Annotated in this window: 101 protein-coding genes, 5 tRNA genes and 1 other RNA gene (2 of these 107 only partly in view); 45 read left to right on the top strand and 62 right to left on the bottom strand. The window is 75.0% G+C overall.

Annotated features, from left to right (window positions below; translation table 11 throughout):
* Together BM414_RS01580 and sp36 are read right to left on the bottom strand one after the other, a co-directional pair.
* A protein-coding gene (locus BM414_RS01580) for a RidA family protein (RefSeq protein ID WP_093577675.1) crosses the window boundary here: on the bottom strand, window positions 1-389 show its 5' portion. It extends 91 nt beyond the left edge of the window; 389 of the gene's 480 nt are visible here — the first part of the coding sequence; the start codon lies at window positions 387-389; its stop codon lies off the left edge, out of view.
* A 10-nt stretch (window positions 390-399) separates the two neighbouring features.
* Window positions 400-573, bottom strand: a complete 174-nt coding sequence (gene sp36 / locus BM414_RS01575) for a Sp36 family protein (protein ID WP_093577674.1) — start codon at window positions 571-573, stop codon at window positions 400-402.
* A gap of 95 nt (window positions 574-668) precedes the next feature.
* On the opposite strand from sp36, the gene bagA reads away from it, so the two are divergent.
* The 3 genes from bagA to BM414_RS01560 are packed head-to-tail and all read left to right on the top strand — an operon-like array spanning window position 669 to window position 5,193.
* Window positions 669-1,658, top strand: coding sequence for an ATPase BagA (gene bagA / locus BM414_RS01570; RefSeq protein WP_093577875.1), 990 nt, complete (start codon window positions 669-671; stop codon window positions 1,656-1,658).
* Window positions 1,655-2,911: an ATPase BagB gene (bagB, locus tag BM414_RS01565; RefSeq protein ID WP_217644465.1), complete on the top strand. Its 1,257-nt coding sequence runs from the start codon at window positions 1,655-1,657 to the stop codon at window positions 2,909-2,911. The genes bagA and bagB overlap by 4 nt, the downstream gene beginning before the upstream one ends.
* Before the next feature lie 41 nt (window positions 2,912-2,952).
* Window positions 2,953-5,193, top strand: coding sequence for a transglycosylase domain-containing protein (locus tag BM414_RS01560; RefSeq protein ID WP_093577673.1), 2,241 nt, complete (start codon window positions 2,953-2,955; stop codon window positions 5,191-5,193).
* Window positions 5,194-5,201: 8 nt separating this feature from the next.
* On the opposite strand, the gene BM414_RS01555 is transcribed toward BM414_RS01560, so the two are convergent.
* On the bottom strand, window positions 5,202-5,654 hold the full coding sequence (locus tag BM414_RS01555) for a GatB/YqeY domain-containing protein (RefSeq protein ID WP_093577672.1): 453 nt from the start codon (window positions 5,652-5,654) through the stop codon (window positions 5,202-5,204).
* An 80-nt stretch (window positions 5,655-5,734) separates the two neighbouring features.
* Between BM414_RS01555 and BM414_RS01550 the strand changes: the two genes are divergently transcribed.
* The 5 genes from BM414_RS01550 (at window position 5,735) to BM414_RS01530 (ending at window position 11,222) form a co-directional block, all read left to right on the top strand.
* Window positions 5,735-6,646 (top strand): metallophosphoesterase, encoded by a 912-nt coding sequence (locus BM414_RS01550; protein ID WP_093577671.1) that lies wholly within the window; start codon window positions 5,735-5,737, stop codon window positions 6,644-6,646.
* Window positions 6,647-6,740: 94 nt separating this feature from the next.
* A tRNA-Pro gene (locus BM414_RS01545) sits at window positions 6,741-6,814 on the top strand.
* 115 nt (window positions 6,815-6,929) lie between these two features.
* The gene (locus BM414_RS01540; RefSeq protein ID WP_093577670.1) at window positions 6,930-8,276 is read left to right on the top strand and encodes a hemolysin family protein; all 1,347 of its coding nucleotides are present in this window, start codon (window positions 6,930-6,932) and stop codon (window positions 8,274-8,276) included.
* The gene (locus BM414_RS01535; RefSeq protein ID WP_093577669.1) at window positions 8,273-9,400 is read left to right on the top strand and encodes a hemolysin family protein; all 1,128 of its coding nucleotides are present in this window, start codon (window positions 8,273-8,275) and stop codon (window positions 9,398-9,400) included. The genes BM414_RS01540 and BM414_RS01535 overlap by 4 nt, the downstream gene beginning before the upstream one ends.
* A 4-nt stretch (window positions 9,401-9,404) precedes the next feature.
* Window positions 9,405-11,222 carry a S9 family peptidase gene (locus tag BM414_RS01530; RefSeq protein ID WP_093577668.1) on the top strand — a complete coding sequence of 606 codons (1,818 nt, stop codon included), beginning with the start codon at window positions 9,405-9,407 and terminating at the stop codon, window positions 11,220-11,222.
* Here BM414_RS01530 and BM414_RS01525 read toward each other — a convergent pair.
* Genes BM414_RS01525 through BM414_RS01515 form a run of 3 tightly spaced genes read right to left on the bottom strand, consistent with a single transcriptional unit; the run spans window position 11,182 to window position 14,813 of the window.
* The gene (locus BM414_RS01525) at window positions 11,182-12,492 is read right to left on the bottom strand and encodes a glycosyltransferase 87 family protein (protein ID WP_093577667.1); all 1,311 of its coding nucleotides are present in this window, start codon (window positions 12,490-12,492) and stop codon (window positions 11,182-11,184) included. The two genes, BM414_RS01530 and BM414_RS01525, sit on opposite strands and share 41 nt — an antisense overlap.
* 6 nt (window positions 12,493-12,498) lie before the next feature.
* A complete protein-coding gene (locus tag BM414_RS01520) occupies window positions 12,499-13,548 on the bottom strand; it encodes an aspartate-semialdehyde dehydrogenase (protein WP_093577666.1) in 1,050 nt (349 codons plus the stop codon).
* Window positions 13,545-14,813, bottom strand: coding sequence for an aspartate kinase (locus BM414_RS01515; RefSeq protein ID WP_093577665.1), 1,269 nt, complete (start codon window positions 14,811-14,813; stop codon window positions 13,545-13,547). The genes BM414_RS01520 and BM414_RS01515 overlap by 4 nt, the downstream gene beginning before the upstream one ends.
* Before the next feature lie 94 nt (window positions 14,814-14,907).
* On the opposite strand from BM414_RS01515, the gene BM414_RS01510 reads away from it, so the two are divergent.
* The 3 genes from BM414_RS01510 to leuA all read left to right on the top strand — a co-directional run bounded on the left by BM414_RS01510 (window position 14,908) and on the right by leuA (window position 19,281).
* The gene (locus BM414_RS01510) at window positions 14,908-16,500 is read left to right on the top strand and encodes a phospholipase D family protein (protein WP_093577664.1); all 1,593 of its coding nucleotides are present in this window, start codon (window positions 14,908-14,910) and stop codon (window positions 16,498-16,500) included.
* Window positions 16,501-16,713: 213 nt separating this feature from the next.
* Entirely contained in the window at window positions 16,714-17,370 is a 657-nt protein-coding gene (locus tag BM414_RS01505; protein WP_139245686.1) for a helix-turn-helix domain-containing protein, read from the top strand.
* 174 nt (window positions 17,371-17,544) lie between these two features.
* Window positions 17,545-19,281, top strand: a complete 1,737-nt coding sequence (gene leuA, locus BM414_RS01500; RefSeq protein ID WP_245784384.1) for a 2-isopropylmalate synthase — start codon at window positions 17,545-17,547, stop codon at window positions 19,279-19,281.
* Between the two features lie 45 nt (window positions 19,282-19,326).
* On the opposite strand, the gene mnhG is transcribed toward leuA, so the two are convergent.
* The 7 genes from mnhG to BM414_RS01465 form a co-directional block, all read right to left on the bottom strand.
* The gene (gene mnhG, locus BM414_RS01495; RefSeq protein WP_093577662.1) at window positions 19,327-19,734 is read right to left on the bottom strand and encodes a monovalent cation/H(+) antiporter subunit G; all 408 of its coding nucleotides are present in this window, start codon (window positions 19,732-19,734) and stop codon (window positions 19,327-19,329) included.
* The gene (locus BM414_RS01490; protein ID WP_093577661.1) at window positions 19,731-20,060 is read right to left on the bottom strand and encodes an MrpF/PhaF family protein; all 330 of its coding nucleotides are present in this window, start codon (window positions 20,058-20,060) and stop codon (window positions 19,731-19,733) included. Before BM414_RS01490 ends, mnhG begins: the two co-directional genes overlap by 4 nt.
* Window positions 20,057-20,620: a Na+/H+ antiporter subunit E gene (locus BM414_RS01485; protein WP_093577660.1), complete on the bottom strand. Its 564-nt coding sequence runs from the start codon at window positions 20,618-20,620 to the stop codon at window positions 20,057-20,059. The genes BM414_RS01490 and BM414_RS01485 overlap by 4 nt, the downstream gene beginning before the upstream one ends.
* Window positions 20,617-22,299, bottom strand: a complete 1,683-nt coding sequence (locus tag BM414_RS01480) for a Na+/H+ antiporter subunit D (RefSeq protein ID WP_175551372.1) — start codon at window positions 22,297-22,299, stop codon at window positions 20,617-20,619. Before BM414_RS01480 ends, BM414_RS01485 begins: the two co-directional genes overlap by 4 nt.
* A complete protein-coding gene (locus tag BM414_RS01475) occupies window positions 22,296-22,787 on the bottom strand; it encodes a Na(+)/H(+) antiporter subunit C (RefSeq protein ID WP_093577659.1) in 492 nt (163 codons plus the stop codon). Before BM414_RS01475 ends, BM414_RS01480 begins: the two co-directional genes overlap by 4 nt.
* The gene (locus tag BM414_RS01470; protein WP_093577658.1) at window positions 22,784-25,660 is read right to left on the bottom strand and encodes a Na+/H+ antiporter subunit A; all 2,877 of its coding nucleotides are present in this window, start codon (window positions 25,658-25,660) and stop codon (window positions 22,784-22,786) included. Before BM414_RS01470 ends, BM414_RS01475 begins: the two co-directional genes overlap by 4 nt.
* Before the next feature lie 166 nt (window positions 25,661-25,826).
* Window positions 25,827-27,629, bottom strand: coding sequence for an ABC-F family ATP-binding cassette domain-containing protein (locus tag BM414_RS01465; RefSeq protein WP_093577657.1), 1,803 nt, complete (start codon window positions 27,627-27,629; stop codon window positions 25,827-25,829).
* 187 nt (window positions 27,630-27,816) lie between these two features.
* Between BM414_RS01465 and BM414_RS01460 the strand changes: the two genes are divergently transcribed.
* From BM414_RS01460 to BM414_RS01440, 5 genes are all read left to right on the top strand, one after another.
* Window positions 27,817-28,578 carry a hypothetical protein gene (locus BM414_RS01460; protein ID WP_093577656.1) on the top strand — a complete coding sequence of 254 codons (762 nt, stop codon included), beginning with the start codon at window positions 27,817-27,819 and terminating at the stop codon, window positions 28,576-28,578.
* A 58-nt stretch (window positions 28,579-28,636) separates the two neighbouring features.
* A complete protein-coding gene (locus tag BM414_RS01455) occupies window positions 28,637-30,172 on the top strand; it encodes a Mur ligase family protein (protein WP_093577871.1) in 1,536 nt (511 codons plus the stop codon).
* Between the two features lie 113 nt (window positions 30,173-30,285).
* On the top strand, window positions 30,286-31,284 hold the full coding sequence (locus BM414_RS01450; RefSeq protein WP_093577655.1) for a pirin family protein: 999 nt from the start codon (window positions 30,286-30,288) through the stop codon (window positions 31,282-31,284).
* 10 nt (window positions 31,285-31,294) lie between these two features.
* Window positions 31,295-32,266 (top strand): pirin family protein, encoded by a 972-nt coding sequence (locus BM414_RS01445; RefSeq protein WP_093577654.1) that lies wholly within the window; start codon window positions 31,295-31,297, stop codon window positions 32,264-32,266.
* Window positions 32,263-32,685, top strand: coding sequence for a PPOX class F420-dependent oxidoreductase (locus BM414_RS01440; protein ID WP_093577653.1), 423 nt, complete (start codon window positions 32,263-32,265; stop codon window positions 32,683-32,685). The genes BM414_RS01445 and BM414_RS01440 overlap by 4 nt, the downstream gene beginning before the upstream one ends.
* A 45-nt stretch (window positions 32,686-32,730) precedes the next feature.
* Here the strand turns inward: BM414_RS01440 and BM414_RS01435 are convergent, their stop codons facing one another.
* Complete coding sequence (locus tag BM414_RS01435; RefSeq protein WP_093577652.1) at window positions 32,731-33,492, bottom strand: VOC family protein; 762 nt, start codon at window positions 33,490-33,492, stop codon at window positions 32,731-32,733.
* Between the two features lie 74 nt (window positions 33,493-33,566).
* The gene (locus BM414_RS31245) at window positions 33,567-35,699 is read right to left on the bottom strand and encodes a TPM domain-containing protein (RefSeq protein ID WP_217644464.1); all 2,133 of its coding nucleotides are present in this window, start codon (window positions 35,697-35,699) and stop codon (window positions 33,567-33,569) included.
* 99 nt (window positions 35,700-35,798) lie between these two features.
* Between BM414_RS31245 and BM414_RS01425 the strand changes: the two genes are divergently transcribed.
* A complete protein-coding gene (locus BM414_RS01425) occupies window positions 35,799-36,158 on the top strand; it encodes a Rieske (2Fe-2S) protein (protein WP_093577651.1) in 360 nt (119 codons plus the stop codon).
* 18 nt (window positions 36,159-36,176) lie between these two features.
* Here the strand turns inward: BM414_RS01425 and BM414_RS01420 are convergent, their stop codons facing one another.
* The 10 genes from BM414_RS01420 to ffs all read right to left on the bottom strand — a co-directional run bounded on the left by BM414_RS01420 (window position 36,177) and on the right by ffs (window position 46,592).
* Window positions 36,177-37,331: an ABC transporter ATP-binding protein gene (locus BM414_RS01420; protein ID WP_093577650.1), complete on the bottom strand. Its 1,155-nt coding sequence runs from the start codon at window positions 37,329-37,331 to the stop codon at window positions 36,177-36,179.
* Window positions 37,328-38,398 carry an ABC transporter ATP-binding protein gene (locus tag BM414_RS01415; RefSeq protein ID WP_093577649.1) on the bottom strand — a complete coding sequence of 357 codons (1,071 nt, stop codon included), beginning with the start codon at window positions 38,396-38,398 and terminating at the stop codon, window positions 37,328-37,330. The genes BM414_RS01420 and BM414_RS01415 overlap by 4 nt, the downstream gene beginning before the upstream one ends.
* Before the next feature lie 5 nt (window positions 38,399-38,403).
* Window positions 38,404-39,345, bottom strand: a complete 942-nt coding sequence (locus BM414_RS01410) for an ABC transporter permease (protein ID WP_093577648.1) — start codon at window positions 39,343-39,345, stop codon at window positions 38,404-38,406.
* Entirely contained in the window at window positions 39,342-40,346 is a 1,005-nt protein-coding gene (locus BM414_RS01405) for an ABC transporter permease (protein WP_093577647.1), read from the bottom strand. Before BM414_RS01405 ends, BM414_RS01410 begins: the two co-directional genes overlap by 4 nt.
* 99 nt (window positions 40,347-40,445) lie before the next feature.
* Window positions 40,446-42,152: an ABC transporter substrate-binding protein gene (locus tag BM414_RS01400; protein ID WP_093577646.1), complete on the bottom strand. Its 1,707-nt coding sequence runs from the start codon at window positions 42,150-42,152 to the stop codon at window positions 40,446-40,448.
* Between the two features lie 185 nt (window positions 42,153-42,337).
* A complete protein-coding gene (gene recR, locus BM414_RS01395; protein ID WP_093577645.1) occupies window positions 42,338-42,937 on the bottom strand; it encodes a recombination mediator RecR in 600 nt (199 codons plus the stop codon).
* 35 nt (window positions 42,938-42,972) lie between these two features.
* Entirely contained in the window at window positions 42,973-43,314 is a 342-nt protein-coding gene (locus BM414_RS01390; protein WP_093577644.1) for a YbaB/EbfC family nucleoid-associated protein, read from the bottom strand.
* A 58-nt stretch (window positions 43,315-43,372) separates the two neighbouring features.
* Window positions 43,373-45,670, bottom strand: a complete 2,298-nt coding sequence (locus tag BM414_RS01385; protein ID WP_093577643.1) for a DNA polymerase III subunit gamma and tau — start codon at window positions 45,668-45,670, stop codon at window positions 43,373-43,375.
* 56 nt (window positions 45,671-45,726) lie between these two features.
* Window positions 45,727-46,401: a YceI family protein gene (locus BM414_RS01380; RefSeq protein WP_093577642.1), complete on the bottom strand. Its 675-nt coding sequence runs from the start codon at window positions 46,399-46,401 to the stop codon at window positions 45,727-45,729.
* A gap of 95 nt (window positions 46,402-46,496) precedes the next feature.
* Window positions 46,497-46,592, bottom strand: an RNA gene (gene ffs, locus BM414_RS01375) — signal recognition particle sRNA small type.
* A gap of 190 nt (window positions 46,593-46,782) precedes the next feature.
* On the opposite strand from ffs, the gene BM414_RS01370 reads away from it, so the two are divergent.
* Entirely contained in the window at window positions 46,783-47,709 is a 927-nt protein-coding gene (locus tag BM414_RS01370; RefSeq protein WP_093577641.1) for a DMT family transporter, read from the top strand.
* Between the two features lie 48 nt (window positions 47,710-47,757).
* On the opposite strand, the gene BM414_RS01365 is transcribed toward BM414_RS01370, so the two are convergent.
* Window positions 47,758-47,842: transfer RNA gene (locus tag BM414_RS01365), tRNA-Ser, on the bottom strand.
* A gap of 156 nt (window positions 47,843-47,998) precedes the next feature.
* Between BM414_RS01365 and BM414_RS01360 the strand changes: the two genes are divergently transcribed.
* Both BM414_RS01360 and BM414_RS01355 read left to right on the top strand, forming a co-directional pair.
* Window positions 47,999-48,346, top strand: a complete 348-nt coding sequence (locus BM414_RS01360) for a hypothetical protein (RefSeq protein ID WP_093577640.1) — start codon at window positions 47,999-48,001, stop codon at window positions 48,344-48,346.
* A 43-nt stretch (window positions 48,347-48,389) separates the two neighbouring features.
* The gene (locus BM414_RS01355; protein ID WP_217644462.1) at window positions 48,390-50,111 is read left to right on the top strand and encodes a serine/threonine-protein kinase; all 1,722 of its coding nucleotides are present in this window, start codon (window positions 48,390-48,392) and stop codon (window positions 50,109-50,111) included.
* A 69-nt stretch (window positions 50,112-50,180) separates the two neighbouring features.
* Here BM414_RS01355 and BM414_RS01350 read toward each other — a convergent pair.
* From BM414_RS01350 to BM414_RS01330, 5 genes are all read right to left on the bottom strand, one after another.
* A tRNA-Ser gene (locus BM414_RS01350) sits at window positions 50,181-50,268 on the bottom strand.
* A gap of 10 nt (window positions 50,269-50,278) precedes the next feature.
* Window positions 50,279-50,752, bottom strand: coding sequence for a nucleoside deaminase (locus BM414_RS01345; protein ID WP_245784383.1), 474 nt, complete (start codon window positions 50,750-50,752; stop codon window positions 50,279-50,281).
* On the bottom strand, window positions 50,749-51,405 hold the full coding sequence (locus tag BM414_RS01340; protein ID WP_093577639.1) for an HAD-IA family hydrolase: 657 nt from the start codon (window positions 51,403-51,405) through the stop codon (window positions 50,749-50,751). The genes BM414_RS01345 and BM414_RS01340 overlap by 4 nt, the downstream gene beginning before the upstream one ends.
* A complete protein-coding gene (locus BM414_RS01335; RefSeq protein ID WP_245784382.1) occupies window positions 51,402-51,920 on the bottom strand; it encodes a tRNA adenosine deaminase-associated protein in 519 nt (172 codons plus the stop codon). Before BM414_RS01335 ends, BM414_RS01340 begins: the two co-directional genes overlap by 4 nt.
* Window positions 51,917-52,579, bottom strand: a complete 663-nt coding sequence (locus tag BM414_RS01330) for an O-methyltransferase (RefSeq protein WP_093577638.1) — start codon at window positions 52,577-52,579, stop codon at window positions 51,917-51,919. Before BM414_RS01330 ends, BM414_RS01335 begins: the two co-directional genes overlap by 4 nt.
* A gap of 49 nt (window positions 52,580-52,628) precedes the next feature.
* Here BM414_RS01330 and BM414_RS01325 point away from each other — a divergent pair, with 49 nt between their 5' ends.
* The 3 genes from BM414_RS01325 to BM414_RS01315 are packed head-to-tail and all read left to right on the top strand — an operon-like array spanning window position 52,629 to window position 54,250.
* On the top strand, window positions 52,629-53,072 hold the full coding sequence (locus tag BM414_RS01325; protein ID WP_093577637.1) for a PaaI family thioesterase: 444 nt from the start codon (window positions 52,629-52,631) through the stop codon (window positions 53,070-53,072).
* Window positions 53,069-53,980 (top strand): prephenate dehydrogenase/arogenate dehydrogenase family protein, encoded by a 912-nt coding sequence (locus tag BM414_RS01320; protein ID WP_093577867.1) that lies wholly within the window; start codon window positions 53,069-53,071, stop codon window positions 53,978-53,980. The genes BM414_RS01325 and BM414_RS01320 overlap by 4 nt, the downstream gene beginning before the upstream one ends.
* Window positions 53,981-54,016: 36 nt before the next feature.
* A complete protein-coding gene (locus BM414_RS01315) occupies window positions 54,017-54,250 on the top strand; it encodes a DUF2630 family protein (protein WP_093577636.1) in 234 nt (77 codons plus the stop codon).
* Between the two features lie 60 nt (window positions 54,251-54,310).
* Here the strand turns inward: BM414_RS01315 and BM414_RS01310 are convergent, their stop codons facing one another.
* Window positions 54,311-55,546, bottom strand: coding sequence for a PucR family transcriptional regulator (locus tag BM414_RS01310; protein WP_245784381.1), 1,236 nt, complete (start codon window positions 55,544-55,546; stop codon window positions 54,311-54,313).
* 175 nt (window positions 55,547-55,721) lie between these two features.
* Between BM414_RS01310 and BM414_RS01305 the strand changes: the two genes are divergently transcribed.
* The 7 genes from BM414_RS01305 (at window position 55,722) to BM414_RS01275 (ending at window position 63,914) form a co-directional block, all read left to right on the top strand.
* Window positions 55,722-56,603 carry an ABC transporter ATP-binding protein gene (locus tag BM414_RS01305; protein ID WP_093577634.1) on the top strand — a complete coding sequence of 294 codons (882 nt, stop codon included), beginning with the start codon at window positions 55,722-55,724 and terminating at the stop codon, window positions 56,601-56,603.
* Window positions 56,596-57,426 (top strand): ABC transporter ATP-binding protein, encoded by an 831-nt coding sequence (locus BM414_RS01300; protein ID WP_245784380.1) that lies wholly within the window; start codon window positions 56,596-56,598, stop codon window positions 57,424-57,426. The genes BM414_RS01305 and BM414_RS01300 overlap by 8 nt, the downstream gene beginning before the upstream one ends.
* A gap of 41 nt (window positions 57,427-57,467) precedes the next feature.
* Window positions 57,468-58,349, top strand: a complete 882-nt coding sequence (locus BM414_RS01295) for a branched-chain amino acid ABC transporter permease (RefSeq protein WP_093577633.1) — start codon at window positions 57,468-57,470, stop codon at window positions 58,347-58,349.
* Between the two features lie 4 nt (window positions 58,350-58,353).
* Window positions 58,354-59,517 carry a branched-chain amino acid ABC transporter permease gene (locus tag BM414_RS01290; protein WP_093577632.1) on the top strand — a complete coding sequence of 388 codons (1,164 nt, stop codon included), beginning with the start codon at window positions 58,354-58,356 and terminating at the stop codon, window positions 59,515-59,517.
* A 115-nt stretch (window positions 59,518-59,632) separates the two neighbouring features.
* Window positions 59,633-60,976, top strand: coding sequence for an ABC transporter substrate-binding protein (locus BM414_RS01285; protein ID WP_245784379.1), 1,344 nt, complete (start codon window positions 59,633-59,635; stop codon window positions 60,974-60,976).
* Between the two features lie 196 nt (window positions 60,977-61,172).
* A complete protein-coding gene (locus BM414_RS01280) occupies window positions 61,173-62,150 on the top strand; it encodes a UDP-glucuronic acid decarboxylase family protein (RefSeq protein ID WP_093577865.1) in 978 nt (325 codons plus the stop codon).
* A 123-nt stretch (window positions 62,151-62,273) separates the two neighbouring features.
* Window positions 62,274-63,914 carry a VWA domain-containing protein gene (locus tag BM414_RS01275; protein WP_093577630.1) on the top strand — a complete coding sequence of 547 codons (1,641 nt, stop codon included), beginning with the start codon at window positions 62,274-62,276 and terminating at the stop codon, window positions 63,912-63,914.
* Here BM414_RS01275 and BM414_RS01270 read toward each other — a convergent pair.
* The 9 genes from BM414_RS01270 to BM414_RS01230 all read right to left on the bottom strand — a co-directional run bounded on the left by BM414_RS01270 (window position 63,911) and on the right by BM414_RS01230 (window position 73,317).
* On the bottom strand, window positions 63,911-64,855 hold the full coding sequence (locus tag BM414_RS01270; protein ID WP_245784378.1) for a glycosyltransferase family 9 protein: 945 nt from the start codon (window positions 64,853-64,855) through the stop codon (window positions 63,911-63,913). The two genes, BM414_RS01275 and BM414_RS01270, sit on opposite strands and share 4 nt — an antisense overlap.
* Before the next feature lie 8 nt (window positions 64,856-64,863).
* Window positions 64,864-66,252, bottom strand: a complete 1,389-nt coding sequence (gene rfaE2 / locus BM414_RS01265; RefSeq protein WP_093577628.1) for a D-glycero-beta-D-manno-heptose 1-phosphate adenylyltransferase — start codon at window positions 66,250-66,252, stop codon at window positions 64,864-64,866.
* A complete protein-coding gene (locus tag BM414_RS01260) occupies window positions 66,249-66,914 on the bottom strand; it encodes a D-sedoheptulose-7-phosphate isomerase (RefSeq protein WP_093577627.1) in 666 nt (221 codons plus the stop codon). Before BM414_RS01260 ends, rfaE2 begins: the two co-directional genes overlap by 4 nt.
* A 20-nt stretch (window positions 66,915-66,934) precedes the next feature.
* Window positions 66,935-68,179 (bottom strand): glycosyltransferase, encoded by a 1,245-nt coding sequence (locus tag BM414_RS01255; RefSeq protein WP_093577626.1) that lies wholly within the window; start codon window positions 68,177-68,179, stop codon window positions 66,935-66,937.
* Window positions 68,176-69,168 carry a glycosyltransferase gene (locus BM414_RS01250; protein ID WP_093577625.1) on the bottom strand — a complete coding sequence of 331 codons (993 nt, stop codon included), beginning with the start codon at window positions 69,166-69,168 and terminating at the stop codon, window positions 68,176-68,178. The genes BM414_RS01255 and BM414_RS01250 overlap by 4 nt, the downstream gene beginning before the upstream one ends.
* Window positions 69,165-70,199 (bottom strand): glycosyltransferase family 9 protein, encoded by a 1,035-nt coding sequence (locus tag BM414_RS01245; RefSeq protein ID WP_245784377.1) that lies wholly within the window; start codon window positions 70,197-70,199, stop codon window positions 69,165-69,167. Before BM414_RS01245 ends, BM414_RS01250 begins: the two co-directional genes overlap by 4 nt.
* Window positions 70,196-71,707: an HAD-IIIA family hydrolase gene (locus BM414_RS01240; protein ID WP_245784376.1), complete on the bottom strand. Its 1,512-nt coding sequence runs from the start codon at window positions 71,705-71,707 to the stop codon at window positions 70,196-70,198. The genes BM414_RS01245 and BM414_RS01240 overlap by 4 nt, the downstream gene beginning before the upstream one ends.
* An 82-nt stretch (window positions 71,708-71,789) precedes the next feature.
* Window positions 71,790-72,287, bottom strand: a complete 498-nt coding sequence (locus BM414_RS01235; protein WP_093577624.1) for a MarR family winged helix-turn-helix transcriptional regulator — start codon at window positions 72,285-72,287, stop codon at window positions 71,790-71,792.
* 25 nt (window positions 72,288-72,312) lie between these two features.
* Window positions 72,313-73,317 (bottom strand): hypothetical protein, encoded by a 1,005-nt coding sequence (locus BM414_RS01230; RefSeq protein WP_139245685.1) that lies wholly within the window; start codon window positions 73,315-73,317, stop codon window positions 72,313-72,315.
* Window positions 73,318-73,524: 207 nt separating this feature from the next.
* Here BM414_RS01230 and BM414_RS01225 point away from each other — a divergent pair, with 207 nt between their 5' ends.
* The 3 genes from BM414_RS01225 to BM414_RS29000 all read left to right on the top strand — a co-directional run bounded on the left by BM414_RS01225 (window position 73,525) and on the right by BM414_RS29000 (window position 77,213).
* Window positions 73,525-74,841 (top strand): alpha-hydroxy-acid oxidizing protein, encoded by a 1,317-nt coding sequence (locus BM414_RS01225; protein ID WP_093577622.1) that lies wholly within the window; start codon window positions 73,525-73,527, stop codon window positions 74,839-74,841.
* A gap of 105 nt (window positions 74,842-74,946) precedes the next feature.
* Window positions 74,947-76,371 carry an amino acid permease gene (locus tag BM414_RS01220; protein ID WP_217644461.1) on the top strand — a complete coding sequence of 475 codons (1,425 nt, stop codon included), beginning with the start codon at window positions 74,947-74,949 and terminating at the stop codon, window positions 76,369-76,371.
* The gene (locus tag BM414_RS29000; RefSeq protein WP_175551371.1) at window positions 76,368-77,213 is read left to right on the top strand and encodes a universal stress protein; all 846 of its coding nucleotides are present in this window, start codon (window positions 76,368-76,370) and stop codon (window positions 77,211-77,213) included. Before BM414_RS01220 ends, BM414_RS29000 begins: the two co-directional genes overlap by 4 nt.
* 254 nt (window positions 77,214-77,467) lie before the next feature.
* Here BM414_RS29000 and BM414_RS01210 read toward each other — a convergent pair whose 3' ends face one another.
* The gene (locus BM414_RS01210; protein WP_217644460.1) at window positions 77,468-77,935 is read right to left on the bottom strand and encodes a MerR family transcriptional regulator; all 468 of its coding nucleotides are present in this window, start codon (window positions 77,933-77,935) and stop codon (window positions 77,468-77,470) included.
* The gene (locus BM414_RS29990) at window positions 77,842-78,168 is read right to left on the bottom strand and encodes a MerR family DNA-binding transcriptional regulator (RefSeq protein WP_217644458.1); all 327 of its coding nucleotides are present in this window, start codon (window positions 78,166-78,168) and stop codon (window positions 77,842-77,844) included. The genes BM414_RS01210 and BM414_RS29990 overlap by 94 nt, the downstream gene beginning before the upstream one ends.
* Before the next feature lie 63 nt (window positions 78,169-78,231).
* Here BM414_RS29990 and BM414_RS01205 point away from each other — a divergent pair, with 63 nt between their 5' ends.
* A complete protein-coding gene (locus tag BM414_RS01205; protein WP_093577621.1) occupies window positions 78,232-78,699 on the top strand; it encodes a DUF6194 family protein in 468 nt (155 codons plus the stop codon).
* Window positions 78,700-78,766: 67 nt separating this feature from the next.
* Here the strand turns inward: BM414_RS01205 and BM414_RS01200 are convergent, their stop codons facing one another.
* From BM414_RS01200 to BM414_RS01185, 4 genes are all read right to left on the bottom strand, one after another.
* Window positions 78,767-81,358, bottom strand: coding sequence for an alpha/beta fold hydrolase (locus BM414_RS01200; protein ID WP_093577620.1), 2,592 nt, complete (start codon window positions 81,356-81,358; stop codon window positions 78,767-78,769).
* Window positions 81,359-81,564: 206 nt separating this feature from the next.
* A tRNA-Arg gene (locus BM414_RS01195) sits at window positions 81,565-81,637 on the bottom strand.
* A 21-nt stretch (window positions 81,638-81,658) separates the two neighbouring features.
* Window positions 81,659-81,747: transfer RNA gene (locus BM414_RS01190), tRNA-Ser, on the bottom strand.
* A gap of 95 nt (window positions 81,748-81,842) precedes the next feature.
* Window positions 81,843-83,045, bottom strand: coding sequence for an MFS transporter (locus tag BM414_RS01185; protein ID WP_093577619.1), 1,203 nt, complete (start codon window positions 83,043-83,045; stop codon window positions 81,843-81,845).
* 90 nt (window positions 83,046-83,135) lie between these two features.
* On the opposite strand from BM414_RS01185, the gene BM414_RS01180 reads away from it, so the two are divergent.
* From BM414_RS01180 to BM414_RS30485, 4 genes are all read left to right on the top strand, one after another.
* Window positions 83,136-83,669 carry a CGNR zinc finger domain-containing protein gene (locus BM414_RS01180; RefSeq protein WP_093577618.1) on the top strand — a complete coding sequence of 178 codons (534 nt, stop codon included), beginning with the start codon at window positions 83,136-83,138 and terminating at the stop codon, window positions 83,667-83,669.
* Window positions 83,670-83,691: 22 nt separating this feature from the next.
* On the top strand, window positions 83,692-85,134 hold the full coding sequence (locus BM414_RS01175) for a bifunctional phosphatase PAP2/diacylglycerol kinase family protein (protein WP_217644457.1): 1,443 nt from the start codon (window positions 83,692-83,694) through the stop codon (window positions 85,132-85,134).
* A gap of 203 nt (window positions 85,135-85,337) precedes the next feature.
* Entirely contained in the window at window positions 85,338-85,943 is a 606-nt protein-coding gene (locus tag BM414_RS01170; RefSeq protein WP_139245683.1) for a DUF6318 family protein, read from the top strand.
* 439 nt (window positions 85,944-86,382) lie between these two features.
* Complete coding sequence (locus tag BM414_RS30485) at window positions 86,383-86,850, top strand: hypothetical protein (RefSeq protein ID WP_175551369.1); 468 nt, start codon at window positions 86,383-86,385, stop codon at window positions 86,848-86,850.
* On the opposite strand, the gene BM414_RS01160 is transcribed toward BM414_RS30485, so the two are convergent.
* Complete coding sequence (locus tag BM414_RS01160) at window positions 86,831-87,472, bottom strand: hypothetical protein (RefSeq protein WP_093577616.1); 642 nt, start codon at window positions 87,470-87,472, stop codon at window positions 86,831-86,833. The genes BM414_RS30485 and BM414_RS01160 overlap by 20 nt on opposite strands.
* A 159-nt stretch (window positions 87,473-87,631) precedes the next feature.
* Between BM414_RS01160 and BM414_RS01155 the strand changes: the two genes are divergently transcribed.
* Together BM414_RS01155 and BM414_RS01150 are read left to right on the top strand one after the other, a co-directional pair.
* Window positions 87,632-88,177, top strand: coding sequence for a DoxX family protein (locus BM414_RS01155; RefSeq protein ID WP_093577615.1), 546 nt, complete (start codon window positions 87,632-87,634; stop codon window positions 88,175-88,177).
* A complete protein-coding gene (locus tag BM414_RS01150) occupies window positions 88,174-89,226 on the top strand; it encodes a PHP domain-containing protein (protein ID WP_093577858.1) in 1,053 nt (350 codons plus the stop codon). Before BM414_RS01155 ends, BM414_RS01150 begins: the two co-directional genes overlap by 4 nt.
* Before the next feature lie 34 nt (window positions 89,227-89,260).
* Here BM414_RS01150 and BM414_RS01145 read toward each other — a convergent pair whose 3' ends face one another.
* From BM414_RS01145 to BM414_RS01125, 5 genes are all read right to left on the bottom strand, one after another.
* Entirely contained in the window at window positions 89,261-90,016 is a 756-nt protein-coding gene (locus BM414_RS01145) for an esterase/lipase family protein (RefSeq protein WP_245784375.1), read from the bottom strand.
* Between the two features lie 12 nt (window positions 90,017-90,028).
* A complete protein-coding gene (locus BM414_RS01140) occupies window positions 90,029-92,554 on the bottom strand; it encodes an alpha/beta fold hydrolase (protein WP_139245682.1) in 2,526 nt (841 codons plus the stop codon).
* A gap of 210 nt (window positions 92,555-92,764) precedes the next feature.
* Window positions 92,765-94,528 carry a glycosyltransferase gene (locus BM414_RS01135; protein WP_093577612.1) on the bottom strand — a complete coding sequence of 588 codons (1,764 nt, stop codon included), beginning with the start codon at window positions 94,526-94,528 and terminating at the stop codon, window positions 92,765-92,767.
* Window positions 94,529-94,607: 79 nt separating this feature from the next.
* Window positions 94,608-95,927, bottom strand: coding sequence for a glycosyltransferase family 2 protein (locus BM414_RS01130; protein ID WP_139245681.1), 1,320 nt, complete (start codon window positions 95,925-95,927; stop codon window positions 94,608-94,610).
* Between the two features lie 52 nt (window positions 95,928-95,979).
* Window positions 95,980-97,557: a lipopolysaccharide biosynthesis protein gene (locus BM414_RS01125; protein ID WP_093577610.1), complete on the bottom strand. Its 1,578-nt coding sequence runs from the start codon at window positions 97,555-97,557 to the stop codon at window positions 95,980-95,982.
* A gap of 572 nt (window positions 97,558-98,129) precedes the next feature.
* Between BM414_RS01125 and BM414_RS01120 the strand changes: the two genes are divergently transcribed.
* The 3 genes from BM414_RS01120 to BM414_RS01110 are packed head-to-tail and all read left to right on the top strand — an operon-like array spanning window position 98,130 to window position 100,616.
* On the top strand, window positions 98,130-99,014 hold the full coding sequence (locus BM414_RS01120; protein WP_093577609.1) for a glycosyltransferase family 2 protein: 885 nt from the start codon (window positions 98,130-98,132) through the stop codon (window positions 99,012-99,014).
* A 34-nt stretch (window positions 99,015-99,048) separates the two neighbouring features.
* Window positions 99,049-99,639, top strand: a complete 591-nt coding sequence (locus BM414_RS01115; protein WP_093577608.1) for a metal-dependent hydrolase — start codon at window positions 99,049-99,051, stop codon at window positions 99,637-99,639.
* An 8-nt stretch (window positions 99,640-99,647) separates the two neighbouring features.
* A complete protein-coding gene (locus BM414_RS01110; protein WP_245784374.1) occupies window positions 99,648-100,616 on the top strand; it encodes a glycosyltransferase family 2 protein in 969 nt (322 codons plus the stop codon).
* Here the strand turns inward: BM414_RS01110 and BM414_RS01105 are convergent.
* The 8 genes from BM414_RS01105 to BM414_RS01075 all read right to left on the bottom strand — a co-directional run bounded on the left by BM414_RS01105 (window position 100,568) and on the right by BM414_RS01075 (window position 111,899).
* A complete protein-coding gene (locus BM414_RS01105) occupies window positions 100,568-101,872 on the bottom strand; it encodes a glycosyltransferase family 2 protein (protein WP_093577607.1) in 1,305 nt (434 codons plus the stop codon). The genes BM414_RS01110 and BM414_RS01105 overlap by 49 nt on opposite strands.
* A gap of 459 nt (window positions 101,873-102,331) precedes the next feature.
* Complete coding sequence (locus BM414_RS28190; RefSeq protein ID WP_175551368.1) at window positions 102,332-103,213, bottom strand: beta-1,6-N-acetylglucosaminyltransferase; 882 nt, start codon at window positions 103,211-103,213, stop codon at window positions 102,332-102,334.
* A complete protein-coding gene (locus BM414_RS28985) occupies window positions 103,210-105,339 on the bottom strand; it encodes a hypothetical protein (RefSeq protein ID WP_175551367.1) in 2,130 nt (709 codons plus the stop codon). Before BM414_RS28985 ends, BM414_RS28190 begins: the two co-directional genes overlap by 4 nt.
* Before the next feature lie 271 nt (window positions 105,340-105,610).
* A complete protein-coding gene (locus tag BM414_RS01095; RefSeq protein WP_139245678.1) occupies window positions 105,611-106,231 on the bottom strand; it encodes a glycoside hydrolase family 16 protein in 621 nt (206 codons plus the stop codon).
* Between the two features lie 505 nt (window positions 106,232-106,736).
* On the bottom strand, window positions 106,737-107,618 hold the full coding sequence (locus tag BM414_RS01090) for a glycosyltransferase family 2 protein (protein WP_093577605.1): 882 nt from the start codon (window positions 107,616-107,618) through the stop codon (window positions 106,737-106,739).
* A gap of 196 nt (window positions 107,619-107,814) precedes the next feature.
* Window positions 107,815-109,254, bottom strand: coding sequence for a hypothetical protein (locus tag BM414_RS28185; protein ID WP_139245677.1), 1,440 nt, complete (start codon window positions 109,252-109,254; stop codon window positions 107,815-107,817).
* A gap of 529 nt (window positions 109,255-109,783) precedes the next feature.
* Window positions 109,784-110,830, bottom strand: coding sequence for an alpha-hydroxy acid oxidase (locus tag BM414_RS01080; RefSeq protein WP_245784373.1), 1,047 nt, complete (start codon window positions 110,828-110,830; stop codon window positions 109,784-109,786).
* A 202-nt stretch (window positions 110,831-111,032) separates the two neighbouring features.
* Entirely contained in the window at window positions 111,033-111,899 is an 867-nt protein-coding gene (locus BM414_RS01075) for a hypothetical protein (protein WP_093577604.1), read from the bottom strand.
* 569 nt (window positions 111,900-112,468) lie between these two features.
* Between BM414_RS01075 and BM414_RS01070 the strand changes: the two genes are divergently transcribed.
* Window positions 112,469-113,263 (top strand): glycoside hydrolase family 16 protein, encoded by a 795-nt coding sequence (locus BM414_RS01070; protein ID WP_175551366.1) that lies wholly within the window; start codon window positions 112,469-112,471, stop codon window positions 113,261-113,263.
* 145 nt (window positions 113,264-113,408) lie between these two features.
* Here BM414_RS01070 and BM414_RS01065 read toward each other — a convergent pair whose 3' ends face one another.
* The gene (locus tag BM414_RS01065) at window positions 113,409-114,728 is read right to left on the bottom strand and encodes a UDP-glucose dehydrogenase family protein (protein WP_093577602.1); all 1,320 of its coding nucleotides are present in this window, start codon (window positions 114,726-114,728) and stop codon (window positions 113,409-113,411) included.
* A 114-nt stretch (window positions 114,729-114,842) separates the two neighbouring features.
* Between BM414_RS01065 and cysC the strand changes: the two genes are divergently transcribed.
* Window positions 114,843-115,343 carry the 5' end (the start) of an adenylyl-sulfate kinase gene (gene cysC, locus BM414_RS01060; protein ID WP_093577601.1) on the top strand. 534 nt of this gene lie beyond the right edge of the window, so only the first 501 of its 1,035 coding nucleotides appear in the window; its start codon is at window positions 114,843-114,845; its stop codon lies beyond the right edge, outside the window.

The following is a 115,343-nucleotide window of genomic DNA, read 5'->3' as shown; positions in this document are numbered from 1 at the left end:
GCCTCGCCGAAGACCTTGCCCAGCAGCTCGCTGGCGCCGTTGACCACCCGCGGCTGGCCGCTGAAGCCCTCGGCGCTGGCCACGTAGCCGACGACGCGCACGACCCGCGCCACCGAGTCCAGGCCGACCAGGTCGTCGACGGCGGCCAGCGCGTTGAGGGCGCACAGCTTGGCGTCGGCGGCGGCGTCCTCGGGGTCGACCGAGCCGCCCACCTTCCCGGTGCGCCGCAGCCCGCCGTCGACGAAGGGCAGCTGGCCGGAGGTGAACACCAGCTGCCCGGTGCGCACCGCCGGCACGTAGGAGGCGACCGGCGCGGCCACCGGTGGCAGCCGGATGCCCAGCTCGGCCAGACGGGCGCGCCAGCTCGGCGGCTGCGTCCCCTGCGTCATCGCCGGCGCCTCAGGAGAGCGGGCGCTTGAGGTACGCGACCGGCTGCTCGGGACCGGTGGGGCCCGGCAGCACCGTCACCAGCTCCCAGCCGTCGACGCCCCACGAGTCGAGGATCGCCTTGGTGTTGTGGATCAGCAGCGGGATGGTGGCGTACTCCCACCTGCGGCGGGCCGGTTCGCTCATGGGGGACGACGCTAGCGCAGGCGGCGGTGCCCAGCCGGGGGTGCGCCCGGCCCGCGGGAGGCCGGAGTCCGCAGAGTGCTCCTAGGCTGGTGCGGGTGAGCCCCGACTTCCCCGTGCGCTGCCACGTCGTGACCGGGAAGGGCGGGACCGGTAAAACCACCGTCGCCGCCGCCCTGGCCCTGGCCCTGGCGTCCGAGGGACGCACCGTCCTGCTGGTCGAGTGCGAGGGGCGGCAGGGCATCGCCCAGCTCTTCGACACCCCGCCGCTGCCCTACGAGGAGCGCCGGGTGGCGGTCACCCGCGGCGGGGGCGAGGTGCGGGCCCTGGCGATCGACGTCGAGGAGGCCCTGCTCGAGTACCTCGAGATGTTCTACAACCTCCGCCGGGCCGGCCGGGCGCTGCGCAAGATGGGCGCGGTCGACTTCGCCACCACGATCGCCCCGGGCCTGCGCGACGTCCTGATCACCGGGAAGGTCAAGGAGGCCGTCACCCGCCGCAAGGACGGCCGGCGGGTCTACGACGCGGTCGTCGTCGACGCGCCCCCGACCGGGCGGATCACCAAGTTCCTCAACGTGACCGGGGAGATGTCCGAGCTCACCCGCTCCGGCCCGATCAAGACCCAGAGCGACGGCGTCATGGCGGTGCTGCGCTCCCCGCAGACCGCGGTGCACCTGGTCACGCTGCTCGAGGACATGCCCGTGCAGGAGACCGCCGACGCCATCGCCGAGCTCACCGCGGCCCGTCTGCCGGTGGGGTCGGTGATCGTCAACATGGCCAGCGAGCCGGTGCTCCCGGAGGCCGCCCTCGCGCGGGCCGTCGAGGGCGCGGTCACCGGCGCCGACCTGGCACCCGGGCTGGCCGCGGCCGGCCTGCCCGACGACCCGGCGCTGGCCGAGGCCCTGGCCGCCGAGGCGGTCGAGCACGCCCAGCGGTGGGCCGCCCAGGACGCGCTGCGCGCCCGGGTGGAGACGCTGGGCCGCCCGCTGGCCGAACTCCCGCTGCTGCCCGGCCCGATGGACCTCGGGTGCCTGTTCGAGCTGGCCGGCCGGCTCGAGGACCACCTCGGTGCGGAGGTCGCCGCGTGAGCGCCGCGGAGGAGGCGACGCCCCGCCCGGCCCGCGCCCCCGCGCGCCCGGCGGCCGAACGGCAGGCACCACCCATGGACCTCGCCGCGCTGATCGAGGACGCCGACACCCGGATCCTCGTGTGCTGCGGCTCGGGTGGCGTCGGCAAGACCACGACGTCGGCCGCGCTCGCCCTGGCCGCCGCGGAGGCCGGCCGGCGGGTCGTCGTCCTCACCATCGACCCGGCCCGCCGGCTGGCGCAGTCGCTGGGCCTGGAGGAGCTGGACAACGAGCCGAGGAAGGTCGAGATCCCCGGGATCGCGGGTGAGCTGCACGCGATGATGCTGGACATGAAGCGGACGTTCGATGACATCGTCGTCTCGCACTCGACGCCCGAACGGGCCGAGCAGATCCTGGCCAACCCCTTCTACCAGACCCTGTCGTCCTCGTTCGCCGGGACGCAGGAGTACATGGCGATGGAGAAGCTCGGTCAGCTGCGCGCGGCCGACACCTGGGACCTGATCATCGTCGACACGCCCCCGTCGCGGTCGGCGCTGGACTTCCTCGACGCGCCCAACCGGATGAGCCGCTTCCTCGACGGCACGATGATCCGGCTGCTCACCGCCCCCGCGCGGGCCGGCGGGCGGGCCGGGTTCAAGTTCGCCAGCGCCGGGCTGATGTTCTTCAGCCGCATCATCAGCAAGGTCCTCGGCGGCCAGCTGCTGCGCGACATCTCCGCGTTCGTCAGCGCCCTCGACACGATGTTCGGCGGCTTCCGCGAGCGGGCCACCGCCACCTACGAGCTGCTGCGGCGGCCGGGCACGTGGTTCGTCGTCGTCGCGACGCCGGAGCCCGACGCGCTGCGCGAGGCCTCCTACTTCGTCGACCGGCTCTCCTCCGAGGGCATGCCCCTGGCCGGGCTGGTGCTCAACCGGACCCACCCGCCGGCCAGCACGCGGCTGTCGGCCACCCGCGCCGAGACCGCGGCCGAGGCCGCCGCCGAGACCGGGAACGGCGACCCTGCCGTCGCCCTGGCCGCCGGCGCGCTGCGGGTGCACGCCGAGCGGATGACGCTGGCCGCCCGCGAGCAGCGGCTGGCCGACCGGTTCACCAGCGCGCACCCCGAGGTGGCGATGCGGGCCGTCCCGGCGGCCGCCGGCGACGTGCACGACCTCGACGGGCTGCGCACGATGGCCGAGGCCCTGACCGGTCCCGACGGCGACACGCCGACGGGCGTCCCGCGGACCCGGGTGCTGCCCGCGCGCCGCGCCTGAACCGCGCTCCGGGGTCGGCGCGCCCCGTACTCTTCCGGGTGATGTCTGCTCCCTCCCGCGCCCGGGTCCTGGGCAAGCTCGCCGCGATGATCGTGGTGGCCGGCGCGCTCGTCGCCGGCATGCTGTTCCCCCTCGTCGGCGGCGCCGGGCTGACGGCACGCAACTCCGCGTCACTGCTCGACGCGCTGCCGGTGGAGCTCACCGACGCCACCCCGGCGGGCAACTCGCGCGTGCTGGCCGCGGACGGCTCGCTGATCACGAACTTCTACAACCACAACCGCACGGTCGTGGGCTCCGACCAGATCGCCGACGTGATGAAGCAGGCGCTGGTTGACATCGAGGACGCGCGCTTCTACGACCACAACGGCCTGGACGTGCAGGGCACCCTGCGCGCCGCGGTGACCAACGTGGCCGCGGGCTCGGTGCAGGAGGGTGGCTCGACGATCACCCAGCAGCTGGTCAAGCAGACCCTGCTGGAGACCGCCGACAGCGCCGAGGAGCGTCAGGAGGCCATCGAGCAGGACGGCGTCGAGGGCCTGTCGCGCAAGCTGCGCGAGGCCCGGCTGGCCCTGGCGCTGGAGGAGACCTACTCCAAGGACGAGATCCTCACCCGCTACCTCAACATCGTGTACTTCGGGCAGGGCGCCTACGGCATCCAGGCCGCCGCCCAGCAGTACTTCAGCGTCAACGCCGCCGACCTGAACCTCCCCCAGGCCGCGATGTTGGCCGGGCTGGTGCAGAGCCCGGCCAACGACGACCCGGTCACCAACCCGGAGAACGGGCAGACCCGCCGCAACCAGGTGCTGCAGCGGATGTTCGACCTCGGCCACCTCGAGGGCACGAACGAGGAGCAGCTCGCCGCGCTCATGGCCGAGCCGGTGCAGGTCGCGCCGGGCATCAGCCCGCCCAACGGCTGCATCGACGCCGCCGTCGGCGGGTTCTTCTGCGCGTTCCTGCAGCAGTACCTGACCCAGACGCTCGGCATCACCCAGGAGCTGCTCGACAACGGCGGCCTGACCATCCAGACGACGCTGAACCCGCAGCTGCAGACGCTCGGCGACCAGGCGGTCCTCAACACCCTGCCGATGGGGGCCGAGCTCGCCGGCATGTTCACCGCCGTGCAGCCGGGTACCGGCGCCGTCCTGGCGATGAGCGTCAACCGCCAGTTCGGCTGCGCCGACCCTCAGTGCGAGTCGGTCGTCCTCAACACCGTGGCCAGCCAGGGCGCCGGGTCCACCTACAAGGTGTTCACCGCCGCCGCCGCGCTCGAGGCGGGCATCCCGGCCAACACCGTGATCAGCACGCCCGGCAACCAGTACACCTCGCGCATCTACAACGGTCCCTCGTGCGGGAGCGACCGCGAGCAGGCCAACGGCAAGTACTGCGTGCAGAACGCCGGCAACTACCCCGACACCCTCGACATGGTGGGGGCGCTGGTCCGCTCGTCGAACACCTACTTCCTCGCGCTGCAGGACCGCCTCGGCAGCGTCGAGGGCCCGGTGCGCATGGCCGAGCGCATGGGCATGGGCTTCGACCAGCCGAACCAGACGCCGGCCGACCAGATCATCGCCGAGAACCGGGGGTCGTTCACCCTCGGCGCCGAGGCCACCAGCCCGCTGGACCTCGCCAACGCCTACGCCACGCTGGCCGCCCAGGGCACCCGGTGCGACCCGGTGCCGGTGACCCAGGTGCTCGACCGCAACGGCCAGCCGCTCACCCGCGACGACGGCCAGCCGCTCGTCACCGGCGGCAACTGCACCGCCGAGGCCATCCCGGCCCCGGTCGCCAACACGCTCGCCAACATCCTCGTCGGCGACGTCGCCAACCCCGAGGGCACCGGCACCCGGGCCGCGGTGCCGGGCCACGTCATCGCCGGCAAGACCGGCACCTCGCAGAGCAACTTCTCCGCTGCCTTCGTGGGCATCATGCCCGAGTACGCGGCCAGCGTGATGGTGCTCAACCCCAAGCAGAACCAGAACGTCGGCGGCTTCGGCGGCAACAAGCCGGCCACCATCTGGCACGACGCGATGGCACCGTTCCTCGCCGACAAGCCGACCTCGGGGTTCGCCCCGGCCGACCCGGTGCTGATGGGCCAGGGTCGCCCGGTCCCCCAGCCGACGCAGGGCACCGCCGGGGAGCCTGCTCCCGACCGGGGTCCCGCGGCGGCTCCCGACCAGGGCCCGGCTCCGGACCAGGGCGTCGAGCAGCCGGGGACCGCGAACGGCCGGCCCGGCAACGGCGGCCGGGGCGGCGGAGGCGGCGGCGGGGGCTTCGGCGACTGACCCGGCGCTCAGCCCAGCTGGCGGCGGACCTCCGCGGCGACCCGGGCGCCCTCCGCGCGGCCCGCGACGACCGCGTTGGCCGCGCCCATGACCCGGCCCATGTCCTCCATGCCGGTCGCGCCGGTGCGGGTGACCGCGTCGGCGACGATCGCGGTGAGGTCGGCGTCGTCGAGCTGGGCGGGCAGGTAGCCGGCCACCACCTCGCCCTCCGCCCGCTCGCGCGCGGACTGCTCGGCGCGGCCGGCGGACTCGAACGCCTCGGCGGCCTCGCGGCGGCGCTTCGCCTCGCGGCGCAGCACGCCGAGCACCTCGTCGTCGGACAGCTCGCGGGCCTCCTTGCCGGCGACCTCCTCCGCGCTGACCGCCGCCAGCACCATCCGCAGCGTGGCGGTGCGCAGCTCGTCGCGGGACTTCATGGCGGTGGTCAGGTCGGCGCGCAGCTGGTCCTTGAGGGCAGACACGCCCTCAGCCTGGCACGACGTCCCCGCTGGGCACCCGTCGGCTCGCGGCCGCTCCGGCGGCGGCCCGTAGGCTCGGGCCCGTGCGCTGGTACACCGCCCTCCCCACGGCCACCGTCGCGGCGGGCGCCTCCACGGTCGCCTACGCGTCCCTGGTGGAGCGCAACCGTTGGACCCTGCGCCGCTTCGACGTCCCCGTGCTCGCCCCCGGCTCCGCGCCGCTGACCGTGCTGCACCTGTCGGACCTGCACATGACCGCGGGGCAGCGGTCCAAGCGGGACTGGGTGGCCGCCCTCGACGACCTCGAGCCCGACCTCGTCGTCGACACCGGGGACAACCTGGCCGGGCTGGACGCCGTCCCGACGGTGCTGCAGGCACTGGACCCGCTGCTCGACCGGCCCGGCGCCTTCGTCACCTCGTCCAACGACTACTACGCGCCGCGGCCGAAGAACCCGTTCAGCTACCTGACGAAGCCCGACAAGCGGGTCCACGGCATCGACCTGCCCTGGTACGAGCTGCGCGACGGGCTGACCGGCCGCGGCTGGGTGGACCTCACCAACGCCCGCGGCGAGCTCACCGTGGCCGGCCGCCGCATCGTGTTCGCCGGGTGCGACGACCCGCACATCCAGCGGGACCGCTACGACCTCGTCGAGGGCCCGGCCGACCCGACGGCGGACCTGCGCATCGGCGTCGTGCACTCCCCCGAGCCGCGGGTGCTCGACCGCTTCGCCGCGGACGGCTACGACCTGCTGCTGTGCGGGCACACGCACGGCGGGCAGCTGCGGGTGCCCCTCTACGGCGCGCTGGTCACCAACTGCGGCATCGACCGGGACCGCGTCCGCTGGCTGCACCGGTGGGCCGAGCCCGCGCCCGGGAGGCCGAACGGGACCTGGCTGCACGTCTCCGCCGGCCTGGGCACCAGCCCCTACGCGCCCGCGCGCTTCGCCTGCCCGCCCGAGGCGACGCTGCTCACCCTGACCGCGCGGCCGGCCTGAGGAAGGACCCCTCTGCCGCCCACCGCTCGCGAGCTCGCGGCGGGACCCTGCAGAGGGGCCGCGGAGTACGGGCGCTACAGTGGTCGCGGAACGCCGGGGTGTGGCGCAGCTTGGTAGCGCGCGTCGTTCGGGACGACGAGGCCGCAGGTTCAAATCCTGTCACCCCGACTCCAGCCGAGGGGCCGCCGAGAGGCGGCCCCTCAGCCGTTCCGGGCCCGTTCCCGTCGAGGCCGGACACGGTTGACGGGTTGAGCCCGGTCCGTAACGGGCACCGACGGACCCGATGACCGAGTGGTTGCTCCTCCTCGCCGCCGTGGTGCTCACGGCACTCACCGGCTTCTTCGTCGCCGCCGAGTTCTCCCTCACGACCGTGGACCGCGGTCGTGCCGAGGAGGCCGCCCGGGCCGGTGACGCGGGCGCCGGCGGTGTCGTGACGGCGCTCAAGTCGCTGTCCACCCAGCTCTCGGCCGCCCAGCTGGGCATCACGCTGACCACCCTCGTGGTCGGCTACCTCGCCGAGCCCGCGATCGGCCAGCTCCTGCACGGCCCGCTCGAGGCCCTGGGGCTGTCCCAGGGAGCCGCCACGGGCGTCTCCTACGGCCTGGCGCTGGCGCTGGCGACGACGTTGCAGATGCTCCTCGGCGAGCTCGGCCCGAAGAACCTCGCCATCGCCAACCCGCTCGGCGTCGCCCGCTTCGTCGCGCCGGGCATGCGCGCGTTCACCGCGGCCACCGGCGTCCTGCTCAACGGCCTGCAGCGGCTGGCCAACGCCATCGTGCGGCGGCTGGGGTTCGAGCCGCGCGAGGAGCTCGACTCCGCCCGCGGCGCCGACGAACTGGCCGCCGTCGCCCGCCGGTCGGCCGAGGAGGGCGACCTCTCCCCCGTCGCCGCGCGGCTGCTGCAGCGATCCCTGGGCCTGCGCGCGAAGTACGCGACCGACGTCATGACCCCGCGCACCCGGCTGTGGACGCTGCGGGCCAGCGCCACCGCCGCCGACGTCATCACCGCCGCCACCGAGTCGGGCAACTCGCGCTTCCCCGTCTACGGCTCCGACCTCGACGAGGTCACCGGCGTGGTGCACGTCAAGCGTGCGGTCGCCGTCCCGGAGGCCGAGCGCTCCCGCCGCACCGCCGGGGAGCTCGCCGACCCGGTGCTCGCGGTGCCGTCGTCCCTACGCCTGGAGCGGCTGCTGGACCTGCTGCGCGAGCAGGGCCTGCAGATCGCGCTCGTGGTCGACGAGTGGGGCGCCACGCACGGCGTCGTCACGCTGGAGGACATCATCGAGGAACTGGTCGGCGAGATCACCGACGAGACCGACCGGCCGCTGCGCACGCTGCGCCGCGTCGGGGACGGCGAGTGGATGCTGTCCGGCCTGCTGCGGCCCGACGAGGTCCTCGAGCGGACCGGCATCGCGGTGCCCGAGGGCCGCTACGAGACCCTGGCCGGCTTCCTCGCCGAGCAGCTGCAACGCCTCCCCGAGGAGGGCGACACGGTGGAGCTCGAGCAGGCCCGGCTGACGGTGGAGACGCTCGACGGCCGGCGCATCGCCCGGGTGCGGGCCGAGATGACCGTCGTCCTCCCGGCGGGCGCCACGGCCTCGCGGCTGCGCGCGGAGAAGGCCGCGGCATGAGCGACGTCATCAGCCTGCTGATCCTGGTCGCGCTGCTGCTGGGCAACGCCTTCTTCGTCGCCGCGGAGTTCGCGCTGGTGTCCGCGCGGGTCGACCAGATCGAGCCGCGGGCCGAGGCGGGCTCCGCGCGGGCGGTCAAGACCCTGGCCGCGATGCGCAACGTGTCGCAGATGATGGCCGGCGCGCAGCTGGGCATCACGCTGTGCTCGCTGGGGCTGGGCGCGGTCGGCGAGCCCGCCGTCGCCCACCTCATCGAGGCACCGCTGCACGCCGTGGGCGTCCCGGACGCGCTGCTGCACCCGATCGCGCTGGTCATCGCGCTGTCGATCGTGACCGTGCTGCACATGGTGCTCGGCGAGATGGTGCCGAAGAACATCACCCTCGCCGGCCCGGACAACGCGGCCATCGCGCTCGGGCCGCCGCTGGCCGCCTTCACCCGGCTGCTCAAGCCGGTGATCTGGGCCTTCAACACCACGGCCAACGTCTTCGTGCGGCTGTTCGGCGCCACCCCCACCGACGAGATCGCCGCCAGCTTCGACGAGACCGAGATCCGCTCGATGATCACGCAGTCGCGGCAGGAGGGCCTGCTCGGCACCGAGGTGAGCGAGCTGGCCGCCGGCGCGCTGCAGTTCGAGCAGCACACCGTGGAGGACGTGCTGCTGCCGATGGACACCGTGGTGACCGTGCCCCGCTCGACCACGCCGCGGCAGCTGGAGGCCGTCGTCGCCGAGCACGGGTTCAGCCGCTACCCGGTCCACGGCGACGACGGCGCCCTGCTCGGCTTCGTGCACGTCAAGGACGCCCTCGGGGTGGGCGGCGCGGACCGCGACCGGCCGATGCCCGACGACCTCGTCACGCCGCTGGTGCCGATCGCGCCGGACACCAAGCTGCCCGAGGTGCTCTCCGAGATGCGGGCCCAGGGCTCGCACCTCGGCGGCGTGGTCAGCAGCGACGGCGGAGAGCGCCGGACCGTCGGCCTGGTGGCCCTGGAGGACGTGCTCGAGCTGCTCATCGGCGACGTCCGCGACGCCGCGGCCGAGCAGGCAAAGGTCCTCGCCGACCGGGCCGCCCGCGGACGGGGCCGGGGCGGCCAGCCGGCCGGCGCGGGCGCCGGGGGAAGATGACGGGGTGAGCGCCCCCGTCCTGTCCCCGGAGGTCACCACCCGCTGGCAGGCGCGCTTCCGCGCGCCCCGCGTCAGCCTGCCCGACTGGGCGCTGCACGCGCCGCAGCGGTGCCTGTACGCCTCCGACGTCAGCGGCGTCGTCGAGCAGTACGCGTGGGACCGCACCACCGATGCCCACCGCCAGGCCACAGACCGGCCCAACGGCACGCTGATCGGCACGCTGTCGCCCGACGGCGAGACGATCTGGTGGTTCGCCGACACCGACGGCGACGAGTTCGGCGTCTGGATGGTGCAGCCCTTCGCGGGCGGGGAGGACCGGGTCGCCGTCCCGGAGGTGGGCCCCGCCTACCCCGCGGGCCTGGAGATCGGCGGCTCGCTGGTCGCGATCGGCCGGTCCACGGACGACGGCAGCGAGCTGTGGCTGGCCCCCGTCGGCGGCACCCCGCGCGTGGTCTACCGGCACGAGGACCCCGCCTCGGTCGACGCCCTCACCCTCGACGACGAGCTGCTCGTCGTGTCGCACTCCGAGCACGGCGACCCGCGCTACCCGGCCCTGCGCGTGCTGCGGACCGCCGACGACGCCGTCGTCGCGGAGAAGTGGGACGGCGAGGGGCGCGGCCTGCACGCGCTGGAGTTCGCCCCGCTGCCCGGCGACCGGCGGCTGCTGGTCGGGCACGAGCGGCGCGGCCGCGAGGAGCTGCTGGTCTGGGACGTCGTGGCCGACTCCGAGGTGGAGATCGTCCTCGACCTCCCCGGCGACGTCACCGCCGGCTGGTACCCCGACGGCTCGGCGCTGCTGGTCGGGCACGACCACGCCGCCCGCAGCGAGCTCTACCGCTACGACCTCGGCACCGGGGCGCTGGAACGGCTGGACACCCCGTCCGGCGTCGTCCGCGGCGCCACGGCCCGGCCCGACGGCACCGTGGAGCTGGCGTGGTCGTCGTCGCAGCTCCCGCCGGTGATCCGCCGCGCCGACGGCCCGGTGGTGCTCGCCGCGCCCGGCGAGGAGCCGCCCGCGGCGTACCCGGTCGAGGACCGCTGGGTGCCCGGTCCCGGCGGCGACGTGCACGCCCTGGTCGTGCGGCCCGCCGGGGAGGCGCCGTACGCGACGGCGTTCCTGGTGCACGGCGGCCCGGAGTCGGCCGACGACGACTCCTACCGCGCCCGCCGGGCCGCCTACGTCGACGCCGGCTACGCGGTCGTGCACGTCAACTACCGCGGTTCCACCGGCTACGGCAGCGCCTGGCGCGACGCGCTCACGGGCCGGCCGGGTCCCACCGAGCTCGAGGACGTCGCCGCCGTCTACGACGCGCTGGTCGCCGAGGGCTTCCTCGACCCGGCGCGGGCGGTGCTCACCGGCGGCTCCTGGGGCGGCTTCCTCACCCTGCTGGGCCTGGGCACGCAGCCCGAGCGCTGGGCCGCCGGCATCGCCGAGGTCCCGGTGGCCGACTACCTGGCCGCCTACGAGGACGAGATGGAGGGCCTGCGGGCCTACGACCGGGCGCTGTTCGGCGGCTCTCCCGACGAGGTGCGCGAGCGCTACGTGCGGTCCTCACCGATCACCCACGTCGAGCGGGTGCGCGCGCCGGTGCTCGTCGTCGCCGGGGCCAACGACCCGCGCTGCCCGATCCGGCAGATCGAGAACTACCTCGGCGAGCTCGAGCGGCTGGGCAAGCAGCACGAGGTGTACCGCTTCGACGCCGGCCACGGCTCGCTGGTCATCGAGGAGACGATCCGGCAGGTCGAGACGGCACTGGCCTTCGCGCTGAGACACTGTCCACCTACCGGTGGACACCGCGGCCAGGAGCCGTCCCCCCGCTGAGTGGAGCCGCTCCGTCCGCCCGGTCGGGAGGTCTCCGGCCCCCGCGCCCGGACGGACCCCTCCCCCGTGCGGGTAGCAGCGCGGCGACGGCGAGCGTCGTCAGCAGGTAGAGGTCCTCGACCACGACACCCAGCACCCCGCGGTCGTGGTGGTGTCCGGGGTCGGCCTCGGCGAACCAGATCGACGACGACGCGAGGACCAGCGCTGCGACGGCGACCAGCGCCCCGGCGGACCGGCGGGAGCGGGCCCACGACGGCGTCCCCTGTTCTGCCGGGCTCCCCGCCGCGACGTCGAGGAGGACGACCAGCGCCGGCACCAGCCAGACGAGGTGGTGCGACCAGGAGATCGGGCTGACCAGGCAGGCGGCCAGCCCGGTGAGCGCGATCCCGGCCAGGTCGTCACCGGCGCGGGCGGCACGGACCGCGCGGATCAGCACCAGCCCCAGGACGGCGACGACCAGGACCAGCCACACCAGCCGCGGCGGCTGGGCAGGGTCGGTGAGCCGCGCCAGCCCGCCGAGCAGCGACTGGTTGGAGGTCTTGTCCAGCCGGCCGACCCGGTCGGTCTGCCACAGCGTGGAGGTGAAGAACCGCCACGAGGTGTCCGGCGCGACCGCGAACGCCAGGCCGGTCGCGACGGCGCCGGTGGCGGCCGCGACGGCGGCCGCGCGCCAGCGTCGCGTCAGCAGCAGGTACACCAGGAACAGGCCGGGCGTGATCTTGAGCGCCGCGGCCAGCCCGATGCCGACTCCGGCCCACCGCGACCCGCGGCGCAGCGCGGCGACGTCGGCCAGCACCAGCGCCAGCAGCACCAGGTTGACCTGGCCGAACCCGATCGTCTCCCGCACCGGCTCGAGCACGAACAGCACCGGGACCGCGGCGGCGACGCTGAACCCGGCGGGCCACCCGTGCCGGCGGGCCAGCGGGGCGATCAGCCACCAGGTCACGCCGGCGAGGACGAGCAGGTTGACCGTGGCGTGCACGGCCGCGACCGCCTCGATCGGCAGCAGGGTCATCGGCAGCACCGCGAGCGCTGCGAACGGCGGGTAGGTGAAGCCGTACTGCGTGCGGCCGTAGGTGTAGTCGTAGAGCGGCCGGCCCGAGCGCCACCACTCGGCCGCGCCGTCGTAGACGCGCAGGTCGAACCAGTTGTGCCAGGGGTCGTTCGGCACCAGCACGGAGACCAGCGCGGCGAGCGCCGTCAGCACGAGGACCGCGCCGGCCTGCGCGGTGACCCGCCTACCGACCCCCGGACGGCCGACGGGTGCCACCTCCGCTCAGCGCCGGAGCAGCAGCTCGGCGATCTGCACGGTGTTGAGCGCCGCGCCCTTGCGCAGGTTGTCGTTGCTCACGAACAGCACCAGACCGCGGTCGTCGTCGACGCTCTGGTCCTGCCGGATGCGCCCGACGTAGCTGGGGTCCTGCCCGGCGGCCTGCAGGGGTGTCGGGACGTCGGTGAGCTGCACGCCCGGGGCGTCGCCGAGCAGCTCGGTGGCGCGCGCGACGGTCAGCGGCCGGGCGAACTCGACGTTGAGCGACAGCGAGTGCCCGGTGAAGACCGGCACCCGCACGCAGGTGCCCGAGACGCGCAGGTCGGGGATGCCGAGGATCTTGCGGCTCTCGTTGCGGAGCTTCTGCTCCTCGTCGGTCTCGAACGAGCCGTCGTCGACCAGGGAGCCGGCCATCGGCAGCACGTTGAAGGCGATCGGGCGCACGTACTTCTGCGGCTCGGGGAAGGCCACCGCGGCGCCGTCGTGAGTCAGCTCGGCAGCCTTGTCGACGACCGCCTTCACCTGCCCGTCGAGCTCCTCGACGCCGGCCACGCCGCTGCCGGAGACCGCCTGATAGGTGCTGGCGACCAGCCGGACCAGCTGCGCCTCGTCGTGCAGCGGCCGGAGCACCGGCATCGCGGCCATGGTGGTGCAGTTCGGGTTCGCGATGATGCCGCGGGGGACGTCGGCCAGGGCCTGCGGGTTCACCTCGGCGACGACGAGCGGCACGTCGGCGTCGCGGCGGAACGCGGAGCTGTTGTCGACGACGGTCACGCCGGCCTCGGCGAACCGCGGCGCCTGCGCCCGTGAGGTGCTGGCGCCGGCGGAGAACAGCGCGACGTCGAGCCCGGTGGGGTCGGCGGTGGCGGCGTCCTCGACGGTGATCTCGCCGTCGCCCCAGGGCAGGGTGCTGCCGGCGCTGCGCGCGCTGGCGAAGAACCGCAGCTCGCTGAGCGGGAAGCGGCGCTCGGCGAGGATCTGGCGCATGACCGCGCCGACCTGGCCGGTGGCGCCGACGATCCCGACCCGCAGGCCGTCACTGCTGAACGCGGTCATCGTCCGGTCCCTCCGTAGACCACGGCCTCGGCCTCGTCGGTGCCGAGGTCGAAGGCGTCGTGCACCGCGCGGACGGCGAGGTCGACGTCGGTGTCGCGGCAGACCACGGAGATGCGGATCTCCGAGGTGCTGATGAGCTCGAGGTTCACGCCGGCGTCGGCCAGGGCGCCGAAGAAGCGGGCCGAGACGCCGGGGTGGCTGCGCATGCCGGCGCCGACCAGGCTCACCTTGCCGATGTGCTGGTCGAAGCGGACGTCGCTGTAGCCGACGGTGTGCTTGACCTTCTCCAGCGCGGCGATCGCGGCCGGGCCGTCGCTCTTGGGGAGCGTGAAGGAGATGTCGGCGATCTTGCTGGCCTCGGCCGACACGTTCTGCACGATCATGTCGATGTTGATCTCGGCGTCGGCGAGCACGCGGAAGAGCTGCGCGGCCTCGCCCGGCCGGTCCGGGACGCCGTAGACGGTGATCTTGCCCTCGCTGCGGTCGTGCGCGACGCCGGTGATGATCGCCTGTTCCACGCTGAGGTCCTCCATCGAGCCGGCCACCACGGTGCCGGGGAGCTGTGAGTAGGAGCTGCGGACGTGCACCGGGATGCCGTAGCGGCGGGCGTACTCGACGCAGCGGAGCATGAGCACCTTCGCGCCGGAGGCCGCGAGCTCGAGCATCTCCTCGTAGGTGACGGTGTCGAGCCGGCGGGCGTTGGGGACGATCCGCGGGTCGGCGGTGAAGACGCCGTCGACGTCGGTGTAGATCTCGCAGACGTCGGCGCGCAGGGCGGCGGCGACGGCGACCGCGGTGGTGTCCGAGCCGCCGCGGCCGAGCGTGGTGATGTCCTTGGTGTCCTGGCTGACGCCCTGGAACCCGGCGACGATGACGATCGACCCCTCGTCGAGCGCCGAGCGCAGCCGGCCGGGCGTGACGTCGATGATCCGCGCCTTGCCGTGGCTGGAGGTCGTGATCACCCCGGCCTGCGAGCCGGTGAACGAGCGGGCCTCGTAGCCGTGCGTGTTGATCGCGATGGCCAGCAGCGCCATCGAGATGCGCTCGCCCGCGGTGAGCAGCATGTCGAGCTCGCGGCCGGGCGGGTCGTCGGTGATCTGCGCGGCCTGGTCCAGCAACTCGTCGGTGGTGTCACCCATCGCCGAGACCACGACGACGACGTCGTTGCCGGCCTTCTTCTCCGCGACGATGCGCTCCGCGACGCGCTTGATGTGGGCGGCGGAGGCCACGGAGGAGCCACCGTACTTCTGCACGACGAGGGCCACGGGTCCACAGGCTACCGATGCTGGCTCCCGACCCCGGGAAGCAGCCCGGCGCCGCCCCATTGCGTCCCCTCGCGGCGCGCGATGTGATCACCGGATGACCGCACCCGAGGACTGGCTGCTCAGCGCAGAGGAACGGGGCAACGCGGCCACGGACCTGCCCGCCTGGACCGAGGGCAACCTCGCCGTGCCCCTGGTGCACGGCACCGCCTACTTCGACCAGCTCGTCGAGTGCGTCCAGGCGCTCGACGAGGACGACCACCTCTTCTTCACCGACTGGCGCGGGGACCCCGACGAGGAGCTGCGTCCCGGCGGGCCGACGGTCGCGCAGCTGTTCACCGAGGCCGTGCAGCGCGGGGTGACCGTGCGCGGGCTGGTCTGGCGCTCACACGTGGACTGGCTGTCGTTCAGCTCGCGCGAGAACCGGGCGCTGGACCGGGAGGTCGAGGACGGCGGCGGCCTGGTGGTCCTGGACCAGCGGGTGCGCCGCGGCGGCAGCCACCACCAGAAGCTGGTCGTCTGCCGGCACGACCAGGACGCCACGAAGGACGTCGCCTTCGTGGGCGGCATCGACCTGTGCCACAGCCGCCGCGACGACGCCGACCACCGCGGCGACCCGCAGTCGCTCCCGATGGCGGCGGCCTACGGCCCCACGCCGCCGTGGCACGACGTGCAGCTGATGATCCGCGGACCGGCGGTCGCGGCGGTGGACACGGTGTTCCGGGAGCGCTGGGACGACCCGATGGACCCCGACCAGGGCAATCCGGTCGCCCACGTCATCGACCGGCTGCGGCGGAGCCGGATGTTCGCCGACCGGCTGGCGCCGCAGCTGCCCGCCCCGCCCCCGATGGGGCCGCACCTGGTGCAGAACCTGCGCACGTATCCGGCGATGCGCCCGCCGTACCGCTTCGCGCCCGGCGGCGAGCGGTCGGTGGCCCGCGGGTACTCCAAGGCGATCCGCCGGGCCCGGCGGCTGATCTACCTCGAGGACCAGTACATGTGGTCGGGCGAGGTCGCGCAGCTGTTCGCCGACGCGCTGCGCGACCACCCCGACCTGCACCTGGTCGTCGTCGTCCCCCGCGTCCCCGACCAGGACGGCGCCATCGCCAAGACGCCGCAGTACGTGGGCCGCTGGCAGGCGCTGGAGATGGTCCGCCGGGCCGACCGCGACCGCGTGCACGTGTTCGACATCGAGAACCACGAGGGGACGCCGGTCTACGTGCACGCGAAGGTGTGCGTGGTCGACGACGTGTGGGCCAGCGTCGGCAGCGACAACTTCAACCGCCGCTCGTGGACGCACGACAGCGAGCTGTCCAGCGCCGTCCTCGACACGACCCTGGACCCCCGCGAGCCGCGTGACCCCGCCGGCACCGGCGACGGCGCGCGCACCTTCGCCCGGGACCTGCGGCTGGTCCTGGCCCGCGAGCACACCGACCGCGCCGCCGACGGCAGCGAGGACGCCGACCTGCTGGACCCGGCGGCTTTCGTGACCACGCTGGAGGCCCAGGCCGACGAGCTCGACGCCTGGTACGCCGGTGGCCGCCGCGGCCCCCGCCCGCGCGGCCGGCTGCGCCACCACGAGCCCGAGCAGCTGTCCCTGACCACCCGGCTCTGGGCGACGCCGCTGTACCGGCTCGTCGACGACCCCGACGGCCGACCGCTCCGTCTCCGCCGCCGCCGCGAGTTCTGACCCCGAGCCGGCCCCGGGCAGCGCCCACAGGGACCGACCTCTCCCCAGCGCGGTCGTGCTCTGCTCACACCCGTGTGCAGAGCACGAGCGCGCGCGCCGACCCCTAGCACCTCCGGCCTTCGAGCTCTGCCTACACCTGTGGGCAGAGCACGAGCGTCCACAGGAGGACAAGAGGGGCAGTCGATCGGCGCGCTGCACGCGCACGCTGCCCGGGTGTCCGAGTTCGACCTGGCCGGCCTGCTCCGGAGGATCCGCCGTGCCGCGGACCTGTCCCAGCGGGAGCTGGCACAGACCGGCGGAGTCCCGGCCTCCACGGTCGCCGCTGCCGAGGCGGGGACGCGCGGGCTCGACGCCCGCGCGCTGGCCCGTCTGGCGGCCGTCGCCGGGCTGCGGCTGGCGCTGCTGGACGCGCGGGGCGACGAGGTGGCGCCGATGGACGGCGACGCCGTCCGGGACGAGGGCGGGCGGCACTTCCCGGCCCACCTCGACACCCGGCACGGCGACGACGGCTGGTGGCACGGGCCGCACCGGTTCGACCGCCGCCCGGTCACGTACACGTTCACCCGCGACCGGTCCTGGCGGGACCGCCTGCGGCAGGCGCGCGGCGGGGTCCCCGACGACCACCAGCTCCCCCGGCCCGGCGACTCGCTCGCCGAGCGGGCCGCGGCCCGGCGGGCGGCCGCGTGGAGGGCCCGCGCCGAGGAGCGGGCGCGACGCCTGGAGGAGGAGCCGGGACAGCCGTCGGTCGGCGACTTCCGCTGCGAGTGCCCGCCGGCCTGCGAGGACCTGCTGCTCGACGAGCGCCCGCCCATCCCGGGCCGCCCGGGACCGCACGCGCCGGACTGCGTGTGTGGCTGCGACCTGAGCTGACCCGCTGCTACCGTGGGCCCGTGCGCGGCAGCCTCCTGCTTACCCGCCGCGGCGAGGCCTCCTCCTAGGTCGGCTCCCTCGCCGCGGAGATCCTGCCGTGGTCGAAGACGTCCCGGCGCCCGCTGACCGCCCCCGGAGCGACAGTCCAGCCCGCGCCAGAGGAGTCAGACCACCGTGAGCAGCCCGCAGCACCCGCACGCCCGCAACCCGCAGCGTCCCTCGGGGATGCCGATCTCCCGCTACGCCCCGTTCCAGCAGGTCGACCTGCCCGACCGCACCTGGCCCGACCGCGTCACCACCGTGGCCCCGCGCTGGTGCGCCGTCGACCTGCGCGACGGCAACCAGGCCCTGATCGACCCCATGTCCCCCGACCGCAAGCGCCGCATGTTCGAGCTGCTGGTGCGGATGGGCTACAAGGAGATCGAGGCCGGCTTCCCGGCGGCCAGCCAGACCGACTACGACTTCATCCGCCAGCTCGTCGAGGACGACCTGGTACCCGACGACGTCACGATCCAGGTCCTCACCCAGGCCCGCGACGAGCTGATCGAGCGCACCTTCGAGTCCCTGCGCGGCGCCCGGCAGGCGATCGTCCATCTCTACAACTCGACCAGCACCCTGCAGCGCCGCGTCGTCTTCAACAGCGACCGTGCCGGCATCGTCGACATCGCCGTCCACGGGGCCCAGCTGGTCCGCAAGCTGGCCGAGCAGGCCGGGGACACCGAGATCCGCTTCGAGTACAGCCCCGAGTCCTTCACCGGCACCGAGCTGGACTTCGCCGTCGAGATCTGCAACGCCGTCACCGACGTCTGGGAGCCGACCCCGGACCGGCCGACCATCCTCAACCTGCCGGCGACCGTCGAGATGGCCGAGCCGACCGTCTACGCCGACCAGGTCGAGTGGATGCACCGCAACCTGGGCCGCCGCGACGCCGTCGTCCTGTCGCTGCACCCGCACAACGACCGCGGCACCGCCGTCGCCGCCGCCGAGCTGGGCTACCGCGCCGGCGCCGACCGCATCGAGGGCTGCCTGTTCGGCAACGGCGAGCGCACCGGCAACGTCGACCTGGTCACCCTGGGCCTGAACCTGTTCAGCCAGGGCATCGACCCGCAGATCGACTTCTCCGACATCGACGACATCCGCCGCACCGTCGAGTACTGCAACCAGCTCGGCGTGCACGAGCGGCACCCCTACGGTGGCGACCTGGTCTACACCGCCTTCTCCGGCTCGCACCAGGACGCCATCAACAAGGGCTTCCGGGCGCTGGAGGCCGACGCGGCCGACGCCGGGAAGCCGGTCGACGAGATGCCGTGGGCGGTCCCGTACCTGCCCATCGACCCCAAGGACGTCGGCCGCAGCTACGAGGCGGTCATCCGGGTCAACAGCCAGTCCGGCAAGGGCGGCGTCGCCTACGTCATGAAGACGGAGAACCACCTCGACCTGCCGCGCCGGCTGCAGATCGAGTTCAGCGCCGTCGTGCAGCGGCACACCGACGACGAGGGCGGTGAGGTCACCGCGCAGCAGATGTGGGCCGCCTTCAGCAGCGAGTACCTGCCCGACCCCGACGCCCCGTGGGGCCGCTTCGCCCTCGCCGGGCACCGGCACACCACGCACGGCGGCCAGCTCGACGAGATGGTGGTCGAGCTGATCGCCGACGGCGTCCCGGTCACCGTGCAGGGCCGCGGCAACGGGCCGATCGCGGCGTTCGTCGAGGCGCTGCGCACCCTCGACGTCGACGTCCGGGTCCTCGACTACGCCGAGCACGCGCTCAGCGCCGGCGGCGACGCCCGCGCCGCCGCCTACGTCGAGTGCGCCGTCGGCGAGCGGGTGCTGTGGGGCGTGGGCATCGACCCGAACATCGTCAGCGCCTCGCTGCGCGCGGTGGTCTCCGCGGTCAACCGCGCCCAGCGGTAGGCGCCCGGGCCGGGGCGGCGCGACGACGCCGTCCCGGCCGGGCCCTCACCCGGCCGGCCGGACCGCCGGATGCTCGGGCGGGGCGTCGCCGGGCTCGTCCCCCCGGTGGGCGTCGTCCTGGTGCCCGGGGGTCCCCAGCTCGTCGACGAGCAGCAGGTCACGCCGGACGTGCCGGCGGCGGTAGGCGACCCGGCTGATCAGGTGTGCGCTCACCGGTGCGGTGAGCAGTTGGAACGCCGCCACGAGCAGCAGCATCCAGGCGTTGGCCCAGCCGTCGAGCCGGATGGCGGCGCCGACCATGACGAGCAGGACCCCGAGCACCTGGGGCTTGGTGCCGGCGTGCATCCGCGACAGCACGTCGGGGAACCGCACCAGGCCCAGCCCGGCGGTCAGGCAGAGCAGGGCGCCGGCCAGCAGGCAGGCGAAGGCGACGACGTCGGCGAGCGCGGTCACGACCGGCCCTCCTCGACCTCGGCGGCCACCGGCAGGCCGAGGTCCCGGCCGTCCCCGGTGCGCGAGCGCAGCAGCATCCCGCCCACGTAGCGGGCGACCGACACCGAGCCGACGAAGGCCAGCAGCGACACCACGACCAGCACCGGGACCAGCGTCGGGTCGCGCACCAGCGCGACGTGCACCGCGAGGCCCGCCGAGATGATCACGAGCAGGGTGTCGGTGGCGACCACCCGGTCCAACAGGGACGGCCCGCGCACCAGCCGGACGAGGCAGAGCAGCGCGCCCCCGCCGATCAGCGCGTAGAGCACCGCGCCCACCACCGTCACGGCGCGGTCACCCCCGTGCGGGCGGCGTCCAGGGCGGCGACGTCCTCCGCCGAGCCGAACGCCCGGACCAGGCGCTCCTCGACCACCAGGACGTTGGCGCGCTTGCGCTCGACGTCGGCGCGGTCGCGCACGGGCAGCAGGTGCAGCGTCATCAACCGCTGCTCGCGGTCCAGGTCGAGCACCAGCGAGCCGGGCACCAGCGAGGTCGCCTCGGCGACCATCGTCAGCAGCAGGTCGGAGTCGACGCGCAGCTGCACCTGGATGATCGCGGTGCGGTGCACCCCCCGCGGCCGCAGGGCCTGCCAGGCCACCTCGGCACCGGACAGGAACAGGTCGACGACGAAGTGCCCGAGGAACGCCAGCAGGGGCGCGGGGCGCACCCGCACGCCGCCCACCACGTGCGGCAGCGGCAGCAGGACCAGCACGACGAGCGCGACGACGAGGCCGGAGAGCAGGTTCGCCCACGACCAGGTGCCCCACAGCAGCATCCAGACCAGCACCAGCCAGACGGCGAGCGGGACCTGGTGCCGCAGCCGCGTGGCGGCGGGTTCCACGGTCACGGCGCCTCCCCGAACACCGACGAGACGTAGGGCGTGCGGTCGACCAGGTCCGTCGCGGCCCGGTCGGCCAGGCCGTACAGCGGCCCCGCCAGCCCGGTCAGGGCCACCGTGAGCGCCGCCAGCGCCGCGGTCGCCCCCACCATCGTCGGCGGCAGCGGGCGCAGCGCCCGGACCGCCCCGGCGGCGGGCGGCACCTCCGCCTCGGTCGCCGTCGCCACCGCGGTGTGCCGGCGCCAGGCGTCCTGCAGCGCGGTGCGCGGCCGGTCGTCGTCGGGGGCGGCGAGGTCGTCGTCCGCAGGACGCCGGCGCTGGGTGGCGTCCGCGGCGGCCGCCGCGGCGGTGTCCTCGGCCGGGGCCTGGTTCGGGGACCGCCAGAAGGCGCGGGTCCAGACGCGGCCGACCGCGAGCAGCGTGAGCAGGCTGGTGACCACCCCGCCGGCGACCAGCGCGTAGGCCATGGCACTGCCCTCCGCGACGCCGGCCTCGAGCAGGCCGAGCTTGCCGATGAACCCCGACAGCGGCGGGATGCCGGCCAGGTTCATCGCCGGCACGAAGAACAGGACCGCCAGCAGCGGCGAGCGCCGGGCCAGCCCGCCCAGGCGGTCGACCGCCGTCGTCCCGCCCTGGCGCTCGACCAGCCCGGCGACCAGGAACAGGGTGGTCTGGATGGCGATGTGGTGGGTGACGTAGAAGACCGCGCCGGCCAGGCCCGCCGCCGTCCCGAGGGCGATGCCGAAGACCATGTAGCCGATGTGGCTGACCAGCGTGAACGACAGCATCCGGCGCAGGTCGCTCTGGGCGACGGCGCCGAGGATGCCCACCAGCATCGTCGCCAGCGCCGCCCACATGAGCACGTCGTCGAGCGCGCCGCCGGGGAACAGCAGCGTCTGGGTGCGGATGAGCGCGTACACGCCGACCTTGGTGAGCAGGCCGGCGAAGACGGCGGTGACCGGTGCCGGCGCGGTCGGGTAGCTGTCGGGCAGCCAGGCCGACAGCGGGAAGACCGCGGCCTTGATCCCGAACGCGACCAGCAGCATCGACTGCAGCACCACCTGCATGCCCTCGGGCAGCTCGGCCAGCCGCACCGCCAGCTGCGCCATGTTCACCGTGCCGGTGGCGGCGTACACCAGCCCGATCCCGGCGAGGAACAGCAGCGAGCTGGTCAGGCTGACGACGATGTAGGTGATGCCGCCGCGGATGCGCGCCGCCGTCCCGCCCAGGGTCAGCAGCACGTACGACGCCATCAGCAGGATCTCGAAGCCGACGTAGAGGTTGAACAGGTCGCCGGCGAGGAAGGCGTTGCTCACGCCCGCCACGAGCACGAGGAACGTCGGGTGGAAGATCGACAGCGGCGTCTCCTCCGACCCGTCGGCCGCGCCCTGACCGACGGCGAACACCAGCACGCCCAGCGCCACGGTCGAGGCGACCACCAGCATCAGCGCCGACAGCCGGTCGACGACCAGGACGACGCCCAGCGGGACCGGCCAGCCGCCGACGGACACCGCGCCGGCACCCTGGGCGTCGGCGAGGAACAGCAGCGCCACCGAGACGCCGAGCACCGCGACGAGCACGACGATGCTCAGGGAGCGCTGGAAGGTGGGGTGCCGCGCAACCAGCAGCGCCCCGGCCGCGCCGAGCAGCGGGAGCAGCACCGGCAGCGGCGCGAGGACCTCGATCACGGGGCACCGCGCCCGGCCGGGACGTCGACGTCGTCGGCGATCTCCTCGAGGTCGGCGCGCAGCGAGTCGGCGTGCATCGCCGCGCGGTCCTCGGGGGCGAGGTCGTCGGGGTCGAGCTCGTCGGCGTCGGTGGCCCGGCGGGCGGCGACCCGGCGGTCCTCCTCGTCGGTGCCGACGGCCTCGTTGCGGGCCAGCCGCCAGGAGCGGTGGATGATCGCCAGCACGAACGCCGAGATGCCGAAGGTGATCACGATGGCGGTGAGGATCAGCGCCTGCGGCAGCGGGTCGTTGATCTCGTCGGCGTCGGAGTAGCCGAGGATCGGCGCGAGCCCCGCCGGGCCGCCGCTGGACAGCAGCAGCAGGTTGGTCGCGTTGCCCAGCAGCAGGAAGCCGAGCAGCACGCGGGTGAGGCTGCGGTCGAGCAGCAGGTACACCCCGGCCGCGTAGAGCCCGCCGATCATCACCGGCAGCACGATCGTGGGGGTCATCGCAGCACCACCTCTCCGGGGCTCAGCTCGATCGGGTCCTCCTGGTCCTCCTGGCGGTCGAGCTCCGCGCCCAGGCTGCGCAGCACGTCGAGGACCAGCCCGACGACGATCAGGTAGACGCCGCAGTCGAAGAACAGCGAGGTCACGAGCTTGACGTCGCCGAGCACGGGCAGCGTCGTCTCCACCACCGCCGTCTGCAGGACCCCGCCGCCCAGCAGCAGCCCGGCCACGCCGCTGACGCCGGCGACCAGCAGCCCGCTGCCCAGCAGCAGGCCCGGCGCGACCGGCGCGGCCTCCCCGAGCTCGTAGCGCCCGCCGGCCAGGTAGCGCAGCACCAGCGCCAGGCCCGCGACCAGGCCGCCGGCGAAGCCGCCGCCGGGCTCGTTGTGCCCGCTGAAGAGCAGGTACAGCGAGAACACCGTGATCGTGTGGAACAGCAGCCGGGTGACCACCTCGAGCACGACCGAGCGCCGTGCCGGGTCGAGCGTCGCGGTGGCGGCCAGCCAGCGGTCGCGCGGGGCCCGGCGGCCGCTCTCACCCGACCGGGACAGCTGCGCGCGGGTCACCCGGTCCACCCCGCCGGTGCGCCCGCGGAGGAAGACGAGGCTGGCCACGCCGGTGGCGGCGACGACCAGCAGCGAGACCTCGCCGATCGTGTCCCACGCGCGGATGTCGACCAGGGTCACGTTGACGACGTTCTTGCCGCCGCCGAAGTCGTACGCCGGCCCGGGCCAGCCGGCCGACACCGGCGTCGCCGTCCGGACGGCCAGTGCCACGGCGCCGACCGCGCCCATGAACGCGCCGACCGACACCGCGATCACCCCGCGGACGGCGCGCTCGCGGGGCCGGTGCCGCTCGGTGATGTCCTTGGGGAGCTTGCGCAGGACCAGCACGAAGACGACGAGGGTCAGCGTCTCCACGAGGAACTGGGTGAGCGCGAGGTCCGGGGCGCCCTGCAGCGCGAAGACGACGGCGATGCCGTAGCCGGTGACGCCGACGACGAGGACCGCGGACAGCCGCTGGCGGATCCGCAGGGTGAGCGCGGCGGCGGTCACCACGACGACCCCGACGACGGCCTGCACCGGGGTGTCCCAGGCCCGCCACTCCCCCGGCCACGGCGCCTGCGTGAGCAGCAGCGTGCCCGGCAGCGCGAGGACGACGGCGAGGATCGTCCCGAGGTAGGCCGGCAGCGAGCCGCGCTGGGTGGTGCCGGTGACCAGCACCGAGAGCCGGTCGACACCCTGCACGACGTTCCAGTAGCCCTCGTCCGCCGAGGCCCCGACCGCCACGCGACCCTGCAGGCGCTGGACCGGCCCGCGGACGGCGAACAGCGCGGCACCGCCGAGCACGGTGAGCGCCGACAGCGCCAGCGCCGGCTGCCAGCCGTGCCACAGCGCCAGGTGCTCGGCCTCGGGAGCGTAGAGCGGCAGCGTCTCGGCGTAGGCGGTGACCAGCGGGTCCAGCAGTGGGCTGGCCGGCCCGAGCACCAGCCCGGCGAGCGCGAGGACGGCGGGCGCGGCGAGGAACAGCGCCTCCGGCGGGTGCTCGAGCGCGGTGCCCGGGACGCCGGGCTTGCGGGCGAAGGCACCCCAGACGAAGCGTGCGGTGTAGGCGGCGGTGAGCACCGAGCCCGTGACCAGCCCGACGAGGACGACCACCGCGGCGGTCCGGTCGGGCAGGCCGCCGTCGAGCAGTGCGGTGAACGCCGCCTCCTTGCCGACGAAGCCCAGCAGCGGCGGCAGCCCGGCCATCGAGGCCGCGGCGGCGGTGCCGACGGCGGCCAGGACCGGCAGCCGCCGGCCGAGGCCGGACAGCCGGCGCAGGTCGCGGGTGCCGGTCGCGTGGTCGACGACGCCGACGGTGAGGAACAGCGTGGACTTGAACAGCCCGTGCGCCAGGGTCATGGTCAGCCCGGCGGCGGCGAGCTCGGCGCTGCCGGCGCCGACCAGGGTCAGCAGGAACCCCAGCTGGCTGACGGTGCCGAAGGCGAGCAGCAGCTTGAGGTCCTTCTGGCGCAGTGCCCGGTACCCGCCCACGAGCATCGTGGCCACGCCCAGGCCGAGGACGACCGGCCGCCACCCCGGCACGTCGGCCAGGCCGGGGGCCAGCCGGGCGACGAGGTACACGCCGGCCTTCACCATCGCGGCGGCGTGCAGGTAGGCGCTGACCGGCGTCGGCGCCTCCATGGCCGCGGGCAGCCAGAAGTGGAACGGCACGAGCGCGGACTTCGTCACCGCGCCGGCGAGCACCAGGGCCGCACCCACGGTCATCGCGGTGCCGCTGCCGGGGTCGGCCACGACCTCCGACAGCCGGTAGGAGCCGCTGGCCTGGCCGACGAGGATCAGGCCCACCAGCATGGCCAGGCCGCCGGCGGTGGTGAGGATCAGCGCCTGCGACGCCGCCCGCCGCGCGGCCAGCCGCCGTCCCGAGCCGCCGATCAGGAGGAACGAGAAGACGGTGGTGAGCTCCCAGAACACGTAGAGCAGGAGCATGTCGTCGGCGAGGACCAGGCCGAGCATCGACCCGGCGAAGGCGGTGAGGCACCCGGCGAAGCGACCGGTGCCCTCCTCGCCCGGGGAGAAGTAGCGGGCGCAGTAGACCAGCACCAGCGCCCCGACGCCGGTGACCAGCGCGGCGAAGGCGAGCGCCAGGGCGTCCAGGCGGAGCGCGACGTCGAGGTCGAGGACGGGGATCCACGCGACGGTCTCCCGCTGCTCCTCGCCGGCCAGGACGGGGCCGAGCCGGGTGACCACCCAGCCGAAGCCCGCGGCCGGCACCAGGGCCAGGGCGAGGAAGGCCTGGCGCCCCCACCACCGCACGAGCACGGGCGCCAGCAGGCCGGCGAGCAGGTGGAGGAGCAGGAGGACGAGCACGTGTCTCCGGGAGTCGTGGGCGGCTCGGGGACACCAGGGACGTCGGTCGCGACGGCCGGCGGCAGTTCCCAGGCTACCCGTTCGCCCCTGCCGGCCCGCCTGCGCGGGACGGTCGGCCTCCACCGTCCACGGTGAGCCAGGACGCGCTGCGGTGAGCCAGGACGGCTCAGGCCTCGGCGAGCTCCGCGGCGGCCAGCCAGTCGGTCTCCACCTGGTCCTTCTCGGCCAGCAGGCTGCGCAGCCGCCCGTCGAGCTCCATGACCTTCGCGTGGTCGGTGGCCGCGGCGGCGAGCTGGGCGTGCAGCCGCTCCTCCTCGGCGGTCAGCTTCTCCAGCCGCCGCTCGAGCCGGGCGGCGTCCTTGCGGGCGGCGCGCACCTCGGCCGCCGAGGGCCCGGCCGCTGCCGGCGCGGGGCCGGGCACCGACGCGGCCGAGGACAGCGCGGCGCCGCCACCGGCGCGGATGGCGAGGTACTCCTCCACCCCGCCGGGCAGCGCGGCGATCGAGCCGTCGCCCATCAGCGCCACCACCGAGTCGCACACCCGGTCGACGAAGTAGCGGTCGTGGCTGACCACCAGCACCGTGCCGGGGAAGGAGTCGAGCAGGTCCTCGAGCTGGTTGAGCGTGTCGATGTCGAGGTCGTTGGTCGGTTCGTCGAGCAGCAGCACGTTGGGCTCGGCCATGAGCAGGCGCAGCAGCTGCAGGCGCCGGCGCTCGCCGCCGGAGAGGTCGCCGACCGGCGTCCACTGCCGCGACGGCGGGAAGCCGAACCGCTCGGCCAGCGACGACGCCGAGATGTCCTGGCCGCCGATGCGGGCGATGCGGGCGACCTCCTGCACCGCCTCGAGCACCCGCAGCTTCGCGGGCAGCTCGGTGACGTGCTGGGACAGGTACGCCGGGGCCACGGTCTGCCCGCGCACCACCGTGCCGCGGTCGGGCTCGGTCTCGCCGACCAGCAGCCGCAGCAGCGAGGTCTTGCCCGCCCCGTTGACGCCGACGACGCCGATGCGGTCGCCGGGGCCCACGTGCCAGGTCAAGTCGCGGAACAGGAGTCGGCGTCCACCCTCGACCGGTATCGAGTGGTCGACGTCCTCGACGTCGTAGACGGTCCTGCCGAGCCTGCGGGCGGCGAAGCCCTTGAGGGCCATGGTCTCGCGCGGTGGCGGCTCGTCGGCGATGAGCGCCTCGGCCGCCTCGATCCGGAAGCGCGGCTTGCTCGTGCGCGCCGGCGGGCCGCGGCGCAGCCAGGCCAGCTCCTTGCGCACCAGGTTCAGCCGCCGCTCCTCGCTCGCCGCCGCGATGCGGGAACGCTCGGCGCGGGCCAGCGTGTAGGCCGCGTAGCCGCCCTCGTAGGCGTGCACCGCGCCGTCGGCGACCTCCCACGTCTGCGTGCAGACCTCGTCGAGGAACCACCGGTCGTGGGTGACGACGACGAGCGCGCCGACCCGGTCCTTCACGAAGTCGGCCAGCCACGCGACGCCCTCGACGTCGAGGTGGTTGGTCGGCTCGTCGAGCACCAGCAGGTCCAGCGGCCGGATGAGCTGCGCGGCCAGCGCGACCCGGCGCCGCTCGCCGCCGGACATCGGCGCGACCGGGCTGTCGAGGCCCAGCCGGTCGAGCTCCAGGCCCGACAGCACGCTGCGGACGGCGGGGTCGGCGGCCCACTCGTGCTCGGCGGCGAACAGCGAGGCCGGCAGCACGACGTCGCGGACGGTCGCCCCCGGCGGCAGCGTCCCGGACTGGTCGAGGACGCCGACGGCGAGGTCGCCGCGGCGGGTGACCCGCCCGGAGTCGACGTCCTCCCGGCCGGTGAGGACCCCGAGCAGCGTGGACTTGCCGCTGCCGTTGCGCCCGACGACGCCGATCCGCTCGCCGGACGCGACGCCGAGCGAGACGTCGTCGAGCAGCACGGTCGTGCCGTGGGCCTTGGACACCCGCTCCAGGTTGAGCAGGTTCAGCGGCGCGCTCACCGCGGGATCCGGGTCATGGGGTCCCCAGTATCCCCGGGCCCCGAGGCGCCTCGGAGGGGCGGGCGCAGCGCCCGGCCGCGCCCCCACGTGCGACGTCGCTAGTGGACCCCAAGGCACTCGCAAGCGGTGTCCGGAGAGTCACCACCAGTACACCCCGGCTCCCGGGGCGGACGAGCGGAGGACTTCCATGAGCATGACCGCAGCGGCCCACGACGCGGTGGTCCCGGCGCCGGCGACCCCCCACCTGCGGGCGGTGCCCCCGCTGCCCGAGCCCGCCCGCGAGACGACCGCCCTGTGGTGGGCGCGGCTGCTGCGCCGTGGCCCCGGCCCGCTCGAGTACTCGCTGGTGGCCGTCAACTCCGACCGCTTTCCCGACGGCACCCCCGTGGACATGACCGCCGTCGACGCCCGCGGCCGCCGCCCGGCCGGCTGGCAGGTCGACGTCCGCCACCGCGCCACCGACGGCCGGGTGGTCCGGATCGAGGTCGCCGAGGAGCTCTCCGACCGCTGCCCGCCGATGTGGTTCGCGGAGGTCACCCACGCGACCGGCGCGGTGCCCGCGGCCTCCCTGCTGGCCTTCCGCGGCAGCGCCTTCCGGCCCGGTGCGGTCGTCCGGCCGCACGAGGTCGCCGCGGCCGGCGTGCGGATGACCGACCGGATCGCCGAGGTCCGCTGGTGGATCCGCTCGGGCCTGGTCGACACCGTGACCGTGGAGCCCGTCTACCGCGGCCGCGGCGTGGCCCGCACCCTGGTCACCGCCGCCGAGGGCCTGCGCTTCCTGCGCGGCTGGGCGCCCCTGCGCTCCGACGGCCGGCTCACCGACGCCGGCGCGGCGTGGCTGGAGTCCGCGCCCGCCGCGTGGCAGCCACGGCTGGCCGCGCGCAGCGAGGTGCTCCCCGACGCCGACGTCGAGGAGGAGCTCACCGGGGTGGCCCGCCTGCTCCGCTGACCGCCCGGCCGGCCGACTCGACCTGCAGAAAGGTCGTGCCCCGCCTATCGTCCGAGTGGTGCGTCTGCCCGCGGTGACCTGGTCGGACGTCGAGCGCCGGGCGCGGACCGTCCTCGGGGACCCGGTCACCCGGCTCGGGGGCCGGGACGACCTGACCGTGCGGGGCCTGGTCACCGACTCCCGGCGGGTGGGTCCGGGGTCGCTGTTCGCCTGCGTGCGCGGTGCCGCCAGCGACGGGCACCGCTTCGCCGCGACGGCCGCGCGCGCCGGGGCCGCGGCCCTGCTGGTCGACCGCCCGGTCGACGTCGACCTGCCCCAGCTGCGCGTCTCCTCGGTGCGCGCGCAGCTCGGCCCGCTCGGCGCCCTGCTCGCCGGTGACCCCGCCCGGCAGCTGCACCTGGTCGGGGTGACCGGCAGCAACGGCAAGACGACGACCAGCACGCTGCTGCGCGGGGTGCTCGACGCCGCCGGCACCCGCACCGGCGTCGTCGGCACGCTCGGCGCGCAGGTCGGCACCCGCAAGCGTGGGACGTCGCTGACCACCCCCGAGGCCCCGGAGCTGCACGAGCTGCTGCGCTGGATGGTCGAGGCCGGAGCCGAGCGGGCCGTGGTCGAGGCCTCGTCGATCGCCCTCGACATGGGCCGCATCGACGGGCTGGCCTTCGACGTCGCGGTGTTCACCGGGTTCGAGGAGGACCACCTCGACCACCACGGCACGATCGAGCACTACTGGGCCAGCAAGGCGCGGCTGTTCGAGCGCGACCGGGCGGCGGCCGGCGTCGTCGTCGTCGACGACCCGTGGGGACGGCGGCTGGCCGACCAGGCGCTGGTCCCGGTGACGCGGGTGGGCTCGGCCGAGGACGCCGACGTCCGGGTGCTCGGCTGGCGCACCGGCACCGGCGGCACCGAGGTGCTGCTGGCCGACGACACCGGCGGGCACCGCGTGCACAGCCCGCTGGTCGGCCGGGTGCACGTCAGCAACCTGGCCGCCGCGTGGGCGACCGGCCGGGTGCTCGGCGTCCCGGCGGCGCGGATCGCCGACGGCCTGGCCACGTCCGCGCCGCCGCGGGGCCGCAACACCGTGCTCGGCGGCGACGGGCGGCCGGTCGTCGTCGTGGACTACGCGCACACCCCGCGCGCGCTGGCCGCGGCCATCACCACCGCTCACGACCTCTGCGGACCCGGCGGGCGGGTGCACCTCGTGCTCGGCGCCCGCGGCCGGCGGGACCGCTACAAGAGGCAGGGACTGGGCGAGTCCGCCCGCGCGGCCGACGTCGTCTGGCTGACCAACGAGGGCAGCCACGGCGAGGACCCGGCGGCGATCATGGCGGAGCTGCGGGTGGGCCTGATGGGGGCGGCCGCGGCGGTGCGCACGGTCCCCGACCGGCGGGCGGCGATCCTGGCCGCGGTGCGCGCCGCCGGCCCCGCCGACGTCGTGCTGCTGGTCGGCCGCGGCCACGAGACGCGGATGCTCGACACCACCGACCCGCGTGACGCCGTCCACCTCGACGACGCCGAGGTGGCCAACACCGCGCTCATCGCCGAGCACGGCCCGCCGGCCGTCGCCGGCGACCTGGCCGAGCGCGCCTCCTGACCCACCGGTGGCAGAGATGGCCATCTCTGCCACCGGGGTCCGATCGGGAACACCGGGGACCTCCGCGGTGCTACGGTCACCACTGGTTGAGAGCTCAACAAGGGAGGCCGGCCATGCCCGCCGTCACCGTCGAGGACACCACCACCCTGGCCCGCGTGCCGCTGCCGGCGCCCGGGACCGTCCGCCGCCGCACCCGCTCGGTCACCACCGCGCCGTCGGGCTTCGAGGGCGAGGGCTTCCCGGTGCGCCGCGCCTTCGCCGGCGTCGACCTGCGCGACCTCGACCCGTTCCTGCACATGGACCAGATGGGCGAGGTCGAGTACGCGCCCGGTGAGCCCAAGGGCACCTCGTGGCACCCGCACCGCGGCTTCGAGACCGTCACCTACATCATCGACGGCACCTTCGAGCACGCCGACTCCCACGGTGGCGGCGGCACCATCAGCGACGGCGACACGCAGTGGATGACCGCCGGCGGCGGCGTCCTGCACATCGAGCGGCCGCCGGAGCACCTCGTGGTCAGCGGCGGGCTGTTCCACGGCCTGCAGCTGTGGGTCAACCTGCCGCAGGCACAGAAGTGGGCGCAGCCGCGCTACCAGGACCTGCGCGCCGACCGGTCGGTCCTGCTGGCCAGCCCCGACGCCGGGGCGTTCCTCCGGGTGATCGCCGGCGACGTCGCGGGGCACCGCGGGCCGGGCTCGACGTACACGCCGATGGCGATGGTGCACGCCACCGTCTCCCCCGGCGCGACGCTCGACCTGCCGTGGGACCCGTCGTTCAACGCGCTGGTCTACGTGCTCTCCGGCGCCGGCTCGGTGGGCATCGACGGGGCTCCGGTGAACACCGGGCAGCTCGCCGTCCTCGGCCCCGGCGACACCGTGACGGTGCGCGGCGCGGTGCGCCAGGAGTCGCGGACGCCGGCGCTCGACGTCGTCGTCCTCGGCGGCCGCCCGATCCGCGAGCCGATCGCCATGTACGGGCCGTTCGTCATGAACACCCGGCAGGAGGTGCTCGACGCCTTCACCGACTTCCAGGCCGGCCGGCTCGGCAGCATCCCCGCAGCCTACGGCGACACCCCGCACGGCGCGGTGCGCGGCGAGACCGGACAGGAGTAGGAAACCGGTCATGAGCGATCCCTCGCCGCGCCCGGCCGCCCGGGACATCGGCGGCCTCGACGGCACGGCCGCCGGCCCCGCCCTCGACCTGCTGCCCGCCAAGGAGGTGGTGCTGGGCGAGGGGACGCCGGTGCGGCGCCTGCTGCCGACGCTGGGCCGCCGGATGGTCGGCGCCTGGGCGTTCGTGGACCACTACGGTCCCGACGACGTCGCCGCGACCTCCGGGATGCAGGTGACGCCGCACCCGCACACCGGGCTGCAGACGGTGTCCTGGCTGCTGCAGGGCAGCGTGCACCACCGCGACTCCCTCGGCAGCGACGTCACCTTCGGCCCCGGCCAGCTCGCGCTCATGACGGCGGGGCACGGCATCGCGCACTCCGAGCAGTCGCCGGTGCCGCACCCGCGGTTCCTGCACGGCGCCCAGCTGTGGGTGGCCCTGCCCGACGCCGCCCGGGACACCGCACCGGCCTTCGAGCACCACATGACCCTGCCCGGCTTCACCTCCGACGGGCTGACCGCGACGGTGCTGATGGGCAGGCTCGGTGGCGCGGTCTCGCCGGGGACCGCGCACACGCCGATCGTCGGGGTGGACCTCGACCTGGCCGCCGGGGCCGACGTCGAGGTGCCCCTGGAGCCGGACTTCGAGCACGCGCTGCTCGGTGCCTCCGGCGGGGCCGACGTCGAGGGCGCGCCGCTGGCGCACGGGGCGATGGTCTACCTCGGCACCGGCCGGCGGTCGGTGCGGATCCGGACCGAGGCGCCCGTGAAGCTGCTGCTGCTCGGCGGCGAGCCGTTCGAGGAGCGGCTGGTCATGTGGTGGAACTTCGTGGGCCGCTCCGGTGAGGAGGTCACCGAGTACGCCGAGCGGTGGAACGACGGCGACGCACGGTTCGGCGTCGTCGCGGGGTTCTCCGAGGACCAGCGGCAGCTCGCGCCGGCGTTGCCGCCGGTGCCGCTCAAGGCGCGCGGGCGGGTGCGGTGAACGACCGCCACCTGGCCTTCCTCGCGGAGCACCGCTGGGGCGTGCTGGCCACGGTCAAGGGCGACGGCCGGCCGCAGCTGTCCGACGTCGGCTACGCCTACGACCCGCAGCAGCGGCTGTTCCGGGGCTCGGTGACCGCCGACCGGGCCAAGACCCGCAACCTGCAGCGGGACCCGCGGGTCACCCTGCACGTGTCGTCGGACGACTTCTGGTCGTGGGTGGCCGTGGAGGGCACCGCGGAGCTCACCCCGGTCGCCGCCGAGCCGCACGACGCGACGGTCGAGGAACTCGTGGCCTACTACCGCGGCATCTCCGGCGAGCACGAGGACTGGGACGACCACCGCAGGGCGATGGTGGCCGACCGGAGGCTCGTCGTCCGCTTTCTCCCCGAGCACACCTACGGCGAGGTCCGCGGCTGACCGGGGCCCGGCCGGCACGCCCCGCCCGCGCCGGCCCTGTCCCGCTCAGCTCCCGGCCGGCTCCTCCATGACCGAGAACGAGGCGCCCCACGGGTCGGCCACCACGGCGAACCGGCCGAACTCGGTGTCCTCCGGCGCCATCGTGACCTTGCCGCCCGCGGCCTCGACCGCGGCCACCGCGTCGTCGGTGGAGGCGACGGAGAAGCAGGTCGCCCACCCCTTCGGTGCACCGGGGACGATCCCGCCCAGGCCGCCGAGGGGACGCTCGGCGGTGGCGAAGGTGGCGTAGCCGCCCATGCCGTCGAGCTCGTCGAAGCGGAACCCGAAGACCGCGGCGTAGAAGGCCTGTGCGTCGGCGGGGTCGTCGACGGCGGCCTCGTTCCACGCCAGCGACCCCGGCTCGTTGTGGACCTCGACGCCGGTGTGCGTGCCCGCCTGCCACAGGCCGAACGGGTTCCCCTGCGGGTCCCGGGCGATGACCATCGTGCCCATCGGCCCGACCTCCATCGGCTCCACGACGACGGTGCCACCCGCCTCGCGGATCCGGTCGCAGGTGGCCGCGGCGTCGCTCGTGGCGAAGTACGTCGTCCAGGACGGCGAGTCACCCGGGTCCGTCAGCGGACCGAGGCCGGCGGCCTGGTGCCCGTCCTTGAGCGCGTTGACGTAGCCGCCGTACTCCGGTGAGTCCTCCGTCCAGTCCCAGCCCAGCAGCGAGCCGTAGAAGGACTTCGCCGCCTGGGGATCGGCGGCGCCGTAGTCGATCCAGCAGGGCGTGCCGTCGGGCCAGGGGGTGTTCCGGATGGGCATGGCTCCTCCTCGGTGTCGGGGAGGGCACCGTCCCACCGCGGGCCGACAGTTCCCAGGCCCTCTGCGGCGAGGAGCTAGAAGCGTCCGCCGCCGCTGCGACCGCGGCTGCGCGAGCCCCCGAAGCTGCCGCCGCGCGGCCGTCCGCCACCGCCGCCCCCGAACCCGCCGCCGAACCCGCCGCCGAGGCCCCCGCCGCCGCCCCCGCCGCCGCCGTAGCCCGCGCTGCGGCCCCCGCCGAACCCGCCGGCCAGGATGCCGCCGAGCACCAGGCTGCCCAGGTCCACGCCCCCGCGCCCGCCGCCGTAGCCGCCGCCGTACCCGGGCCCGTACCCGCCGCCGTACCAACCGCCGCCGCCGTACCCACCGCCGCCGAACCCACCGCCGTAGCCGGACGACCACGTCGCGACGTCGGACTGCGCCAGCTGCAGCGCCGACTGGGCGAGCTGGTCGGCCAGCTGGGCCTCCCGCAGGGCACCCTCCGGGTCGGTGCGCCCGGCGCCCACCGCGGTGTCGAGGTGGCGCTGCGCCTCGGCGAGCCGGGTACGCGCCTCGGGGCCGACCGCGCCGCGGCGGGTGGCCACGAAGTCGGCCGCGGCGGCGACCGCGGACCGGGCGCGCAGCAGCGTCTGGTCCAGCGCCGAGGCCGCCCGTCGGGCCCGCGTCTGGGCGTCCCGGGCGACGGCCAGCGCCTGCTCGAGCGCGAGGTCTGCCTCCTCCAGCCGGCGCAGCGCGGTGATCGGGTCGGGTAGCGCACCGCCCTGTGGGGCCACGGCCTCGTCGGCGGCGCGCAGGCCCGCCTCCGCCCGGGCGATCTGCGGCCGCAGTCCGGCGGAGTCGCCGGAGGCCACCACGGCGCGGGCCTCGGCGAGGTCCTCCTCGGTCTCGGCGCGGACGGCGGGGACCCGTGCGGCCGCCTCCTCGAGGTCGCGCTGCAGCCTGCCGACGGCGTCGAGCAGCGTGCCGACCTGCGCGACCGCGTCCTCGGCGGCGCGCAGGTCGCCGACCGCCTCCCCGGAGCGGCCGGCGTCGAGCGCGGCGCGCGCCTCGGCGGCCTCCTGCTCGGCGGCGGCCAGCCGTGCGCGGGCCTGCTCCACGTTGTCGGCCACCGGGGCCAGCGCGGATGCCGCGTAGCGCCGCTGCAGCCGGGCCAGCCGCTCCTCGTCCTGCGGGAGCCGGCCGTGCAGCGCCGTGATGCGGGGGCCCAGCGCCTCCAGCACCTGCGGCGCGGTGCGCTCGAGGTCGCGCAGCTGGTCGAAGGCCTGCGCCTGCTCGTCGAGCCGGGCGTCGGCGGCCGAGGTCAGCTGCAGGATCTCGCCGAGCACCGCGCGCCGGGTCGGCTCGTCCATGCCACCGTCCCGCCCGCCCACCTCGTCGTCGAGCTGCTGGCGCAGCGTGAACGCTCGGGTGAGCTCCTGCCGCGACTGCCCCAGCGCCTCGGTGAACCCGGCGACGGCGGCCTCCCCGTACTGCAACCGGGCGAAGTCCAGGTCCAGCTGCGAGGTCTTGACCGCCTCGTCGAGGTCGAGCAGCGCCGCGCTGGCCCGGCCCTGCAGCTCCTCGGTGGGCACGCCGGCGTTCGGGTCGGGCCGCTCGATCCGCGTGGTCGCCGGGGCGGCTCCCTGCCGACGGCGTCGCGACCGGGCCGCCAGGTAGGCGCCACCGCCGACGACGGCGATCCCGCCCACCACCGCGGCGGTCACCGCACCCGAGCCGGAGCCCGACCCGGAACCCGACCCGGAACCCGAGCCCGCCGCGTCGCCCACCCCGCCGGCGAAGACGACCGCCGCGCCGGCCCAGTCGTCCTCGCCCAGCTCCGGTTCGACGTCCCGGGCGAGGAAGTCCTCGATCTCGGCGTCGGTCTGCGGGAACGCATCGTCCACCCAGTAGCCGTAGCGCCGGTCGCCCACGGCGACGGCGAGCAGCACGTCGGTGCTGCCCAGGCCCGAGGCCTGCGCGGTGGCCTGCGCCCACTGGCCCTGCTGGATGCCGTCGAAGGAGCTCACGTAGACGACGAAGACCTGGGTGCCGTCGTCGGCCTGCCGGTCGTCGACCGCCTGCTGGACCTCCGCCAGGTCGCCGGACCCGAGGACGCCGGCGCGGTCGGTCACCTCGTCGGGGACGTCGAACGGAGGCTCGGCCAGCGCCGGACCGCCGCCGGCGACCACGACCGCCGCCGCGACCGCGAGGACTCCCATCAGCCGGCGCACACGACCGACCCTAGGCGGACCGGCGCGGACCGGCCGGGTAGGACGGACACAACCGGGTAGGGCCCGGTCAGCCCAGATCCGGCCCGAGGAGGACCCCCCGTGAGCGAGACCGACCGCATCCCCGCCGCCCAGCTGCCCCCGGGGGAGGTGGGCCGGGCCGGGAAGTGGGCCGTGGGCAACCGCGACGGTGAGTACTTCGCCGTCTCCCGCCGCTGCCGCCACCAGCTCGCCGACCTCTCCGGGGGCAGCCTCGACGCCGACGGCTGCCTGGTCTGCCCGTGGCACCAGGCGAAGTACGACGTCCGCACCGGCGAGATGGTCGAGGGCCCGCGAGGGCTGCTCGGCTACCACGGGCCGACCCCGGGCTACACCCAGTTCGTCCGCGCCTACGCGAAGGTGCTGAAGCTGCGGGTCAAGCGCGCCCTGCGCCGCGGGGACGACGTCGTCGTCGCCGACTGACCGGGGCCGCCCCGTCCCTCAGGTGCGCTCGATGGGCTGGTCGACCCCCTGCACCAGCGCGTCGGACTCGATGTCGGCGACGCCCGTCGGGCGCACGGAGACGCCCATGGTGGCGGCCACCTCCTCGGCCGACCGGGGGCGCAGCACGCCGTCGCGGATCTCCTCGGCCCAGTGGCAGCTGACCAGGTGCGCGGGTCCGAGCTCGCGCAGCACCGGCACCTCGTCGTCGCAGCGCGTCTCCTGCCGCCACGGGCACCGGGTGTGGAACCGGCAGCCGCTCGGCGGGTTCGCCGGGGAGGGCAGGTCGCCGGCCAGCAGGATCCGCTCCCGGCTCTCCTCGACCACCGGGTCGGGCACCGGGACGGCGCTCATCAACGCCCGGCTGTAAGGGTGCAGCGGCTCGGCGTAGAGGACGTCGGAGGGGGCCTGCTCCACCAGCGACCCGAGGTACATGACCCCCACGACGTCGCTGATGTGCTTGACCACCGCCAGGTCGTGCGCGATGACCAGGTAGGTCAGGCCGAGCCGCTCCTGCAGCTCCTCGAGCAGGTTGACCACCTGTGCCTGCACGCTGACGTCGAGCGCGGAGACCGGCTCGTCGGCGATGAGCAGGTCGGGCTCCAGCGAGATGGCCCGGGCGATGCCGATGCGCTGGCGCTGCCCGCCGGAGAACTCGTGCGGGTAGCGGCGCAGCGCCGCCGACGGCAGGCCGACGGAGTCGAGCAGGGTGCGGATCCGCTGGGCGATCCCCTCCTTGCCGCCGCCGAGACCGTGGGCGTGCAGCGGCTCGGCCAGCAGCGACTCGACGTTCTGCCGCGGGTCGAGGCTGCCGAGCGGGTCCTGGAAGACCATCTGCATGCGGCGGCGGATCGTCCGCAGCGGCTCGCCCTGCAGCGAGGCGACGTCGGTGCCGTCGAAGAACACCCGGCCGGCGGTGGGCTCCACGAGGCGGAGGACGGCCCGGCCGAGGGTGGACTTGCCGCAGCCGGACTCCCCCACCAGTCCGTAGGTGCTCCCGCGGGTGATGCTCAGGTCGACGCCGTCGACGGCGCGCACGTGGCCGACCGTGCGGTCGAAGAACACCCCCCGCTTGATCGGGAAGTGCACCTGCAGGCCCTCGACCCGCAGCAGCGGGTCGGCGGCAGTGCTCTCGGCGGCGGGGACGGCGGTCATCGGGCGGCTCCGGACGCGGTGGCCCCGGCCGGGGACCGCGGGTACTCGAGGGGGTGGCGGCAGCGCAGCTCGCGCCCGGGTCCGTCGAGCTCCAGCGGCACGGTGCTCCCGGCGACCTCGGTGAGGCAGTCGTCCTGGGCGTTGTCGCACCGCGGGGCGAAGGCGCAGCCCTCGGTCCAGGGGATGACGTCACGGGCGGAGCCGCGGATGGGGTGCAGCGGCACGCCGCGGGCGCCGTCGAGCCGCGGGACGGAGGCCAGCAGGCCGCCTGTGTAGGGCTGGCGTGGCCGGGCGAACAGGTCGTGCCGGTCGGCGGACTCGATGATCCGGCCGGCGTACATGACGTGCACCCGGTCGCAGAGCCCCGCGACGACGCCGAGGTCGTGGGTGATCATCACCAGCGCGGTGCCGGAGTCGACCACCAGCTCGCGCAGCAGTTCCAGGATCTGCGCCTGGATCGTGACGTCGAGCGCCGTCGTCGGCTCGTCGGCGATGAGCAGCCGCGGGGAGCACGCCAGCGCCATCGCGATCAGCGCCCGCTGGCGCATGCCGCCCGACAGCTGGTGCGGGTACTCCTTGAGCCGGCGCGCGGGGTCGGGGATGCCGACGCGGTCGAGCAGGCGGGTGGCCTCGTCGACGGCCTCCTTCCTCGACATCTCGCGGTGCTCGAACAGGACCTCGGTCACCTGGGTGCCGATGGGCACCGTGGGGTTCAGCGAGGACAGCGGGTCCTGGAAGACCATCGCCATGTCCGCGCCGCGCATCCGGCGCAGCGTCCGGTCGGAGGCCCCCAGCAGCTCGTGGCCGTCGAAGCGCACCGAGCCGCCCACCTGGACGCCGCGCCGCGGCAGCAGACCCATGATCGCCAACGACGTCACCGACTTGCCGCAGCCGGACTCGCCGACCAGCCCGACGGTCTCCCCCGGCGCCACGGAGAAGCTCACCCCGTCGACGGCGTGGGTGGGCTGCTCACCCTTGCGCGCGAAGGTGACGGTCAGCTCGTCGACCTCCAGCACCGGCCGGCCCGTGCGGTCGTCCCCGTGCGGGGGCAGTTCCACGATGGTCATCCGGCTCACCTCCGGAACTTCGGGTCGAGCGCCTCGCGCAGCGACTCGCCCAGCAGCGTGAAGCCCAGCGCGACGACGATGATGCACAGGGCCGGGTAGACGGCCAGCTCCGGCCGGATGGACAGGAACGCCTGCGCGTTGGAGAGCATGGCGCCCCACTCGGGGCGGGCGAGGTCGGGGTCGCCCAGGCCGAGGAAGGACAGCGCGGCCGCCTCGATGATCGCCGTCGCCAGCGACAGCGTCGCCTGGACGATGACCGGCGACAGCGAGTTGGGCAGGACGTGGCCGAACACGATCCGGCTCCTGCGGATGCCCAGCGCCCGGGCCGCCAGTGCGTAGTCGCTGTCCCGCTGCGCCAGCATCGAGCCGCGCAGCAGCCGGGCGAAGACGGGGACCTGGGTGACCGCGATGGCGATCATCAGCGCGTACTGGTTCTGGCCCAGCAGCACCGAGATGCTGATCGCCATCAGCAGGCCGGGGATCGACAGCAGGATGTCGACGAACCGCATGACCACGGTGTCCACCCAGCCGCCGAACGCGCCGGCCAGCACACCCAGCGCCATGCCGACGACCACGCCGAGCAGCGTGGACACCACGCCGATCAGCAGCGACTGCCGCGACCCCACGATGAGCCGGGACAGCAGGTCGCGGCCGAGGTTGTCCACCCCCAGCGGGAAGCCCTCGCGGCTGCCGGGGATGGTGCCGGGCCGGATCTCGCTGAGCAGGTACTGCGTCAGGGGGTCCTTGGGGGCGAGCAGCGGGGCGAAGGCGGCCACCAGGAGGAACAGCACGACGATGACCGCGCCGGTGATCGCCACCGGGTTGCGCCGCAGCCGGCGGAAGGCGCTCTTCGTCAGCGAGACGCCACCCTCACCCTCGGGCACCTGGCCGGCGCGTGCGGCGAGCTCGTCGATGCGGCGCCGCTTGACGTCGCCCATCGCGGTCATCGGACCCTCACCCGTGGGTCGAGCAGGCCGTACGAGATGTCGACCAGCAGGTTCACCAGCACGTACACCACCGCCAGCATGAGGATGAAGCCCTGGAGAACGGCGAAGTCCCGGGCGAAGATCGCGTCGAAGATCGCCGACCCGACGCCGCCGAAGGCGAAGACGGTCTCGGTGAGCACCGCACCGGAGAGCAGGAGCCCCGTCTGCAGGCCGATCGTCGTCGACACCGGCAGCAGGGCGTTGCGCACGATGTGCCGGCGGCGGACGGTCGCCGTCGCCAGGCCCTTGGCGTTCGCCGTCCGCACGTAGTCCTCGTTGACGACGTCGAGGACCGATGCGCGGGTGATCCGCACGATGATGGCCAGCGGGATGGTGCCCAGCGCGATGCCGGGCAGCACGAGGTGCAGGAAGGCGTCCCAGGCGGCGTCGAACTCCCGGGTGAGCAGGCCGTCCAGGACGTAGAAGTTGGTGATGCGGGTAGCGTCGATGCGCACCTCCTGCCGGCCGGAGCCGGGCAGCCAACCCAGCTCGACGGCGAACAGCAGGCGCAGCAGGTACGCCAGGAAGAAGACGGGCGTCGCCACGCCGAGGAGCGACCCGATGACCGAGGTCGAGTCCAGCCAGCTGCCGTGCCGGCGGGCGGCCAGGTAGCCCAGCGGGATGCCGACGCCGATCGCGAAGAGCATCGCGAAGAGGGTCAGCTCGATCGTGCCGGGCATCCGCTCGAAGAACTCCTCGGTGACCGCGCGGCCGGTGCGGGCGGAGTTGCCGAAGTCGAGCTGGACGGCGCGGCCGAGGAAGCGCAGGTACTGGACGTAGAGGGGCTGGTCGAGACCGAACAGCTCGTTGTAGCGGGCGATGGCCTCGGGCGTGGCGCGCTCACCGAGGGCGGCCTGGGCCGGCCCGCCGGGCAGTGCCCGCAGCCAGGCGAAGAGCAGCAGCGACAGCCCCAGCAGGATCGGGATCAGCTGGAGGAGCCGCCGGACGATGAAGCGGAGCACGCGCTCGGGTCACCTCTCCGGGGCACGGACACGGCACGGACACGGGACCGGCCGCGCCGGGACAGGACTGGCCTGTCCCGACGCGGCCGGAGGTGCGGGTCAGTCGGTGATCGACACCGTCGAGAAGACCTCGGCGGTCAGCGGGCTGGGCTCCAGGCCCTGCACGTTCTCCGCCACCACGAGCGCCGGCGGGGAGTGCGAGATCGGGACACCGGGGAGGTAGTCCATGATCAGCCGGTTGGCCTCCTGGTACTGCTCCGTGCGGTTGGCCGGGTCGGGCTCGGCGTCGGCCTCGGCCAGCGCGGCGAAGATCTCCGGCGCGCTGAAGGAACCGAACTCCGCCGACGCCTGGTTGTTGGACTGCTCGGCGAAGAACGTGCCGATGAAGTTGTAGGCGTCGTTGTAGTCCCCGGTCCAGCCGAGCAGGTGGATGTCGGCCTGGCCGGCCTGCACGGCGTTGGTGTAGTCCGGGTTCCACGGCAGGGCCACGGGCTCGATGGTGAAGCCGGCGTCGACCAGGTTCTGGTTGATCACCTGGAACATCGCGGCCGGGTCCGGCAGGTAGGGCCGGCTGACCTCGGTCGGGTAGTAGAACCGCAGCGTCGTCCCCTCGGCGCCGGCCTCCTGCAGCAGCTGCCGCGCGCGGTCGGGGTCGTAGTCGTAGGTGGTGACGTCCTCGGCCCAGCCGTCGACGGTCGGCGGCACGAACTGGGTCGCGGCCTCCGCCCCCTCGGGCAGCAGCGAGTTCACGATCGTCTCGCGGTCGATGGCGTGGGCGATCGCCTGCCGCACCCGCGGGTCCTGCAGCGCCAGGTTCGCGTTCGTGCCGGGCACGTTCCCGCCGTTGAAGCCCAGGTACAGGATGTTGAACGGGTCGCGGACGAGGACCTGGAAGCCCTCGTCCTCCAGCGACTGGTAGTCCGCCGGCGCGACGAAGTCGTAGCCGTCGATGGAGCCGGCCTGCAGCTCCTGCCGCCGGGTGTTCTGGTCGGAGATGGTCCGGAAGATGATCGAGTCGAGCGCCGGGGCCTCGCCCCAGTAGTCCTCGTTGCGGACGATGGTGACCTCGCCGTTGCCCCGGTCCCAGCTCTCGAAGCGGAAGGGGCCGGTGCCGGTCGGGTGCTCCAGGGCGTACTCGGAGTAGCTGAGCGCGTCCTCGCTGCCGGAGAGGTTGTCGGCGTCGTACTGCTGCAGCGCCTCCGGGCTCTGGATGGAGAAGGCCGGCAGGGCCAGCGCCGACGGGAACTTCGAGGTGACCTGGGTCAGCCGGATCACCGCGGTGGATTCGTCGGTCGCCTCGCAGCTCTCGTAGATGCTGGGCGTGTCCGGCGTGCTGGCGAAGCCGCCGAAGACCGCCTGGTAGTAGTACGAGGCGCTCGGGCTGGTGGCCAGGCCCTCGAAGTTGTACCAGCGGTCGAAGTTGAAGCAGACGGCCTCGGCGTTGAAGTCGGTGCCGTCGTGGAACTGCACGCCCTGTCGCAGGTTGAAGGTGTACTCGAGGCCGTCGTCGCTGACCTCGTAGTCCTCGGCCAGCTCGGGGACCGGCTCGGTCCCGCCGAGCTCGTTGCCCAGCAGCCCCTCGTGGATTTGACGGGCGACCCGGAAGGTCTCGCCGTCGCTGCCGAACGCCGGGTCGAGCATGGCCGGGTCGCCGGCCGCGCCGAAGACGAGGGTGCCGCCGGACTGGGCCTCGCCGCCGCCCTCCCCCTCACCGGAGTCCCGGTCACTGGAGGCGCAGGCGGCCAGTGTGACGGCGGTCAGTGCGGCCGCGCCGGCGGCCAGCACGCGTGGGGGTCGACGCTGCATCGCAGGAGACCTGCCTTCTCGGCCCGGGCCTGGGCCGGATGGGATCCGGTGTGGACGGCCGTTGAACGCAAGACGTCCGAACGGCGCGCACACGGACCCTAGGCGCGGGCTGTGAGTCCCCTGAACAGGGAACGCGGCTTTCGACACCGATTCGAGACCTGGGGCTGCCCGCTCGATGCTCCCCGCTAGGCGTCGATGCGGCGGCGGCCCTCGAACGCCCGGCCCAGGGTGATCTCGTCGGCGTACTCGAGGTCGCCGCCCACCGGGAGCCCGCTGGCCAGGCGCGAGACGGCGAGCCCGAGCGGGCCGACCAGCCGGGCCAGGTAGGCCGCGGTGGCCTCGCCCTCGAGGTTGGGGTCGGTGGCGATGATCAGCTCGGTGACGGAGCCGTCCATGAGCCGGGTCATGAGCTCCTTGACCCGCAGGTCGTCGGGGCCGACGCCCTCGATCGGGCTGATCGCGCCGCCGAGGACGTGGTAGCGGCCGCGGAACTCGCGGGTCCGCTCGATGGCGACGACGTCCTTGGGCTCCTCGACGACGCAGATGACGTCGTCGGTGCGACGCGGGTCCTTGCAGATCCGGCACTGCTCGCCCTCGGCGACGTTGTAGCAGGTGACGCAGAAGCGGACCTCGGCCTGCACCCGCTGCAGGGCGGCGACCAGCCGGCCGACGTCGGCCGACTCGGCGGCCAGCAGGTGGAAGGCGATGCGCTGGGCGCTCTTGGGACCGACGCCGGGCAGACGGCCGAGCTCGTCGATGAGGTCCTGGATGGCACCCTCGTACACGGTGCTCCTCTGGGGAGAAGGGAGGCCGGCGCCGGTCAGGCGCCGGGCAGCCCGGGGAAGCCGCCGCCGAGACCGCCGGCCAGCGGACCCATGCGGTCGGCGGTGAGCTCGCTGGCCATGCGCGAGGCGTCGCGGACGGCCGCGACGACGAGGTCCTGCAGGGTCTCCACGTCGTCGGGGTCGACGGCCGACGGCGCGATCGTGACCGCCTGGAGCTCGCCGTCGCCGGTCATCGTGGCCGTGACGAGGCCGCCGCCGGCCGAGCCGGTGACCTCCTCGGAGGCGAGCTGCTCCTGCGCGGCAGCGAGGGCCTGCTGCATCTGCTGGGCCTGCTGGAGGATCGCCGACAGGTCGGGCTGGCCACCACCGGGGAACATGCCCCGAGCCTATGCCGACGGTCGGACATCCGGGGGACGGCGACCGGCACCGGCCCGGTCAGGACTCCACGGGCCGGGCACCCAGCTGGGCACGGAGCAGGGCGAGCGCCGCCTGCTCCGGGTCCATGGCGGGCTCCCGGTCGCGGGCGGGGTCGTCGGCCTCGGCTGCCCGCTGGGCCATGAGCTCGCGCGCCTCCGCGGCCTCGGCCGCCTGGGCGGCCTCCTGCGCCGCCTCGGGCGACGGCCCGGTCGCGCCTCCGCCGGAGGTGGCGCCCTCGACGACCGCCTCGACCTTCCAGCGCACGCCGAGCAGCTCGTTGAGCGCCTCGCGCAGCACGTCCTTGTTGAGGTCGTCGCCGATCCGGCGGGCCAGCGCCGGGGACGAGGTGGACAGCGTGAGGACGCTGTTGCGCAGCTCGTGGACCTGGGCGTTCTTGAGCAGCGCCTCGGTCGTGCGCTTGTGCCGCTTGACGACGGCGAGGAGCTCGGGCCACACGCGGCGGACGTCGCCGGTGGTCAGCCCGCCCTCGCCGGCTCCCCCGCTGCCTGCCGGGTCGGCGGACACCAGAGGGGTCGGCTCGCCGCCGCGCGGGGCGGGCGTGGACTCTGCGGCGGCCCGCGGCGGTGCCGCCGGCGGCCGTGGCTCGGCGACCCGGGCCGCCGCGGCACGGGCCGCGTCGGGCTGGGCCTGGTGCGACCAGTCCTCGTCGTCGGTCGGCTCGGGCGGCAGCGGGATGTCGGGCTCACCGCTGACGACGCGCGCGCCGGTCCGGGCGCCGGCCGGGGCGGGTGCCGGACGGGGCGTCGCCGAGCCCGGCTGCGTGGTCTCGGGCCAGTCGTCGGAGGCGGCTGCGGCGGCCGGGGCCGGTCGGGACGCCCCCGAGCCGGGCCGTGTGGTCTCCGGCCAGTCGTCGGAGGCGGCTGCGGCGGCCGGGGACGGGGCGGAGGACGCGGCGGAGGCCGGGGCGGCGGAGGCCGGGGCGGCAGGCGGCACGGGCCCCGGAGCCGGCTGCGCGCTGCGCTGGGAGGGGCGGACGTACGCGGGCCGCGCCGCACCGCCGCGCTCGGCGGCCGCGGGCTCGGCGCGGGCGGGTTCGGGGCGGGCGGGTTCGGGGCGGGCGGGCTCGGGGCGGGCGGGCTCGCGCACCGGCGCCGCGACGGCCGCAGGACCGGCGCCCGCCTCGGGGACCCCGCCGATCGCCAGCCGCCGCTCGAGGCGCTCGAGGCGCTGCAGCGCGCCCGTGCCGGCGTCGTCGTGAGCCGGTAGCAGCATCCGCGCGCAGACCAACTCCAGCAGCAGCCGCGGCGCGGTGGTCCCGCGCATGTCGGTCAGCCCGGCGTGCACGGTGTCGGCCAGCCGCGACAGCGTCGCCGACCCCAGCGCCCTGGCCTGCTGGACCATGAGGTCGAGCCGGTTGGGCGGGCAGTCGAGCAGGCCGTTGCCGCCGGCGTCGGGGACGGCGTCGAGGACGATGAGGTCGCGCAGCCGGTCGAGCAGGTCGGTGGCGAACCGGCGCGGGTCGTGCCCGGCCTCGACGACGCGGTCGACGGCGCGGAACACCCCCGGGGCGTCGGTGGCGGCCAGCGCGTCGATGGCCTCGTCGAGCAGCGCGTCGTCGGTGACGCCGAGCAGCCCGACGGCGCTGGCGTAGGTGACGCCCTCGGGTCCGGCGCCGGCCAGCAGCTGGTCGAGGATCGACAGCGAGTCGCGCACCGACCCGCCGCCGGCCCGCACGACCAGCGGGAACACCGTGGGCTCGACCTGCACGCCCTCGGCGGCGCAGGTCTTCTCCAGCAGGCCGCGCAGCGTCGTCGGCGGGACCAGGCGGAACGGGTAGTGGTGCGTGCGCGAGCGGATCGTGGACAGCACCTTGTCCGGCTCGGTCGTCGCGAAGACGAAGACGAGGAACTCCGGCGGCTCCTCGACCACCTTGAGCAGGGCGTTGAAGCCCTGCGTGGTCACCATGTGGGCCTCGTCGACGATGTAGACCTTGTGGCGGCTGCTGACCGGCGCGAAGAACGCCCGCTCCCGCAGGTCACGGGCGTCGTCGACACCACCGTGGCTGGCCGCGTCGATCTCGATGACGTCGAGCGAGCCGGGGCCGTCGGGCGCGAGCGCCACGCACGAACCGCACACGCCGCACGGGGTCGACGTCGGCCCCTGCTCGCAGTTGAGCGAGCGGGCGAGGATCCGCGCCGACGACGTCTTGCCGCAGCCGCGTGGCCCGCTGAAGAGGTAGGCGTGGTTGATCCGGCCGCCGTCGACGGCGTTGACCAGCGGGGTGGTCACGTGCTCCTGGCCGACCACCTCGGCGAAGGTCGCCGGGCGGTACTTCCGGTAGAGCGCCAGAGCCACGCGGCGAGGTTACGTGGCAGGGACGACGTCCCGGCAGCACCGGGACGCCGTCCGTGTCACATCGTCAGCTCGAGCAGGAACTCGATCTGCCCGCGGTCCTCGACCCGCACGAAGCCCAGGTCGGGCGCGGAGATGCCGAAGTCGGAGAACACGACCGGGACGGCGCCGGAGACCTCGACGCCCTCGGCGGTGCGGACGACGGCGAGGTCGGCCTGCACCGGGCGGGTCTGGCCGCGCAGGGTGAGGTCGCCGCTCACCGGGACCGTCACCGGGGTGCCGGACAGCTCGGGCAGGTCCACCGGCCCCTGCACGGTGAACGTGGCGGTCGGGTGCGTGGCGACGTCCATGACGTTGCTGCGGAAGTAGGCGTCGCGCTGGCCGCTGTCGGTGCTGATGCTGGCGACGTCGACGGTGACCTCCGCCGAGGCCATGTCCCCGCCCTGGACGGCGACCGAGCCGGCGACCTGCCCGGTGGTGCCGGCGACGGTCACGTTCGCCCCGTTGAGCACCTCGTCGACGCGGTATCCGGCCGAGGAGCCGGGGCCGATCGCCCAGGTCCCGTCGGTGCTCGGGGCCAGCTCGACGTCGGAGGGCTGCGCCTGCACGGTCGGGGCCGCGGCGGCGTCCTCCTCCAGGGCGGCGTAGACCAGCGGGCCCAGACCCAGGCCGAGGGCGAGCAGCGCGAGGACGCCCCCGACGATCCACCAGGCACGACGGCGGCCACGGGCCATGACGAGCTCCTCTCCTTGCCGTTTCAAGGATGCTCACCCACCAACCTGGCAGGCAGCTGTGAGACGCGCCACGGCCCCGTGACGTTCCGAAGACGAAAAGGGACCCCCCGCGCACCCGCCAGAGCCCGCTTATCCTTGCTGCCTTCCGGCCCTGGGGAGGTTCACAGGGTGACGCCACACGAGGGGTCTGCGCACCACTGTAGAGGACGCCGGCCGCTAGCCTCCCGGTCCATGACCTCCCGGCGCGCCCTCGTCCTGCCCCCGCCACGCTCCTGACCCGGAGCACCGCGGGCTGACCCCGCGGCCGGCAGCCTGCCCGGCCGCCGCTGCGCCGTGCTCCGGACTCTGTTCCCCCGTCCGGAACCAGCGCCCAGGAGCGTCGTGTCCACCCCCTCCTCCCCCGCGTCGAGCCGCGGGTTCCTCTTCGTCGTCCTCGCCTCGCTGTGCTGGGGCACCGCCGGCCTGTCCGGCCGTGTCATCACCGACCGCAGCGACCTGTCCGCCCTCGACGTCGCCTGGTACCGCCTGACCATCGGGGCGGCGGCCCTCACGGTCGCCTGGGCGGTGACGGTCGCCCGGCGCGGCCCCGCCGTCCGCGTGACCCGCCCGGTGGCCGTCCGGCTCGTCCTCGTCGGCGTGGGGCTGGCCGCCTACCAGCTCGCCTACTTCAGCGCCGTCGAGCGGGCGGGCGTCAGCATCGCCACGCTGGTCGCCCTCGGCCTGGCGCCGCTGCTCATCGCCGTCGGCGGCACCCTGCTCGGTTCCGGCCGGCCCGACGGGGCGACGCTCGTCGCCCTGACCGTCGCGCTGGTGGGACTCACCCTGCTCGTCGGCGTCTCCGCAGGCGCCGGCACGGGCACGGCGGTGCTACTCGGCGCGCTCGTCGCCAGCGGGTCGGCGCTGGGCTACGCCGTCGTCACCCTCGCCGGCGGAGGCGTGCCGGCCGGTGTCCCCGTCACCCTCGCCGGGTTCGCCGGCGGCGCGCTGCTGCTCACCCCCGTCGTCCTGGCGGATGGACCCTCGTTCCCCACGGACGGCGGCACGCTCGCCGTGCTGCTCTACCTGGGGCTGGTGCCCAGCGCACTGGCCTACGGCCTGTTCTTCACCGGCGTGCGGACGGTGCCCGGCGCGGTCGCCTCGATCGTCACGCTGCTCGAGCCGCTCGCCGCGACCGTGCTGGCCACCGCGTTCCTGGGCGAGCGGCTGGCGCCGGGGGCCGTGGCCGGGGGGCTGCTGCTGCTCGCGGCCGTGGCCGGGCTGTACCTCCACCGGATGCGGCGGTCGCCGGAGCCGGTGGCCGGGGCCTGAACGCGCGACGGGCCCCCGGCCGTCGGCCGGGGGCCCGTCGCGCACCTGCGGAGGATGGGAGATTCGAACTCCCGAGGGGTTGCCCCCAACCCGCTTTCCAAGCGAGCGCCATAGGCCACTAGGCGAATCCTCCCGTGCCGACGATCCTACCGGTCACGGGGACGCGGGTCAGCCGACGCCCCGGGACCGCCTGTCGCCCCGGGTGGTCGTCACGGCCGGCACGGGGCAGGCTGGACCGGTGCGGGTGTCGCACGGGGGCACTGCGCGGGGGCAAGGAGGAGGTAGGCGGATGAGCGATCCGGGGCAGGTCCGACCGGAGGTCGTGGACGCCATCGCGGACGTACTGCGCGGAGCCGACCCCGCGGGGCTGCCGCCCTCGGCGACGGCGGAGGAGAAGGCGGCGGCCAAGGACCGCTACCTGTCGGAGTTCGCCGCCGAGCGGGGCAAGCGCGACCGGCAGACGCGGGCCTGGGAGCTGCTGCTGACCCGCAGCTACGACGAGCCGCCGACGTGGTCCCGGCTGTTCGACGACCTCGAGCCCGACGCGGTCGAGCAGCTGGGTGAGCTCTACGACGTCCTGCCCGAGGGCGCGCAGGAGGAGTACGCGCGCCGCTACGGCGTCCCCAGCGCGGTCTGACCCTCCCCGTGCCGGGACGTCCCCGGTGGGGTAGGACACGCCGGTGACCTCGACCGTCCCGGGCCGCCTGGTGGCCGGCCGCTACCGCCTGCTGGAGCGCATCGGCGGCGGTGGCATGGGCGCGGTGTGGCTCGGGCGCGACGAGCTCCTCGACCGGCAGGTGGCCGTCAAGCAGGTCCTGCTGGCGGCCGGCGCCGACCCGGAGACGACCGACCAGCAGCGCCTGCGGGCCCTGCGCGAGGGCCGGATCGCCGCGCGGCTGAGCCATCCGCACGCGATCTCGGTCTACGACGTCGCGCTCGAGCAGGGTGTGCCGTGGCTGGTGATGGAGTACCTGCCCTCCCGCAGCCTGGCCGAGGTGCTCGCCGAGGACGGGCCGCTGCGTACCGACCAGGCGGCGCAGGTCGGTGCCCAGCTCGCCGACGCGCTGGCGGCGGTGCACGCGGCCGGCATCGTGCACCGGGACGTCAAGCCCGCCAACGTGCTCATCGGCCGCGGCGACCGCATCGACGGCCTGGTCAAGATCACCGACTTCGGCATCTCGCACGCCAGCGGTGACGTCACGCTCACGCAGACCGGCCAGATCACCGGGACGCCGGCCTTCCTCGCCCCCGAGGTCGCGCAGGGCAGCGAGATGACGCCCGCCAGCGACGTCTTCTCCCTCGGCGCCACGCTCTACACCTGCGTGGAGGGCCAGCCGCCGTTCGGCATGGACGACAACGCGCTGCGCCTGCTGCACCGGGTGGCCGGCGGGGAGATCCGGCCGCCCCGGCACGCCGGGTCACTGGAGCGCCCGCTGCTGCGGATGCTCGCCCGGGACCCCGCCGACCGGCCGGGGATGCCCGAGGTCCGCGACGTCCTGGTGAAGCTCGCCGCCGGCCGCGACGGCGACCCGACGACGGTGCTCCTGGCCCGCACCGACCTGCAGACCCCGCGCGGCCGGAACCGGACCGCCCGGTTCGCCGCCGAGCCGCAGCGCACCGGCCCGCCGACCGCCGTCCAGCCCGTCGTCGCCCCGGCGGACGCTCCGCCGGACCCGCCGGGCCCGCCGGTCCGGCAGGACCCGCCGACCCTCTCGGAGCCGCCCGCCCCCACCCCGGGACCGGAGCCGGGACCCGGCCCGGCGTCCGGTCCCCCGTCCGTCCCGCCCGACGAGCGGCCGGTGCCGCTGGTCGGCCCCCGCAAGCGCCGCCGCGGTCCGCTGCTGGTCGCCGCGCTGGTGCTGCTCGTGGTGCTGGCGGCGCTCGGCACCTGGCTCGCCCTGCGCGGCGGCGACGGCGGCAGCCCGTCGGCCGGCCCGACGTCGCCGGGTCCGGCCGGCGCGACCACGTCGGAGAGCGCCGACTCCACGACCGAGCCGGCACCGGCGCCGGAGGAGCCCACCGAGGACACCGCGGAGGAGGCGCCCGCGACGGACGCCGAGGAGTCGGCGTCCGACCCCGCTGCCGACCCGGCGGACGAGGTGCGCCAGACCCTCGAGGAGTACTACGAGTACCTGCCCGGCGACCCGGAGAGCGCCTACGCGATGACCGGGCCGAGCCTGCGGTCGCGGGCGAGCCTCGGCTACTACAGCGACTTCTTCGGCCGCTGGGACGAGGTGTCGCTGATCGACGTGCAGGACGTCACCGACGAGGGCGACAGCCTCACCGCGACCAGCCGGGTGGAGTTCGTCCGGCCCGGGGAGCGCCTGGTGGAGACGCACGCGGTGACCTTCGTCCGCGGGGACGACGGCGAGCTGCTGGTCGACCTCGACGTGGTGGCCTGACCCGCCCCGCCGACACCCGGAGACGACGACGGCGGCGCCCCGCTCAGGGGCGCCGCCGTCGTGGACCGCTGGCGGTGGCGGTGGGATTTGAACCCACGGAGGCTTGCACCTCACACGCTTTCGAGGCGTGCTCCTTCGGCCGCTCGGACACGCCACCGCCGAAGAGACTACAGGCCCCGCTTCCGGCGGAAGAACGCGCGTAGGAGTGTCGCGCTCTCCTCGGCGCGCACCCCGCCGGTCACCTGCGGGCGGTGGTTGAGCCGGCGGTCGCGGACGACGTCCCACAGCGACCCGGCGGCCCCGGCCTTCGGGTCGTCGGCGCCGTAGACGACCCGCTCGACCCGGGCCAGCACGCTCGCGCCGGCGCACATCGTGCAGGGCTCGAGCGTGACGACGAGCGTCGCGCCGGTCAGCCGCCACCCGTCGCCGTGCACCCCGGCGGCCGCGCGCAGGGCCAGCACCTCGGCGTGCGCGGTGGGGTCGCCCCGCTTCTCGCGCTCGTTGGCCGCCTCGGCCAGCACCGCGCCGTCGGGACCGAGGACGACGGCGCCGATCGGGGTGTCGCCCCACTCCTGCGCCGCGGCGGCCAGCCCGAGCGCACGGCCCATCGCCGCGTCGACGACGTCGTCCGGCGGGCTCACGCGCGGGCGCCGGCCAGGGGGAGGCCGACCAGCGCGGACAGCTCGGCCAGCGCGTCGGCGGGGTCGGCCACCTTGATCGTGTGCATGCCCAGCGCGCGGGCCGGCTTGAGGTTGATCCCCAGGTCGTCGAGGTAGGCGCAGTCGGCGAAGGCGAGGTCCCGGCCCGTGGCCTCGTTGAGCCGCGCCAGTGCCCGCCGGTAGATCTCCGGCTCGGGCTTGCGCACCCCCTCCAGCGAGGACTCGACGACGGCGTCGAACAGATCGAGCAGCCCGGCCAGCCGGCCGGTGCGCTCCATGGGCGCGACGTTGTTCGACAGCATCCCCAGCGGCAGCCCGGCGGCCCGCAGGCTGCGGACCGCCTCGACCATCTCCGGGCGGACCTCCCCCGACAGCGCGGCCAGCACCCGGCGGGCATCGACCCGGTGCCCGGCGGCCAGCGCCTCGGCCTCGAAGGTGTCGACGAACCCCTCGACGTCGAGCTCGTTGCGCTCGTACCGCGCCCAGGCGTTGGCGTCCGGGTTGGTGCTGTTGAGCCGCCGGATGAGCCCGTCCGGAAGCCCGGCCTCGGCCTCGTAGGCGGCGAAGGCCGGCATCGGGCTCTCGGTGATGACGCCGCCGAGGTCGAAGACCACGGCCGACACCGTGGCGGTCATGCGCCCACCGCCGCGGCCAGCTCGTCGGCGAAGCCCAGCCGGGCGGCGATCCGCGCGACCATCTCGTCGGCCCACAGGTCGTCGGCGGTCACGATCGGCCGCAGGTCGTCCGCGGGCAGTCCGTCGTCGGAGAACACGTCCAGGTCCCCTCCCGGCCATCCGGTCTCGTCGTCGTCGAAGGCGCCGTCCTCGTCGACGGCGATCCCGTACCGCTCGACCACCTCGGCGCCGAGCACCCACTCCTGCATGGTGGCGTCGGAGATCAGCGCCCGGACCATGCCACCGGGGCCGTGCCGCAGCACGACGAAGTACAGCCGCGAGTCGACGACGACGACGAACGGCGGCGGCCACTCCTCCGCACCCGGCTCCCCCAGCGCCCGTTCGAGGACCGGCAGCTCGTCGGAGGCGTCGGCGGCCAGCAGCTGCACCCGCCACCCGCCGCCGCGGCGGCTGACCCGCACCGCCCAGCTCGGCGGCCACGTGCTCGCCGGCAGGGCCGGCTCCGGGGCGCTCACCGGACCCGCAGCACGGTCAGGCCGTCGGCGAGCGGCAGCAGCACCGTCTCGAACCGCGGGTCGGTGGCCAGCGCGGCGTTGAGCGCGACGAGCACGTGGTCCTCCTCCGAGACCGGCGCCAGGACCCGGCCGCTGCGCAGCGTGTTGTCCAGCAGGACGACCCCGCCCGGCCGCATCCGCGGGTGCAGCTCCTCGACGTAGGCGGGGTACCCGGCCTTGTCGGCGTCGACGAAGGCCAGGTCGAACACCGGCTCGACGGGCACCGCGCGCAGCAGGTCCAGCGCCTCCCCCAGGCGCAGCTCGACCCGGTCGGCGACGCCGGCGCGCTCCCAGTGGCGGCGCGCGATCGCCGTCCACTCCTCGCTGCGGTCCAGGCACAGCAGCCGGCCGCCGTCGGCCAGCCCGCGGGCGATGCACAGCGCGGAGAAGCCGGTGAACGTGCCGATCTCGACCGCCCGCCGGACGCCGAGCGCGCCGGTGAGCAGCTGCATGAGCACGCCCTGCTCGACCGCGACCTGGAACGTGGCCGGGACCTCGCCCCGGTCGGCGAGCTCCGCGGTCTCGGCCACCAGCGCGGCGGCCACCTCGTCCAGCGGTTCGGAGCTGGCCCGCACGTAGTCGGAGACCTCCTGCGTCAGGAGGAACGACCGCGGCGTCACGGGCTGTCCAGCGCGGGGGTCACGGACGGCGGGGTCATAGCCTCTGATCATGGCCGATGCCGCACCCGACGACGGAGCCGAGGTCGACCCCGCGCTGTTCGACCGCCTGGCGGCCGACCCGCTCGCCGAACTGCTGGGCATCGAGCTCCAGCAGGTGCAGCCCGGCTACGCCCGCGCGGGCATGACCGTGGGCCCCCGGCTGCTCAACGCCCTGGGCACCGCGCACGGCGGCGCGACGATGGCGCTGCTCGACGTCGTCCACGCCGCGGTGAGCAACAGCCACGGCACGGTGGCCGTCGCGCAGGACGTGCACACCGAGTTCCTGACCGCCGGCCGGCCCGGTGAGCGGCTGGTCGCCGAGGGCACCGAGCTGCACCGCGGCCGCCGCACCGCCGTCTACCGCATCGACGCCCGCGGGGAGGACGGCCGGCTCGTGGCGACCGCGCTGGCCCGCGTCTTCCGCACCGACCAGCCGTGGGGGCCGCCGGCATGACCCTCCCCGTCCCCACCATGCCGAGGCCGCCGGTCGCGGTGGTCGGCCTGGGCCAGCTCGGCGGGTCGCTGGCCGCCGCGCTCGTCGCGGCCGGCCGCGAGGTGTCCGGGTGGGACGTCGACCCGGCGGCGCGCGAGGCGGCCGCGGCGCGCGGCGTGCGCACCACGCGGGAGCTCGGCGGCGTCGTCGTCCTGGCGGTGCCGCTGCCGGCGATGGCCGGCGCGCTCGACGGTCTCGACGTCGACCCGGCCGCCACCGTCACCGACCTCGGCTCGGTGAAGGTCCCCGTGCTGGCCTCGGTGGGCGCGGCACTCGGCGACCGGTTCGTGGGCGGGCACCCGATGGCCGGGACGGAACGGTCCGGCCACACCGCCACCGACCCCGGCCTGTTCCAGGGTGCGCGGTGGGCGCTGTGCCTGGAGCCGGGCACCGACCTGCGACGCTGGCTGCGGGCGGCGGAGGTGGCCCTCGACGCCGGCGCCGAGGTGGTGCCGGTGACCGCCGCCGAGCACGACGACGCCGTGGCCGCGGTCAGCCACGTGCCCCACCTGCTGGCCGCGGCGCTGGCCGCGGCGGTCGGCGAGGCGGGGCCGCTGGCGCTCGCGCTGGCGGCCGGCAGCTTCCGCGACGGCACGCGGGTGATCGGCAGCGACCCGGCCCTCGTCACCGCGATGGTCGAGGGCAACGCCGGTCCGACGGCGGCCGCACTGGCGCGGGTGCGCGTGCAGCTGGACCGGCCGTGGCCCGACCTGGTCGCCGCGGGGCACGAGGTGCGCACCGCCACCGCCGGCCGGCGCGCGGTCCGGGTGCCGCTGGACCGGGCGGCACTGCTGGCGCTGGGCCGGGCCGGCGGCGCGGTCACCCAGCGGCTGGCCGCCTTCGTCGAGGGCTGGGTGCCCGAGCGCTGACCGTTTCGCCTCCGCTGCGGCGGGCAGGGAGCGGTCATGGACGACAGCGAGATCCGCAGCCGCATCGACGCGCTGGTCGAGGAGGAGCACCGGCTACGCGACAGCGGGGAGCACACCGACGAGCAGCGCGCCCGGCTCCGGCAGATCGAGGAGGAGCGGGACCAGCTCTGGGACCTGATCCGCCAGCGGGACGCCAAGCGGCAGTACGACGAGGACCCCGACAGCGCCGAGGTGCGCCCGAGGTCCGAGGTCGAGGGCTACCTCCAGTAGTCGAAGGACCCCCTGCCCCCACCACTCGCGAGCTCGCGGCGGAACCCTGCAGGGGGCCGATCAGGCGGAGTCGCGGACCGGCCGACGGTGGCCGGCATCGTGGTGACCGGTGCCCAGCAGGGCGAGCTGCCACAGCAGCCGGGCCCGGGGGTCGGTGAGCTTGCGGCCGGTCACCGACTCGATGCGCCGCAGCCGGTGCATGACCGTGTTGCGGTGGCAGTACAGGAGGTCGGCGGCACGGGTCGGTGAGGCGTCGGCGTCGAGGAAGGCCGACAGCGTCTCCAGCAGCACCTCGCGCTCGTCCCCGGGCAGCTCGAGCAGCCGGCCGAGGGTCTGGCCGACCAGCCGGGACATGATCTCCGGGGAGTTGCTCAGCAGCGCCTCGGGCAGCCGGTCGTCGATGGTCACCACCCGCGCGGCGCCGTCGGGCAGAGTGCGCGCGGCGGTCTCGGCCAGCCGGTACGCGCCGGCCACGGCCGCCGCGCCCTCGACCACCGAGGACACCCCCACCGGGCCGGTGGCCACCGCGCCCAGCCAGGCCAGCAGCTCCGGCAGCCGGCGGGCGCCCAGCCCGACCACGCCCACCGAGGCCTGCGACCGGGTGCCCCACGCGGAGCGGATGCCGCGCTTGAGGAGCGCCGCCGCCGGGTCCAGGGGCTCGTCGCCCTCGTCACGCACCGGGGCGACGACGACCGCCAGCCGTCCCGCCAGCGGCACCGACAGCAGCTCGGCCGCGGTGCGGGCGAACGCGGGATCGCCCCCGCGGCCGTCGAGGAGCCCGTCGAGCAGCCGCTGCCGCTCGACGGCGTCGAGACCCGAGCGGCGCCGCTCCTCGGCCCGGTAGCCCTCCGCGGCGGCGCTGCACCCGCGGTCGTTGGTGCGCCACAGGGAGCCGGCGACCTCGAGCAGCAGCCCGTCGTCGTGCCGGTCGCCCTGGCGGGAGAGCGCGACCAGCGCCTCCCAGGTGATCTGACCGCCGAGCCGGTAGGCGCGCAGCACGGCCTCCAGCGGGATGCCCTGGGCGGCCCGCAGGCGGCCGACGGCGCGGGCGCCCTCGGCGTGGCTCTGGTGGTAGGCGGCGGGCACGTCGGGCCGCAGCCCGCGGACGCCGACCTCGAGGTTGCGCCGCAACGTCGCGCGCATCTGCGGATCACCGCCGGCCATGGCCTCGCGGTACGCAGGCTCGGTCTCGACGAGGATCTCCACCATCCGGTCGGTCATCTCGTCGAGCCGGTCCAGCAGCACCGGCACGAGTTCAGCGAGGCGCTCCTCGACCCCCCAGGGGGCAGTCCGCACGCGATCACCTCCGGTGTTCATCGCACAGAGCACAACACGTGGCACCCATCACTGTGCGGTCAGCCCATTGTGACGGCCCTCACCGGCCAGCAGTCTCATACGGACGTAGCCGTGACCCAATCGACGCGCGAGTGCGCCCGGCGGGACCGAGCGACCTCCCCGACGCAGAGGAGACGTGGGCACCTTGGCGCAGCCGCCGGACACCACAGGCAGCAGCACCCCGTACGAGGACCGATCGCCCACCGCCCGGCTCGAGATGACCGGGATCAGCGTCGCCTTCGGCGGGATCAAGGCCCTGACCGACGTGTCGCTGACCGTCGAGCCGGGTCAGGTGCACGGCCTCATCGGACCGAACGGGGCCGGCAAGACGACGATGTTCAACGTCGCCTGCGGGCTGGTCCGGAACACCGAGGGCCGGATCACCTGGCGAGGCGAGGAGCTGCGGCGGCTCCGACCCGCTCAGCTGTCCAAGCTGGGCATCGCCCGCACCCTGCAGGGCGTGGGCCTGTTCCCCGGCCTGACCGTGCTCGAGAACGTGATGGTCGGCGCGCACAAGCACGCCCGCGCCGGCTTCTTCTCGGCGCTGTTCGCCATCCCGACCTCCGACAAGGACGACGCCCGGCTGCGCGAGCGGGCCATGACGTCGCTGGCCGAGCTCGACGCCGACGGGTACGCCGCCCGCTACCCCGGCAGCCTCCCCTACCCCGTGCAGAAGCGGGTGGCGCTGGCCCGCGCGCTGGTCGCCGAGCCCGAGCTGCTGCTGCTCGACGAGCCGGCCAGCGGTCTGAGCGAGGAGGAGATGCGCGAGCTGGGCGACCTCATCAGTCACCTCTCGGGCCGGATGAGCGTCCTGCTCGTCGAGCACCACATGGACCTGGTCATGCGCGTGTGCGACCAGATCACCGTCCTGGACTCCGGCAAGCAGATCGCCGCCGGCACCCCGGCGGAGGTCCAGAACGACCCGGCGGTCACCGAGGCCTACCTCGGCGACGCCGTCGACGACACGACCGACGTCAGCGAGCTGGCGGGCATCGACGGGGGGACCCAGCGTGGCTGAGGCGCACGGCAGCACCGCGGCAGGCGCCGCCGGGGTCGGCCTGTCGAAGGGCGACACCGGCCGGGGCGCGGCGACGGGGAGCAGCGTGATCGCCGGCGGCGGGACCGCGACGGCGCAGGGCGTCCTCGAGGTCGAGGGCCTGTCGGCGTCCTACGGCCCCGTGAAGGCGCTCGACGGCGTCACCCTGCGCGCCGAGCAGGGCCGGATCACCGCGGTGCTGGGGGCCAACGGCGCGGGCAAGACGACGCTGCTGCGCACCATCAGCGGTCTGGTCCGCCCGACCGCCGGCCGGGTCCTCCTCAACGGCGAGGACGTCACCCGGTCACCGGTCGAGGCGATGGTCACCAAGGGCATGTCGCACGTGCCGGAGGGCCGCGGCGTCATCGCCGAGCTGACCGTCGACGAGAACCTGCGGGTCGGCTCGCTGTTCCGCGGCAAGGTGGGGCAGGACGAGTTCGACCGGGTCTACGACCTCTTCCCGCGGATCAAGGAGCGCCGCACCTCGACGGCGCACACGCTCTCGGGCGGCGAGCGCCAGATGCTGGTCATCGGCCGCGCACTGCTGGCCCGGCCGAAGCTGCTGCTGCTCGACGAGCCCTCGCTGGGCCTGGCCCCGCGGATCGTGGCGCAGATCTTCGCGCTGCTCCGCAGGCTCGTCGACACCGAGGGCCTGTCGGTGCTGCTGGTGGAGCAGAACGCCCGCAGCGCGCTGTCCGTGGCCGACACCGGGGTCGTCCTCAACCTCGGCCGCGTCGTGGTCACCGACGACGCCCACCGGCTCGCCGGCGACGAGGACCTCCGCCACGCCTACCTGGGCTTCTAGCCCCTCCCGCTCCTCCGCGACGCCAGGAAGGCAGCCCCCACGTGCAGCAGTTCGTCAACCTCACCCTCGGCGGGGTGATCATCGGCGCGGTCTACGCCGCCTTCGCCCTCGCCCTGGTGCTGATCTGGCGGTCCACCCGGATCGTCAACTTCGCGCAGGGCGCGATGGCCGCCCTCACGACCTTCATCGCCCTGTCCCTCATCGAGGGCGGCCAGTCCTACTGGGTCGGCCTGGCCGTCGCCCTGGTCGCCGGGCTGGTCATCGGCGCCGTCGTCGAGCGCGTGGTCATCCGGCCGGTCGAGGGTGGCCCGGAGCTCAACGCGGTCATCGTCACGCTCGGTCTGTTCATCGCCATCCAGGCGCTGATCTCGGTGCTGTTCGGGGTCAACCAGCGCGCGTTCGTCGCACCGTTCTCCACGATCGGCTTCAGGGCCGGCGACTTCACGCTCGCGCTGAGCCCCAACACGCTGTTCACCCTCGGCGCGGTCCTGCTGGTGATGGTCGGGCTCATCGCGCTGTTCCGCTTCACCCGTGTCGGCCTGGCGATGCGGGCCTCGGCCTTCGGCCAGGAGGTCGCCCGGCTGCTCGGCGTCCGGGTCGGCCGGATGCTCACCCTCGGCTGGGCGCTGGCCGCCGTCGTCGGGTCGCTGGCCGGCATGCTCATCGCCGCCGAGGTCACCTTCGTGGCGCCCACGTTCATGGACTCGCTGATCGTCTTCGGCTTCGTCGCCGCGGTCCTCGGCGGCCTGGACTCCCCGATCGGCGCCGTCGTCGGCGGGCTGCTGCTCGGGCTGGCGCTCAGCTACGTCCGCGGCTACATCGACGACACCCTCGTCGGCCTCGCCGCGCTGGTCATCCTCGTCGTGGTCCTGCTCGTGCGGCCCGGCGGCCTCTTCTCGACGACCCAGACGCGGAGGGCATAGCACCGTGAGCGACCTGCAGACCCCCGCCTCGTCCCCGGCCGCCGGCGCGGCCACCTCCGAAGCGCCGAGCACGGCCACCGCCGCGAGCAACGCCAGCTCCGCGCAGGCTGCCGGCGGCCGCACGTTCCTGCCGCGGAACACGCTGCTGCGGCACCTGCTCGTGCTGGTCCTCTGCGCCGTCGGCGCGGTGATCCTGCTGGAGTCGACCGACCTCGGTTTCAACGCCCAGATCGGCTACGTCGCCTTCTACGCGATCGCAGCCGGCGGCCTGACCCTCCTGACCGGCCTCAACGGTCAGATCTCCCTCGGCCACGGCGCCCTCATGGCCGTCGGCGCGTACACGACGGCCCTGCTGCTCGACGTCGAGGAGCCGCTGCCGCTCATCGTCATCTTCCTGGCCGCGGTGGCGCTCACGTCGGTCGTGGGCGCGATCGTCGGGGTGGCCGCGGCCCGCCTGCACGGCCCCTACCTGGCCGGCGCGACGCTCGCCCTGGCGGTCGGCCTGCCGGGCCTGGCGCTGTACTTCCGGAGCTTCCTCGGCGGCGAGCAGGGCCTCACGGTGTCGTCCCCGGACCGCCCGGACTGGTTCGTCGAGGGCATCCGCACGCTGTCGGGCAACTCCGCCTCGGGCGTCAAGTGGATCGCCTACATCGCGGTCGCGTGCCTGCTGATCACCTACTTCCTGCTGGCCAACCTGATGCGCAGCCGGGTCGGGCGCACGTGGCGGGCGGTGCGTGACCAGGAGGTGGCCGCCGAGCTCGCCGGCATCAACCTCGGCACGTGGCGGGTGCTGGCCTTCCTGGTCAGCGCGGCCGCGGCGGGGCTGGCGGGAGCCGTGCTGGCGCTCGTCGTCCGCCTGACCGCACCGACCGCCTTCACCATCGTCCTGTCCCTGTCCCTGCTGACCGCCATCGTCATCGGCGGTCTGGGCAGCCTCCTCGGGGCGCTCATCGGCTCGGCGCTGCTGGTGTTCCTGCCGCGCGTGCTCCGGGACGCCGGTGAGTCGCTGGACATGGACGCCGCCCAGGCCGCCGAGATCTCCTACGTCGTGTACGGCGTGATCCTCGTGCTGGTCATGCTGTTCGCCCCGGCCGGTCTGGTCGGGTCGATCCGGCTGGCCTGGATGAAGCAGCGCGCCCGCCGGGCCGGCGCGCGCACCGGGGGGTGAGCAGCCGGGACCCCGTCGGCTGTCCCCCGATCCGGCCCAGCGGCCGGCTCAGCTCCACTGACCCCATCCAGACCCCCCGGGCACAGGCGCCCGGGTTCGCTCCAGAGGAGAACCGTTGACAAGATCCTCACGACGCCTCGTCAGCTTCGTGGCCGCGGCGACCGTCGCCACCACCCTGGCCGCCTGTGGCGGCGGCGACTCCGGTGGGGGTGGCGGGGGCGGCGACAGCGCGGAGAACGAGGCCTCCGACATCGGCATCACCGAGGACAGCATCAAGCTCGGCGCGCACTACCCGCTGACCGGCGTCGCGGCGCCCGGCTACAGCGAGATCCCGACCGGTGTCCAGGCGTACTTCGACTTCGTCAACGCCAACGGCGGGGTCAACGGCCGGCAGATCGAGTTCGTCTACCGCGACGACGCCTACAACCCGACCAACACCAGCCAGGTCGTCAACCAGCTCGTCCTCGAGGACGAGGTGTTCGCCATCATGTCGGGCCTCGGCACGCCGACCCACAACGCGGTCACCGACTTCCTCAACAGCGAGGGCGTGCCCGACCTGTTCGTGTCGTCGGGCTCGCGCCTGTGGGACGACCCGGAGGAGAAGCCCTACACCTTCGGCTGGCAGCCCGACTACGAGATCGAGGGCAAGATCATCGGTCAGTACGTGGCCGAGAACTTCCCCGACGCCAAGGTCGGCCTGTTCCTCCAGGGCGACGACTTCGGCGAGGACGGCTCGGCCGGCGCCCGTCAGTTCCTCGAGGACCAGATCGTCGCGGAGGAGACCTACGTCCCGGGCAACACCGACGTCCGTCCGCAGATCTCCGCCCTGCAGGCCGCCGGGGCGGACTTCATCCTCGGCTTCAACGTGCCCAGCTACACGGCGCTGTCGCAGCTGACCGCGCTCCAGCTCGGCTACGACCCGCAGTGGTTCTACTCGAACGTCGGCTCGGACCCGGTGCTGGTCGGCTCGCTGCTGGCCCGCTTCTCCGAGGGCGCGATCAGTGACGCCAGCCTGCTCGACGGCGTGCTGACCACCGAGTACATCCCCGGCGTGGACAACCCGGACAACGAGTGGACCCAGCTGTGGCAGCGGGTCTGGGAGGAGTCCGGCCAGGAGGGCGAGCTCAGCAACTACCGCGCCTACGGCATGTCGCAGGCCTACACGATGGTGCAGGCGCTGCAGTCCGCCGGTCAGAACCCGACGCGTGACGACCTGGTCGCCGCCGTCGAGCAGGCCGGGTCCGAGTGGCAGGGCCCGGGCTTCGCGCCCTTCCGCTACTCGGAGGACAAGCACGCCGGCTACAGCGGCATGCTCGTCAGCCGGCTGCTGGGTGAGGGCTCGGAGGAGCTGACGCCGGTGCTCGTCACCGACAACGGCGACGCCGAGATCACCGAGGCCGAGAACGAGCCGGCCAGCCCGCCGGAGAGCGGCATCCCGGACGAGGAGCCGATCAACTGAGCGAGGACCCCGTTTTCTCGGGGTCGCTCTGACCGACGAACGGGCCGTCGGTCCCCTCCCGGGGACCGGCGGCCCGTTCGCCGTTCCGGGTGGGGGAGGGGACACTCAGCTCCCGAAGTGTCGGGAGTTGATCTCCGGGTAGGGGATGCTGCAGGTCCTGCGCACGGTGCGGGACGGCGAGACGACGGGAGCAGGCATGGTGCGTGCGGCACGGACGATCCGGCGGGCGGTGGTGACCGGCGGGGCCGGCTTCCTCGGGTCCCACCTGTGCGAGCACCTGCTCGAGCGCGGCGTCGAGGTGGTGTGCCTCGACAACTTCTTGACCGGCACGCCCGAGAACGTCGTCCACCTGATGGAGCACCCCGGCTTCCGCCTGGTGCGCTGCGACGTCACCGACTTCGTGCACGTGCCCGGCCCGGTGGACCTCGTGCTGCACTTCGCCTCGCCGGCCAGCCCGCTGGACTACCTGAAGATGCCGATCGAGACGCTCAAGGTCGGCAGCCTCGGCACGTTGCACACGCTCGGCCTGGCGCACGAGAAGGGCGCCCGCTACGTGCTGGCCTCGACCTCCGAGGTCTACGGCGACCCGCTGGTGCACCCGCAGCCCGAGGAGTACTGGGGCAACGTCAACCCGGTCGGCCCGCGCGGCGTGTACGACGAGGCCAAGCGGTTCAGCGAGGCGATGACCACCGCCTACCGGACGTCGAAGGGCACCGACACCGGCATCGTGCGGATCTTCAACACCTACGGCCCCCGGATGCGCCCCGACGACGGCCGCGCGATCCCCGCGTTCGTCGGCCAGGCACTGGCCGGGCGCCCGCTGACCGTCGCCGGCGACGGCTCGCAGACCCGCTCGATCTGCTACGTCGACGACACCGTCCGCGGCATCCTCGCCCTGGCCTGGTCCGACCAGCCGGGGCCGGTGAACATCGGCAACCCCGACGAGCTGTCGATGCTGCGGCTGGCGCAGTGGATCGTCGAGCTGACCGGGTCGTCGTCGGAGATCTCCTACATCGACCTGCCCGTCGACGACCCGAAGGTCCGCCGCCCCGACACCCGGCGGGCCGAGGAACTGCTCGGCTGGCGACCCACGGTCCCCTCCGAGGAGGGCCTGCGCCGCACGGTGGCCTGGTTCGCCGAGCAGCGGGAGACCGCCGCGCTGCGCGCGGGCTGACCCTCCGGGGGCCGGACCCGGTGAGTGTGCGGTCCCACCCCACCCTGTCCCGATTCACCTCTACGCTGGTGCGCGGCGGTCCAGAGGCACGCCGAGGAACCGGACACCGACGGAGAGCGATCGATGGGCCGCCACGCCGACACCACCTCCGCGCGCCGCGTACAGCGACCTGCACCCGTCGCGCTGATCGTCGCGCTCGTCGTCGTGGCTCTCGTGGCCGGCGGCGTGGTGTGGTGGCTGGCCGGCTCGGGCAGTGGCGACGGCTGCGAGACCACCCGCACGATCCGGGTCACCGTCGCCCCCGAGCTCGGCGACGTCGCCCAGGAGCTCCTCGCCGAGCCGCAGGACCTCGGTGGCGGCGCCTGCGCGGCGGCCGAGGTCACCGCTCAGGAGCCGCTGCAGACCGTCGGCGACCTCGGCGCCCTCGGGGGGTCCGGGCTGCCGCAGGTGTGGGTGCCCGACAGCTTCCTGTGGGCGGTCCGCGCCGGCGACGCCCCGCTCGACGCGTCGGGCTCCATGGCCACCTCTCCGGTGGTCCTGGGCACGAGCAGCGCGGCCGCCGACGAGCTGGGCTGGAGCGCCTCGCCGCCGCCGTGGAGCCAGGCGCTCTCCGGTGCGCGCCCGGTCGCCGTCCCGGACCTCGCCACCAGCGCCGAGGGCGTCGCCGCGCTGGCCGCCGTCCGCTCGTCGCTGGGTGGCGGGGACGCCGCGGACAACGCCGTCGTGCAGGCCGTGCTCGCCGCGCGCCGCGGCCCGTCCGTCACCCCCGCCGAGGCGCTCGCCGCGGCCCAGGCCGGCGACGCCGCAGCCCCGCTGCTGCCGATGAGCGAGCAGGAGGTCATCAGCGTCAACCGCGGCGCCGAGGACTCCTCGCTGGTCGCCGTCTACCCGGCCGAGGGTTCCCCCGCCCTGGACTACCCGGTGCTGCGGGTGGGCTCCCCCGGTGACGACGACCGCGCCGCCGTGGACGCCGTCGTCCGCAGGCTGACCTCGGAGGCCGCGCGCACCGCCGTCCTGGACGCCGGCTTCCGGGACGCGGAGGGGACCGCGCCGACCGACCCGGGCCCCGGCGTGCAGGAGGAGGCGCCCGAGGTGCTCGCGGTCGACGGCGAGCAGGTGACGGACCTGCTGGCCGAGCTCGCCCGGCTGGCCGCCCCGTCCCGGCTGCTGACGGTCATGGACGTGTCGCAGTCGATGGAGGCCCCCGCCGGGGACGGCACGCGCGCCACCCTGATGCGCGACGCCGCTCTCAGCGCCCTGGAGCTCCTGCCGGGCAACGCGTCGGGCGGCATCTGGGCCTTCGCCTACCAGCTGCAGGGCGAGCAGGACTGGATCGAGCTCGCCCCCATCCGCGAGATGGACGCCGACGTCGACGGCGGCACGCAGCGCGAGTTCCTGGCCGAGCAGTTCGAGTCCCTCCCCGACCGGCTGTCCCCCGGCGGCACGGGCCTGTTCGACACGGCCCTCGGGGCGGTGCGCGCGGCGCGGGAGCAGTACGACCCGGACGCCGTGAGCAGCGTCGTGCTCATCACCGACGGCACGAACGAGGACTCCAGCGGCATCCCGCTGGACGAGCTGCTGCAGACGCTGCGGGACGAGGCCGACCCGCAGCGGCCGGTGAAGGTCATCGGCGTCGCGCTCGGCCCGGACGCCGACATCGCGGCGCTCGAGCAGATCGCGTCGGCCACCGGTGGGGCCGCCTACTCCGCCGTCGACCCGACCGACCTGCAGGACGTCCTCTTCGACGCCCTCCGCCAGCGTTAGGCGAGGAGCCGGTCCAGCGCGGCGGTCACCTCGTCGACGGTGATCCGCGCCAGGGCCGGGTCCAGCTCGGTGCCCCACGGGTCGCCGGCGCCGTCCCCGTGCCACAGGACGAGGTGTTGCGGCCGCGGCGGCGGGCCCCACAGCGCCGGGGACACCGGGCCGAAGAGCACCACGGAGGGACGGCGGTAGGCGGTGGCCAGGTGCGCCACGCCGGTGTCGCCGCTGACGACGACCCGGGCGGTGGCCACCGTGGCGGCCAGCTCGAGGGTCGACGTCGTCCCGGCGAGCACCGCATCCTCCCCCAGCCCTGCCCCGCGAGCGACGGCGCAGGCCAGGTCCCGCTCGGCCGGACCGCCGGTGATCCGGACGTCGTGCCCGGCGTCGGCGAGGGAGCGCGCCACGGCGGCGAACCGCTCGGCGGGCCAGCGCCGACCGGGAAAGGCCGCACCGGGGTGCACCAGCACGGCCCCGGTCACCGGCGGGGACACGGCCGGGACGGCGAGGTCGAGGGCGTCGGGGTCGGCCGCGACGCCCAGGCCCTCGGACACCAGCCGGCACCAGCGCCGGACCTCGTGCTCGTCGGCGTACCAGGTCGGGCCGGGATAGCCGGGGCTGGCGAAGGTCAGCAGCCGCGCCGGGTGCAGGTCGGCGACGACGACGTGCGAGGCCGGCCCCTTGCCGTGCAGGTCGACGGCGAGCTCGGGCGGCGGCCCGTCCCAGTCCAGCGGCGCGAGCTCGCGGGCGGGCAGCACCTCGTCGACGGCGTCGACCAGGCCGGCCAGCGGCGCGAGCGCGGTCGTCGTCGCGAGGACCAGCCGGTGGCCCGGCACGGCGGCCCGCACCGCCCGGATCGCCGGGACGCCGGTGAGCAGGTCGCCGAGCCCGAGCGGCCGCAGGACGACCGCCACCGGCCGCCCGTCCGGCGCTGCAGGAGTGGCCATCTCCGCCGCTAGACCCGTGAGCGCTCGACCAGGGCGGTGGTCGAGTGGCCGTCGAGGTAGGGCAGGACGACGGCCTGGCCGCCCCACTGGCGCAGCACCGCGGCCTCGGGCAGATCGGCGCCGGCGTAGTCGCCGCCCTTGGCCCAGACGTCGGGCCGCAGCCGGTCGAGCACCTCGGCGGGGGTGTCCTCGCCGAACACCACGACGGCGTCGACGAACTCCAACGCCTCGAGCACCCGCGCCCGGTCGGCGGCGGTCACCAGCGGCCGGGAGGGGCCCTTGAGCCGGCGCACCGAGTCGTCGGAGTTGATGCACACCACCAGGCAGTCGCCGAGCCCGCGGGCGGCGCGCAGCGTGGCCACGTGGCCGGCGTGCAGCAGGTCGAAGCAGCCGCCGGTGGCCACCACGGTCCCGCCGGAGGCGCGCACCCGCGCCAGCAGGGAGGAGACGCCGTCCTCGGCGGCCACGTCCGGCTCGCGCACGGTCGAGGCGTCCCACGCCGAGGCGCCTCCCGCGGCCACGAACCGCCCGGCGAAGGCGACAGCGGCGGCCACCGCCTCGCCGGTCACCGCGCCGTCGGCCAGCGCGAGGGCGGCCGCGGCGGCGAAGGAGTCACCGGCGCCGCACGGGTCGCCACCGGTGACCGGGACGGCGGGCACGACCATCGGCGCGCCCTCGCCGTAGGACAGCAGCGCGCCGCGGGCGCCCAGGGTGACCGCGACCGCGCCCACGCCCCAGTGCCGGATCAGCGCCTCCGCCCGCGCGCCGACGGCGGCCAGGCCGTCGCCCTCGGCCGGCACGCCCCCGGCGGCGGCCACGCGGGCGGCCTCGGACGCGTTGGGGGTGACCAGTCGCACCGAGGGCACCGGGTCGGCGCCGCGCGGGTGCGGGTCCCAGACCACCGGCCCGCGCGCCCCGGCCAGCGCGGCACGGACGGCGGGGTCGGACGTCGTGCCGCGCCCGTAGTCGGCGACGAGCACGGCCGCGGCGTCGCGGATGGCGGCGGTCGCCCCGGCCGGGAGCTCGCCGAGGGTGACGGTGGCCGAGCCGCTGTCGAGGCGCACCACCGAGTGGTCGCCCACGCGCACCCGCTGCTTGACCGCGGTCCCGCCGGTGGCCGGGACGGCGACCAGCCGCACCCGTCCGGCCAGCAGCGCCCGCAGCCGCGTGGCGCCCTCGTCGTCGGCGAGCGGGGCGACGAGCACGACCTCGCGGCCGGTGGCCTGCGCCGCGACGACGGCGGCCAGCGCGGCACCGCCGGGGCGCTCGCGGGTCTCCAGGTCCTCGACCACCGGCACCGGTGCGTCCGGGGTCAGCCGCGAGGCGCTGCCGACCAGGTCGACGTCGAGCAGCGCGTCACCGACGACGACGACGGCTCCCCCGCCCGCCCCACTCACCGGGCGACCCCGAGGCGCGTCTGCGGCACCCCGGCCGGCTCGGCCAGCACCGCGGCGTCGAAGGCCGCGCACAGCAGGTGCAGCGCCACCAGGTGGCACTCCTGCACGGTCGCCGTCCACGGGGAGTCGACGCAGACCGCCTCGTCGGAGGCCGCGGCCAGCGGGTTGGGTGCCGGGCCGGTGATCGACAGGACGGTGATGCCGCACTCGCGGGCCCGGCGGGCCGCCGCGACGGCGTTGGGCGAGCGGCCCGACGTCGACAGCAGCACCAGGACGTCGCCGGCGCGGCCGTGCGCCTCGACCTGGCGGGCGAACAGCTCGTCGGCCGGGTAGTCGTTGGCGATCGCGGTCAGCGAGGAGGTCTCGGCGGTCAGGCAGATCGCGGAGAACGGCGGCCGGTCGGCGCGGTAGCGGCCCACCAGCTCGGCGGTCAGGTGCTGCGCCTGCGCGGCGCTGCCCCCGTTCCCCGCGGCCAGCAGGCGCCCGCGGGACTCGCCGCACAGGACGTCGGCCAGCAGCCGGCCCCAGCGGTCGAGGGTGTCGACCGACCCGTCGAGGCTGCGCAGCGCCGCCGTCAGCGAGGCCACGTGGTCGCGGCCGGTGAGGTGGGTGCAGGCGTCGGGCGAGACGACCTCGCCTGCGGAGTGGGGAGCGGCGCTCATCGGGTCGCCTCCAGGGGCGCTCATCGGACGGCCTCGACGGGACGCCGGGTGGACAGGACCTGGCGGTAGACGGCCTCGGTGTCGGCGGCCACGCGGGCCCACCGGTAGCGGGCGCGGGCCCGCCGCACGCCGGCCGCGCCGTAGGCGGCGCGCCGGGCGTCGTCGGCCAGCAGCGCGGCGAGCACCTCGCCGAGCCGGGCCGGGTCGCGGGGCGGCACGAGGTCGCCGGTGACGCCGTCGGCGACGGAGTCCTGCAGCCCGCCGACGGCCGTCGCCACCACCGGGCGGCCGCAGGCCATGGCCTCCAGCGGGGTGATGCCGAACGGCTCGTACCAGGGGACGGCGAGGACGACGTCGGCCGAGCGGATCCAGGCCGGGACGTCGGCCCGGCCCACCGAGCCGGTGAACACCAGCCGGTCGGCCACGCCCAGCGAGGCGGCGACGGCGCGCAGCCGGCGCACCTCGGTGTCGGCGTCGAGGGTGCCGGCCGGAGGGCCGCCGACGACGACCAGCTCCGCGTCCGGGACGGCGGCCAGCGCGCGGACGGCGTCCTCCTGGCCCTTGCGCTCCACCAGCCGGCCGAGCACCAGCAGGCGGGGCCGGTCCGAGCGCGGCGCCACCGGGCCCCGCGGGGTGAACACCGTGGTGTCCACGCCGCACGGGACGATCGAGACGCGGTCGCGGGACAGCCCCAGCCGGCGCAGCTCGAAGACCTCGTCGCTGCAGGTGGCCACCACGTGGCCGACCGCCCGGCACAGGCCCCGCTCCAGCTCGACCCGCTGCGCCGGCGAGGTGTCGGCGTCGCCCTGGTGGCGGCGCTTGACCGAGCCGAGCGCGTGGAAGGTCTGCAGCACCGGGACCGGGGTGAGCAGGCTGCCGGCGGCCTCGACGGCGGCCAGGCCGCTCATCCAGAAGTGCGCGTGGACGACGTCGGGCGGGGTGACGCCCCAGCGGGCGCGCAGCGCGGCGGCCAGCGCCGGCACGTGCGCCAGCAGGTCGTCCTTGGGCAGCGCCCGCGCCGGGCCCGCGGTGAGGTGGCTGACGACGTAGCCGTCGGCGGTGGGGACCTCGTCGGGCAGGTCGGGGTCGTCGCGGCGGGTGTGCACCGTGACCTCGTGGCCGCGCGCGGCCAGGCCCGCGGCCAGCGCGGCGACGTGCACGTTCTGGCCGCCGGCGTCGACACCGCCGATCGCGGCCAGCGGCGAGGCGTGCTCGCTGACCAGGTCGATGCGCAGCGGTGCGCCGGTGCCCCGGTGCGTCCTCATCGGGTGACCTCCTCGAGCAGGGTGTCCCAGTCGGAGAGGAACCGGGGGAGCCCGTACCGCTCCAGCGCGGCGGCGCGCGCCGCCTTGCCGGCCAGCCGGGCGGCGTCCTCGTCGTGCAGGTAGGTGCGGACCGCGTCCCACAGCACCTCGGGCCGGGTGGACAGCACGCCGGCGCCCGCGGGCACCGCCTCGACCACCTCGGTGGCCGCCAGCGCGACCACCGGCATGCCCAGGTGCATCGCCTCGAGCAGGGAGAGCCCGAGCGAGGTCCAGCGGACCGGGTGCACGTAGACCCGGCGGCGGGCCAGCTCGCCGTGCATCACCGCCTGCGGCGGGTCGTCGTACAGGGCGACCCGGTCGGGGTCGAGGCCGTAGCGCTCGTGCAGGCCGGACAGGCCCATCCCGAACACGTCGACCGGCGCGGCCTGCGCCAGCCCGGGCAGCAGGTCGGCGCCGACCGTGCGGCCGCGGCGCACCGGCTCGTTGGTGACGACGGCGGCGCGGGCCAGCTCTCCGGTCCAGCGCTCGCCGGGGTCGACGATGCCGTGCTCGATCACCGTCGTCGGCGCGCGGCCGTTGTCGTAGAACAGCCGGTTGAAGTGCGTGACGTGCGCGATCGGGACGTCGTCGCGGTCGGCCAGCGGGTGCCGGGTGTACGGGACCGGCGCGGCGTCGGGCTCCAGGCCGGGGGCGTTGTGCTCGAGGAAGACCGCGGGCAGGTCGCGCCCGGGCTCGCGGCCCAGCCACTCGCGCACCAGCTCGAGGTCGCGCACCCGCTGCAGCACGACGACGTCGACCTGCTCGTCGCGGAGCTGCTCGGGAGTGACCTCGCGGGCCGACGCCGGCCAGTCCCACGTGCGGGCGCGGCCCAGCCCGTCGGGGCCCCGTCCTCCCCCGGGGCCCTCCACCACCGGGACCAGGTACTCGTGTGTGCCCTGGACGAACGCCGTGGTCCAGGAGCCGTGCACGTGCCAGACCAGGACCTTCATGCACTCACCTCCTCCGTGCGCACCTTCTCGATGGCGGCGACGACGTCGTCAGCGGTCACCGAGGTCAGGCACGGGTGGCCGGGGACGGGGCAGACGCGGGCCCGGGTGTCGCGGCAGGGCGCGTCCTGGTCGCCGAGCAGGACGGTCGGGACGCCGTAGGGCGCCCACCGCACGGCCGGCACGACCGGGCTGAACAGGGAGACGACCGGCGTGCCCACGGCCGCGGCCAGGTGCGCGGGGCCGGTGTTGCCGACGACGACGGCCGCGGCGCCGTCGAGCAGCGCGGCCATCTCCGGCAGGGTCGTGGCGCCGCCGAGGTCGACGCCGCGCGTGCCGGCGACGGCGGCGGTCAGCTCCCGCTCCCCGGGCCCGCCGGTGACCAGCACGCGGTGGCCGGCGTCGGCCAGCGCCTCGACGGCCTCCGCGCAGCGCTGCGCGGGCCAGGCGCGGGCCGGGACCGAGGCGCCGGGGTGGATCACCACGTAACCGGGCTCGTACGGCGTCGGCGGCAGCGGGCGGCGCACCGCGAGCCGGCCGTCGTCGCCGTCGGGGAGGTCGAAGCCGGCCGCGCGGGCCAGCGACAGCGCCCGCTCGGGCTCGGGCAGGTCCACCTCGTCGTCCTGGCCGATCCGGTGGCGGACGTCGAGCAGGGAGCCCGGGTGGTCGACGCTGGTGGCGCTGAGGCGGGGCACGCCGGCCGCGCGCAGCAGGAGGGCCAGCGGCAGCGGCGACTGGTGGAACGAGGTGCTGATCAGGGCCTCGTCGGGCGCGAGCGCTCGCACCCGCTCGGTGAGGGCGGCCAGGTCGGCCGGGTCGACCGGCGGCGGGTCGCCGAGGATCCAGGGGCAGGCCCAGGTCCAGACCTCGTCGACGCCGGGCAGCAGCGCGGCGGCGTCGGCACCGGCCGGGCCGGCGAGGAACACCACCCGCTCGGCGCCGGCGGCCACCGCCCGCACCAGCGGGCCCTGCAGCAGGACGTCGCCGGCGTTGTCGAGCCGGGCGACCAGCACGGTGCCCCGGCCGGCGGTCACCACCGGCCCGCCAGGACGTCGCCGACCGCGGCGGTCAGCGTCTGCGCCCGGCGCGGTGCGGCGGCCACCTCCTGCTTCCGCGTCACCGGCGTCGGCATGATGATCCCGACGGCGCCGGCGGCCGCGGCGGCCTCGACGTCGGCGCCGATGTCGCCGATCACCACGGTCCGCGCCGGGTCGACGTCGAGCTCGGCGCAGGCGGTCTTGACCATCCCCGGCGCGGGCTTGCGGCAGGTGCAGCCGTCCTCGGGACCGTGCGGGCAGACCTGGATCGTCTCGAAGGGGCCGAGCAGCTCGTCCAGCCGCGCCATGCAGGCGTCGACCTGTTCGCGGGTGATGATCCCGCGGGCCACGCCGGACTGGTTGCTGACCACCCCGACCCGGACGCCACGGGCGCGCAGCGCGTCGACCGCCTCCTCCGCGCCGGGCACCGGCTTCACCAGCTCCGGGTCGCCGTTGTACGGGTAGTCGCGCACGAGTGTGCCGTCGCGGTCGAACAGGACCAGGTCGGGCAGGCCGCGCCAGGGCGTCACCCGGCGGTGCTGCACGGCACCGCGCAGGAAGTGCCAGGTGGCCAGCGGGGGGATGGCCGCGCTGGTGAGCGCCATGGTGGTCACCTCGGCACGGTCGCGCGGGCCGGGCACGATGCGGACCCAGGCGAACTCGGCGGTGCCCGCGGCCCAGGCCAGGGCCGCGGCGACTGCGGCGCGGGGACGCCGTGCGGCGGCCAGGCCGACCGCGGCCAGCCCCGCCGTGGTGACGGCCAGGTGCCGCGGCCGGCGGCCGACCGCCGCGTCGGCGCGCTCGCGCCACGTGGGGCCGTGCAGCCGGCGCATGAGGACGTCGTCGGCGTTGCCGGCCTGCACGCGCAGGCTCACCCAGCGGTCGGTGGGCCGGACCGGGTGGGTGATCCAGCGCTCGCCGCGCACCAGCCGGCCGCCGGTGTCCATGACCCGCAGCGCCAGGTCGGAGTCCTCGCGGAAGGCCCGCGGGAAGCGCTCGTCGAACCCGCCGACGGCGGCCAGCGCGCCGCGGCGGTAGGCGAGGTCGGCGGTGATCCAGGAGCTGGTGGCGAGGCCTGCGGTGCCGCGCTCCCAGTCGGTGGGCCGGCGCTCCTCGGGCAGCGGCACCCGCACCCGGCCCTGGCTGCCGGCGACGTCGGCGGGCAGCCCGGTCAGGTCCTGCGCCAGCCGCTCGTACCAGTCGGCGTCGGGGACGACGTCGTCGTCGAGGAAGGCGATCCACGGGGTGCGCGCCACCCGCCAGCCGAGGTTGCGCGCGCGGGCGGGCCCGCCGCCCCCGGTGCGGACCACGCGGACCGGCGGCAGGCCCGGCCGGTCGACGTCCAGCGGGGGCCCGTCGGGCCGGTCGTCGACGACGACCAGCTCGGCCGGGCGCTGCCCCGGCGCGGCGGCCAGCGCGTCGAGGAGCACGCCGAGCGACGGCCGGCCGATGGTCGGCACGACGACGGTGCACTCCGCGAGCATGATCGCGCCCTGCCCGGACACGATCCCCCGCAAACACTACGGGCTTGAAGTTCCTCCGGACGGCGCTCCGGCCCCCTGCAGGGTGGGGCGGGGGGACCGGTCTTCAGCGGCGGATGCGGGTGGCCGCGGACACCCGCGCGAGCGCGTCGGTGACCACGGCGGCGTCGTCACCCAGCAGCGCGAGCAGGTGCGCCACGAGCTCGTCGTGGGTGACGGCGGCGGCCCGGGCGCGCTCGCGGCCGGCCTCGGTGAGCCGCGCGTGCAGCAGCCGCCGGTCCCCCGGCCGCCGCTCGCGCACGACCAGGCCCTGCTCGACCAGCCGGCCGACCGTGCTGGTCACGCCGGCGCGGGACAGGCCGAGCGCCTCGGCGACCTCGCCCATCGTGGCCCGCTCGCCCGGCGCCTCGGCGATCCGCCGCAGGGCCTCGAAGCCGGTGAGGGACAGGTCGTGCTCGCGGTGCAGCGCGGAGTCGACGCGGTGGGTGATGCGGTCGTGCACCTGGACGATCCGCAGCCAGGTCTCGGCCGGCCGCGGAGCGGCTCCCGCGAGCGCCGCCGGGTCGGCCGGGATCCCGGTCGTCAGCACGTCGTCGGGGCGCATCTCACCATCGTCGCCCAGGTCCGCCTCAGGCGCTCCCGGTCGGGTCGCCGGAGGGAGGGCGCCGGGCGCCGACCAGGACCAGCCCGGTGGCGGCGGTGACCAGCGCGAGGCCGGCCGCGACCAGCGGCAGCGGCAGCGGGTCGGGGTCGACCGCGCTCGAGGCCGCGGCGACGCGCAGCTGCACCGAGGCGGTGAGCGCGCTGTCGGCGCCGACCAGCTCGATCGTCGTCGGCCCCGGGGCGCCGCCGTCGGGCATCTGCACCACGACCTCGACCGCGCCGTCCTCGGTCGCCGTCGCGGAGCCGAGGACGGCGCCGTCGGCGTCCGTGACCGTGACCTGCTCGCCGGCGCCGAAGCCCGCCGCGGTGACCACGACCCGTCCGCCGGCGGCCACCTGGGCGGCCGAGGCCGACGCCACGACGGCCCCGGCCGGCGGGCCGTCGGCCGGGGCGCCGGGCGCGGTCCCCGGCGCGGGCAGGCCGGGCACCGGGATCGGCACGACCTCGGGGGCCACGCCGCCCGCCGGCGGGGCGTCCGACGGCGAGGGGACCGGCGCGGCCGGGACCTCGACGATCTCCGGGACCTCCGCGGTCGGCGGCGCGGTGATGGCGGCGCAGTCCTCCTCGGCCGGACGGGTGAACGAGAAGCCGTCGAGCTCGTCGACGTAGGTCGTGCCGGAGCCGTCGAGCGCGGCGTACTCGAGCCGGCTGTCGATCGTCTCGCCCCAGTCGACGTCCCCGGTCCGCAGCACGACGGTCTGGCCCGGCTCGAGCTCGGCGGCGTCCTCCCCCTCGGAGGAGCGCGTGGTGGCCAGCGTGACGGCGTAGGCGACCGTCCCCGCCGTCACCTCGACGGCGACCCCGCCGGGGCGGCAGCTCGGCCCGTGCGTGACCCGGGCGTCGGGGCGGCTGGGGTCGTCGACGGCGAGCGCGGGCGTGGCGAGGAGCACCCCGCCACCCAGCAGGGCGGCGACGGTGGACAGCAGAGCGAGCCCTGTCGACAGGACAGGGCGGGGGGTGCGACGTGGCACCGACCCGACCGGCACGTTTCCCCCTCGAGCGGTCGTGCACGCCGCGGCACCGGTGGTTCCGGCGACGGCGCGCCCCCATGATGCGGTGCGGAAACGCCCGGTGACGACGGGTCGGCGGCGCGTCGGAGAACGGCTGCGGCGTGTCGGTCGCCGGGCGTGTCGCGGGGGCCGGACGGGCGTGGTGAGGCGGGTCACTACGGTGGCCGCGTGGACTCAGCCGCCGGGACCGGCCGCCGCCGTCAGAACGAGGTCTACCGCGCCGGGGTGTACGGGCGCAGGCCGCTCGTGCCCACCACCGCCGAGCCACTGCAGCGCCGGGCCCGCGCGCGGCTGACCGCCCGCGCGTACGCGTACGTGGCCGGGGGCGCGGGGGAGGAGGCCACCCAGCGGGCCAACCGCACCGCGTTCGACCGGTGGGCCGTCGTCCCCCGGGTGCTGCGCGACGTGAGCGCCCGCGACACGTCCGTGGAGCTGTTCGGCCGCCGCATCCCCGCACCGCTGCTGCTCGGCCCGGTCGGGGCGCTGGAACTGGTGCACCGCGACGCCGACCTCGCCGTCGCCCGCGCCGCGGCGTCGCTGGGCGTGCCGTTCGTCTTCTCCAACCAGGCGTCGGTGCCGATGGAGACCTGCGCGCTGGCCATGGGCGACGCGCCGCGCTGGTTCCAGCTGTACTGGTCCACCTCCGACGAGCTGGTGGAGAGTCTGGTCGGACGGGCGGAGGCGGTCGGCGCCGAGGCGCTGGTGGTCACGCTCGACACCACGATGCTCGGCTGGCGCCCGCGCGACCTCGACCTCGGCCACCTGCCCTTCGCGCTGGGCAAGGGCATCGCGCAGTACACCTCCGACCCGGTGTTCCGCCGGCTGGTCGAGGAGCGGGTGGCCGCCGCCGGCGACGCCGCACCCGCCCAGGCCGCGGAGGCCGCCGGCCGCGACCGCCAGCCCCGGCCGACGCTGGCCGCCGTCGTGGCGATGGTCGGGATGGCGCGCGCCTGGCCCGGCCCGCTGCGGGAGAACCTGCGCTCACCGCTGCCGCGCGCCGCCGTCGAGACGTTCCAGGCCATCTACTCCCGGCCCTCGATCACCTGGGCCGACCTGGCCTGGCTGCGCTCCCGCACGCGGCTGCCGATCCTGCTCAAGGGCGTGCTGCACCCCGACGACGCCCGGCGCGCGCTGGACGAGGGCGTCGACGGCGTCGTCGTGAGCACGCACGGTGGCCGGCAGGTGGACCGCTCGATCTCCGCGCTGGACGCGCTGCCCGACGTCGCCGCGGCGGTCGGCGACCGCGCGCCGGTGCTGCTCGACAGCGGCATCCGCAGCGGCGCCGACGTGCTGGTCGCCGTCGCCCTGGGGGCGCGGGCGGTGCTGCTCGGCCGGCCCTACGCGTGGGGGCTGGGCCTGGGCGGTGAGGCCGGAGTGCGGCAGGTCGTGTCCGACGTGCTCGGCGAGTTCGACCTCACGCTGGGCCTCACCGGCCACACCTCGGTCGCCGAGCTGACCCCGGAGGTCCTCCGCCGCACCTGGTGAGACCCCGGGCCGGGCGGCAGGAATGGCCGTTTCCGCCGCTCGGCGCGAAGGTGGGCGGCACCGTCCGCCGTCGACGACGCCGGCACCCCCGCCGAGGAGGTCCGCGTGAGTGCTCCGTCCGTGCGCTCGCAGCTGTTCCGGCGCAAGCCGGTGTCGGCCATGGTCGAGGAGACCGGCGCCGGCGACGCCGACGGCGGGGTGCTGGCCCGCCGCATCGGGGTCGGCCAGCTCATGGCGCTGGGCATCGGCGCCACGATCGGCACCGGCATCTTCTTCGTGATGAGCACGGCGGTGCCCGAGGCCGGGCCCGCCGTCGTCCTCTCGTTCGTGCTGGCCGCCATCACCGCCGGGTTCACCGCGCTCTGCTACGCCGAGCTCGCCTCGACGATCCCGGTCGCCGGCTCGTCGTACTCCTACGCCTACGCCACGCTCGGCGAGGTCGTGGCCTACGTCGTGGGCTGGTGCCTGGTGCTGGAGTACGCGGTCAGCTCGGCGGCGGTGTCGGTGGGGTGGAGCGAGTACCTCAACGAGCTGCTCGACGACGTGATCGGCGTGCGCATCCCCGACGCGCTGTCCTTCGCACCCGGCGCCGGCGGGGTCGTCAACCTGCCCGCCATCGTGCTGGTGACGCTGTGCGCGCTGCTGCTCGTGCGCGGGGCCAGCGAGTCGGCGCGCGCGAACGCGGTCATGGTCGTCCTCAAGGTCTGCGTGCTGCTGTTCTTCGTCGTCATCGCCTTCACCGCGTTCGACGCCGGCAACCTGTCGCCGTTCGCGCCGCTCGGGATCGCGGGGGTCAGCGCCGCGGCGTCGTCGATCTTCTTCAGCTTCATCGGGCTGGACGCCGTCTCGACCGCCGGTGAGGAGGTGCGCGACCCGCGCCGGACCCTGCCTCGGGCGATCATCGGCGCGCTGGTCGTGGTCACCGTGGTGTACCTGCTGGTGGCGCTCGCCGCGGTGGGCGCCCAGGCGGCCGGTGCCTTCGAGGGCCAGGAGGCGGGGCTGGCGGTGATCCTCGAGGACGTCGCGGGATCGCGGTGGCCGGCCGTCGTCCTGGCCGCCGGAGCGGTCATCTCGATCTTCTCGGTGACGCTGGTGACCATGTACGGCCAGACGCGGATCCTGTTCGCGATGAGCCGGGACGGCATGATCCCGTCGCTGTTCAGCCGGGTCGACCGGCGCACGCTCACCCCGGTGCGCGGCACGATCGCCGTCGCGCTGTTCGTCGGCGTGCTGGCCGGCTTCGTCCCGCTGGACTTCCTCATCGACCTGACCAGCATGGGCACGCTGGTCGCCTTCTCCGTCGTGTCGGTCGGGGTGATCGTGCTGCGCCGCACCCAGCCGGACCTGCCGCGTGGCTTCCGCGTGCCCGGCTACCCGGTGGTGCCCGTGCTGTCCGTGGCCTTCTGCCTCTACCTCATCTACGGGTTGCCCGGGGTCACCTGGGCGCTGTTCGCCGGCTGGCTGGTCATCGCCGCCGTCGTCTACGTCACCTACGCGCGCACCCACTCGGCACTGCGGGCGCCTCGGTGACCCTCGTCGTCGGACACCCCGCCGACCTCGAGGAGGGCGGCGGGGCCCACCTGCGCCTGGCCGCCACGCTGGCCCGCACGGGTGGGGACGACGTCGTGGTGGCCACGGTGACCGCGCGCGGCTTCCCCGACCCGCGGGTGGACCGCGAGTACCGGCTCTGGGTCGGCGACCTGGTGCGGTCCCGCCAGGGCCGGGCGGCGCACGACCTGCGCGAGGCCGGGGTGCCCGAGGTGCGCACGGTCGCCGTCGAGGCCTCCTCGGTGCCCGCCGGACTGGTGACCGTGGTGGAGCAGGTCGGCGGCACGCTGCTGGTGCTCGGCCGGGAGGGCGCGGTGCCCGAGCACCTGCTGCACTCCTCGCCGGTGCCGCTCGCGCTGGCGGCGCGGGCCGGCTCACCGGGGCAGCGGGTGACCCGGTTGACCTGCACGTGGGCCGGGACCGAGCGCTCGCGCGCCGCACTGGCCTGGGCCCGGCGCACCGCCGTGGCCTGGGACGTGCCGCTGCGGCTGGTCACCTTCGCTCCCGAGCGCGACCCGATGCTGCCCTCGGAGACCGGCCTGCACGTCGAGCGGGAGGTGAGCACGGCGTGGGCCCGGCAGGCGCAGGGAGAGCTGGAGCGGGTGGCCGCCGACCTGCCCGGCCCGCCGGACAGGGTGGTCGCGCGGGGCTCGGGGTGGCCGGGTGCGGTGTCGGCCGCGGGATGGGCCGACGGCGACCTGCTGGTCGTCGGGTCCTCGCGCCTCGGCCCGCTGGCGCGGGTCTTCCTCGGGTCGACGGCGACCCGCATCCTGCGCGCCGCGCCGGTCCCGGTGGTCGTCGTCCCCCGGGGCACCGAGGGCTGAGGACACGCCCGGGGAGGGGTCGGCTTGACTCTCCCTGTGACCCGGCTCACAGTTGGAGCGGGCGGGGGTAGCCGGGAAACGAGTGGCCACCGACAGCTCGGTGGACCGACCAACGCGGCCAGACCGCCAGGACCGGCCTCCCGCCCCTCTCCTGCCCGCTCTCGAGGGCGGCGAGGGCGTCGAGGAGGTCGACGCCCCCGTCGGAGCCCTCGAGAGCCTGACCGACGCCTGCGCCGCCCTGGGCCAGGACTGACCTACCGGCCGGCGAGCAGGGCGGCCAGCGCGGCCGTCCCCTCGAGCAGGGCCCGTGAGCGGGCGTCCACGTCCGCGTCCCGGGCCGTCAGGGCGGCGAGGACGTCGTCGCTCCGGCCCGCGCGGCGGAACCGCGGCACCAGCTCCCGCAGCGGCCCGATGCGGTAGCCGGCGCGGCGGAGCTGGACGACGATCCGGGCGTCGCGCACGTCGGCCGGGGTGTACCGCCGAGCCTCGCCGACTCCCCGCCGCGGGACGACGAGCCCCTCGGCGTCCCAGTGCCGCAGGGTCGACGGGCGCACGCCGAGGGCCGCCGCGAGCTCCGAGACGCCCATCGCGTCCGACGGGCGCACGTCCGCGATCGGCTCCGCGGCGATCAGCTGGGCGGCCTCCCGGGCGAGGGCGAGGTCCCGTCGCTCGGTGTCGAGCCGGGCGTGCGCGGCGTCCAGGAGCCGGAGCAGCCCGGACACCGGGTCGCGGTGCGCACCAGCTCCCTGGCGTGCACCGCGCCGACGGCGGCCGCCAGCGACCGGTAGGCCAGCGCGGCGCGGACGTGCACCTCGGCGAAGGTGCGGTACCCCGACGCGGTCCGGTCCGCCGGGGGCAGCACGCCGTCGGCCTCGAGGTCGCGGACCTGCTGCACCGAGTACCCGGCCCGCCGGGCGACGTCGACCGTGCGCAGGCCCGAGTCGAGACTCCGCACCCCCACCTCCGCGTGACGTCCGGCCGAACCCTCCACGAGCACCTGAATGCCACGCTCGAAGGCGTGGGCATCGACGAGATCATCGAGCACGTCACCTCACTGGGCGACGTCCTGGTCCTGCGGCCGGGGCCGGGCGACGGGTCACCGGAGGCCGCCTGGGGCGACGTCTTCCTCTACTCCGCACCCGACGGCGTCGTCCCGCGGACGCAGCCGTTCGCGACCGTCGTGACGAAGCACCAGCCGGGCGACCGGTCGTCGCGGCTCGACCGCCCCGGGACGTTCCGCGTCAACGTCGGCGTCGGGCGGGAGGAGTTCACCGCCCTCGTCGGCCGCGGGCCCCGCGAGCCGGCCGGCGCCGGGGAGCCCGATCCGGACGTCCCCGACACCGTGCTGGCCCATCCCGTGTACGGCGAGCTGGGGTGGATCTGCGTGGTCGACCCCGGTCCCCGCACGGAGGGGACGGTCCGGGACCTGCTGCGCACGGCCCACGGGCTGGCACGTGCCCGCCAGGAGCGCCGGGAGGGGGCCTGAGACACACAGCGGCCCCGCTCCTGAGCAGGAGCGGGGCCGCTGCCTCACCAGAGGGACGTCCGGCGGATCAGCGCTGCACCACCCCGTCGACCGCCGCGGTCACCTGCTCGGCGATGCGCACCACGTAGGGCAGTCGCAGGAGCGCGTTGTGGTCCCCCTCGAGGCGCAGGACCTCGTGCTCCCCCGTCAACAGCGGTTCCCACCAGGCGAGCTCGTCGTCGTTCTCCGTCGAGAGGACCAGCAGCGCGCGGCCGGGCCACGGCTGCGGCCGGTGGAACCGGGCGACACGGGCACCGTGCTGGTGGAACACCTCCTGCTGGACCTCCGCGGGCCGGCGCACGAGGCCGGCGGTCAGCACCTGGAGACGGGTGCGCCACAGCTCGGCACGGGTGATCGGAGCAGCCTCCGGTCCCTGCCGGCGTGGTACGTCGTCGGGGCGTGCCCGGAGCGGCAGGTAGGTGTCCACCAGGACCAGATCGACGACCTCCCGCCCCCGCTGACGCAGCAGGTGGGCCACGGCGAGGGCGAAGAGACCACCGAGCGAGTGGCCGACGAGGACCACCGGGCCCTCCGGCGCGATCTCCTCCAGCTGGCGCAGGTAGCGCCGCGCGGCCTGGCCGACGGTCCAGTCCGGGACGCCTCGATCCTCCAGGCCTCGCACCTGCAGAGCGTAGACGGGCTGGTCGGGCCCCAGGGCGCCGGCGAGGGGTGAGAAGGCGGCGGCCGCTCCACCGGCCCCGGCGAAGCAGAACACCGGCGGCCGGGTGCCCGTCGTCCGCAGCCGGACGACGTTGCTGGTGCGCCGACCGGACGGGTCCGCACTGCGGGCGGCCACCAGGGCGGCGAACTCCGTCAGCGTCGGGCGCTCGGCCAGGTCGGCAGTGGCGAGCTCCACGCCGAGGTGCGAGGTGACGGAGGCGAGCATCTCCTCGACCGCGAGCGAGTCCCCGCCGAGGGCGGTGAAGCTCTCGTCGCGGCCGACGTGGTCCAGGTGCAGGATCCGCCCCCAGATCGGCTCGAGGGCCGCCTCGGTCGGGGTCGCCGGCGGGACCGGCGTCGGCCGCTCGGGCACCGGCGGGAGGGCTGCGGCCACGACCTTGCCGCGCTCGTTGCGGGGCAGTTCCTCCAGCAGGACGACGTCGCGCGGCACCATGTACGCCGGCAGGCGGCGCGCCACCCCGGAGCGGAGGACGGCCGGCGACGCCGTCCCACCGGCCGGGTCCGGCACCACCCAGGCGACCAGCCGGTCGAGCCCCCGCTCGTCGGGCTGGGCGCGGACGACGACGTCGCGCACCTGGGGCAGCGACCGCAGCGCGACCTCCACCTCCGCCGGCTCGACGAGGTAGCCGCGGATCTTCACGGCGTCGTCAGCACGGCCGAGCAGCCGCAGGACGCCGTCCTCGTCGAGGGTCGCGCGGTCGCCGGACCGCACCCGGACCCGCCCGTCGGGCAGCGGCAGGAACTTCTCGGCCGTCTGCTCCTTGTCCTTCCAGTAGCCCGCCGCATGGTGCTCGGAGGTGATGTGCAGGATGCCGGGCTCCCCGACGGGGAGCACCGCGCCGTCCTCGCCGAGGATCTCGAAGACGTGCAGGGGCAGCGCCCGGCCCGCCGGGAGGACGCCGGGGGGCACCGGGTCGTCCGCGGCCACCTCGAAGGTGGACAGCGCCTGCGTCTCGGAGGACCCGAGCCAGTTCACGACGCTGGCGTGCGGACCCAGGTGCGGCCGGATGTCGAGCACGTCCTGGCCGAAGATCTTCTCGCCGGCGGTGGTGACGATCCGCAGGTGCGGCAGGACCTGGCCGTCGGCCAGCGCGCTGCTGAGCGCACGCAGCAGTGAGGGCGCGCACGCGAGCAGGCTCACGCGCTCCGACTGGATCCAGTCGACGGCGTCGGCCACACCGTGCACACGGGGGTCGCGGATGCAGGTGGTGGCGCCGTTGAGGACGCCCATGGTCATCACGATCAGCCCGGCCGCGAACGAGATCGGGAAGACGAGGGCGACGCGGTCGGCGGGCGTGATCCGCAGCGCGTCCCGGGAGTTGTAGCTGCCGGCCAGGACCGTGCGCTGGGTGTAGACGACGCCCTTGGGGGCTCCGGTGGTGCCGGAGGTGAACAGCAGGCACGCCGGGGTGTCCCCCGTGACGCCCCGCTGCACCGGCTCGGCCGGCGCCTCCCGCGTCGGCAGCAGGCCGCGCACCTCGACCACCCCGGGCAGCGCGGCCGCGGCCTCCCGGCGCGCATCGTCGGCCAGCACGATGCCGATGTCCGCACGCTGGGCGATCTCCGCCAGCCGGGCCTCGGGGAGGGTGATGTCCAGCTCGACGCACGGCGTCCCGGTGGTGAGCGCGGCCAGCAGCGCGGCGACGCTGGTGGTGTCCTGCTCGGCCCAGATGCCGACCGACGGCGTCCCCGGCAGCGCCTCGACGGCCTCGACGAGCTCGGCCGACAGCGCCAGCACCCGCTGGTACAGCTCACCGAAGGTGAGACTCCCATCTGCGGCTTCGAGCGCCACCGCATCGGGGATCCAGTGGGCCAGCTCGGCGAGCCGGCCGAGCACGGTGTCGTCCGGCCCCGGCGCCCGGAGCTCCGGCAGCCCGTCGGCGGCGGAGCGGGGAGCCGGTACGGCTCCCCTCGTCGTCCTGGCGGTGGTGTCGGTCAAGATCGGCCCCTATCGGTGTTTATGCGGGTAGGCAGCGCCTGGACGCACGTCATCCGCCCCGCTCGGTCAGCGCTCGGAGACTATGGGCCGGTGTCGCGCGTGGGACGGGCGCTCCCGCCGCTGAGCCGCACATCACCCGACCGGGCGACACACAGCGGCCCCGCTCCTGGGCAGGAGCGGGGCCGCTGTGCTGTCTCAACCAGACGTGCACCCGAAGGGATTCGAACCCCTAACCTTCTGATCCGTAGTCAGATGCTCTATCCGTTGAGCTACGGGTGCGGACTGTGCAGTTGTCGTGCGCGGAGGCTCCGGGATTTGAACCCGGGATGGGGATTAACCCAAACCGCATTAGCAGTGCGGCGCCATAGACCGGACTAGGCGAAGCCTCCCGGGGTCCGAGTCCCCTCGGAACCACCGCGGTAGAGACTACCAGCGGCCTCCGCGGCCCTCCCAGCCCGGGGGGTCCGGGCCGGGAGGGGCGGGGTCAGGCGGCGATCGGCTCGCGGGGAGCGGACGACGGGCGGCGGCCGGGCACCAGCGTCACGAGCACCGCCGCGGCCGCGCCGGCCACCGCGAGGAGGAGGCTGCCGGTCACACCGGACGGCCCGTCGACGAGCGCACCGCCCAGCGCCGCACCGACGGCCGAGGCGCCGGTGGCCATCGTGGACAGCCAGGTGAAGGCCTCCGTGGTGGCGTGCGCCGGGGCGAGGGCGCCGACGAGCGAGTTCTGCACCGTGAGCGTGGGCGCGATCGCCGTGCCGCCCAGGAAGAGCAGCGCGCCCAGCACCCACGGACTCGACGCCGCGGTCAGCGGCGCCAGTCCGATCGTGACGCCGAGCAGCAGCCACCGGTACTGCCGCGGCAGGGAGGCGCTGACCACCCGGGCGCCGAACCACAGCCCGCCGGCGACCGAGCCCAGTGACCACAGGGCCAGGAGCAGACCCGACATCCCGGGCGAACCGGCGTGGTCGGCGAAGGCCGGGATGGCGACCTCGAGCGCGCCGAAGCCGAGCATCAGCGCGGAGCCGCTGAGCAGCACGCGCGGCATACCGGCGGCGAGCACGGTGGCGAACGGGCTGGTGCGCCCGGCGGAGGGCACGGACACCCAGCCGCGCATCGCGGCCGAGGCCGCCAGCCCCAGCGCGCCACCGACCGCGAGCACCCCGGCGACGCCGAGCGCCCACGCCGGGCCGGCGACGACGGCGAGCGTGGCCACCAGCGTCGGGCCGGCCACGAAGACCAGCTCGGTGGCGGTGGCGTCGAGGGCGAAGGCGGTGCCGCGCACCCGCGGGTCGACCCGCGACCACAGCGCGCGGACCGTGCCGGAGACCAGCGGGGTGGCGGCACCGGCCGCGGCCGACGCGGCGACGACGACCGCCGTCGGCGCCCCCCCGAGGACGACGGCTACCAGCAGGGCCAGCAGCAGCGGGTAGACGGTGGCCTGGACCAGCAGCACCGGACGCGGGGTGCGCCGGTCGGCGAGCCGACCGAGGACCGGCGCCATGGCGGCCATGGCGAGGCCGTAGGTGGCCGCGGCGAGGCCGGCGACGGCGTAGGAACCGGTCTGCTGCTGCACCATGAGCAGCAGCGCCAGCGGGACCATCGCCGAGGGCAGCCGGCCGGCGAACCCGGCGAGCAGCAGCACGGGGGCGGACGGCAGGCGCCAGACGGACAGGTACGAACGCACGACAGAGCTCACTTCATCACTTGCGGGGGAACAGTAGGGGGTCAAACTCCGTTGACCTCCTACGACGATAGCAGAGCGGTAGGGAGTCACATGGACTACGACACCTACGGGTCGAACGCCGTCGAGCTGGCCATCCACCTGGCCAACGCCGACCGTGCGACGGACCCGGACTGGGCCGCGGCCTTCCTGCGCGCGCACGACGAGTGGTTCACGCCCGAGACGGCGCTGACCCTCTCCCCCGCTGAGACCCGCCGCGCCGCCGCGACCGCCGACCTCGTCCGCGCGGTCGCGCTCGCCGGGTCGCAGGACGACGTCATCGCCCGGCTCAACGAGCTGCTCGCCCTGGCCCGGCCACACCCCTACGCCACCGACCACGACGGCGAGCTGCACCTGCACTACGCGCGTCCCGACGCCCCCGTCCTCGACCAGCTGACGACGACGGTGGCGATGGGCCTGTCGCAGGTGGTGGCCCAGCACGGGTGGCAGCGGCTCGGGGTGTGCTCGGCCGAGGCCTGCGACGACGTCTACGTGGACACCTCGCGCAACGCCAGCCGCCGGTACTGCTCGAACACCTGCGCCAGCCGCTCGACGGTGGCCGCGTACCGGGCCCGCCGCAAGGCGTAGCGCGGGGGCTAGCGTCCGGCGGGTGACACCGCTGCGGCTGCGCTACTGGGACGCGCGGCTGCACGCCGCGATCGGCGGCCTGCCCGCGAGCCCGGCCGACCGGTGGCTGCGGTGGCTGTCGAGGACGGCCGACCACGGCAAGCTGTGGTTCGCGGTCGCACTGGTCCTGGGGCTGCGGCGCGGGCCGCTGCGGCGGGGCGCGCTGCGCGGCGTCGGCTCGCTGGCGGTGGCCAGCTCGGTGGTCAACGCCGTCCTGAAGCGGGTGTTCGGTCGGGTGCGGCCGGACCTGGCCAACCTGACCACCGAGCGGCAGCTCCGCCGTGCGCCGCACACCCTCTCCTTCCCCAGCGGCCACTCCTCGTCGGCGGCCGCCTTCGCCACCGGCGTGGCGATGGAGAGCCCGCTGGCCGGGATCGCGCTCGGGCCACTGGCGCTGGCGGTCGGCTACTCGCGGGTGCACGTGGGCGTGCACTACCCGGGCGACGTCGTCTCGGGGCTGGCCATCGGGGCTGGGGTGGCGCTGGCCGGGCGGCGGTGGTGGCCGGTGCGGCCGACCGAGCCGGCGCGGGTGCGGGCGGCGCAGACGGCTCCGGCGCTGCCCGACGGCGAGGGCCTGGTGGTGGCGGTGAACCCGCGGTCCGGGCCGGAGGACTACGACCCCGCGGAGGAGATCCGGCGACTGCTGCCGGCCGCCGAGGTGCTCAGCACGTCCGCCGGGCGGAACATCACCGACCTGCTCGAGGAGGCGGTGCGCTCGGGGCGGCCGGCGGCGCTCGGGGTGGCCGGCGGCGACGGCAGCGTGGCGGCCGCGGCCGCGGTGGCACTGGACGCGGGCCTGCCGCTGGCCGTGGTCCCGGCGGGGACGCTCAACCACTTCGCGCGCGACCTCGGCGTGGAGACGCTCGAGGAGGCCGCCGAGGCGGTGACGGCCGGGCAGGCGGTGTGCGTGGACGTCGCCGACGTCAACGGGGTCCCCTTCCTCAACACCGCGAGCATCGGCGTCTACCCGGAGCTGGTGCGGCGCCGGGACGCGCTCGAGAGCCGGATGGGCCGGTGGACGGCGACGGCCGCTGCGGCGGCACAGGTGCTGCGCGGCGGGACGCCGGTGTCGATGGTGCTCAACGGGCGGCCGGCCCAGGTGTGGATCCTGTTCGTCGGCAACTGCGAGTACACGCCGCGCGGCCTCGCTCCGGCATGGCGGCCACGGCTGGAGGACGGGCTGCTCGACGTCCAGTACCTGCGCGCCGACGTCCCGTTCAGCCGCACCCGCGCGGTGCTCGGCGCGCTGCTCGGGGTGAGCGACCACAGCTCGGGCTACGCGTCGTTCCAGACGGCGCAGCTGCGGGTGCACCTGTGGTCGGGGGCGCAGCGGGTCGCCTACGACGGCGAGACCGGCGAGTCGTCCTCGACGTTCGTGTTCGGCAAGCGCTCGCCGCTGACCGTGTACTGCAGCCGCACGTCCTGAACCCCACTGCGGGCGTTGTCCGCGCCCTGCGGGTGCTGCAGGACCAGCGGTGCGCGAGGAACGCCCCCACTGCGGCGCCTCTGCGGTGTTCTCCCCGCTCCTGCGGTGCTGCACGACCGCAGGAGCGGGGAGAACACCGCAGGAGTGGTCCCTCCACAGGGGCACTGCGCGGAGGGCCGGTGAGTGGCTAGGGTCCCGGATCCGTGATCGCCGACGGGGGTGGACGACGCATGGGCAGGGCTGCGCGGACGGCGGGCGCGCTGGTGGTGGCAGCCGGTGCGCTCGCCGGGTGCTCCGAGGCCGAACCGGCCAGCGCGACCCTGCCGACGACGAGCGCGCAGGCCGCGCCCACGAGCGAGGCGCTGCCGCCGCTCGGCCCCGCCGACTTCCCGATGCCCCCCGAGGCCCGGACGCAAGACGGCCCCGGCGCCGAGGCGTTCACCCGCTACTACATCGGCCTCATCAACCGGACCTCGACCATCATGGACGCCGTGCCCCTGCGCGAGTTCAGCTCGAACTGCCGGGACTGCGACCGCATCGCAACTTTTGTCGATGATTACGCTGCTAGGGGATATCGATACCAAGGTGGAATCTTAACGATCACGTGGATGGGGTCAGCGTTCGAGCCGGGGGATACCGTTGAAGTCGGATTCGTGGCCGATCAAACGGAGCTTCAGGTGGTGGACGGCAGTGGAAATGCCATCCCCGAGTTGAGCTCACGCGCATACCCTGGGCTCAACTCGGGCATTGCCGCCAGTTGGGACGACGAGCGCAACACCTGGGTCGTCACAAGTTTGACGCTTGGCTGAGCGGGTCATGAAATTTGTATTACGAGGCGCAGTAGTCGCGTCTATCTGCGCGCTGTCGCTTCTAATTCCAGGAAGCGTGTCTGCAGATCCCTGTCAACGCGGCTGCCCGTCACCCGAAGTACGGTCCGGCCAAGGCTCATTAACTGCGAGCTACTTCGCCGTGTCGCCCGGCGGTGGCTATGCCGCGTCCAACGCAGCACCTGAAGCGCAGCCATTCACGTGGCGGCTCACGAGCCCTTGCTCGACGTGGACGGAGAACGACTGCAACCCCACCACCGATCAACCCTGCCCAGCGCCGCCGGACCGAGTGATCCGGTTCCTCAACGTCGAGCAGCGACGCCTCGTCCTGCCGGACGGCACGACCACTGACGGCTATCCGACGGGCGGCGCGGCGCCGGGAACGGCCGTCGGCCCGTGGACGGGCTTCAGCACGACCTGCGTGGACATCACGGACCTCAACCCGCCGCCGTCGCCGGACGAGGTGTTCCGCTACTTCCAGACCCTTCCCCTGCCGACGCTGACCACCCGCCAGCAGCCGCCCGGCAACGCGCTCGTCGGGCTGCCGGTCGTCTTCTACGCCGACGGTCCGACCAGCCAGGACTTCACCCTGGACATCCGCGGCTTCACCGTCGAGATCACCGCGACCGCGGAGTCCTTCACCTGGCACACCGGCGACGGCACCGATCTCACCACCACCGACCCCGGCGCCCCGTACCCCGACCAGACGGTCACCCACGACTACGCGGCCGGCACCTACACGGCCTCGCTCACGACCACCTGGAGCGGCACCTTCCGGGTCGACGGCAGCGCCGACGTCGCGGTGCCCGGCACGACGACGACCGAGGGGGCGCCGGTCACCTTCGCCGTCGTCGAGGCACGCGCCGTCCTCACCGACCCGTACGACTGACCGCCGTCGCCGCCCGGACCACCGCCAGGACCGCCAGCGCCGCGAGCGCCTCCCCCAGTTCCTCGATGAACGCGGCCGAGTACTCCGACACGGTCCCGGCGTCGTCCTGCACCGCCTCGACCAGACCGGTGAACGCGTCGAGGCCCAACGCGGTCAACGCGTAGCCGGCGAACGCGGACACCACCCGGGTGGCCCCGGCGACACCCCACGCCCGCCCCGCCCCTGAGAGCAGCGCGAGCGCCGGGACCGCGACGGCGAGGCCGAGCACCAGCGTCTCTGTCGGTGAGGCCTCGGACTCCAACGCGCTGTCGGACTTCAGGACCGCCAGCACCAGACCCGTCACGGCGACGCCGGCCCACCAGAGCCGCACGCGGCCCCTGACGGACCAGCCGCGGACGCCCGCCAGGACGCCGGCCGCGGCGAGGACCCCGGTGGTGAACAGCCGCGGCAGCCCGCCGACCGCGTCGAGGGAGAGGAGCTGGCGCACGGCCGGTGCCGTGCAGTACCCGAGCCCGCAGCTCAGCCGCACGGCGAAGGCGGCGCCGAACAGGACGACCGCCACCAGGCCGAGGAGGAGCACCCACCAGGCCGCCCGCCACTGAGAGCGGACCGTCGGGTGCACCCGGTGATCATCTCCCGCTCCGGGCCGCAACGGCATCGACCGGGCGGGGCATTGACCGAGCAGAGTGACGTGGCGATCACTAGGTTCCGATCAGGGTGTCCCGCACCGCAGCGCGGGCATGGGACACGCAGAAGGTCCCATCGACGGAAGAGGTCACCCATGTTGGTCCGCCGGATCGCCCGGCCCCTGCTCGCGTCGTCGTTCATCTACGGCGGCATCGACACCCTGCGCAACCCGCAGACCCGCGTGCCGGGGGCCAGGCCGGTGGTCGAGCAGATCACGAAGACCGCGGACCAGCAGCTGCCCGTGCAGGTGCCGCGCGACGTCGAGCAGTGGGTGCGGATCGACGCCGGGATCAAGGTCGGCGCCGGCTCGCTGTTCGCCCTCGGCAAGCTCCCTCGCCTGAGCGCTCTCGCGCTGGCCGGCAGCGTCGTCCCGACGACGCTGGCCGGGCACCGCTTCTGGGAGCACGAGGACCCCGAGGAGCGCTTCGGCCAGCTGGCGAACTTCCTCAAGAACGCCGGCCTGCTCGGCGGTCTGCTCATCGCCGCCGTCGACACCGAGGGCCGCCCGTCGGTGGGCTACCGGGCCCGCCGCGCCGCCAAGCGCGCCGCGGACTCGACGGAGAAGAGCTACGACAAGGCCACCAGGCGCGCGGCCAAGGCGCAGAAGAAGGCCGCCAAGAAGGCGAAGAAGGCCAGCTGAGCACGCCCCTCGGACCCGCGGCCGCGCTCCGGAGGATCGCCTTCCTCCTGGAGCGCGCCCGCGAGCCCACGCACCGGGTGGCCGCATTCCGCACCGCGGCCGCCGTCGTCGACGCGCTCCCCGAGGGAGAGCTCGACCGGCGGATCCGCACCCGGACGCTGACCGACCTGCGCGGCATCGGTCCCAAGACCGGCGCCGCGATCGTGCAGGCGCACGCCGGTGACGTCCCCGAGTACCTCGCCCGGCTCGAGGAGTCCCACGCCGAGCTCGTGCCGCTCGCCGACGACGTCGCCGAGTTCCGCAGCGCCCTGCGCGGCGACCTGCACACGCACTCGGACTGGTCCGACGGCGGCAGCCCGATCCGCGAGATGGCCGAGGCGGCGATCTCGCTGGGCCACGAGTACATGGCGCTCACCGACCACTCGCCGCGGCTGACCGTGGCCAACGGGCTGACGGCGCAGCGGCTGGAGCGCCAACTCGACGTCGTCGCGGAGCTCAACGAGGAGCTCGGCCCGTTCCGGATCCTCACCGGCATCGAGTGCGACATCAACGTCGACGGCAGCCTCGACCAGACCGACGAGCTGCTCGGCCGGCTCGACGTCGTGGTGGCCAGCGTCCACTCCGACCTGCGCGCGGAGTCGGCCGCCATGACCGAGCGGATGCTCGCGGCCGTCGCCAACCCGCACACCGACGTCCTCGGGCACTGCACCGGGCGGCTGCTCATCCCCCGCGAGCAGCGGGAGGGACGGCGACAACGGCCGCGGCCGGAGAGCGCCTTCGACGCCGAGGCGGTGTTCAGCGCCTGCGTCGAGCACGGCACCGCCGTCGAGATCAACTCGCGCCCGGAGCGGCTGGACCCGCCGCTGCGGCTGCTCGCGCTCGCCGTCGAACTGGGCTGCCAGTTCTCCATCGACACCGACGCGCACGCGCCCGGCCAGCTCGACTGGCAGGGCAACGGGTGCGAGCGCGCGGTCGAGACCGGCGTCGACGTCGACCGGGTGGTCAACACCTGGACCGCCGACGAGCTGCTCGACTGGACCGCCGGCTAGCGACCGCCGACGACGTCATCCACCGACCGGCGGGTCAGCTGCCGCTGAACTGCTCGCAGTCGCCGGAGCCGTACTCGACCGGCTCGTCGGCGTCCACCTCGGCCACCGCGAGGGCGAGCGGCAGGGGGTCGGAGAGCAGCTGGCTGTGGTTGATCTCGGCCCCCGGGCAGACGTCCTGAAGACGCAGGTTCACCGCCCCGTCGAGTTCGGAGGACTCGGGTGGCTCGACGGCACCGTCGCTCGCCGACCAGATGGACACCCAGCTCGCCGCACCGGGCGTCTCGTCCTGCTGCGCGAGCTCGTCGAGGAGGTCGCTGCCGGGGGTCAGCTGCTGGCACGCCTCGAGGCACTCGGCGAACACGGCTGCGCCGTCGGACCCGTGGTGCGGCGAGCCCAGGGTCACCACACGGTGCGCCACCTCGGCTCCAGCGGTCGAGACCCACAGGCGCGTGACGATCCCCCCGGCGGAGTGGGCGACGACGTCCACGCTGTCGGCGTCCGCGTCGGCCATCGCCTGCTCGGCGGCCTGCCCCAGCGTCCACGCGGAGTCCCAGAGGTCGCCGGTGTTGTCGTCGGGCAGGTCGACGATCGTGACGTTCCGGCCGGCGGCGCGCAGTGCGTCGGCCAGCGGCTCCATCTGCTCGGTCGTCCCCTGGTAGCCGTAGACGAGCAGGACGGGTCTGCCCTCGTCGTCGTCACCGGTCGCGAGCCGGACGCCCACGACGACGGCCGCCACGACCAGCAGCAGACCGACCACGAGCACCAGGGGCCTGCGGAGGGACGGGGGCACGGCAGGCACGCCTCAGTGTCCCTCGCGGGCGTCGAGTTCCACCCGCACCGCAGCAGCCACCTCGGTGACGTGGGGCACACGCAGGAGGCCGAGGTGGTCCGTGCCTATCCGACGGACGTCGAGGTCCCCGGGCAGCAGCGCGGACCACCACGCCGGGTCGTCGGTGTTCTCGTCCGAGAGGAAGACCAGCGCCGGTCCGGCCCACGGCGCCGGCCGGTGGAACCGCGCCACCCGGGCCCCCTGCTGGTGGAAGACCTCCGTGCGCACGGCGGGTTCGTACCGGAGGAGCCCGGCCCCGAGGATCCGGAGGCGGGTCCCCCAGAGCTCGCCCCGGTCGACGGGTCCGCCGGCGGGGCCCATGGTGCGGGGTGCGTCGTCCGGCTTGGCGGCCGGTGGCAGGAAGGTGTCGAGCAGGGTCAACAGCGACACGCTCCGTCCCCGCTCGCCGAGCAGCTGCGCTACCCGCAGAGCCACGAGGCCCCCCAGTGAGTGCCCGACCAGGGCGAGCGGCCCCTCGGGCGCCGCCTGCTCGACGATCCGCAGCGCCCGGCGAGCGGCCTGACCGACGGTCCAGTCCGGCAGGCCCCGCTCCTCGAAGCCGCGCGCCTGGATGGCGCTGACCCCGCGGTCCGGGCCCAGGCCCGCGGCGAACGACTCGAAGAACGCCGCCGCGCCCCCGGCGCCGGCGACGCAGAACACCGGGGCGCGGCACCCCGGCGGCCGCAGGCGCACCAGACCGGAGGAACGGGGCAGCCGTCCCTGGACGGCCGCCCGGTCCACGAGTGCGGCGAACTGCTGCAGGGTGGGGTTCTCCGCGAGGTTGCCGGTGGTCAGCCGCCGGCCGAGGTCACCGTCCACCCGCTCCAGCATCTCCTCGACGCTCAGCGAGTCCCCGCCCAGGGCGGTGAAGCTCTCGTCCCGCCCGACGTGGTCGAGCCGGAGGACCTCCGCCCAGATCCGCTCCAGCCGCCGCTCCGTCGGTGTGCCCGGGGGCGTCGGCTCGGGACGTGGCGGCGGCGCGGGCAGCGCGCCGACGTCCACCTTGCCGCGCTCGTTGCGGGGTAGCTCGGTCACGAGGACGACGTCGCGCGGGACCATGTAGTCCGGCAGCGACCGGCCGGTGTCGGCACGCAGGGCGGCCGGGGACGGCGTCCGGCGCGACGGGACGGGCACCACCCAGGCGACCAGCCGCTGCTCGCCGGTCTCCTCGGGGACTGCGCGGACCACGACGTCGAGCACGTCGGGGAGTCCCCGCAGGGCGGTCTCGACGTCGGCCGGCTCGACGAGGTAGCCCCGGATCTTGGCCGCGTCGTCGACCCGTCCCCGGAGGACGAGCGTGCCGTCGGCGTCGATCTGCGCGCGGTCGCCGGAGCGGTAGCGCGTGCGCCCGTCCGGGAGCGGGGTGAAGCGGTCGACCAGGGCGGCCGGCTCCTGCCAGTAGCCACCCGGGAGGTACGCCGAGGTGACGACCATCGTGCCCACCGTGCCCGCGGGGACCTCGGCGCCGTCCTCACCGACGACCGCCACCTCGCGGGTGGGCACGGGGAGGCCGGCCGGGAGCGGACCGTCGGGGACGGCCTGGCCGGGGAGCACCTCGTAGGTCGCCAGCATCCCGGTCTCCGAGGAGCCGAGCCAGTTCACGAAGCGCCCGTGCACGTGCTGCAGGGCGGCCGTGGCGTCGGACCCGAAGACCTTCTCGCCGCAGGTGGTCACCAGACGCACGCCCGGCAGCACCTCGTCCGGCCCCAGCGCGCCTACGACGGCCCGCAGGAGGGACGGCGTCGCGTGCAGCGTGGTCACCCGGCTGTCCAGCAGCCAGTCGACGAGCTCGCGGCGGCCCATCGACCGAGGGTCCTGCACGCAGAGCGTGGCGCCGTTGAGCAGCGCCATGGCGACCAGCTCCTGCCCGGCGGCGAAGGCCTGCGGCAGGATCAGCGACACCCGGTCGCCCGGGCCGATGCCGAACCTCACCCGGCCGATGAGGGCGGTCGACAGCATCGTGGCGTGCCGCAGCACCACGCCCTTGGGCTCCCCGGTGCTGCCGGAGGTGAAGACGACGGTGGCGGGGTCGTCGAGGGTCACGGCCGGCCGCACAGCCCGCGCGGGGCCCGACGTCCCGGGTCGCAGCGGCCGCACCGGGCAGACGCCCGACAACACCTCGGCGTCCCGGCGCTCGTCGTCGGCGAGGACGAGGCGCAGCCCCGCCCGGGACGCCACCTGCACCAGCCGGGCCTCGGGCTGCCGCACGTCGAGGACGACGCAGGGCCGCCCTGCCGCGATGACGCCCAGCATCGCGACGACGCTGTCCACGCCCTGCTCGGCGAGCACGCCGACCGGTCCGGGCGACTCCAGGCCGGCGAGCTCGTCGGCGACGCGGCACACGGAGGCCATCAGGTCGCGGTAGGTCAGGGAGACGTCCCCGGACTCGACCGCGACGGCGCCCCCTAGGACGGCGGCGACCTCCTCCAGCCGGTCGACGAGTCCGCGGTGCGGGCCGGGGAGTTCGAGCTCCGGCAGCCCGGGCACCAGTTCAGCCATCAACGCGCCTTCCTCGACGGACACGCCCACCGCGTGCGGGTCGCGCACCGCCCCGGGTGCGCGCCCGGCGCCTGGCGGGCCGCTCCACCGAGGTCCCGGTGGAGCTCCGGACGTCGAAGGTAGCCCAGCGCGACGGCGGGCTGTCCCCGCGGGAAGGCGGCCGCCCCGGCACTTCGCCCGATCGGGTCACGCGCGCCCGTGACCGGGCGGTCAGGGGTGAGTGCGGCTCCGCACCGTCTCCAGCGCGCGCCGCGCGATGCCCCGGGCGTCCCGCTCCAGCTCGGCCAGCGGTGCCCTCGGCGGACGGAGGACCGTCGCCACCAGGGCCTGCGGGCTCGTGCTGCGCCGCACCTCGATCCGCGGCCACGCGTAGCGTCCCCGCCGGGTCCGGGGGTGGCGAGGCCCCTCGAGGGCGAAGGCCGCGGTGTACCCCGCCCGCCGCGTCGCGGCGCGCACACGGACGTCGTGCTCGCCGAAGGGATAGGCCAGCACCGGCTCGATCGGCAGCCCGGTGGCCCGCAGGTCGGCCAGCGACTGCACGAGTTCCCTGTCCAGGCCTGCGGCGTCCTGCTGCGTCAGGTGGGCGTGGGTCGCCGAGTGGACGCCCAGCGACCAGCCCTCCTCGACGAGCCGGCGCAGCTGGTCGACGTCGAGCAGAGGGAGCTCGACGGCCCCGCGCTCGGCGTCCCACCTGTTGGTGCCCCCCAGCTGGCCGGACACCACGAACACCACCGCGGGGATCCCCCGCGGCGCGGTCACGGGGAGGGCGCCGTCGAGCAGGCTCGTGTAGGCGTCGTCGAAGGTGAGCAGGACGCTCCGCGGGGGCAGCGGCGCACGCCCCCGGGACCGGTCGAGCACGTCGCGCAGGCCGACGAAGGTGAACCCCGCCGCGGTCAGCGCCTCGACGTGCTGCTCGAGCTGCTCGGGCGTCACGCACCACTCACCGACGACGGGGTCGTCCACCTTCTCCACCGCGTGGTAGGCGAGGACCACCGGAGCGCTGCCGGTGAGGCCGAACCCGCCGCCCTCGGCCACCCCGCGCCAGTAGCAGGCGTCGCGCAGGCGGGTGTACGCCCACCCGGTGAGCAAGCCGGTCGCCACCGAGGCGGCACGGGCCACGACGGGACGGGCCACGGCGCGGCCCAGGCGCGATGGCACCAGGTGCGCCCAGCGGGAGAGCAGCCGGCCGCTGGGCGTGCCGGCACGGTGGGCCGCCAGGATCTCCGGCAGCAGGTCCGGGTGCTTCCGGACCAGGACCGCGTCCGCCCTGCCGCCCTGGCGCCACTGGCGCATGTTCTGTTCAGGCGTGACGACGTAGCGCTGGTGGGTCACCGCCCCGGGGGCGTAGCGCACCGCGGCTCCGCTGCGCAGGAGCCGGTGCAGGAAGTCGGTGTCCTCGGCGCCGAACTCCCCTCGTGCGTTGAACGACTCGTCGAACCCGGCAGCCCGCTCGAACACGTCGCGGCGCACGGAGAGCTGCCCGGTGAGCAGGTCACCGAGGGACAGCTGGCCCCGGGTCTGCAGCAGGCGCTCGTGCCGCTCGCGCGCCCACTGCTCCACCCCGCTGCTCAACAGGGTGCGCGGGGAGTCGGGGTGCAGTGGGATGTGCCCGATCACGGCGTCGGCGCCCTGCCGGAGGACCGCGTCGTGCTCGACCAGCAGTCGCGGGTCGGCCACCATGTCGTCGTCCAGGAAGAGGAGGACCTCGCCGCGCGCCTCGCCGGCGCCGTGGTTGCGGGCGGCGGCCGCCCCCTGGTTGTCCTGCTCCAGCACCCGGACCGGGAACGGCACCGGGACCGCACGGGCCGCCTCGGCGCTCCCGTCGGTCGACCCGTCGACGACGACGATGAGCTCACAGGGCCAGGGCGTCTCCAGCCGGGCCAGTGCCCGGATCGTCTCGACCAGCACGTCACGACGTTGGTAGGTCGGGATGACGATGCTGAACCGCTGACTCTGTGCGACCGCCTCGGTCATCCCCTGCCCCTGTCGACCTGCGCTCCGGTGCGCCCTTGCACCTGACAGTATTCGAAGCGACCCGGACTCCGGATCGCTCTCACTGAGAGTGATGACGTCGGCGGAGTGCTCGCCGGCTGCGCAGGTAGGCGGCCGGGCCCTTCAGGGCGCCGCGGCGCTCGAGCCAGACGAGCTCCCGGGGCGGCGGCGCACCGAGCAGCGCCTCGGCCGGGTCCTCGGCGCCGGCCGGCTCCTGCCCGCCGGTGAGGGCGCCGCGGGCCACCCGGGGCAGCTGCGAGAGCACCCCGCCCACGTGCCAGGGCTCCGCGCGGACGAGCGAGCTGAGCATGGCGGTGAAACCGAGGCCGTAGGCCTCGATCTGGCCACGCAGCGACGGGTAGTCCGCACGGTGGGTGTGGTGGACGACGGCGCGCGGCTCGTAGCCGATCGACCCCCCGCCGGCCAGCAGCCGGATGAACATCGCGAGGTCCTCGCCGCCGCGCGCGGGCGTCCCGGTGCCGAGCGCCTCGTCGAACGGCCCGAACCGCTGCAGGGCGCGGGCGCGGAAGGCCATGTTGGCCCCCGCGCCGCAGGCGCCGGCGCCGTAGACGGCGAAGCGGCGCACCTCGGCGCCGTCCCAGTCCTGGACGGCCACCTCCGCGCGGCGGGTGAGGCGGTTGCGGCCGGCCGCGCCCCGGTAGGTCAGCGGGGTGAAGACGCGGGTGGCGCCGAAGCCGCCGTAGTGGCGCTCGAACCACAGCTGGGCGGCGGTCTCGAGCTCCGCGGGGAGGATCAGCCCGGTCACCGCGTCCTCGTCGGGGCGCACGGCGAACCGGGTGGCGAGAGCACGCAGCCACCCCGGGTCGACCTGCACGTCGTCGTCGGTGAAGGCGACGACCTCGCCGCGGGCGCTGCGGACGCCGGCGTTGCGAGCGGCGGAGATCCCCGGCACCGGCTCGCGGACCACGCGCACCCGCGACAGCCCGGCCACCAGCTCCGGCAGCACCTCCGGCGTGCCCGGGCGGGAGTTGTCCACGACGACGACCTCGAAGTCGGGGTGGTCGAGGGCGTCGAGGGCCACCAGGCTGGCGCGCAGCTGCCCGGGCCGGGCGAGGTTGGTCGGCACGACGACGCTGACGCTGGGCAGCACCGGCGGCGTCGGCGGCTCGGGCGGGGCGCCCGGGTGCCCGGCCACCGCGGCGTCCACGAGCACGCGGACGGTGTCGGACGGGAGCACGTCCTGCCCGCCGAAGCCCGCCTCCACGACGGCGACCGGCGCGCCACCGCGCCGGACGACGAGCCAGACGCCGGCCCACCGGCTCCCGTCACCGCGCTCGGCCGGCAGGGACGGGGCAGCGTCCTCCGCGTCGACGACGACCACGTGGACGGGTCGGTGGTCCTCGAGGAGGGGGCTCGTCACCGGGCCACGGTAGATCGGGACCGGCCGTCCGGACGGCCGGACGGCGGACGGCTCACCCGTTCGGCCGACTCTCCACCGTCGTGTCGACGGCCGCTCCGGCGACCCCGTCCTCGAGTCGGGCGCGCGCCGACCGCAGCTGGTGGAACAGCCAGGGCAGGCACGCCACGGCGAGGCCGAAGCGCACCAGGTTCCAGGTCAGCGTGTGCGGCACCCACAGCGTCGCCGCACTCACCGCCGCTGCCGCCAGGACGCCCAGCAGCAGCATCCGCGGGATCCGCGGCACCTCGACGCCCCGGGGGATGGCGATCCGGTAGCCGATCGACTCGACGGCGAAGGCGGCGACCGTCGCCGCAGCCGCCCCGAGCAGCCCCCACCGGGGCACCAGGACGATGTTGATCGCCACGTTGGCCACGGCCGCGACGATGGCGCTGATCGCCAGGCCACGGGTGTGGTGCCGGGTCATCAGCTCCCACACCCAGCCGACCCCGAGCAGGACCGGCAGCCCCGCCAGGGCCACCAGGTAGACCACCGGATGGAGGTCGGCGGGGCGGAACGACGACGGCGCCACGACGGTCAGGACCAGGGGCGCCGCGAGGGTGATCCCGAGCATCACCGGGCTCATCAGCTTCAGCAGGCCGGCCCGGGCCAGCCCGATCACCGCCCACCGGGCCCGGTCGTCCCGGACCGCCGCGATCCGCGGCAGGAAGGCGCCGTCGATCATGCCGATCAGGAGCACCGCCAGGTTCCCGACCACGTAGGCGATCTGGTACCGGCCGGCCTCCTCCGGACCCAGCAGGCGCTGGATCACCAGGCGGTCGCTCGCGTTGAGGACGAAGACCGCCAGGCCGCTCACCATCAGGGGCAGTCCCAGCCGCACCGCCCGACGGGTGACGACGAGGTCGGCACGGCGGGGCAGCCGCGGCCGGACGAGCACGATGCCGAGCAGCAACGTGGCCGCCAGCGTGACGAGGTTCCCGGTGGCGTAGGCGCTGGCGGTGCGCTCCTCCGCGGTGAAGAGCACCACGAGGCCGGCCGCCTGGCCGCCCAGGGCGGCGAGCACGTTGACGGTGGCGAAGGCCGCCAGCCGGTCCTGGCTCAGCAGCAGGGCCGACACCATGTAGACGCCCGCGGCCAGCGGAGTCCAGCCGACGACGATGCCGACGATCGGGTCGTCGGTCGGGAAGCCCAGCGCCGGCGCCCAGAGCGGCGCGGACACGTACGCGATCCCGGTGAGCGTCAGCGCGACGAGCAGCCCGACGCCGACGAGGGTCCGGGCGGTGTGGTCACGCCCGGTCTCGGCCCGGATGAGGATCATCGCCTGGTCGAGCCCGATGAGGGCGAGCACGACCAGCACCTGGTGCAGGGCGATGGCCGAGGAGAGGTGGCCGAACTCGTCGCCGGGGAGCACGTGGGCGAGGACGGGCGAGACCACGGTGGCGGTGATCAGTTGCAGGGAGAGGACCCCGACGTAGAGCAGGTCGCGACCGAACAGCTTGGAACTGCGCGAGTGGCGCTCGTCCCCGGCCGGCTCGGCGCTGGGGCCGGGGACGAGCAGCCCGGTGTCGACCGGCCCGACGTCGCCCTGCGGGGACTCGACGTCCCGTCGGGGAGAGTGGCCGGGACGGTGCACGTGGGTACTCCCTGCTCCTGGACCCCGGGGGCCCGCGGCGGCACGCCGGGCGGGTCTCGCGGATCCGTCATGGTGCGGTGTCGTCGGGGACGCCGCGCCACTGCGGCCGCCCCCGGGAGGATCTCACCGGCGCTCTGACACGGCCTCCGGTGACACTACGACCAGCGTCGCACCCGAGCCCGGTCGTGGGGGCCGCCGTCCCCCGATCGGTTGTGACGTCGAGCACCACCGGAGCGGGCCACGCCCGAGAGCTCGACCGAGTGATGCCGGCCGATGACGCAGCGTGATGATTTGAGCCCTCTGTAGCCCAGCTGTCACCTCTCTGGGTTGTCAGGTCCGCGAGCCTTCTGTAGGAATGTCGGGGGTTCGGGGACACACAGAGTCACCGACCTGCGAGTTCCAGGGTTCCGACCGACGGCTGAACCAGCCGGGCCGACGTCGTCCACGTGCGCAACCCAGGGCTTCTGAACAGACAACGGGCAGCAATGACCCGCCGGGCGTCCACTGGTCGCCTCGTGCCCGGCGGTGAGCAGTGGCGAAACCGGGCCCTCGTCACGTCGAGAGGACTCCTCATGCGCTCCCGTCACGTGCTCGGCCTCCACCAGGAGAGCGGACAGGCGCGTCAGCACCCCCGCGTCAGCGTGGTCATCCCGACCTACAACGAGGCGAAGAACCTCCCCCACGTCTTCGCCCTCCTGCCCGAGGACGTCCACGAGGTCATCGTGGTCGACGGGCGCAGCGTGGACGACACCGTCCCGACCGCCCGCGCCCTGCGGCCCGACGTCAAGATCGTGATGCAGAACCGCATCGGCAAGGGCAACGCCATGGCCTGCGGCTTCGCCGCCGCGACCGGCGACATCCTGGTCATGCTCGACGCCGACGGCTCGGCCGACCCCCGGGAGATCCCTCGGTTCGTCGCCGCGCTGGTCGACGGCGCGGACTTCGCCAAGGGCACCCGCTTCGCCAACGGCGGCGGGAGCTCGGACATCACCCGGATGCGGGCCTGGGGCAACCGGCAGCTCAACCGGGCCGCGAACGTGCTCTTCGGCACCCGTTACACCGACCTCTGCTACGGCTACAACGCGTTCTGGCGGCACTGCCTGCCGCACCTGGAGCTCGAGGCCGGCGGGCGCCCGCAGGAGGAGCGGCTCTGGGGCGACGGGTTCGAGATCGAGACCCTCATCAACACCCGTGTGGCCAAGGCCAAGCTGCGCATCGTCGAGGTGCCCAGCTTCGAGTTCGAGCGCATCCACGGGCAGAGCAACCTCAACACCTGGCGGGACGGCCTGCGGGTCCTCCGCGCGCTGGCCGTCGAGCGGGTCAACGGCAAGGGCCGGGCCGCCACCCCCGCCACGATCACCGCGGCCGCCACGGCGGCCAGCGCCGCCACGCTGACCCCGCAGCCCCGCACGCCGGCCGACAGCGATGCCGAGGTCGTCGCGTTCCGCTCCGCCTGACCCGGCGACGGGTGGCACGGACCGGGACGGGAGCGTGACCGGCCGGGCCGGCACGGTGGCCGGCGCCCTCGCGGCCCTGGCCGCCGTCGTCGTGCTCGACCTCGCGCTGGCCGCCCGGTCGTGGTCGGTCCCGGTCGAGGCGGTGCTGGACGAGCCGGCCCACCTCCTGACCGCGTGGCTGCTGCTGACGGCGGCCGGCGTGCGGTCCCGGCAGGTCGTCGCCTGGGCGCTCGCCGGAGCGGTGCTGATCGACCTCGACCACCTCCCGATCTACGCGGGGTTCGCGGTGACCGCCGGCGGCGGGCGCCCGGTCAGCCACTCGGTGACCGCGGTGCTGGTCCTGCTGGTGGCCGCCGGGGTGTGGCGGGCACAGCGCACCCGGCTGGCGGCGCTGGCGCTCGGCGTCGTCCTGCACCTGGTGCGCGACCTCGGATCCGGTCCCGGCGTCCCGGTGCTGTGGCCGTGGCTGTCGGACTCGCTCCGGGTCCCCTACGCCGTCGGCCTCGCCGTGCTCGTGGCGGCCGTCGCGGTGGTCGCCGTCCGCGCCTGGCGGGACGGCGCCGGCACGACCGCCTCACCCGGCCGGACGACTCCCGGCTCCCCTCCCCACCGACAGGCTGGATAGTGGCACAGGTGTCCGGCACCACGACCCCGCGTTCCCTCGTCACGAGCTCCGTCACCGTCGTCGTCTGCGCCTACACGATGGAACGCTGGCCGGACATCGAGGCCGCCGTCGCCAGCCTGGGCGCGCAGACCCGCCCGCCCGAGCAGGTCGTGCTCGTCAGCGACCACAACGCCGAGCTGCTGGAGCGCGCCCGGTCGGCCTTCCCCGGCGTCCTCTGCGTGGCGAACGCCGGCCCTCGGGGCCTCTCCGGGGCGCGCAACACCGGCGTGGCGGCGGCCACCGGTGACGTCGTCGCCTTCCTCGACGACGACGCGACCGCCGAGCCGGACTGGGTCGAGCGGACGCTGGCCGCCTTCGCGGATCACGACGTCATCGGCGTGGGCGGCAACGTCGTCCCCGACTGGCGGGCGCCCCGGCCGTCCTGGTTCCCCGACGAGTTCCTGTGGGTCGTCGGCTGCAGCTACCGCGGGCTGCCCACCACGCGTGCCGAGATCCGCAACCCGATCGGCGCCAACATGAGCTTCCGACGGGACGTCTTCGGGCCGGCCGGCGAGTTCGACACGGACATGGGGCGCCTCGGGAAGGACGCCGCGGGCTGCGAGGAGACGGAGTTCTCCATCCGCGCTCGGCGCGCCCACCCGGGCGCCCGCATCGTCCTCGAGCCGTCGGCGACCTGCCGGCACGGCGTCAGCCCCGACCGGGTGACCCGCGTCTACTTCCGCCGTCGCTGCCGGGGGGAGGGCCGGTCCAAGGCGCTGGTCAGCAGCCTGGCCGGAGCGGAGTCCGCCTTGGAGACCGAGCGGGTGTACGTCCGGAAGACCTTGCCGCAGGGCGTCCTGGCAGGCCTGCGTGACGCGCTGCGCGGGGACCTCTCGGGCCTGGCCCGCGCGGAGACCATCGTCGAGGGCGTCGCCCTGACCGCGACCAGCTACGCGCTGGCCCGGCTGCGCGCGCTCGCCCGCCGCGCCCGCAGGTAGAGCGCCGGGCCGGCGAGCCAGCCGCGCACCTCGCTGGCGAGCGCGCCGCGCGGCGGCGGCACGTCGTCACCGAGCCTCTCCCCGGTCCGCCGCCGGATCCCGACGGCGTGCCGCACCCCGCGCGGGACCCGACGGACCAGGTCGCGCCGCACGTCGCGCTGCAGCAGGCACTTGGTGAGGTAGGCCGTCAGGCCGGTGCCGTAGCCGTAGAGCTGGCGCAGCAGCGCGGCGTGGTCGGCGCGGTGGTGGTGCCAGACGAGCGCGGCGGGCTCGTAGGCCAGCGCCGAGCCGGCCCGGAGCACGCGCACGAAGACGTCGAGGTCCTCGCCGCCGCGGGTGGGCGCTCCCGCACCGAGCGCCTCGTCGAAGCCGCCGAGCCCCCGCAGCATCGCGGTGTCGAACGCGAAGTTCGCGCCGGTGCCGAAGACGCCCGCCGAGTAGGGGTACAGGACGTCGTCCCGGGCGTTGCCGGCCAGGTCGTAGAGCTCGGGCTCACAGCGGGTCGACCAGGAGGCGGCGCGGGCGTCGAAGTAGGCCTCCTCGCCGGAGTCCACGCCCGCGGTGGCCACCAGCCCTGTCACGCAACCGACGTCGGCACGGCGCACGAAGCCGCGCAGCAGGCCCTGCACCCAGCGGGGGTCCACGGCGACGTCGTCGTCGGTGTAGGCCACCACCGCGCCGCGGGCCTCGGCCAGGCCGCGGTTGCGCGCCCGGGACAGCCCCGGCCGGGGCTCCACCACGTACCGGAACCGGGTGTCCCGGGCGGCGAAGCCCTCGACCACCCGGCGGGTGACGTCGTCGGTGGGCGCGTTGTCGACCACCAGCAGCTCCAGGTGCGGGTGGGTCAGGGCCGTCAGCCGCTCCAGGCACCCGGCGAGCGCCTCCCCCCGGTCCCGGGTGCACACGACCACGGTCACCTCGGTGTCCGGGGTGGCCAGGCCCGGGCAGCCTGCCGCCGGAGGGGGGACCTCGCCCCCGGGCGCCCAGCGCACCCCCTCCGCAGCGAGGTGGGCGGCGATCGCCGCGGCGTGGCGCTCCCGGCCGGCCCGGGCGGCCTCGGCGGCGTCCGGGCCTGCTCCGGCGGCCGGCACGTCCACGTAGCCGACCGGGTCGCCGTGCAGCCGCACCAGCACCCGCGCCCGTGGCTGCCCGCCGTAGCGGCGGACACCGGCGACCGCGGGCGCGGCGGCCAGCTCCAGTTCCCCGCACCACGTCGGAGTCACGACGGCGCCTGGCGCGGCCTGCTCGGCCCCCACGGCACCTCCTGCATCTCGAACCGGCCCCGATCCAGGCGGCGGGGTCGTCGGACGCTACCCCGGCCCGGGAGCGGCCACGTGCCGCCGTCCCCCGTCACGGTGATCGGCGAGCCGTCAGGGGGCCAGGCGCAGCAGCCGGCCCAGCAGCGCCGGGCGGCGATAGCGAGCACAGGGACAGAGCGCGCAGTCCGTCCCGCGGCGGTAGTGCGCATGGGCCTGCTTCCCGTGGTCACACGTCGAGCAGAGAGGGACCTGGGGCGTCGCCTGTGAGACGACCGCGGGACGAAGGTGACGCCTGGGCCGGTACCGGAGGTGCTCCTGGGATGTCACGACGGGCTCAGCCATGGGTCCACTCATCTTCCCGGGACCTGGGGCCCCTGCTCTCCGCTATTGACGCTAGGTGACTGTAACCTCACAACAGGTTGCGAGGTCGGCAGCCGCCGCATCGTGTTGCGGTGGTCAGGGCCGGTCACGGGCCAAGCGTTCGACCTCGTCGAGGACGAGAGGGTCCGCCGCCGAGGAGAACTTGCGGGCGAAGATGGTCGGGACTGCGCCGTCCCGATGGCGCGCCAGTTCGGGCAGGTCGGCCGAGGTGAGCCATGGAGGGCTCTTCCGAGGCGCACCGTCCCACTTGATGTACCAGGCGCTCCCCATCACCCGACGCTCGAGGAAGTGGGGCGCGAACTCGGGCGTGTGCAGCACCGAGTAGACGAACGTCTCGTCCGGGATCCACGTGGATCGCCAGAACCGGACCAGGTCCGGCCTGGCATCCACTGTCCGGATGACCGCGGCGACGTCCTCCCGTGCGAGCAGCTTCAGCTGCGAGCCACCCGCGATGACGACTCCACGCGGGACCCTCCGGGGTACCGGCAGCACGAGCATGTGCTGACGCCAGGCGCGGAAGCGGAAGCGCAGCCGCCAGAAGCCTCCACCGTGGCCCCACTGCGGGAGCGGCAGGGGCTGGGACGCGGTGACCGACCGGCCCGGCACGGTGGCCAGGTACTCGGTGATGGCCCTCGACGACATGAGCGGATAGTCCGTTCCGGTGAGGACGGCGACGTGGGACGCGGTCGTCTCGAGGGCCGCCCGGTATCCGTCCAGCTCGGCCGCGACCATCTCCCAGCCGCCCCACCCGGTGCGCCGCCGCGGCATCACCGTCACCCGCGCCGGCAGGTCCTCCGTCATCCGACGGAAGGCCTCACGCGGGGTCCGGACGTCGCAGTGGAGGAACACCGGAAAGGGGTCCAGTGCTGTCACCAGCCGACGGACCTGGTCCGGTGCGGTGTGGGCCAGGACCACACAGGCCAGCCCCGGCTCGGGGGCGGCGGGCACGACGCTCACCCGCCGGCATCCGTCGAGGGATCGAGGACCAGCCGGTAGACCGTCGCCGTGGGCCCGGAGGACACGGGCTCCCAGTCCGTGGACCCGGCGAAGGCCCGGGCATAGCGCTCGTAGTCGGGCAGGTGCTGGGTGCCGTACCGGTCGCTGTAGGCCGCAGCGGAGTCGGACACCACCAGATAGCAGTCGATGGTGCACTGTTCCCGCAGGTCGGCGCTGAGCCGGGCTACGAGCGCGGCCGCCGTGGCATCCGATCGAGGTGCGGGCACGAGTACGGCCTCGGGCGAGTAGTAGTCGGCCACGCCCCAGTCGACGTCGACGTAGTCCGCGGTGGTCCTGGTCGGTGAGGCCGCGCCGGTGCCGAGGAGGTAGACCACGGAGCCGGGCTCCGCAGCTCGCTCGACGGCCTGCAGTTGCCGCGCCTCGTCGAGCCGCATGATCCGGGCCCAGTCCATCCCGGTCAGGCCGTAGGCGTTCACTGCCACGAGGACGACCACCCCGCTGACGAGAGCGACGCCGTGGAGCCGGACGGGCATGCGCACCAACGCGGCCGCGATGCACAGCCACGGCAGCGCGAACAGGACGACGCGGAAGATCGTCTCCTGGCCGTAGTCCGAGGCGACGGCCATCGTGACGGGACTCGCGGCCAGCACCATGAGCGTGGTGGACCGCCGATCCCGGTGCTGCCACCAGGACAGCACGGCGAGCAGACCCACGACGACCAGGACCAGCGCCGGCAGGCCGAAGGTCAGACGGGTGGCCAGGGCCTGCTCGTAACTGTTGTAGGACAACGACGGTGGACGGATGTTGTCCACCAGGTTGCCGACGGCGGACGGCGAGACGTAGGCGAGGACCTGGTCGAGGTTGACGAGAGCCCACGCCAGAGCGGGCACGAGCACCGCCGGGACGGGCCACCACGGTCGGACCAGGCGAGAGGCGGCCAACACGACCAGGGTGACGCCCAGCAGGTACGGCGAGATCTGGTGCGACACCGCAAGAGCGCAGGCGAGCACCAGGACCAGCAGTGCGTGACCCAGGCAGCTCCGGCGCGGGAGCGCCGAGAGACGCAGGACGAGAGCGAGGACGGCCAGCGCGAGGAAGAAGCCAAACGACTGTGGGGAGAAGTAGGTGACGTTGAGCGTGTTCGCCAGGACGAATGCCGCGGCTGCCCACCAGGCGCGCTGCCGCGACACCAGCAGACCACCGGCCACGGCCCGGACGGCCAGCGTCGTGGCGACCGTGAGGACGACCGCCCACCAGTTGGCGACGGTGGTGAGCGGGTCGTCCACCCGGGCGACGTCGCTGAACCACGCGGCCCCGGAGAAGAGACCCGTCCACGCCTGGTAGATGTCGGTGCCCGGGAGCAGCGGGAGGCCCGTCCGCACGTACTCGACGACGCCGACGTGCCGGGCAGCGGACATGACGGTCGGAACCCCGTAGACGACGGCCTGTCCGACGACGACCGGTAGCGGGAGCGCCAGGATCGCCAGCCCGGGGCTCCGGCCTCGGAGGGAGGCGAGCAGCGCTGCGGCGAGGATGGCCGCCAGTCCCACGTACCAGACAGGCCCCACCACGACCAGCAGGCCGCCGGGAGGTGGCACCGCTCCGCGGTGCGCCCAGGCGTCTGCGACCGTGGCGGCCACCCCGGCGACGACGAGGGCCCCCGAGATCCACTGGGTCCGGTCCGGGCGGAGAGCCCACCCGTGGCCGTGCCGTCGCAACCGACGGACGTCGAGCACGAGGTGGACGACGAGCCATGCGCCGCTCACGCCGGCCGCGATGGAGAAGGCCGGGACGGGTGCCCACGTCCCGGTCCACGCCATCGCCAGTCCCACGAGGACCGACACCGACAGGCTCGTCGCCATGGCGCTGACGACGAGGGTCGCCGCCGGAGCGGAACGGGAGGTCAGCGCCGGGGCCGCTCCGAGGCCGACGACGAAGACGATCGTGGCACCGACGGCGGCCGCGACGTCCGAGTCCGCCAGGGCGGCGACGGCCATCAGGAGGAGGCCGGTCAGTGCCACTACCGAGAGAGCCACGCGGGTACCCGTGCCGGCCGCGGGCTCGGTGGAGACGATGGGCGCACGGCGATACCACCGGCGCAGCCGGCCGACCCTCGTGGCGGGCACGGCGGCGACTGGAGCAGCCACGGAGCGCTGCGGATCAGCGCGCTCGTCCGGTGCGGTCGGTACCTGCGGTCTGGTCACGGGTCGGTCCCTCTCTCCACCGCGCCTGCCTCTGGTCGGGTCCCGGCTCGGACACCGGACCCCGACCGGCCACGCGTCAGCACGTGGCCGAGATGGCAGACCCACGGCGTGCAGCGTCGCGGTGCGTCTCGTCGCTCATTCCACTCGACCGACGGCGATGGGGGAAAGACGCCACTCGAAGGGTGGACGTGGCTCAACCACCGTAGGCGTCCACTTGGAGCCAGTCGATCTGGATGCGGCCTCGGGCGTCATCCGGCGGCGGGGTGCCCGACCCGTTGGTGCCGGCCTGCATGACCCAGTGCATGGGATCCTGCGGCACGTCGGTGGTCGAGGTGCCGACGAGCCGTCCGTCCAGGTAGAACCTGACGGCGGTGGGGGTCCACTCGACCGTCGTCAAACGCCAGTCGGTCATCGACACACCGGTGTCGAACTGCTCCTTGCCGCCCTCCGGGTTCGCATGGTGAGCGGTGGCGGTGATGCTGCCGTCCAGCCAACCCTCGGGGAAGTCGATCTCCCCGTCTGCGGGCCACTGTTCCGAGTCCGGCCACAGCAGGAAGGCCAGGCCGTAGCCCGGCACCGGGTCCGCCCGCCAACGGACGGAGAAGCGCCCGAACTGCTGGCCGTACGTCTCCTCCGCGGTGAGCGCCGCACCGAGGTACTCGCCTGCCTCGGCGTGCATGTCGAAGACGAGAGCGCCGTCCTCCACGGACAGGACGCGACTCGGGGCGTAGGTACCCACACCACTGGTGTCGCGCCAGCCGTCGGGATAGACGCTCCAGCGCTCGCTGTAGGTCGGACTGGGGAAGGCCCCCACCGGGACGTCCTCGGTGAAGTCCTCTCGGAGGACCGTCCGCCACAGTGGGTCGTCCTGACCTGCCGAGTCGTCCTGACCGACCGAGTCGCCTCGACCTGCCGAGTCGTCCCCAGCGGGCTCGTCCCCGCTGTCCCGTCCGAGCCGCAACGTGGCGAGGACCGCCACCAGTAGCACCACCAGCGTGACCGGCAGGAGCCATCGACGCCGGCGTGGGGACCGCGGCGGGGATGTGGACTCGTGGAGCACCTGGTCCTCGGCGAGCACTACCAGGACCGTCCCGTCGCATCGACGCATCGGGAGGAGGGGCGTCTGCCCGCGCACGGGCTGCACGCTGGCTCCTCAGTCGTCGCCTGTGGCGCCAAGATCGTCGCTCCCATGTCGATGTGCGTTCGTGCAGCCACGAGGTCCGCCATTGACATGGGACAACGCCGTCGTCCCCGCCGTCGTCCCCGCAACGGGTATGAGTCTGGTCACGGGTCTCCGTCGGCTGCGCTCCAGGGTCTCCTCATGCCGTGCGGCTGGCGTCCCGATCCGCGCCGTCCACTCCGAGGGTCTCGCTCTGCCGGGGGAACAGCCGCCCGACGTCGGCCAGGACGGCGCGCCCTCGCCCGTTGCACCGCTCGACGACGAGCGCCCGCAGGACGCGGAGGCCGTCCCGCCAGGTGTCGAGGTTGCTCGTCCCGTGCAGGCGCGGGTGCTCGAAACTGGGCACCTCGGTGATCTGCATGCCGGCCTTCGCCATGCGGGTGTTGATGATGGTCTCGATCTCGAAGCCGTCGCCCCACCGCTGGACGTCCCCGCACTCCGCGCCGGGGTCGAGGTCGAGGGACGGCAGGCAGTGCGCCCAGAACGCGTTGTAGCCGTAGCAGAGGTCGGTGTAACGGGTGCTGAACAGGGCGTTCGCGATCCGGTTGAGCCACCGGTTGCCCCAGGCGCGCAGGGTCGTGATGTCACTGCTACCGCCATCGCCGGCGAAGCGGGTGCCCTTGGCGAAGTCCGCCCCGGCGGTGAGCGCGGCGACGAAGCGCTCGATCTCCTGCCCGTCGGCCGAGCCGTCGGCGTCGAGCATGACGACGACGTCGCCCGTGACGGCCGCGAACCCGCAGGCCATCGCGTTGCCCTTGCCCCGCCGCGTCTGCTGGACGATGCGGACGTCGGGACGCAGCGCCCGCGCCACCTCGACCGTGTCGTCGACGCTGCGACCGTCGACGACGATCACCTCGTGCAGGTCGGAGGGGAGACGGGCGAACACGTGCGGCAGGTTCCGCGCCTCGTTGTAGGTCGGGACGACGACGCTCACGCGCGGGGCCGCGGTGCGGACGGGGACGTGGTGGACGACGGCCTCCGCCGGGGTGCGGACGTCCGTGGAGCTCTGGGTGTCTGTCATGTCTCAGCTCTCGTGCTGGTGCACTGGTCTCCGGGGACTGCGGCCACGGCCTCGTCCGGGGCGCCGGGGGCCACGAGGGGTGCCGCGTGGGCCGAGCGCGAGGGCTCCGGAGGAGGTGGGCCGAGGTGTGGTGCCGGCGGGGTGCCGGGGGCTCGACCACGGGAGCGGCGGGTCGGTCGACCTCGCCGCGGCAGCCTCAGTCGGGAGAGGAGCCGGGGGCGTCGGCGCGGTGGGTGACCGGGTCGACGTCGGAGCCGTGCGGGAGACGGGCTGCCGAGGGCGACGGTGCCGGGATCTGGCCGCCGAGGACGGCCGGGTCCTGCACGGACCCACCGTGCTGACCACCGCCCGAGGCCTGGCTGCCGGTAGCCCCGACGGCGCAGGAGCCGGTCGGGGCCGGCAGGAGCGGCGGCGGCAGCGGAGCCGGCACGGGCGGGGGCGGCGGCGGGGAGGGAGCGCCGCCGGGAGGACTGGGTGCTGCGGCCGTGGCGGGCGCGGCCAGCGCGAGGACCGGGGCCGTCGCGGCCGCACGGTGGCGCCCCTCTGCTGCAGCGTCGTGCGGGCTCGTCCGGGTCGCGGTCGCGGCAGAACGGCCGTCGTCGCCGCCGGGCGCGTGGGCGGCGACCGTCAGGGCCTGCGCCATGGCGTCACAGCTCGGGGACGCGCCGTCCTGCGGTGCCGCCTCCTCCGGGGTGCTGGACGCCTCGACGTCCGCGGTCGCGCTGACCTCGGGCTCCGGGACCGCGGTCTTCGACACCTCCCCGGCCGCGAGGGCGGCGTCGGCGCCGGGAGCGGCCGTCGGGGCCGGGGGCGTGGTGTCCGTGACGGAAGGGGCCGGGGCCTGCCCGGCGGTGCCCGCGTTGCCCGGGAGGGCGGTGGCGGGGGCGGCGGTGCCGGCCGTCGCCGGTGCGGTGGTGCCGGTCGTCGTGGCTGCGGGCGCGGCGGCGGTCACGCTCCCGGTGGCCGGCGTGCCCGTACCGGTGACGGCCGTGCCGGTGCCCGCGGACGGGGTCCCGGTGCCCGCGGACGGAGTGCCGGTGCCCGCGGACGGAGTGCCGGTGCCCGCGGACGGAGTGCCGGTGCCCGCGGACGGAGTGCCGGTGCCCGCGGACGAAGTGCCGGCGTCCCCGTCGGCCGCGGCCGCGGCCGGGGCCGCCGGAGGAGCAGGGTCGGCCGGAGGAGCAGTGGGGACCGGCTGCGTGGAGGGCGTCGCCGGCTCGTCCGCCGGTTCCGACGGTGCCGCCGGCATGCTCACGGACGGCTGGGCGGGACGGGGCGGGTCCACGATCGCGGCCGGTGGGGGCAGCACGCCCGCAGCAGGCGGGGCCGCGGCCTCGGGCAGTGAGGGCGGCCCGGCCGGGCCGCCGGCTCCCGCCCACGGGATGGACCAGCCGCCGGTCGCCGGGTCGGCGGGCGCTCCCTCGTCGGCACGGGCGGCGCCGGACAGGACCCCGAGGACCACCCAGGCGCCGAGCATGATCGCGAGCAGCGCGAGCAGGCGCATCCGGCGGAGGCGCTGGTCAGCGTCACGGGAGACGGACACCACGACGGAGCCGAACGCTCCCGTGGGTTCGCCGCTCCCCAGCACGCTGCCCTCCTCCGGCCACGGCACGCCGGTCGCACCGTGGCGGGGCATGACGCATCCGATGCACGCACACCCCGCGGCGACCTTCCACGCCGGGACGTGCGCGGTCCACGAACTCTCGCGTGAACTTCTCGCTCGCGCGGCCGTGTATGACGCTGAGTAGTCGGGACAGGTCCCGAGAGCAGCGGCTCTGCCCGGTATCGGAGCCCGGGAGGCGCCGCCGGTCAGCTGTGTCCGCGACGGAACCACCGTGGGCGGCGGTATGTGGGGCAGTCGCAGAGCGCACAGTCCCGGCCCCGGCGATAGTGCTCGTGCGCCGTCCGGCCGTGCCCGCAGGTACACGGCCGGCCCGTGGGCGCCGGCGGCTGCTCGACGGCGCGCAGGTGCGGCCGCGGGTCGGACTCTCCGACGTCGGGACCGGCTTCGCTCGGAGTCGGCGGTGGTTCCTCGCTCGGAGCGTGCACCGCAGGCCCCTTCCGACGTCCACCGCGCCGGCGACGGCCGTGGTCAGGACAGGATGGTACGGCTGCGGCCGTCCTGCGCAAGCCGCCGCGACGCGACCCGGCCGGCGGGGGTCCCCTCAGCCGGCCGTGACCATGCTGCGGTCGAGGTCGGCCGGTCGCGCGGCACCCGCCACGGCCAGGACGTGCTGCAGGTCATCGGCGAGGGCCTGCAACGCCTCGCGCACGCCCTCTGCGCCACCGGCGGTCAACGCCCACAGGACCGGCCGGCCGACCAGGACCGCGTCGGCGCCGAGCGCCAGGGCCACGAGGGCGTCGGTGCCGCTGCGGATCCCGCCGTCGACCAGGACCGGCACCCGGCCGCCCACGCCCTCCAGCACGTCCGGCAGAGCGTGGGCGCTGGCCACCACCCGGTCCAGCTGCCGCCCGCCGTGGGTGGAGACGACGACGCCGGCCGCGCCGGCCTCGACGCAGCGGGCCGCCTCGTCGCCACGGAGCACGCCCTTCACCACGACCGGCAGGCCGGAGACCTCGGCGAGGTGGGCGATGGTGTCCGGCGTCATGGAGGGGTCCTGCTCGGCCGCCTCGCGGGCGACTGCGCCGGGCACCAGGTGCTGTGCGAGGTTGACGAGGTAGGTGTCGTCGGGCACGGCGATGCGGACGCCTGTCACCCGGCCCTTCCGGCCGACGTACGGGGTGTCGACGGTGAGCACGAGCGCGCGCGCCCCGGCTGCGGCGGCCCGCCGGACCAGGGCCTCGGTCAGCGCGCGGTCGCGCATCAGGTAGGCCTGGAACCACCACGGGCCGGTCGCGGCGGCGCCGATCTCCTCGAGCGTCCGCGAAGCACGGGTGGAAACGACGGTCAGGCACCCGGCGGCGGCGGCGCCGCGCACGGTCGCGCACTCGCCGTCGGGGTGCGCCAGCGTGTGGAGCGCCATGGGCGCGACGACGAACGGCGAGGCGGCCTCCGTGTCGAGGAGCCGGGTGGCCAGGTCGACCCGTGACACGTCCCGCAGCACACGGGGGCGCAGCCGGTAGTCCCGCCAGGCCGCCTCGGCCCCGCCCAGCGTGACCTCGTCGCCGGCACCGGCCTCGTAGTAGTCCCACACCTCGGGCGGCAGCGCGGCCCGTGCGCGCTCTCGGGACTCGGTCAGCACCCGCAGCACGCCGCCTCCCGTGGTCACCCGGGCCGGTGCGCCCGGAGTGGGAGCGGAGCGTACCGGCGGTGCCGGCGGTGTCCGGGCGACCGGTCGGGAGGAAGACCGCCGACGCCGCCGACCGGGGTCTCCCGGCCGCCCCCGGGACCTCGGTGAGCGACGTGCGGTCACCCGCCGGGTCCGGCGCGGCGCGCTGACCCGGAACGCCCGCTCAGTCCTGCGCGACGGGCAGGCGCTGCGCCGGCGCCTCGAGCGACAGCGCGTCGTCGCGACGGCGCAGCCAGGCCGCCGGCAGCACCAGTCGCGGCGCCACACCCACGAGGACGGCGACCAGCACGGCGACGCCGGACAGGGCCTCGCCGGACTCCTCGACGAACGTGGCCATGGCCGACCACTGCGGGCCGACCCGGCCCGACACGGCGGACAGGCCGACCGAGGCGACGGCGTACAGGCCGAAGGTGGACAGCACCCGGCGCCGGTCCCGGCGCTCGGCCCGGCTGGCGAACGCGAGGACAGCCAGGACGGCGAGCGCGACCAGTGCGCTGACGATCGTGGCACCGGCCGGCGAGGTGAGCTCCGCGAGCACCTGCATCGCCGTGACGTGCACGGTGCCGCCGGCCTTGACCACCGCGATGCCGCCGGCCACCGCGCCGACGACGAGCCACCACGTGCGACGGCCGGGGTTGCGGGCGGCACCGCCGACGGCCGCCAGCGCGGCGGCCCCGAAGAGGGCGGCCACGTACATCCGCGGCAGCGAGTACGGGGCGTCCATGGACAGGACCTGGGCCACCTGGCCAGTGGTGCCGCGCAGGCGGAGCGCGTAGCCGACCGCCTCGAGGGCGACGGCGAGCCCGGCCAGTGCCACGCCCACGGGCGGCAGCGGCACACGCCGTCGGGGAGGACGGGCGGCGGTCGCGCGGCCCGGCGCGGCATCGAGCTTCGCCGTCGTCAGCGGACGGTCGCCACCGGTCCCCGGCGAGCTGCGGTCGGCCAACCGGATGCCCCGACCGAGGACGACGCCGAGCGCGACTGCGACGACCACCCACACGGCGAGCCCGCCGACGATCCACGTCCACACGTACGGACCATCGGCAGGACGGGCCCCGTGTCGCACCGTTGCCCCTCCTCCGTGTGACAGGTGGGGCCGGTGGACCACCCGTCACGGGGTGGACCGGCGAGTGCCCGGCTTGAGGTGGTGGCACATCGTCACAGCAGTAAGGGTTGACAACAGCTTGTGACGACACGCCCGGGTGAAATTCGGAGTGTATCTACATACCTACTCAGAGCTATGTTGCTCGGGTGTTCCTGAAACTCCTCATCGCTCGTCGGGTCATCGGCCTGTTCGCGGTCGCCGGCATGGTCGGCGGAGGTGCCGCCGCGACCCACGAGGCCGTGTTCTCCCGGCCCGCCCCTACCGGGCCGTCGATGGCCACGCAGGCCGCACCGGCGAGGGATGCGTCGGCTCCATCGGCCCGCGCCTCGTCCCCCGTGCCGCGGGGTGCCTCCGGCACGACCGGCTCGAGCAGCGCACCTCTTCCGACGGCTCCGACGGCCTCGGGGTCGTCGTCCGGTGGACAGCCCGCAGCGGTCCCCGGAGCGGGCACGCCGGGCACCACCGCCGCGGACTCCGCTGCCAGCAGCCCCGAGATGTCCGCCTCGACCCCTCCGCCTCCTGCCTCGACCCCTCCGCCTCCCGCCTCGACCGCACCGTCGACGACCAGTCAGGCACCGTCGGCAGGAACGTCGCCCGCTCCTGCCCAGACCGGAGGACCGTCCACCGGGACCTTCACCGGACTCCCCGTCGCGCCGGCGGGTTGGCAGCAGGTCTATGCCGACGACTTCTCCGTCGACGCTTCGTCCGCCCAGGTCGGCCGCAGCTACCCCCGCCTGACGCTGTACCCCGACAACTCCGGAGGAGGCAAGTACCAGACCGAACTCGTCGACGTCTCGGGCGGCACCCTCCGGATGGGCGTCCAGGGCTCCGGCGGACAGGCGCAGGGCTCCGCCCTCACCATCACGAACCCGACGACGCAGTGGGGACAGACGTACGGCCGCTACAGCATCCGGTTCCGCGCGGACCGGGCGTCGGACTCCGGTGCCGCGATGATGCTCTGGCCCGACTCCGACGTGTGGAGCGACGGGGAGACCGACTGCGTCGAGGGGGACTTCGACGGCACGATCCACTCGTTCAACCACCGGGTCGGCGCCAACCCCGAACAGAACAGCCTCGCTGTCGACACGGGGATGAGCTGGCAGGACTGGCACGTGAGCACGGTCGAGTGGACCCCGACCGCCATCCGCTTCTACCTCGACGGCCAACTGATCGGCACCGACACCTCCGCGGTGGCACGGGCGTCGCGACACTGGGTCATCCAGACCGCCGGTACCGGGAGCGGCTCCCTGCAGATCGACTGGGTCGCGATGTACCAGTACACGGGGTGATCGGCGCCCATCCCGATCGTCACGGGGCGAGGACGCGCTGCATCAGCGCAGCGCGTCCTCGCCCTCGGTGTGCGGTGCCCCGGAGATGGACGGCCGGACACCCCGACGTCCCGCTGTGTGACGGCGAGGGACGTGAGGGACCTCCTCAGCCGGCGCGGCGGCCGAGGGCGCGGTAGGTCCAGCCGGCGGCGGTCCAGGTCTCGCGGTCGAGCGCGTTGCGCCCGTCGAGGACCCGCTTCTGCCGCACGAGGGCGCCGAAGGCGACCGGGTCGAGCTCGCGGTACTGGCGCCACTCGGTGAGCACCAGGACGGCGTCGGCGTCGGCCGCGGCCTCCTCCGGGGTGGCGGCGTAGTCCAGGTGCGGCCACTCGCGACGACTGTTCTCCACCGCGGCGGGGTCTGTCACGCAGACCACCGCGCCCTGCAGCTGCAGCTGGGCGGCGACGTTGAGCGCCGGGGAGTCGCGGATGTCGTCGCTGTCGGGCTTGAACGCCGCGCCCAGGACCGCCACGCGCTTGCCCAGCAGCGACCCGTCGAGCACCTCGCGGGCCAGCTCGACCATGCGGATCCGGCGGCGCATGTTGATGTTGTCGACCTCGCGCAGGAACGTGAGCGCCTGGTCGGCACCGAGCTCGCCGGCGCGCGCCATGAACGCGCGGATGTCCTTGGGCAGGCAGCCGCCGCCGAAGCCGAGCCCGGCGTTGAGGAACTTCCGCCCGATGCGGTCGTCGTAGCCGATGGCGTCGGCCAGCAGCTTGACGTCGGCACCGGTGGCCTCGCACAGCTCCGCCATCGCGTTGATGAAGCTGATCTTCGTGGCGAGGAAGCTGTTGGCCGCGGTCTTCACCATCTCGGCGGTGGCGTGGTCGGTGGTGACCTGCGGCGTGCCGCGGGCAACGATCGGCGCGTACACCTCGTCGAGAAGCTGCCGGGCGACCTCGCCGTCCGGGCCGGCGGGCAGTCCGTAGACCAGCCGGTCGGGGTGCAGGGTGTCCTCGACGGCGAAGCCCTCGCGCAGGAACTCCGGGTTCCACGCGAGCAGGGCCCCGGGGACCTTGCCCTCGACCAGTTCGGCCAGCCGCGCCGCCGTCCCCACCGGGACCGTCGACTTGCCGGCCACCAGCTCACCGGGCTGCAGCACCGACAGCAGCGACTCGACGGCCGCGTCCACGTAGCGCAGGTCGGCACCGTACTCGCCGTGCTTCTGCGGCGTGCCCACGCACAGGAAGTGCACCCGGGCGCCCGCGGCGTCGGCCACGTCGGTCGAGAACGACAGCCGGCCGGTCCCGAGGGTGCAGCGGAGCAGGTCCTCGAAGCCGGGCTCGTAGAAGGGGGCCCGGGCGTCGCGCAGGGTCGCCACCTTGCGCTCGTCGACGTCGATCCCGACCACCTCGTGGCCGAGCTCCGCCATGGACGCAGCGTGGACGGCGCCGAGGTAGCCGCAGCCGATGACCGAGATGCGCACCGCCGCCTCCTCGCGTCCGACACTTAGCCCCCGAAGTGCATCACGTCGGCGGTGGGCACGCCCATCGGGCCTCCCCGAACGGGCGAGGGCCCCCGTCCTGGGCAGGATGGGGGCATGCCCGAGACCCGCGCCCGGCTCGACGACGCCCAGACCGCCGCGGTGGCCCGCTACCGCTCCGGCCTCGGGCCGCTGCCCGACCTCCCGCCCGCCGGCGAGTACGAGGACGCGCAGGGCGTGCTCGTCGCCACGGCGGCCGGCGGCGACCTGACCGTCGTCGAGGTGCCGCGCTGGGAGCAGCCCTCCACGGTGGCCGAGCAGCTGCACGACCGGGGCTGGACGGAGGTCGCGGCGTGGGTGGGGCTGCCGCCCGACGACGTCGCCGGGCTGCCGCAGCGGCTGCTGGTGCTGCTGCCCGCGGCCGGGCTCGCGCCGGACTCGGCGGCGCTGGCGGGCGCCGCCGCGGCCTGGGCGGCCGTGCGGGACGGCGGCCGGGACGTCGTCGTCGTGCCCGTGCCGGTCACCCCGGGGGCGCCGGAGGCCGGGCCGGAGGAGTTGGCCGCCACACACGGCGCGTCCCTGGCCGGCAGCCGGCCGTGGTCCGGGACGGCGCGCACC

Source organism: Geodermatophilus amargosae (genome assembly GCF_900116515.1).
In the GTDB taxonomy this organism is placed as follows: Bacteria; Actinomycetota; Actinomycetes; order Mycobacteriales; family Geodermatophilaceae; genus Geodermatophilus; species Geodermatophilus amargosae.
Note: the sequence above shows the minus strand (reverse complement) of the source record. Positions and strands in the feature narration are given on the sequence as shown.

What these genes read in the sequence shown, in the direction of transcription:
- sp36 (WP_093577674.1), bottom strand. Translation starts at nt 573, where the DNA reads ATGAGCGAACCGGCCCGCCGCAGGTGGGAGTACGCCACCATCCCGCTG.
- BM414_RS01560 (WP_093577673.1), top strand. Translation starts at nt 2,953, where the DNA reads ATGTCTGCTCCCTCCCGCGCCCGGGTCCTGGGCAAGCTCGCCGCGATG.
- BM414_RS01540 (WP_093577670.1), top strand. Translation starts at nt 6,930, where the DNA reads ATGACCGAGTGGTTGCTCCTCCTCGCCGCCGTGGTGCTCACGGCACTC.
- BM414_RS01535 (WP_093577669.1), top strand. Translation starts at nt 8,273, where the DNA reads ATGAGCGACGTCATCAGCCTGCTGATCCTGGTCGCGCTGCTGCTGGGC.
- BM414_RS01520 (WP_093577666.1), bottom strand. Translation starts at nt 13,548, where the DNA reads ATGACCGCGTTCAGCAGTGACGGCCTGCGGGTCGGGATCGTCGGCGCC.
- BM414_RS01510 (WP_093577664.1), top strand. Translation starts at nt 14,908, where the DNA reads ATGACCGCACCCGAGGACTGGCTGCTCAGCGCAGAGGAACGGGGCAAC.
- BM414_RS01475 (WP_093577659.1), bottom strand. Translation starts at nt 22,787, where the DNA reads ATGACCCCCACGATCGTGCTGCCGGTGATGATCGGCGGGCTCTACGCG.
- BM414_RS01460 (WP_093577656.1), top strand. Translation starts at nt 27,817, where the DNA reads ATGAGCATGACCGCAGCGGCCCACGACGCGGTGGTCCCGGCGCCGGCG.
- BM414_RS01450 (WP_093577655.1), top strand. Translation starts at nt 30,286, where the DNA reads ATGCCCGCCGTCACCGTCGAGGACACCACCACCCTGGCCCGCGTGCCG.
- BM414_RS01445 (WP_093577654.1), top strand. Translation starts at nt 31,295, where the DNA reads ATGAGCGATCCCTCGCCGCGCCCGGCCGCCCGGGACATCGGCGGCCTC.
- BM414_RS01435 (WP_093577652.1), bottom strand. Translation starts at nt 33,492, where the DNA reads ATGCCCATCCGGAACACCCCCTGGCCCGACGGCACGCCCTGCTGGATC.
- BM414_RS01420 (WP_093577650.1), bottom strand. Translation starts at nt 37,331, where the DNA reads ATGACCGCCGTCCCCGCCGCCGAGAGCACTGCCGCCGACCCGCTGCTG.
- BM414_RS01415 (WP_093577649.1), bottom strand. Translation starts at nt 38,398, where the DNA reads ATGACCATCGTGGAACTGCCCCCGCACGGGGACGACCGCACGGGCCGG.
- BM414_RS01410 (WP_093577648.1), bottom strand. Translation starts at nt 39,345, where the DNA reads ATGACCGCGATGGGCGACGTCAAGCGGCGCCGCATCGACGAGCTCGCC.
- BM414_RS01400 (WP_093577646.1), bottom strand. Translation starts at nt 42,152, where the DNA reads ATGCAGCGTCGACCCCCACGCGTGCTGGCCGCCGGCGCGGCCGCACTG.
- BM414_RS01390 (WP_093577644.1), bottom strand. Translation starts at nt 43,314, where the DNA reads ATGTTCCCCGGTGGTGGCCAGCCCGACCTGTCGGCGATCCTCCAGCAG.
- BM414_RS01380 (WP_093577642.1), bottom strand. Translation starts at nt 46,401, where the DNA reads ATGGCCCGTGGCCGCCGTCGTGCCTGGTGGATCGTCGGGGGCGTCCTC.
- BM414_RS01360 (WP_093577640.1), top strand. Translation starts at nt 47,999, where the DNA reads ATGAGCGATCCGGGGCAGGTCCGACCGGAGGTCGTGGACGCCATCGCG.
- BM414_RS01340 (WP_093577639.1), bottom strand. Translation starts at nt 51,405, where the DNA reads ATGACCGCCACGGTGTCGGCCGTGGTCTTCGACCTCGGCGGCGTCATC.
- BM414_RS01325 (WP_093577637.1), top strand. Translation starts at nt 52,629, where the DNA reads ATGGCCGATGCCGCACCCGACGACGGAGCCGAGGTCGACCCCGCGCTG.
- BM414_RS01320 (WP_093577867.1), top strand. Translation starts at nt 53,069, where the DNA reads ATGACCCTCCCCGTCCCCACCATGCCGAGGCCGCCGGTCGCGGTGGTC.
- BM414_RS01315 (WP_093577636.1), top strand. Translation starts at nt 54,017, where the DNA reads ATGGACGACAGCGAGATCCGCAGCCGCATCGACGCGCTGGTCGAGGAG.
- BM414_RS01280 (WP_093577865.1), top strand. Translation starts at nt 61,173, where the DNA reads ATGGTGCGTGCGGCACGGACGATCCGGCGGGCGGTGGTGACCGGCGGG.
- BM414_RS01275 (WP_093577630.1), top strand. Translation starts at nt 62,274, where the DNA reads ATGGGCCGCCACGCCGACACCACCTCCGCGCGCCGCGTACAGCGACCT.
- BM414_RS01270 (WP_245784378.1), bottom strand. Translation starts at nt 64,855, where the DNA reads ATGGCCACTCCTGCAGCGCCGGACGGGCGGCCGGTGGCGGTCGTCCTG.
- BM414_RS01260 (WP_093577627.1), bottom strand. Translation starts at nt 66,914, where the DNA reads ATGAGCGCCGCTCCCCACTCCGCAGGCGAGGTCGTCTCGCCCGACGCC.
- BM414_RS01255 (WP_093577626.1), bottom strand. Translation starts at nt 68,179, where the DNA reads ATGAGGACGCACCGGGGCACCGGCGCACCGCTGCGCATCGACCTGGTC.
- BM414_RS01250 (WP_093577625.1), bottom strand. Translation starts at nt 69,168, where the DNA reads ATGAAGGTCCTGGTCTGGCACGTGCACGGCTCCTGGACCACGGCGTTC.
- BM414_RS01235 (WP_093577624.1), bottom strand. Translation starts at nt 72,287, where the DNA reads ATGCGCCCCGACGACGTGCTGACGACCGGGATCCCGGCCGACCCGGCG.
- BM414_RS01180 (WP_093577618.1), top strand. Translation starts at nt 83,136, where the DNA reads ATGGACTACGACACCTACGGGTCGAACGCCGTCGAGCTGGCCATCCAC.
- BM414_RS01155 (WP_093577615.1), top strand. Translation starts at nt 87,632, where the DNA reads ATGTTGGTCCGCCGGATCGCCCGGCCCCTGCTCGCGTCGTCGTTCATC.
- BM414_RS01140 (WP_139245682.1), bottom strand. Translation starts at nt 92,554, where the DNA reads ATGGCTGAACTGGTGCCCGGGCTGCCGGAGCTCGAACTCCCCGGCCCG.
- BM414_RS01135 (WP_093577612.1), bottom strand. Translation starts at nt 94,528, where the DNA reads ATGACCGAGGCGGTCGCACAGAGTCAGCGGTTCAGCATCGTCATCCCG.
- BM414_RS01120 (WP_093577609.1), top strand. Translation starts at nt 98,130, where the DNA reads ATGCGCTCCCGTCACGTGCTCGGCCTCCACCAGGAGAGCGGACAGGCG.
- BM414_RS01090 (WP_093577605.1), bottom strand. Translation starts at nt 107,618, where the DNA reads ATGACAGACACCCAGAGCTCCACGGACGTCCGCACCCCGGCGGAGGCC.
- BM414_RS28185 (WP_139245677.1), bottom strand. Translation starts at nt 109,254, where the DNA reads ATGCCCCGCCACGGTGCGACCGGCGTGCCGTGGCCGGAGGAGGGCAGC.
- BM414_RS01070 (WP_175551366.1), top strand. Translation starts at nt 112,469, where the DNA reads ATGTCCGCCTCGACCCCTCCGCCTCCTGCCTCGACCCCTCCGCCTCCC.